The 111195-nt window shown below is 72.1% G+C and carries 110 protein-coding genes, 1 tRNA gene and 1 pseudogene (2 of these 112 cut by a window edge); 61 read left to right on the forward strand and 51 right to left on the reverse strand.

What is annotated here, in order from left to right:
- Window positions 1–1615 carry the 5' portion of a bifunctional [glutamine synthetase] adenylyltransferase/[glutamine synthetase]-adenylyl-L-tyrosine phosphorylase gene (locus BJY14_RS07685; RefSeq protein ID WP_179842973.1) on the reverse strand. Its footprint begins 1412 nt before the window's first position, so only the first 1615 of its 3027 coding nucleotides appear in the window; the start codon lies at window positions 1613–1615; the stop codon falls past the left edge of the window.
- A gap of 711 nt (window positions 1616–2326) precedes the next feature.
- On the opposite strand from BJY14_RS07685, the gene BJY14_RS07690 reads away from it, so the two are divergent.
- Both BJY14_RS07690 and BJY14_RS07695 read left to right on the forward strand, forming a co-directional pair.
- Window positions 2327–3787, forward strand: coding sequence for an AAA family ATPase (locus BJY14_RS07690; protein WP_179842974.1), 1461 nt, complete (start codon window positions 2327–2329; stop codon window positions 3785–3787).
- 125 nt (window positions 3788–3912) lie between these two features.
- Window positions 3913–4692, forward strand: a complete 780-nt coding sequence (locus BJY14_RS07695; RefSeq protein WP_218905196.1) for a DUF4435 domain-containing protein — start codon at window positions 3913–3915, stop codon at window positions 4690–4692.
- A gap of 10 nt (window positions 4693–4702) precedes the next feature.
- Here BJY14_RS07695 and BJY14_RS07700 read toward each other — a convergent pair whose 3' ends face one another.
- Together BJY14_RS07700 and BJY14_RS07705 are read right to left on the reverse strand one after the other, a co-directional pair.
- A complete protein-coding gene (locus tag BJY14_RS07700) occupies window positions 4703–5431 on the reverse strand; it encodes an HAD family hydrolase (protein ID WP_179842976.1) in 729 nt (242 codons plus the stop codon).
- Entirely contained in the window at window positions 5428–6276 is an 849-nt protein-coding gene (locus BJY14_RS07705; RefSeq protein ID WP_179842977.1) for a GntR family transcriptional regulator, read from the reverse strand. The genes BJY14_RS07700 and BJY14_RS07705 overlap by 4 nt, the downstream gene beginning before the upstream one ends.
- Before the next feature lie 443 nt (window positions 6277–6719).
- Between BJY14_RS07705 and BJY14_RS07710 the strand changes: the two genes are divergently transcribed.
- The 14 genes from BJY14_RS07710 to BJY14_RS07775 all read left to right on the forward strand — a co-directional run bounded on the left by BJY14_RS07710 (window position 6720) and on the right by BJY14_RS07775 (window position 14735).
- The gene (locus BJY14_RS07710) at window positions 6720–6971 is read left to right on the forward strand and encodes a hypothetical protein (RefSeq protein WP_179842978.1); all 252 of its coding nucleotides are present in this window, start codon (window positions 6720–6722) and stop codon (window positions 6969–6971) included.
- A 70-nt stretch (window positions 6972–7041) separates the two neighbouring features.
- Window positions 7042–7182: a DUF5357 domain-containing protein gene (locus BJY14_RS07715; protein WP_218905198.1), complete on the forward strand. Its 141-nt coding sequence runs from the start codon at window positions 7042–7044 to the stop codon at window positions 7180–7182.
- A complete protein-coding gene (locus BJY14_RS07720; protein WP_179842980.1) occupies window positions 7179–7523 on the forward strand; it encodes a WhiB family transcriptional regulator in 345 nt (114 codons plus the stop codon). Before BJY14_RS07715 ends, BJY14_RS07720 begins: the two co-directional genes overlap by 4 nt.
- Before the next feature lie 3 nt (window positions 7524–7526).
- Window positions 7527–8303 carry an NUDIX domain-containing protein gene (locus BJY14_RS07725; RefSeq protein WP_246395841.1) on the forward strand — a complete coding sequence of 259 codons (777 nt, stop codon included), beginning with the start codon at window positions 7527–7529 and terminating at the stop codon, window positions 8301–8303.
- Between the two features lie 5 nt (window positions 8304–8308).
- A complete protein-coding gene (locus BJY14_RS07730; protein WP_179842981.1) occupies window positions 8309–8464 on the forward strand; it encodes a hypothetical protein in 156 nt (51 codons plus the stop codon).
- A gap of 182 nt (window positions 8465–8646) precedes the next feature.
- Window positions 8647–8793, forward strand: coding sequence for a hypothetical protein (locus BJY14_RS07735; RefSeq protein WP_179842982.1), 147 nt, complete (start codon window positions 8647–8649; stop codon window positions 8791–8793).
- Window positions 8794–9037: 244 nt separating this feature from the next.
- On the forward strand, window positions 9038–9406 hold the full coding sequence (locus tag BJY14_RS07740; protein WP_246395843.1) for an RRQRL motif-containing zinc-binding protein: 369 nt from the start codon (window positions 9038–9040) through the stop codon (window positions 9404–9406).
- A gap of 16 nt (window positions 9407–9422) precedes the next feature.
- Window positions 9423–9665 (forward strand): hypothetical protein, encoded by a 243-nt coding sequence (locus tag BJY14_RS07745; protein ID WP_179842984.1) that lies wholly within the window; start codon window positions 9423–9425, stop codon window positions 9663–9665.
- The gene (locus tag BJY14_RS07750; RefSeq protein ID WP_179842985.1) at window positions 9662–9874 is read left to right on the forward strand and encodes a hypothetical protein; all 213 of its coding nucleotides are present in this window, start codon (window positions 9662–9664) and stop codon (window positions 9872–9874) included. Before BJY14_RS07745 ends, BJY14_RS07750 begins: the two co-directional genes overlap by 4 nt.
- Window positions 9871–10230, forward strand: a complete 360-nt coding sequence (locus BJY14_RS07755) for a hypothetical protein (RefSeq protein ID WP_179842986.1) — start codon at window positions 9871–9873, stop codon at window positions 10228–10230. Before BJY14_RS07750 ends, BJY14_RS07755 begins: the two co-directional genes overlap by 4 nt.
- Window positions 10227–11246 carry a conjugal transfer protein TraI gene (locus BJY14_RS07760; protein WP_179842987.1) on the forward strand — a complete coding sequence of 340 codons (1020 nt, stop codon included), beginning with the start codon at window positions 10227–10229 and terminating at the stop codon, window positions 11244–11246. Before BJY14_RS07755 ends, BJY14_RS07760 begins: the two co-directional genes overlap by 4 nt.
- A 79-nt stretch (window positions 11247–11325) precedes the next feature.
- Window positions 11326–11565 carry a hypothetical protein gene (locus BJY14_RS07765; protein ID WP_179842988.1) on the forward strand — a complete coding sequence of 80 codons (240 nt, stop codon included), beginning with the start codon at window positions 11326–11328 and terminating at the stop codon, window positions 11563–11565.
- Complete coding sequence (locus tag BJY14_RS07770) at window positions 11565–13793, forward strand: cell division protein FtsK (protein WP_179842989.1); 2229 nt, start codon at window positions 11565–11567, stop codon at window positions 13791–13793. Before BJY14_RS07765 ends, BJY14_RS07770 begins: the two co-directional genes overlap by 1 nt.
- Window positions 13794–14138: 345 nt before the next feature.
- The gene (locus tag BJY14_RS07775) at window positions 14139–14735 is read left to right on the forward strand and encodes a sce7726 family protein (RefSeq protein WP_179842990.1); all 597 of its coding nucleotides are present in this window, start codon (window positions 14139–14141) and stop codon (window positions 14733–14735) included.
- On the opposite strand, the gene BJY14_RS07780 is transcribed toward BJY14_RS07775, so the two are convergent.
- Window positions 14701–15744, reverse strand: coding sequence for a beta family protein (locus BJY14_RS07780; protein WP_179842991.1), 1044 nt, complete (start codon window positions 15742–15744; stop codon window positions 14701–14703). The genes BJY14_RS07775 and BJY14_RS07780 overlap by 35 nt on opposite strands.
- Before the next feature lie 322 nt (window positions 15745–16066).
- Between BJY14_RS07780 and BJY14_RS07785 the strand changes: the two genes are divergently transcribed.
- The 8 genes from BJY14_RS07785 to BJY14_RS07820 all read left to right on the forward strand — a co-directional run bounded on the left by BJY14_RS07785 (window position 16067) and on the right by BJY14_RS07820 (window position 23924).
- Window positions 16067–16927, forward strand: a complete 861-nt coding sequence (locus BJY14_RS07785; protein WP_179842992.1) for a bifunctional DNA primase/polymerase — start codon at window positions 16067–16069, stop codon at window positions 16925–16927.
- A 2-nt stretch (window positions 16928–16929) separates the two neighbouring features.
- Complete coding sequence (locus BJY14_RS07790) at window positions 16930–18405, forward strand: AICE element replication initiation protein (RefSeq protein ID WP_179842993.1); 1476 nt, start codon at window positions 16930–16932, stop codon at window positions 18403–18405.
- A gap of 386 nt (window positions 18406–18791) precedes the next feature.
- On the forward strand, window positions 18792–19022 hold the full coding sequence (locus tag BJY14_RS07795) for a helix-turn-helix domain-containing protein (protein WP_179842994.1): 231 nt from the start codon (window positions 18792–18794) through the stop codon (window positions 19020–19022).
- A gap of 150 nt (window positions 19023–19172) precedes the next feature.
- A complete protein-coding gene (locus BJY14_RS07800) occupies window positions 19173–20210 on the forward strand; it encodes an AICE element replication initiation protein (RefSeq protein WP_218905200.1) in 1038 nt (345 codons plus the stop codon).
- A 386-nt stretch (window positions 20211–20596) separates the two neighbouring features.
- Window positions 20597–20827 carry a helix-turn-helix domain-containing protein gene (locus BJY14_RS07805; RefSeq protein ID WP_179842994.1) on the forward strand — a complete coding sequence of 77 codons (231 nt, stop codon included), beginning with the start codon at window positions 20597–20599 and terminating at the stop codon, window positions 20825–20827.
- 150 nt (window positions 20828–20977) lie between these two features.
- Window positions 20978–22015: an AICE element replication initiation protein gene (locus BJY14_RS07810; protein ID WP_218905200.1), complete on the forward strand. Its 1038-nt coding sequence runs from the start codon at window positions 20978–20980 to the stop codon at window positions 22013–22015.
- Between the two features lie 386 nt (window positions 22016–22401).
- Window positions 22402–22632: a helix-turn-helix domain-containing protein gene (locus tag BJY14_RS07815; RefSeq protein ID WP_179842994.1), complete on the forward strand. Its 231-nt coding sequence runs from the start codon at window positions 22402–22404 to the stop codon at window positions 22630–22632.
- Window positions 22633–22658: 26 nt separating this feature from the next.
- Window positions 22659–23924 (forward strand): tyrosine-type recombinase/integrase, encoded by a 1266-nt coding sequence (locus tag BJY14_RS07820; protein WP_179842995.1) that lies wholly within the window; start codon window positions 22659–22661, stop codon window positions 23922–23924.
- A 76-nt stretch (window positions 23925–24000) separates the two neighbouring features.
- Here BJY14_RS07820 and glnA2 read toward each other — a convergent pair whose 3' ends face one another.
- The 4 genes from glnA2 to BJY14_RS07840 form a co-directional block, all read right to left on the reverse strand.
- On the reverse strand, window positions 24001–25362 hold the full coding sequence (glnA2, locus tag BJY14_RS07825) for a gamma-glutamylpolyamine synthetase GlnA2 (RefSeq protein ID WP_179842996.1): 1362 nt from the start codon (window positions 25360–25362) through the stop codon (window positions 24001–24003).
- Window positions 25363–25487: 125 nt separating this feature from the next.
- Window positions 25488–26315 carry an amino acid ABC transporter ATP-binding protein gene (locus BJY14_RS07830; RefSeq protein ID WP_179842997.1) on the reverse strand — a complete coding sequence of 276 codons (828 nt, stop codon included), beginning with the start codon at window positions 26313–26315 and terminating at the stop codon, window positions 25488–25490.
- Window positions 26312–27136: an amino acid ABC transporter permease gene (locus BJY14_RS07835; RefSeq protein WP_312879056.1), complete on the reverse strand. Its 825-nt coding sequence runs from the start codon at window positions 27134–27136 to the stop codon at window positions 26312–26314. The genes BJY14_RS07830 and BJY14_RS07835 overlap by 4 nt, the downstream gene beginning before the upstream one ends.
- Entirely contained in the window at window positions 27133–27957 is an 825-nt protein-coding gene (locus BJY14_RS07840) for a substrate-binding periplasmic protein (RefSeq protein WP_179842999.1), read from the reverse strand. Before BJY14_RS07840 ends, BJY14_RS07835 begins: the two co-directional genes overlap by 4 nt.
- A 160-nt stretch (window positions 27958–28117) precedes the next feature.
- Here BJY14_RS07840 and BJY14_RS07845 point away from each other — a divergent pair, with 160 nt between their 5' ends.
- On the forward strand, window positions 28118–29149 hold the full coding sequence (locus BJY14_RS07845) for a terpene synthase family protein (protein ID WP_312879058.1): 1032 nt from the start codon (window positions 28118–28120) through the stop codon (window positions 29147–29149).
- Here the strand turns inward: BJY14_RS07845 and BJY14_RS07850 are convergent.
- Window positions 29089–30114 carry an ArsR/SmtB family transcription factor gene (locus BJY14_RS07850; RefSeq protein WP_179843000.1) on the reverse strand — a complete coding sequence of 342 codons (1026 nt, stop codon included), beginning with the start codon at window positions 30112–30114 and terminating at the stop codon, window positions 29089–29091. The genes BJY14_RS07845 and BJY14_RS07850 overlap by 61 nt on opposite strands.
- A gap of 55 nt (window positions 30115–30169) precedes the next feature.
- Between BJY14_RS07850 and BJY14_RS07855 the strand changes: the two genes are divergently transcribed.
- Both BJY14_RS07855 and BJY14_RS07860 read left to right on the forward strand, forming a co-directional pair.
- Complete coding sequence (locus BJY14_RS07855) at window positions 30170–31429, forward strand: MDR family MFS transporter (protein ID WP_312879059.1); 1260 nt, start codon at window positions 30170–30172, stop codon at window positions 31427–31429.
- A 32-nt stretch (window positions 31430–31461) separates the two neighbouring features.
- Complete coding sequence (locus tag BJY14_RS07860; RefSeq protein WP_179843001.1) at window positions 31462–33255, forward strand: NAD+ synthase; 1794 nt, start codon at window positions 31462–31464, stop codon at window positions 33253–33255.
- Between the two features lie 564 nt (window positions 33256–33819).
- On the opposite strand, the gene BJY14_RS07865 is transcribed toward BJY14_RS07860, so the two are convergent.
- From BJY14_RS07865 to BJY14_RS07875, 3 genes are all read right to left on the reverse strand, one after another.
- Window positions 33820–35940, reverse strand: a complete 2121-nt coding sequence (locus BJY14_RS07865; protein ID WP_179843002.1) for a SpoIIE family protein phosphatase — start codon at window positions 35938–35940, stop codon at window positions 33820–33822.
- A 98-nt stretch (window positions 35941–36038) separates the two neighbouring features.
- Window positions 36039–36668, reverse strand: coding sequence for a TetR/AcrR family transcriptional regulator (locus BJY14_RS07870; protein ID WP_179843003.1), 630 nt, complete (start codon window positions 36666–36668; stop codon window positions 36039–36041).
- A 27-nt stretch (window positions 36669–36695) separates the two neighbouring features.
- Window positions 36696–38267: an MFS transporter gene (locus BJY14_RS07875; RefSeq protein WP_179843004.1), complete on the reverse strand. Its 1572-nt coding sequence runs from the start codon at window positions 38265–38267 to the stop codon at window positions 36696–36698.
- Window positions 38268–38420: 153 nt separating this feature from the next.
- Here BJY14_RS07875 and panB point away from each other — a divergent pair, with 153 nt between their 5' ends.
- On the forward strand, window positions 38421–39272 hold the full coding sequence (gene panB / locus BJY14_RS07880; RefSeq protein WP_179843005.1) for a 3-methyl-2-oxobutanoate hydroxymethyltransferase: 852 nt from the start codon (window positions 38421–38423) through the stop codon (window positions 39270–39272).
- Window positions 39273–39370: 98 nt separating this feature from the next.
- Here the strand turns inward: panB and BJY14_RS07885 are convergent, their stop codons facing one another.
- The 4 genes from BJY14_RS07885 to npdG all read right to left on the reverse strand — a co-directional run bounded on the left by BJY14_RS07885 (window position 39371) and on the right by npdG (window position 42343).
- A complete protein-coding gene (locus BJY14_RS07885) occupies window positions 39371–40120 on the reverse strand; it encodes a hypothetical protein (RefSeq protein WP_246395845.1) in 750 nt (249 codons plus the stop codon).
- Window positions 40121–40130: 10 nt separating this feature from the next.
- On the reverse strand, window positions 40131–40454 hold the full coding sequence (locus BJY14_RS07890) for a hypothetical protein (RefSeq protein ID WP_179843006.1): 324 nt from the start codon (window positions 40452–40454) through the stop codon (window positions 40131–40133).
- 77 nt (window positions 40455–40531) lie between these two features.
- Window positions 40532–41593: a potassium channel family protein gene (locus BJY14_RS07895; RefSeq protein ID WP_179843007.1), complete on the reverse strand. Its 1062-nt coding sequence runs from the start codon at window positions 41591–41593 to the stop codon at window positions 40532–40534.
- 54 nt (window positions 41594–41647) lie between these two features.
- Complete coding sequence (gene npdG, locus BJY14_RS07900; RefSeq protein ID WP_179843008.1) at window positions 41648–42343, reverse strand: NADPH-dependent F420 reductase; 696 nt, start codon at window positions 42341–42343, stop codon at window positions 41648–41650.
- A 120-nt stretch (window positions 42344–42463) separates the two neighbouring features.
- Here npdG and BJY14_RS07905 point away from each other — a divergent pair, with 120 nt between their 5' ends.
- Complete coding sequence (locus BJY14_RS07905; RefSeq protein ID WP_246396596.1) at window positions 42464–43030, forward strand: hypothetical protein; 567 nt, start codon at window positions 42464–42466, stop codon at window positions 43028–43030.
- On the opposite strand, the gene BJY14_RS07910 is transcribed toward BJY14_RS07905, so the two are convergent.
- Entirely contained in the window at window positions 43031–43207 is a 177-nt protein-coding gene (locus BJY14_RS07910; protein ID WP_179843009.1) for a hypothetical protein, read from the reverse strand.
- Window positions 43208–43275: 68 nt separating this feature from the next.
- Between BJY14_RS07910 and map the strand changes: the two genes are divergently transcribed.
- The 4 genes from map to BJY14_RS07930 all read left to right on the forward strand — a co-directional run bounded on the left by map (window position 43276) and on the right by BJY14_RS07930 (window position 46860).
- A complete protein-coding gene (gene map / locus BJY14_RS07915; RefSeq protein WP_179843010.1) occupies window positions 43276–44127 on the forward strand; it encodes a type I methionyl aminopeptidase in 852 nt (283 codons plus the stop codon).
- A 58-nt stretch (window positions 44128–44185) separates the two neighbouring features.
- Window positions 44186–44875, forward strand: coding sequence for a ComEA family DNA-binding protein (locus BJY14_RS07920; protein WP_179843011.1), 690 nt, complete (start codon window positions 44186–44188; stop codon window positions 44873–44875).
- 19 nt (window positions 44876–44894) lie between these two features.
- Entirely contained in the window at window positions 44895–45947 is a 1053-nt protein-coding gene (locus BJY14_RS47165) for a DNA polymerase ligase N-terminal domain-containing protein (protein ID WP_179843012.1), read from the forward strand.
- Window positions 45948–46143: 196 nt separating this feature from the next.
- Window positions 46144–46860 (forward strand): metal-dependent hydrolase, encoded by a 717-nt coding sequence (locus tag BJY14_RS07930; protein WP_179843013.1) that lies wholly within the window; start codon window positions 46144–46146, stop codon window positions 46858–46860.
- On the opposite strand, the gene BJY14_RS07935 is transcribed toward BJY14_RS07930, so the two are convergent.
- Genes BJY14_RS07935 through BJY14_RS07945 form a run of 3 tightly spaced genes read right to left on the reverse strand, consistent with a single transcriptional unit; the run spans window position 46861 to window position 49531 of the window.
- On the reverse strand, window positions 46861–47382 hold the full coding sequence (locus BJY14_RS07935) for a hypothetical protein (RefSeq protein WP_179843014.1): 522 nt from the start codon (window positions 47380–47382) through the stop codon (window positions 46861–46863).
- Window positions 47379–48860 carry an ATP-binding protein gene (locus BJY14_RS07940; protein ID WP_312879060.1) on the reverse strand — a complete coding sequence of 494 codons (1482 nt, stop codon included), beginning with the start codon at window positions 48858–48860 and terminating at the stop codon, window positions 47379–47381. The genes BJY14_RS07935 and BJY14_RS07940 overlap by 4 nt, the downstream gene beginning before the upstream one ends.
- On the reverse strand, window positions 48857–49531 hold the full coding sequence (locus BJY14_RS07945; RefSeq protein WP_179843015.1) for a response regulator: 675 nt from the start codon (window positions 49529–49531) through the stop codon (window positions 48857–48859). The genes BJY14_RS07940 and BJY14_RS07945 overlap by 4 nt, the downstream gene beginning before the upstream one ends.
- Window positions 49532–49632: 101 nt before the next feature.
- Here BJY14_RS07945 and BJY14_RS07950 point away from each other — a divergent pair, with 101 nt between their 5' ends.
- On the forward strand, window positions 49633–51366 hold the full coding sequence (locus tag BJY14_RS07950; RefSeq protein WP_179843016.1) for a hypothetical protein: 1734 nt from the start codon (window positions 49633–49635) through the stop codon (window positions 51364–51366).
- On the opposite strand, the gene BJY14_RS07955 is transcribed toward BJY14_RS07950, so the two are convergent.
- The 9 genes and pseudogenes from BJY14_RS07955 to BJY14_RS07995 form a co-directional block, all read right to left on the reverse strand.
- Window positions 51360–52457, reverse strand: a complete 1098-nt coding sequence (locus BJY14_RS07955) for a baeRF3 domain-containing protein (protein WP_179843017.1) — start codon at window positions 52455–52457, stop codon at window positions 51360–51362. The two genes, BJY14_RS07950 and BJY14_RS07955, sit on opposite strands and share 7 nt — an antisense overlap.
- A gap of 90 nt (window positions 52458–52547) precedes the next feature.
- Window positions 52548–53483, reverse strand: a complete 936-nt coding sequence (locus tag BJY14_RS07960) for a TIGR03621 family F420-dependent LLM class oxidoreductase (RefSeq protein ID WP_179843018.1) — start codon at window positions 53481–53483, stop codon at window positions 52548–52550.
- A 17-nt stretch (window positions 53484–53500) separates the two neighbouring features.
- Window positions 53501–54151, reverse strand: coding sequence for a response regulator transcription factor (locus BJY14_RS07965; RefSeq protein WP_179843019.1), 651 nt, complete (start codon window positions 54149–54151; stop codon window positions 53501–53503).
- Entirely contained in the window at window positions 54148–55380 is a 1233-nt protein-coding gene (locus tag BJY14_RS07970) for a sensor histidine kinase (protein ID WP_312879061.1), read from the reverse strand. Before BJY14_RS07970 ends, BJY14_RS07965 begins: the two co-directional genes overlap by 4 nt.
- A gap of 58 nt (window positions 55381–55438) precedes the next feature.
- The gene (locus BJY14_RS07975; protein ID WP_179843020.1) at window positions 55439–57472 is read right to left on the reverse strand and encodes a bifunctional copper resistance protein CopD/cytochrome c oxidase assembly protein; all 2034 of its coding nucleotides are present in this window, start codon (window positions 57470–57472) and stop codon (window positions 55439–55441) included.
- Window positions 57465–58109, reverse strand: a complete 645-nt coding sequence (locus BJY14_RS07980; RefSeq protein WP_179843021.1) for a copper resistance CopC family protein — start codon at window positions 58107–58109, stop codon at window positions 57465–57467. Before BJY14_RS07980 ends, BJY14_RS07975 begins: the two co-directional genes overlap by 8 nt.
- A gap of 110 nt (window positions 58110–58219) precedes the next feature.
- Window positions 58220–59350, reverse strand: coding sequence for a DUF5685 family protein (locus tag BJY14_RS07985; protein ID WP_179843022.1), 1131 nt, complete (start codon window positions 59348–59350; stop codon window positions 58220–58222).
- Window positions 59351–59433: 83 nt separating this feature from the next.
- Window positions 59434–60732 (reverse strand): helix-turn-helix domain-containing protein, encoded by a 1299-nt coding sequence (locus tag BJY14_RS07990; RefSeq protein WP_179843023.1) that lies wholly within the window; start codon window positions 60730–60732, stop codon window positions 59434–59436.
- 14 nt (window positions 60733–60746) lie between these two features.
- Window positions 60747–61079 (reverse strand): annotated as a pseudogene (locus BJY14_RS07995) (PucR family transcriptional regulator); the annotation flags it as partial.
- A gap of 169 nt (window positions 61080–61248) precedes the next feature.
- Here BJY14_RS07995 and BJY14_RS08000 point away from each other — a divergent pair.
- The 5 genes from BJY14_RS08000 to BJY14_RS08020 all read left to right on the forward strand — a co-directional run bounded on the left by BJY14_RS08000 (window position 61249) and on the right by BJY14_RS08020 (window position 66375).
- The gene (locus tag BJY14_RS08000) at window positions 61249–62694 is read left to right on the forward strand and encodes an NCS2 family permease (protein ID WP_179843024.1); all 1446 of its coding nucleotides are present in this window, start codon (window positions 61249–61251) and stop codon (window positions 62692–62694) included.
- A 189-nt stretch (window positions 62695–62883) separates the two neighbouring features.
- Window positions 62884–64047, forward strand: coding sequence for a glycerate kinase (locus tag BJY14_RS08005; protein WP_258938792.1), 1164 nt, complete (start codon window positions 62884–62886; stop codon window positions 64045–64047).
- Between the two features lie 165 nt (window positions 64048–64212).
- Window positions 64213–65328, forward strand: coding sequence for an alanine dehydrogenase (gene ald / locus BJY14_RS08010; RefSeq protein WP_179843025.1), 1116 nt, complete (start codon window positions 64213–64215; stop codon window positions 65326–65328).
- Window positions 65329–65399: 71 nt separating this feature from the next.
- Window positions 65400–65990, forward strand: a complete 591-nt coding sequence (locus tag BJY14_RS08015) for a histidine phosphatase family protein (protein ID WP_179843026.1) — start codon at window positions 65400–65402, stop codon at window positions 65988–65990.
- 85 nt (window positions 65991–66075) lie between these two features.
- Complete coding sequence (locus tag BJY14_RS08020) at window positions 66076–66375, forward strand: metal-sensitive transcriptional regulator (protein ID WP_089312530.1); 300 nt, start codon at window positions 66076–66078, stop codon at window positions 66373–66375.
- A gap of 23 nt (window positions 66376–66398) precedes the next feature.
- Here BJY14_RS08020 and BJY14_RS08025 read toward each other — a convergent pair whose 3' ends face one another.
- Window positions 66399–66920, reverse strand: coding sequence for a MarR family winged helix-turn-helix transcriptional regulator (locus BJY14_RS08025; RefSeq protein ID WP_179843027.1), 522 nt, complete (start codon window positions 66918–66920; stop codon window positions 66399–66401).
- Window positions 66921–67035: 115 nt separating this feature from the next.
- On the opposite strand from BJY14_RS08025, the gene BJY14_RS08030 reads away from it, so the two are divergent.
- Window positions 67036–68577: an MDR family MFS transporter gene (locus tag BJY14_RS08030; RefSeq protein WP_179843028.1), complete on the forward strand. Its 1542-nt coding sequence runs from the start codon at window positions 67036–67038 to the stop codon at window positions 68575–68577.
- Window positions 68578–68580: 3 nt separating this feature from the next.
- Here BJY14_RS08030 and BJY14_RS08035 read toward each other — a convergent pair whose 3' ends face one another.
- The 3 genes from BJY14_RS08035 to ggt form a co-directional block, all read right to left on the reverse strand.
- The gene (locus BJY14_RS08035; protein ID WP_312879062.1) at window positions 68581–69447 is read right to left on the reverse strand and encodes an oxygenase MpaB family protein; all 867 of its coding nucleotides are present in this window, start codon (window positions 69445–69447) and stop codon (window positions 68581–68583) included.
- An 86-nt stretch (window positions 69448–69533) separates the two neighbouring features.
- Window positions 69534–69896: a divalent-cation tolerance protein CutA gene (gene cutA, locus BJY14_RS08040; protein ID WP_179843029.1), complete on the reverse strand. Its 363-nt coding sequence runs from the start codon at window positions 69894–69896 to the stop codon at window positions 69534–69536.
- Window positions 69897–69948: 52 nt separating this feature from the next.
- Entirely contained in the window at window positions 69949–71859 is a 1911-nt protein-coding gene (ggt, locus tag BJY14_RS08045; RefSeq protein WP_312879063.1) for a gamma-glutamyltransferase, read from the reverse strand.
- Window positions 71860–72241: 382 nt separating this feature from the next.
- Here ggt and BJY14_RS08050 point away from each other — a divergent pair, with 382 nt between their 5' ends.
- The 7 genes from BJY14_RS08050 to BJY14_RS08085 all read left to right on the forward strand — a co-directional run bounded on the left by BJY14_RS08050 (window position 72242) and on the right by BJY14_RS08085 (window position 81268).
- On the forward strand, window positions 72242–74110 hold the full coding sequence (locus BJY14_RS08050) for an APC family permease (protein WP_281382073.1): 1869 nt from the start codon (window positions 72242–72244) through the stop codon (window positions 74108–74110).
- A gap of 219 nt (window positions 74111–74329) precedes the next feature.
- On the forward strand, window positions 74330–75163 hold the full coding sequence (locus tag BJY14_RS08060) for an NUDIX hydrolase (RefSeq protein ID WP_179843031.1): 834 nt from the start codon (window positions 74330–74332) through the stop codon (window positions 75161–75163).
- On the forward strand, window positions 75160–76188 hold the full coding sequence (locus BJY14_RS08065; protein WP_179843032.1) for a serine/threonine-protein kinase: 1029 nt from the start codon (window positions 75160–75162) through the stop codon (window positions 76186–76188). The genes BJY14_RS08060 and BJY14_RS08065 overlap by 4 nt, the downstream gene beginning before the upstream one ends.
- A 12-nt stretch (window positions 76189–76200) precedes the next feature.
- Entirely contained in the window at window positions 76201–77172 is a 972-nt protein-coding gene (locus BJY14_RS08070) for a hypothetical protein (protein ID WP_179843033.1), read from the forward strand.
- Window positions 77173–77175: 3 nt separating this feature from the next.
- Entirely contained in the window at window positions 77176–78528 is a 1353-nt protein-coding gene (locus BJY14_RS08075) for an adenylosuccinate synthetase (RefSeq protein ID WP_179843034.1), read from the forward strand.
- A 43-nt stretch (window positions 78529–78571) separates the two neighbouring features.
- Window positions 78572–80539 (forward strand): hypothetical protein, encoded by a 1968-nt coding sequence (locus BJY14_RS08080; RefSeq protein ID WP_179843035.1) that lies wholly within the window; start codon window positions 78572–78574, stop codon window positions 80537–80539.
- Between the two features lie 12 nt (window positions 80540–80551).
- Entirely contained in the window at window positions 80552–81268 is a 717-nt protein-coding gene (locus BJY14_RS08085) for a 3-keto-5-aminohexanoate cleavage protein (protein WP_218905206.1), read from the forward strand.
- Between the two features lie 7 nt (window positions 81269–81275).
- Here the strand turns inward: BJY14_RS08085 and BJY14_RS08090 are convergent, their stop codons facing one another.
- From BJY14_RS08090 to BJY14_RS08100, 3 genes are read right to left on the reverse strand one after another with little or no spacing between them, the layout of a single operon-like run.
- A complete protein-coding gene (locus BJY14_RS08090; protein ID WP_179843036.1) occupies window positions 81276–81887 on the reverse strand; it encodes an Rv1733c family protein in 612 nt (203 codons plus the stop codon).
- A gap of 43 nt (window positions 81888–81930) precedes the next feature.
- Entirely contained in the window at window positions 81931–83547 is a 1617-nt protein-coding gene (locus BJY14_RS08095; protein WP_179843037.1) for an MFS transporter, read from the reverse strand.
- Window positions 83544–84227 carry an LppX_LprAFG lipoprotein gene (locus BJY14_RS08100; protein ID WP_179843038.1) on the reverse strand — a complete coding sequence of 228 codons (684 nt, stop codon included), beginning with the start codon at window positions 84225–84227 and terminating at the stop codon, window positions 83544–83546. Before BJY14_RS08100 ends, BJY14_RS08095 begins: the two co-directional genes overlap by 4 nt.
- A gap of 190 nt (window positions 84228–84417) precedes the next feature.
- Between BJY14_RS08100 and BJY14_RS08105 the strand changes: the two genes are divergently transcribed.
- Window positions 84418–84491: transfer RNA gene (locus tag BJY14_RS08105), tRNA-Ile, on the forward strand.
- Between the two features lie 46 nt (window positions 84492–84537).
- Here BJY14_RS08105 and BJY14_RS08110 read toward each other — a convergent pair.
- Window positions 84538–85311, reverse strand: coding sequence for an enoyl-CoA hydratase-related protein (locus BJY14_RS08110; RefSeq protein WP_179843039.1), 774 nt, complete (start codon window positions 85309–85311; stop codon window positions 84538–84540).
- Window positions 85312–85373: 62 nt separating this feature from the next.
- Between BJY14_RS08110 and BJY14_RS08115 the strand changes: the two genes are divergently transcribed.
- Window positions 85374–85766: a DUF7715 family protein gene (locus tag BJY14_RS08115; RefSeq protein WP_179843040.1), complete on the forward strand. Its 393-nt coding sequence runs from the start codon at window positions 85374–85376 to the stop codon at window positions 85764–85766.
- Between the two features lie 15 nt (window positions 85767–85781).
- Window positions 85782–86072, forward strand: a complete 291-nt coding sequence (locus BJY14_RS08120; RefSeq protein WP_089312546.1) for an MTH1187 family thiamine-binding protein — start codon at window positions 85782–85784, stop codon at window positions 86070–86072.
- Here the strand turns inward: BJY14_RS08120 and BJY14_RS08125 are convergent.
- Complete coding sequence (locus tag BJY14_RS08125; protein ID WP_179843041.1) at window positions 86065–86802, reverse strand: neutral zinc metallopeptidase; 738 nt, start codon at window positions 86800–86802, stop codon at window positions 86065–86067. The genes BJY14_RS08120 and BJY14_RS08125 overlap by 8 nt on opposite strands.
- A 183-nt stretch (window positions 86803–86985) precedes the next feature.
- Here BJY14_RS08125 and BJY14_RS08130 point away from each other — a divergent pair, with 183 nt between their 5' ends.
- Genes BJY14_RS08130 through BJY14_RS08150 form a run of 5 tightly spaced genes read left to right on the forward strand, consistent with a single transcriptional unit; the run spans window position 86986 to window position 91858 of the window.
- A complete protein-coding gene (locus tag BJY14_RS08130; protein WP_179843042.1) occupies window positions 86986–87786 on the forward strand; it encodes an ABC transporter ATP-binding protein in 801 nt (266 codons plus the stop codon).
- On the forward strand, window positions 87783–88598 hold the full coding sequence (locus tag BJY14_RS08135; RefSeq protein ID WP_179843043.1) for an ABC transporter ATP-binding protein: 816 nt from the start codon (window positions 87783–87785) through the stop codon (window positions 88596–88598). The genes BJY14_RS08130 and BJY14_RS08135 overlap by 4 nt, the downstream gene beginning before the upstream one ends.
- Entirely contained in the window at window positions 88595–89485 is an 891-nt protein-coding gene (locus BJY14_RS08140; protein WP_179843044.1) for a branched-chain amino acid ABC transporter permease, read from the forward strand. Before BJY14_RS08135 ends, BJY14_RS08140 begins: the two co-directional genes overlap by 4 nt.
- A complete protein-coding gene (locus tag BJY14_RS08145) occupies window positions 89478–90578 on the forward strand; it encodes a branched-chain amino acid ABC transporter permease (protein WP_312879065.1) in 1101 nt (366 codons plus the stop codon). The genes BJY14_RS08140 and BJY14_RS08145 overlap by 8 nt, the downstream gene beginning before the upstream one ends.
- Window positions 90575–91858 (forward strand): ABC transporter substrate-binding protein, encoded by a 1284-nt coding sequence (locus BJY14_RS08150; RefSeq protein WP_179843045.1) that lies wholly within the window; start codon window positions 90575–90577, stop codon window positions 91856–91858. The genes BJY14_RS08145 and BJY14_RS08150 overlap by 4 nt, the downstream gene beginning before the upstream one ends.
- A 13-nt stretch (window positions 91859–91871) precedes the next feature.
- Here the strand turns inward: BJY14_RS08150 and BJY14_RS08155 are convergent, their stop codons facing one another.
- The 5 genes from BJY14_RS08155 to BJY14_RS08175 all read right to left on the reverse strand — a co-directional run bounded on the left by BJY14_RS08155 (window position 91872) and on the right by BJY14_RS08175 (window position 96809).
- The gene (locus BJY14_RS08155; protein WP_179843046.1) at window positions 91872–92312 is read right to left on the reverse strand and encodes a MarR family winged helix-turn-helix transcriptional regulator; all 441 of its coding nucleotides are present in this window, start codon (window positions 92310–92312) and stop codon (window positions 91872–91874) included.
- Complete coding sequence (locus tag BJY14_RS08160) at window positions 92309–93778, reverse strand: MFS transporter (RefSeq protein ID WP_179843047.1); 1470 nt, start codon at window positions 93776–93778, stop codon at window positions 92309–92311. The genes BJY14_RS08155 and BJY14_RS08160 overlap by 4 nt, the downstream gene beginning before the upstream one ends.
- Before the next feature lie 90 nt (window positions 93779–93868).
- Entirely contained in the window at window positions 93869–94678 is an 810-nt protein-coding gene (locus BJY14_RS08165; protein ID WP_179843048.1) for an ABC transporter ATP-binding protein, read from the reverse strand.
- Window positions 94678–95724, reverse strand: coding sequence for a FecCD family ABC transporter permease (locus tag BJY14_RS08170; RefSeq protein WP_179843049.1), 1047 nt, complete (start codon window positions 95722–95724; stop codon window positions 94678–94680). Before BJY14_RS08170 ends, BJY14_RS08165 begins: the two co-directional genes overlap by 1 nt.
- Window positions 95721–96809 (reverse strand): FecCD family ABC transporter permease, encoded by a 1089-nt coding sequence (locus BJY14_RS08175; RefSeq protein ID WP_312879782.1) that lies wholly within the window; start codon window positions 96807–96809, stop codon window positions 95721–95723. Before BJY14_RS08175 ends, BJY14_RS08170 begins: the two co-directional genes overlap by 4 nt.
- An 86-nt stretch (window positions 96810–96895) precedes the next feature.
- Between BJY14_RS08175 and BJY14_RS08180 the strand changes: the two genes are divergently transcribed.
- Window positions 96896–97921 carry an ABC transporter substrate-binding protein gene (locus BJY14_RS08180; RefSeq protein ID WP_179843050.1) on the forward strand — a complete coding sequence of 342 codons (1026 nt, stop codon included), beginning with the start codon at window positions 96896–96898 and terminating at the stop codon, window positions 97919–97921.
- 7 nt (window positions 97922–97928) lie between these two features.
- Window positions 97929–98762, forward strand: a complete 834-nt coding sequence (locus BJY14_RS08185) for a siderophore-interacting protein (RefSeq protein ID WP_179843051.1) — start codon at window positions 97929–97931, stop codon at window positions 98760–98762.
- Window positions 98763–98768: 6 nt separating this feature from the next.
- Here BJY14_RS08185 and mnhG read toward each other — a convergent pair whose 3' ends face one another.
- From mnhG to BJY14_RS08220, 7 genes are all read right to left on the reverse strand, one after another.
- Entirely contained in the window at window positions 98769–99119 is a 351-nt protein-coding gene (gene mnhG, locus BJY14_RS08190; protein WP_179843052.1) for a monovalent cation/H(+) antiporter subunit G, read from the reverse strand.
- Window positions 99116–99382 (reverse strand): MrpF/PhaF family protein, encoded by a 267-nt coding sequence (locus tag BJY14_RS08195; RefSeq protein ID WP_179843053.1) that lies wholly within the window; start codon window positions 99380–99382, stop codon window positions 99116–99118. Before BJY14_RS08195 ends, mnhG begins: the two co-directional genes overlap by 4 nt.
- Entirely contained in the window at window positions 99379–99915 is a 537-nt protein-coding gene (locus tag BJY14_RS08200) for a Na+/H+ antiporter subunit E (protein ID WP_179843054.1), read from the reverse strand. Before BJY14_RS08200 ends, BJY14_RS08195 begins: the two co-directional genes overlap by 4 nt.
- The gene (locus tag BJY14_RS08205; RefSeq protein WP_179843055.1) at window positions 99912–101435 is read right to left on the reverse strand and encodes a Na+/H+ antiporter subunit D; all 1524 of its coding nucleotides are present in this window, start codon (window positions 101433–101435) and stop codon (window positions 99912–99914) included. The genes BJY14_RS08200 and BJY14_RS08205 overlap by 4 nt, the downstream gene beginning before the upstream one ends.
- Window positions 101432–101848: a Na(+)/H(+) antiporter subunit C gene (locus BJY14_RS08210; RefSeq protein ID WP_179843056.1), complete on the reverse strand. Its 417-nt coding sequence runs from the start codon at window positions 101846–101848 to the stop codon at window positions 101432–101434. The genes BJY14_RS08205 and BJY14_RS08210 overlap by 4 nt, the downstream gene beginning before the upstream one ends.
- Complete coding sequence (locus BJY14_RS08215; RefSeq protein ID WP_179843057.1) at window positions 101845–104643, reverse strand: Na+/H+ antiporter subunit A; 2799 nt, start codon at window positions 104641–104643, stop codon at window positions 101845–101847. The genes BJY14_RS08210 and BJY14_RS08215 overlap by 4 nt, the downstream gene beginning before the upstream one ends.
- 119 nt (window positions 104644–104762) lie before the next feature.
- A complete protein-coding gene (locus tag BJY14_RS08220; RefSeq protein WP_179843058.1) occupies window positions 104763–105665 on the reverse strand; it encodes a LysR family transcriptional regulator in 903 nt (300 codons plus the stop codon).
- Between the two features lie 118 nt (window positions 105666–105783).
- On the opposite strand from BJY14_RS08220, the gene BJY14_RS08225 reads away from it, so the two are divergent.
- On the forward strand, window positions 105784–106833 hold the full coding sequence (locus tag BJY14_RS08225) for a YncE family protein (RefSeq protein ID WP_179843059.1): 1050 nt from the start codon (window positions 105784–105786) through the stop codon (window positions 106831–106833).
- A gap of 9 nt (window positions 106834–106842) precedes the next feature.
- Here the strand turns inward: BJY14_RS08225 and BJY14_RS08230 are convergent, their stop codons facing one another.
- The gene (locus BJY14_RS08230; protein WP_179843060.1) at window positions 106843–107370 is read right to left on the reverse strand and encodes a TetR/AcrR family transcriptional regulator; all 528 of its coding nucleotides are present in this window, start codon (window positions 107368–107370) and stop codon (window positions 106843–106845) included.
- A gap of 90 nt (window positions 107371–107460) precedes the next feature.
- On the opposite strand from BJY14_RS08230, the gene BJY14_RS08235 reads away from it, so the two are divergent.
- The 3 genes from BJY14_RS08235 to BJY14_RS08245 all read left to right on the forward strand — a co-directional run.
- Window positions 107461–108351 (forward strand): LLM class F420-dependent oxidoreductase, encoded by an 891-nt coding sequence (locus BJY14_RS08235; RefSeq protein ID WP_179843061.1) that lies wholly within the window; start codon window positions 107461–107463, stop codon window positions 108349–108351.
- Between the two features lie 610 nt (window positions 108352–108961).
- Window positions 108962–109687 (forward strand): hypothetical protein, encoded by a 726-nt coding sequence (locus BJY14_RS08240; protein ID WP_179843062.1) that lies wholly within the window; start codon window positions 108962–108964, stop codon window positions 109685–109687.
- Window positions 109688–110179: 492 nt separating this feature from the next.
- Window positions 110180–111195 carry the 5' portion of a ComEC/Rec2 family competence protein gene (locus BJY14_RS08245; protein ID WP_179843063.1) on the forward strand. The gene runs 151 nt beyond the window's last position, so 1016 of the gene's 1167 nt are visible here — the first part of the coding sequence; the start codon lies at window positions 110180–110182; the stop codon falls past the right edge of the window.

The raw sequence follows: 111195 nt of genomic DNA on the forward strand, positions 1-111195 counted from the left end.
TGAGCGCCTCGATGTGCCGCAGCGCGCCGGCCGGGTCGGCGTACCCGAGCGCCTCCAGCCGGATCCGGGCCGCCTGCGGGGTGAGCCGGGCCTCCTCGCCGGGCAGCCGCGCGACGGCCCGCAGCAGCGGCCGGTAGAACAGCTTCTCGTGGATGCGGCGGACCTCCCGGGCGTGCCGCCGCCACAGCGCGGTGAACTCCCCCACCGGGTCGGTGCGCAGGCCGAGGGCGCGGCCGAGGCGGCGCAGGCCGGCCTCGTCGTCCGGGACGAGGTGGGTGCGGCGCAGCCGGTGCAGCTGGACGAGGTGCTCCACGCGGCGCAGGAACCGGTAGGCCGACGCCAGCGCCGCCGCGTCGTCGCGCGCGACGTAGCCGCCCCTGGACAGGTCGGCCAGCGCGTCCAGCGTGGCCCGGCTGCGGAGCGTCTCGTCGGCGCGGCCGTGGACGAGCTGGAGCAGCTGCACCGCGAACTCGACGTCGCGCAGCCCGCCCGGCCCGAGCTTGAGCTGCCGCTCGGAGTCGGCGGTGCGCTGGTTCAGGTCGGCCTCGACGCGGCGCCGCATGTCCTGGACGTCCTCGACGAAGCTCTCGCCCTCGGCCGCCTTCCACACGATCGGGGTGATCGTGTCGAGGTAGCGGGCGCCGAGGTCGGCGTCGCCCGCGACGGGACGGGCCTTCAGCAGCGCCTGGAACTCCCACGTCTTGGCCCACCGCTCGTAGTAGGCGCGGTGGCTGGCGAGCGTCCGCACGAGCGGCCCGGACTTGCCCTCGGGGCGCAGCGCCGCGTCCACCTCCCAGAGCGCGCCCTCCTCGGTCGTGGCCGAGCAGGCCCGCATCATCGCCGACGCCAGCCGGGTCGCGGTGCGCAGCGCGGCGTCCTCGTCCGCGCCTTCGCCGTTCTCGCCGGCGCCCCGCGCCTCCGCCACGAAGATCACGTCGACGTCGCTGACGTAGTTGAGCTCGCGGCCCCCGCACTTGCCCATGCCGATCACGGCGAGCCGGCACGCCTCGTGCCCGGGGACCTCGGCGCGGGCGATCGCGAGGCCGGCCTCCAGCGCGGCGGCGGCGAGGTCGGCCAGCTCGGCGGCGACCTCGGCGACGTCCGCCACGCCGATCAGGTCGCGGCCCGCCAGCGCCAGGACGCGGCGGCGGTAGGCGACGCGGAGCGCGGCGAGCGCGTCCTCGCCGCGCGCCACCGGCTCGCTCGCCGCCGGGTCGGCGCCCACGGCGGCCAGCAGGTCGGCGCGGGGGCTTCCGAGCGGGCCCGCGACGCCGTCGCGCAGCACCCGCCAGTGGTCGGGATGCCGCGCCAGGTGGTCGCCGAGCGCCGCGCTCACCCCGAGGACCGCGGTCAGCCGCTCCCGCGTGCCCGGCTCTGCGGCCAGCACCTCGCGCAGCTCGCCGCCGGCGGCGGGGAGCAGGCGCAGCAGGCCGTCCAGCGAGAGGTCGGGGTCGGCGGTGGCGCCGAGGGCGTCGAGCAGGGCGTCACCGGGTGCGGCGCCCTCCCGCTCGGCCTCCGCGATCAGGCGCTCCGCCCGCGCCGCGTGGGTGAACCCGAGCCGCGCCAGGCGTCCGGCGAGCGAGGGACGGCGGTCGGAAGTCCAGGACTCGGTCACGAGACCAACCGTATTCCGGTGCGGGCCTCAGAGGACGGCCAGGAGGCGCTTCCGCTCGAATTCGGTCACCTGGCGGCGGTAGTCCTCCCACTCCTGGCGCTTGTTGCGCAGGAACTGATGCTCAAGGCCGACTGCCTCAGACGCTGTAACCCTTCGAAGTCCTGACCAGCGGGAGAGCGGTCGTCCGTGGTCGTTACTGGTCGCTCTGGGGCGCCCCCTGACGGCCCACAGACGGCCCGAACAGGTGTCCACGGTACGGACTCGGGCTCTGCTGGGCTGCGCCGGCCGGTGTGGATCTGCGCGGCAAGCCCATCACCGATGCGCAGTGGCGGTTCGATCCCGACCTGCACACCCGCCCGGGGCAGCGACGAGTCGCCGGACGAGCGCGGGCCCGCGAGCTGGTGGCCCGCGGGGCAGATGGCGACAACAGAGAGGCGATAACCGCCGCTTGAGCCCGGGCGCATTCAAGTCGGCATTCGGCTCACCTTGCAGCGCAACTGCAAGACTGTCGTCGTGGCGCCCAAGCACCGCCTATGCAACTTTCCCACTCCCTATAGGACGTAAGACTTCGATGCGATGCGAGGGCGACAATCCCGCGCATCTCGGCCAGTTTCGGACACCTAGGGGCAAGCAAAACGATGCGATGGTATAATCGCGCCCAGTTTCAACGACCCAACTCCACTTAACAACTCACCCGATCGAGAGCAGGCAATGGCTAAAGCGGAGATAGCAGGGAGTGCTCCAAAAATAAAGCGCGGGTACCTAATATCAGAGATCAGAATAAACAAGCTTTTTGGTAGGTATTCTTATAGAATAAGTCCAGTTCAGCACGAGGTGGCCCTAAAGGGAGGGCCAGCACTTATGCTCTTCTATGGCGACAACGGCAGCGGGAAGACCACGATCATGCGTCTCCTTTGGGACCTTTTTTCTCCTTCCGAGAAAAGTGGACATCGGACTCGCATAGCCAGAACTCCATTTAGGTCTATGGAGGTTCTCCTCGGAGCAGGACATCTTATCCGTATCACGAGAACTGATGAGGAAGAACTTACCGGCGACTACAGCATCGAGGTTTTCAATGCCAAAAACGAGCCCCTAGTTCGTCAGCCTTACACCTTGGACCCTGAAGGGAGGATAAACCCTATAGGCGGCGGGGATCCGGACCCTCACAACGAACGAATGAGAGAGCGACTAGAGACTCTTCCCGCGAGCGCTAGAAAGATAATCGAAGACAGATATTCAGACAAATTGCTTGATAGTTTCACTACCTCGTTTTTCAATGATAGAACTGATTATTTTGCGGCATATCTACACAAAATTGGCACGGTGCCATACTTGCTTGCCGACGATCGACAGATGTATGCAGACGAACCGGAAGGTACTGAACCGCGCATCAACCGCAAGCGCGAACAACCGACTCCGGCTGCTTCCTCTGTAGCGCTCGAGCTGTCAAGCGCCATAAAGCGAACCAACGACTGGCTGCGCCAGCAGCTATTTAGCGGCGCCCAAGCAGGGTCCCAAAGCGCGGAGCACATCTACCGCGAAGTGTTGACACATCTTGCATCGGCTGGTGCTGGCGATTCAAGCGAAACTTCTTTTGAAGGGGTTAGAGAAAGCATTATAGAGTTGCAGACACGTACCGTTCGCTTTGCGGAATTCGGCCTAGTTCCGCCCATCTCTGCCAGGCAGCTGACTTCTTTGATGGACGCGGTCCCTGCTACACGAAAGGACCTCGCCGCGAGCATCATTGCACCTTATGTAGAAGGGCAGAATGCTCGCCTGGACTCACTGCAAGAGACTGAACAACTCGTACGCGTCTTCGTAAGCAACATTAATACCTTTCTAGCCGATAAGAAAGTTACGTATAGTCCCGCGCGAGGGCTTCGCATCCAAACCATCGAAAGAAGACCAACTACTCTATCCCCAGGCCAACTCTCGTCGGGTGAGCGTCAACTAATGCTTCTATTTTGCAACGCTTTTCTCGCGCGAGAAACAACTGGTCTCTTCTTGATTGACGAGCCAGAACTGAGCCTGAACGTTAAGTGGCAAAGAAGGCTCGTAGAAGCCCTACTTGAACTAGTGCATGGTTCGAACGTCCAGTTCATCCTCGCAACTCACTCCATTGAGATTGTGACTCGCCATCGTCCTTATCTAGCCGAGGTGCGGGAAGATTGACAGCAATAGGTCGAACCCTGGAAGAACTCATAACTCTTCACGAGTTGGAGCCCGGCCTACATGAAGTAGTAACTGAAGGGCGGGTCGACGCCTCTCTAATCAGCTGGTTTCTGGATTCGCACGAGTTGGACATACCAGTTTTCGCGATTCGAGATCTCATCGACCTTGAAGACGCCAAAGAGCGGATTCCTGATTTAGACATTACAAATAATCGAAAGATTATAGTGGACGCCGCTAAGTATTTTACCAAAAGCGACCGGACTGTACATGGAATGTCTTTTGTGATTGACGCCGATTATGATCTGATTTTTGAACGCACTGTACCGAATCTGCAGCACCTGCTGATTACGGATTATGCCTCGATCGAACTGTATTGTTGCAACGAGAAGGTGATAGCAAAATATCTGCGCGTTGTGCTCCGGGCTCCTAAAGAAATTGATGCTGGCCCGATCTTGGCAGCTATCTCGGGCGGGCTTATCGATCTCTTCGTTCTGCGCTGGGTACTCCACAATGCTCCCGGCTCGCCGCCAATAGTTCTCAAACGCCGCATTGGCGTGGAAAATGACAAACTAACCGTCGATGCAGAGAGAATACTACGAGAATCTCTTCTCGCTCATTCAAGTAAGCCTTCACGCAAAGCAGATCCAGACGCCTTGGTGCAAAAATTCCAAGAACTGCGAGAAAGTGTCACTGAAGTGATGGCATACGCAGTGAACGGGCATGACTTTATTGAATACTTGTGCCTCTATCTCAAGAAATGTCACGCTCAACTTTTCCGGGAAGATAGGAAAGGTTTCAAAGATCCGGATACCGCCCGAAATTCTCTGCTCGGCTGCCTTGATGTCGGCGACCTGGCGAGAGAGAACTTGTTCGCTCAACTCTTGAAGCGAGTAAGGAAAAGCTAAGCAGCCCCTTTTATCTGTCGAAGACGGTCAAGGTGCTCAGCCAAAGCCGGATGGTCAGACGAGAGCATCCGCGACGGCCCTCCATCGAGTCGGTCACCACCACCGCCCCTGCTGCCGTCAATTTGGCTTCCTTGCCGGGCTTGTTGGCATAGCCGATGGTGGCCACTTTCGCGGCGTGGCCAGCTTGTACGTCTCGGACCGCGTCGCCTATAAGGATGCAGGACTCGGGTGCGGCGGACGCGCCGGCCAGGGCATCGAGGAGCAGGCGGGGACTGGGTTTCATGGATGTGGGGTCGCCCGGTACTCGCCCGAACACTCCAGCAATGACGTCGGCGAGCCCGTGAGCATCGAGATAGTCGCGGATCGCGGCACCCGAGTTGTTGCTGATGATCCAGACGGAGCGGCCCGACTCGACACAGGCACGAATGGCGGCTTCCCCACCGGCGTTCCGCTCAGCGCTCGCGACCGCCTCCACCTCCAACCGTGTCAGCGTCCTGTCCGCGGTCGCCGCCAAGTCCGGACGCGCATCGGCGACGTGCCGCAACAGGGCGAGCGGATCTGTCTCCGTCGCCCAATCAGCGGGGGCATCCACTGTGAGGGTGGAAAGGAGCGCACCGTACAGCCGACGCGCCACCTCGGGTGCGGGCAGACCGGCGAAGACTGAACAGACTGGACCGTCGAAGTCGAGCAGTACGTGCTTGACGGGGCGAAGCACATCGGCGAGATGGTTCGTGCTCATGGCTGCCGCTCGTAGGCGATGGTGTTCCACACGCTGTCGAACCAGAGTTGAGCCTGCTGAATGTAGAGCGAACCCAGCGAGGCGTCATCCGGTCCAGCGGAGTGGTGGAAGAGGGTCGTGTCTTTACCGGTGACGTCGAAGAATGTACGCGGCTCACCCTCAAGCGAGAGGGACCGCTCCCGCAACGGGTAAAACCCGAAGAAGGCTTCCTTCCGGTTCAGGATGTACAGCTTGAACAGACTGGAAGCCTTGTGTACGCGCACCTCTACGCTGACGGACTTGACCAGTCCGTACTCCGCGAGCACTCCCACGGAGTGCTCGATACCGCCGGCGTTCGTCAGCGCGATGTTCCGCGCCCGGTCACGCAGCGCGACTTCGTCCCGTAGTCCGTCGACAAGAACAGGGACCGCCATGGGTACGGTCGTGTCCGGCAGGAGCAGACGCACCGTGATCGATTCAGGGGTGAGTCGACCCGAACGGATCTTGTCCAGCGGTTCCTGCATGGCGTTGTAGAGCGTTTCGCTGGAGAACCCCGCGAAGTCTAGGGTGACCTGCGGTTCGGCAAACGCCGCTTCGATGTGGGGCCTGAGCCCTACGGGCCGCTCCGTACGCTCCCGCACGAATGACCCGCTGCCCTGGCGAGTGATGATCAGTCCCTCGCTCCGAAGCAGCTCCAAGGCCTTGTCCACAGTGCCGCGCGCCACGGTGTAGCGCCGGGCCAGCTCAGGGCCGGAAGGAAGTTTGTCACCAGGGGCGAACCCCTCCTTCTTCGTGAGAATCGCGGCTCGCAGAGAGCTGCTGACCTGCTGATACGGCGGTCGCGGGTCGTCCGGGTCAAGGCTCATCCCTCCATGTTAGGTCACATGTTCAACATGGTCGACTTACCCAACTCTCTTGACCTGCCTAAGCAGGTTGCCTATGTTGAGCATGTCGCCGCGAACGAAGCGAAGACAGCCGGAAGGGCCCTTCTTTGGGCTGTTTCGAGCTGCACGACAAGGGGCCCCGGGTAGATGGGGCCGAGGGACCCGGACCCCTGGTCAACCGGAGGGCCTGAGACGTGACCCACGTCTCCGCCTGAAACGGGAGCACGCTCCCGAAGACACCTTCTACGCATGAACGCCCTGGTCCGAAGGCTGGCAACGTCAACCGGTCGCCGTCCCCGCCGCACACAGCGCGGTGGGGACGGCGCGCTTCTCCCCGTTCGTTCCGCCCCTTCGATGTTTGGAGTAGCCGGATGCACCTCGCAGCCTCTTCTGGTCCCGCCGCTTGTGTTCCGGCTCCCGCTCAGGTGGGAGCGACGGGGTTCTACGTCACGGTGCGGACCAGCGCCCGAGCCCACGCCGCGCTCGCGCTGGGTCCCTTCGACAGTCACCGGGCCGCGCGCCTGGAGGTCGACCGCGTCCGCCAGTTCGTCACCGCCCAGAGCCGCCAGGCCGGGTGGTGGCTGTTTGAAACCACCCGCTTCACCGCGCAGCCCGACCGCGCGCTGCCGACCGGCACCCTCAACGCCCTGCTGGCCTCCGGCCAGATAGCCGCCTGACTTCAGGCGACACCCCCCCGGCCGCAGGCAGACCGCCTGCCAGTCGACCAAGCAAAGGAGACCCACTGTGATGCCGCAGAAAGGCAAGCTCGGGCCCTGGATCACCGGTCTGGTGATCGCGGTGTTCGCCTTCCAGAACCCAGAGAAGGCCGCCTCTCTGATCAACCAGTTCTTCGACGCGGTCGGCCGGTTCGCGGGGGCGCTGGGATGACCGCGACGCCCCTGGAAGAGCTGCCCGCGATGACCGCACTGGGTGCGATGGACCTGCGCGGCAGGCCCGTCACCGGCGCGCAGTGCCGGTTCGATCCCGAGTTGCACACCGGCCCGGACGGCGAGGAGTCGCCGGACGAGCGTGCGGCCCGCGAGCTGGTGGCCGCGCAGGTGTGCGAGTCCTGCCCGCTGCGGGCCCAGTGCTTGGAGCTGGCGATGCAGATCCGCCCCGAGTTCGGGGTGTGGGCCGGTTTCACCGCCGCCGAACTCGCCGTCGACCTGTCCGGCGTCGATCTGTCCGACCTCAACCTGTTCGCCCCGGACCTCAACGAGGTGGCCTGACCAATGAGCACCGCCGACACCGCCGCGGTCCATGCCGCGCTGACCCGGCACTACGACCGCATGAGGCGCACCAATCCCCGCACGTACACGCACCCGTCCGTCCTGCAGGGCATTCGCGACGGCGCGGCGTGGGCCGACCCGGAGATGGATCCGACCCGGATCGACTGGGAGGCGCGGCAGGCCGCCGCGGCGATCCCGTTCAAGGTCGTCGACGGGCGGCCGGTCAACCCGTGCGAGAAGACCTCGGTGAGCCGGGGTCGTAATGAGCTGGGGCACTGGGGCGAGGCGCTGGCCGCCGATGCGCTGGTGTCGCTGCACGACACGTCCGGCCGCCGGTGGATCCTCATGGTCGAGCGCGGCGACGGGCACGGCTGGGCGCTGCCCGGCGGGTTCGTCGACCCCGGCGAGACCCCGGCCGCCGCCGCCGCGCGGGAGCTGGCCGAGGAGACCGGGCTTGTCCTGTCCGCCTCGTACTTCACCGCGACCGCGCCGCGGTACGTGCCCGACCCCCGCGCCTCGGATGAGGCGTGGATGGTCACCGTGCTGAGCATCGCCGACCTGGCGCGCGTGGACATCCTGGACTTCCCGCGCGTGGCCGGCGTCGACGATGCCCGCCGCGCCGAATGGGTCCCGGCCCCCTCCTACAGGGTCCTGACCGGCGTCCTGGCCGAGGTCCACGACGGCCAGGTCTTCCCCGCCCATACCGCGATGCTCCGCACCGCCCTGGACGGCGCCCCCGCCCGGGGAACCGCCACCACCCACCTGCACGGAAGGAAGTAGCAACGATGGCAGGAAAGTGGATCCTCAGCGCCGATGTCCCCAACTCGGTGACCGGCGAACGCGGGGACTCGGCCCTGATCCACGACAAGGCCGACCTCGACCGGCGCCTGGCGGCGGCCCGCAAGGCCGGTGTGAAGGTCAAGGTCCGCAAGGCCCAGTAGGACGCGCGCCCTCTGGCGTTGCGTCCTGCCGCTCACCCCGCCCCCCAGAGGGGTGAGCGGCTCACGGAACGGCAGAACCGCCGCCCCCGCACCGGCCACGGTGCGGCACGTTGCGCCCCGGGACGCCCGCACGACCAAGCACTAGCGCCCCGGGGCCCCTCCATCAGGAAGGAAGTCCCATCATGACGTACCTGCGTTTGCTCCGCCACGTGTCGGACGTGGTGAGGGCCCAGGCCTGCCACTACTGCGGTGGCGCGAAGAAGCTCGGTTCCACCAACCGGACGTGCCCGGTGTGCTCGGGCACCGGCACGTGCCCCGGCGGGCGGTGACCGCGCGATGAGTTCGTGGAACGAGTGCCCCACGTGCGGCACCTGCTACGACACCCCGGCCGAGGCCGCGCGGTGCCGGGAGAGCCACTGACATGGCCGCGCGGATCTCGGCGTGCTGCAAAGCGCCGGTGAAGGCGACCATGACCAGCGCCCGATGCTCCAAGTGCGAGCGTCAGGTCACCCCGCTTGAAGTCATCGGCGCTTCGGGCCGGTAGCGATGCCTGCCGCCGCGAGCCTGGCCTTCATGGATCCGGCCGGTGACCGCTGGGGTGTCCCGACGTGGTCCTGGGGCCAGGCGCCCGCGCACCTGCTCACCCGGGCACAGCTCCGCGACCGCGGGCTGTGCCCGGGCGGGCAGCCGGTGGCGGGCCAGATCCTGTGGCGCTCCCGGCGAGCGGCCCGCGACGGGTGGACCCGCGCGGCGTACCTGTACGACGTGCGGCTGGCCAAGCCGCGCCGCCCCGCCACCCCCGCCCAACTGCGTGCGCTGGCCAAAGCCCTGGCTGCGCGGCGCACCTGCCCGCGCTGCGGACGCGATGCGGGCTACGTCCTGCCCCAACGCATCGGGGCGTGCCTGACCTGCGCGGACCCGTGGGAACTCGGCCGCGCCTGACCGAAAGGAGAGCCTCGTGGTGGAGATCAGCTCCAGCGACGCGCGTGTGATCGTGGTGGCGCTGCGCAGCCGGGCGCTGCGCATGACCCAGGCGGCCGCCCAGGCCGCGCACCCGGCCGGAGCCACGGTCGCGCTGGAGGCGGCCGAGCGGTGCCGCCGCCTCGCCGACACCGTGGGCCTGGCCGCGCAGGGGACTGCCGTGCAGGGGCCTGCCGCGCGGCCCGACTCGCCGCCGGCCCGTGAGGGGGCGGTGGTGTGAGTACGGCGCAGATGGTGCGGCGCACGGGTGTGCTTCCGCTGCTGGCCGCGCTGCTGCTGGTCCTTGCGGTGGCCGCGCTGCGGCTGGTGTCCCTCACAGCGGTGGTCGTGGCCGCCGCCGTCGATGGTGTCGCCGAGCTGGCCACCGACGCGCTGACCTCGGTGGCCGGGACGTCCGGGCCGGTGGCCCACCAAGGAGGAAGACGATGACCGCCCTCAACCCCGAGACCCGGGCCGTGATCGACGCCGTCCTGGAGGCCCTGGCGATCCCCTACGCGGCGACCGTCGGCCACGAGGAGACCCGCGCGAAGATCCTCGCCGAGCGGCTCAGCCTGACCGTGGTGGTGCTGGAGACCCTCACCAAGCGAGACGTCGGCCTGGCGTGGTCGCTGGAGTACCTGCGCGAGCGCCTCGCCGACTACCCGCCCACCGGCTACGTCACCTATGACCAGGCCGCCGAGCACCTCGCCGCAGGCGCGTCCTGGATGGAGGCCGTCCGGCTCGACGACAGCGGCGATGACAGCGGCGATGGCGACCCGACCGAACGTGAAGGAGGCAGACGATGACCGCTCAGGCTTCGACTCCCGACCCTGACGAGGTCGGGCAGGGCATCAACGCCCTGGAGGCATACCTTGCCGCCCAGCCGCCCACCCAGCCGCCCAGCGAGCCGCCCGCGCAGGGCCCGGCAACGGACGAGGGTGCTGATGGCCGGACCCGGCGTGTCCGCAAGCTTGCCGGTGAGGTCGCCGAGGCGCACCGCCTCGCCGAGCTGCAAGACGACGACACGCCCCTGCTGCTGGACTCGGGCCGGGTCCGCAAGCGGCGCCGCAAGGCGCACGAGGCGTCCCGGCTCCACAAGCTGGGGCAGGACCCGGCGATGCGGGCATGGCAGGCCGCGCGGATGCGCCGCCTGCTGGTGGCCGCGGGCATGGTGGCGCTGACGCTGGCGCTGGCCTGGTCAACCGCCGGAGTCCAGACGTTCGCCGCCGGTGAGGCCAAGGACTGGACGCCCGCGTGGGTGTTCGCGTGGCTGGTGGAGCCGTTCATGTCGCTGGCGCTGCTGACCGTGGTCGGCGCCAAGGCATACCTGGGCACCCGAGGGCAGCCGATCAACTCTCAGAAGCTGGACCGGATCGAGTACGGGTTCCTGGGCCTGACGCTGACGATGAACGCCTGGCCCTACCTGCCCGGCGTCGCCGACACCTTCCAGGTGTCCCGACTGGTGCTGCACATCCTGGGCCCGGTCGTCGCGGTGGCGGTGGTGACCGCGCTGCCGATCATCCTGGAGGCCTTCGCCCGCCTGGACCACCGCCCGGCCCATCCCGGCGTTACCGGGCCCCTTACTGCCCCCGCGTACAGCGCAAACGCCAACACCGACCGGCCCGCCGGTAACCCCCCGGGTAACGGTGTGGAGCGGGACCACGTGGCCGCGCTGACCATCCTGGCCCGGTCGTTGATCGCCTCGGGTGATCTGCCCGCCACGCCGTCTGCCAACGCCCTGCGGCAAGTCCTGCGGTGCGGGATGGACACCGCCCGGCAGGTCCGCGACGAGCTACGTGGAGGTGACGACCGAGATGAGTGAGCCGGGACACCGGGGCGAGCCGGACAGAGCCTCCCCGCTGCCTGGGCCGCCGCCGAGTTTCGGTGCCTCCTCCTCCCCCGTGCGGTGGGAGGAGGAGGCGGCCGATCCGCTGGTGGTGTGGGTGCGCTGGCACCTGGTGGAACTGGCCGGCGTCGGTGCACCGCTGGGCCTGGCGGTGACCGTGTCCTGGTGGTTCGCGGTCCTGGCAGCCGGGGCGGCCAGTGCATGGGCGGCGCAGGAAGCCCGCCAGGCCCACCGGCACCGCCGGTTGAACACGGCCGCAACGACGGCCATCGACGCAAGTGAGGAGAGCGAGTGATGGACGGCGCCAGCAACACCAGCAGGGCCAGCGAGCTTGCCACCGTGGTGCGGCTGCCCGTTGACCAGCACGACCAGCACGACCAGCCCGGCAAACCCGGGGACGCCGAGGGCGATGCGGTGTCGGGGCGGGTGCTGACCGCCGAGCAGTACGCCCGGATGCTCAGCCAGCGTGAACAGGCGTACGCGCGGTGGCACGGCTACCGCTCCGACGCGGCGTGGCTGGCCCGCGCGCTGGGCGCGGTGGCCGCCGACGACCGGACCAAGTTCGTGGCCCGCAACGCCTGGTATGTGCCGGTCGGGGCGGGTGTGGTGGCCCGGCGGGTGTGGGAGGCCAAGACCAACTCCCGCTATGAGCGGATGATGCGCGCGGCCGAGGCCGCCGGGGACTTCGAAGCCGTCGCCGACTGGGAGCAGCGCGCCGAACAGGCCCGCCAGCGCCGCCACCAGCGGGTCATGGACTGGATCACCAACCCGGTCCAGTTCGCCAAGACCGCCGCCGTCAGCGTCGGAACCAGCGTCGGCGCGCTGCTGGGCCTGGGGGTCGCGATGGCGGTCTCCGAACACGACCCGTCCCTGGTCAACGACCCGCTGATGGCCGCCGCCATGGTCGTGCACGGCACCGCCGTGGCGGTACAGGCCGCGTGGGAGCCCACCATGACCATCGCGCCCTGGGCGACGGCCGCGTGGCTGTGGAACGAGGGCCGCCGCCGCGGCGCCGGAGTGCCGGGCTGGCTGGCCGCACCCGCCGAGGAAGGAGCCGACACGCACATGGTGGTCACCGCGGACACCATCGTGCTGGCGTTGCAGCACCTGAAGATCCCCGAGCTGAAGAAGGCGTTCAAGGACGGGTGGGTGCCGACGTTCGACCCGCAGCCCGTGCGGGACGGGCAGGGCTACCACACGGTGTTCACCCTCCCGCTGGGGGTGACCGCCGAAATGGTCGCCGACCTGCGGCCGGTGCTGGCCCGCAACCTGCACCGCGCCGAGATCGAGGTGTGGCCGTCCGACGCCGACAAGGCCGGGACCGGCAAGGCCGGGTCGGTTGACCTGTGGGTCGCCGACGCCGGAGCCATCTCCCGCAACGCCCCGGAGTACCCGCTGCTGCACGAGGGCACCGCGGACGTGTTCACCGGCGTCCCGGGCGGGGTGTCGCCGCGCGGCGACGCCATCACCGTGCCGGTGGTGTCCAACAACGTGGTGGCCGGCGGGCAGATGGGGCAGGGCAAGTCCAACGCCTGCCGCGTCGTCATGCTCGGTGCCGCGCTGGACCCGCTGGCCGAGCTGGATGTGTTCGTGTTCGCCAACAACGGCGACTTCGACTCCTACGCCCCCCGCCTGGCCCGCTACCGCAAGGGCGTGGACGACGAGACCGCCGCCGCCGCGCTGGCTCGGCTGCACGAGCTGTACGCCGAGGTCGGACGCCGGGAGAACCGGCTCGCCGAGCTGGGAGCCAAGAAGGTCACCCGGAGCCTGGCCGAGCAGCACGCCGACCTGCACCCGATCGTGGCGCTGTTCTCCGAATGCCACGAGCTGTTCGGGCACCCCACCTACGGGGACCAGGCCGCCGAGCTGGCGACCAAGACCGCCAAACGCGCCCGCAAGACCGCGATCACGCTGATGTTCGACACCCAGTCGTCCCGAAAGGAGGCCATCCCGCCCAAGCTCGTCGAACTCGTGTCGGTGAACGCCTGCTTCTACGTCAAGACCTGGCGGTCCAACGACGGGTTCCTGGGTGATGGGTCGTTCGCCGCCGGTATCCGCGCGACCGAGCTGCGGCCCGGACGCGACCGGGGAACCTCCCTGATCACCGGGGTGTCCGACGCGCCGTTTGAGCTGCTGCGCTGGTACTTCATCGAGGTCGACGACGACACCGGCTACGACGCTGCCGCCGACGTCATCGCCCGCGCCATGACCCAGGTCCACCCGGCCACCCCGGTGCAGGCCAACACCAAGCCCACCACGGTTGAGCAGCGTGACCTGCTGGACGACCTCGACGAGGTGCTGGGCACCGAACGCGTCCGGCTCGCCGACGTGCCCGCGCTGCTGCGCGACCTGGCCCCCACCTGGGGCCCGTATCTCGCGCTGACCGGCGCGCAGCTCCGCGAGCGGCTCACCGAGCTGAGGGTCAAGACCACCAACAAGGGCAACGTGCCCCGCCTGGACCCCGCCGACCTGCGCCGCGCCATCGCCGACAAGGCCACCGCCGACCTCGACGACAACGAGTGAGTTAGACGGCCGCCACCCTCCCCAAAGCCATTCTCAGGGGCCTGTGAGGGGCGGTCGCCTAACCCACCTAACCGGGCTAACCCGCCTAACTTTCCGCAGCTCAGCGGCCAAGTGAGGGCCGGGCGGGCGGCAGGTGAGAAAACTAACCCGTCCACCCGCCACCTCACCCGAAACACCTCCATGAGGCGCGGCCACACCGTCGCCGCGAACCCCACGCCCCGGACCGGGACGCCCGCCCCTAGGGCGCGTCCGTTGGACGCCTCCCGGGCGCTTGCGTCAGGATCTGAGGTCACTTGATGACGTTCGCCCCGCACGTCGTGGGCTGGCCGGGAAAGGGGGAGCCTAATGGGCGACGCGCGGCTGGGAGAGCGTCAGTTACGCCAGTCCCTGCTCTCGCTGCTCCAGGACCGTCACCGAAACGACGCGGACACGGTGATCCGCCACGAGATGGGGCTGTGTGCGGGCGCGCGCCGAGTGGACCTGGCAGTGATCAACGGCGAGTTGGCCGGTTTCGAGATCAAGAGCGATCAGGACACGCTGGAACGACTGGCAGGGCAGGCCGCCGACTATGGGCGGGTCCTCGACCGCGTCACTCTAGTCACCACCGACCGGTACATGGCCCGTGCCGCCGCCCTGGTTCCTGACTGGTGGGGCCTCGTCCGGGCCACCTCCGCCGCCCAGGACGAGGTGGGCACGGTGGAGTTGGGTGAGGTCCGGCCGGCCGCGGTCAACACCGGGCAGGAACCGTTCGCGGTGGCGCAACTGCTGTGGAGGGATGAGGCGTTGGCAATCCTGCGTGCCCGTGGTCAGCACAAGGGGGTGCAGCGGGCACGCCGCTGGCTGGTGTGGGAACGCCTGGCCGAGGTGGTGCCGCTGCCGGAGCTGCAGCGGCTGGTGTGCACGCAGCTCAAGGCTCGCCAAGCCTGGCCAGGCGGTCAGTGACCACGGCCAGATGCCGAGATGTTCCGAACGCCCGCCAGTCGGTCGTGCTCCCGGGGCTAGAACACTCCTCAGCCCGCAGGGCGATCTGCGCGTCGCCCCAGCAGGCTTCCCCGGTCCAGTGTTCGGAGGCCAGCACGCTCTGGCAGATGAGGCAGAACCGATGATTGCCTAGATGCTCCGGGGTTCTCCGCCGCCAGACTTGCCACCGGGTGCCGGTGGTGTAGCGCAGGTTGGGGTACCCCCGAAACCCCTTGCCCAGTAGGGGGTGGGCGATCGCGTAGTCACCGAAGTCCACCGGCCGGCCGTCCGGGTGCTGGCGAACCTGCCGCCACAGGTCAGCGTCCCGGCGTAGGAGCGGCGTCACCGTGTCCAGAGGCACGCCAGTCAAGTCTTTGGGAAATGCGCTGCTGGCCACCGCTACTGACCGCCAGGGGTTGAGGTCGGTCCACGACAGCCACGCCAAGGCCGCTGTGCACGCACGCTGGGCGTCATCGTCGTCGCTGATCGCCCACAGATCGATCACCAGGTCCATGCACTGCGGAACCTGACCCAGGGCACTCAGTAGACCCTCAAGGGCCGTCGTGGCCTCATCGACGGAGAGGGGGCGAGTCACCGGTTCCAGGCGCAGGCAACCGCCGTCTTCGAAGGCGGAGATGACCGCGCGTGCCTGGGCCAAGCGCCCAGGGGAATCGGTGAGCCGTACCACCGGCCTCACCGCTCTGGGGATCAGTTGCTCGGTCAGCACCTCGATGATGGGCTGCCATACCTGCTCGGCATAGTCCGCGCCATCTACCAGCGCGGTGTCGATCGCGCACACCACCTCTGCGGGCACATCGTCACGCAGCGCCTTGGCGAACTTGGTCACCCGTGCGGTGAACTTGGCGGCCACATCGTCGGCAGTGTCTTTCTCTTTGGGTTCCTGCGGAGTCACCTCCAACAGCGGTCGCATCTGGACCGGCGGGATCGTCAGGTTCCGCAGCGCGTCGGTCTCGCCTTTCTTGGCTTTCAAGATCGGAACATAAGCCGTCATCGGACCCCTTAGCGCTTCTCCGGCACCCAGCCCCCCCGACTCACCTCCGTCAATTCACCATCTACGCCGAGAACGATCTCCCGTCAAACATTCCAGTCAAAGTCTTACCCGACAGAACATTTCACCCTTACCGGATCGGCTATCGACCGATAGCCGACGACCACACCCGCGGGCACCGCAACTGCGCGAACTGCCTTACCTGCGCCACCGGGTGGCGTGCCCGGCTCCTGACCGGCCTGGCCGTCCGCGGCCACCAAACCGACCTGTTTTCACTGCCGACGCTGCTGGAGGAGACCGCAGTATGACCACCGGAACCATCTCCGGCGCCCGTCACCTACGCACCGCGCTGGACCTGGCGGCGGCGGGCGTGCCGCCGCTGCCTCTGCGGGCGGCCAAGGTGCCGTTTGGGAACTGTCGCGCGTGCGCAGGAGGCGCGTGCGGCGGGCGTCCGAACATGAAGGTCCCGGGCCCCTGCCAGTGCCCCGCACCCTGCCACGCCTGGGCCGCGGCCACCCTCGACCCGAACGTCTTGACCTCGTCTGCGTGGGCTCCGGCGTGGCGGCAGGCCGGAGCGGTCGCCTACCATCCCGGCGGGGCTGGGCTGACCGTGGTCGACCTCGACAACCCGGCCGCCGTCGCTTGGGCCCGCGCGGCCCTGCCCGCCACTCGCACCGTGCCGACGACGCGCGGCGAGCACTGGATCTACCGGGGCGTCATCCAGTCGGCGAACGCGGTCCGGTTCGGCGTCGACATCAAGTCGCTCATGTCCTACGCCCGCTGGCGCGGCCCCGGGACCGGCGCCATGGCCGAGCTGCCCGCCGCCGTCCGCGCGCTGGCCGTCACCAAACCCCAGACGATCCCGGCCGCCCGGCCCGCAGCCACCGCGCCGGCACCCGGCCCCGGCGGGCCGTGCCCTCACCGCACGCCCGCCTACCTGGAGCGCGGCATCGCCATGGCCGAGCAGCGCATCACCGACGCCCAAAGCGCGGTCCACACCACCGTGTACCGCACGTTCCTGGCCGTGCTGTCGGCTCACGGCCGGTGCGGCTGCCTCACCGAAGCGCACATCACCAGGTTGTTCACCGCCGCACAAGCCATGGGCGAATCGCCGCGGCACTGCACCGACGCGTGGACCAACGCCCGAGCAAGGTTGGGACTGTAGCCATGGCCGACGACGACAAGACCCCGGGCCGCCAGGTCATCACCGACTACGCCCAAGCCCACTTCCGGTACTTCCGCACCGCAGACGGAACCGTGTTCGCCCAGCGCAACAACCACCCCGTCGCGCGGCCGATCCGCTCCCAGGGCACCTCGGGCAGCCACCGCCAAGAGCTCATGGTGGGCCTGTTCAACGACGGGTACGGCGTGTTCAGCGGAACCGCCCTCAAAGAAGCGCTGGACCTGATCGAAGCGCTCGCGGTGACCCAGGACGTCCAGCCTGTTCACATCCGCGTCGCACCGGGGTTCGACGGCGCCACGTGGCTGGACCTGGGGCGCACCGACGGGCAGTCGGTTCGTATCCACCCCACCGGGTGGGACGTCCGCACGCCCGACCCGCGTGAGGTGTGCTGGCGCCGCACCCAGCTCACAGGGGAACTTCCCTTGCCCGCCGCCGACACCAACGGCAAGGGAATCGATCTGCTGCTGCGGCTGTGCAACTTCGCCAACGCCCAGACCGAATGCCTGGCCGTCGCCTGGCTCATCGGCTGCCTGGGCCCCTCGGTGCCCGTCCCGGCTCCCTTCCTCACCGGCCCTCAAGGCGCCGGCAAGTCCACCGGCGGGCGCATGCTCGTGCGGATCATCGAGGGCATGAGCGGCGACCTGCGGCGCGCCCCCAAAGACGAAGAGAACCTGATCGCAGCCGTTGCGGCCGGATGGGTCACCGCGCTGGACAACCTGTCCCACCTGGCCCCCGACCTGTCGGACCTGATGTGCTGCATCGTCACCGGCGCCGAGACCATCAAACGCGCCCTGTACACCGACGGCGACGTGGTCCGCGCCCGCTACCGCCGGCCGCTGCTGCTGACCGGCATCGACGTGGGCGTCATCCGGCCCGACCTCGCCGAACGCCTCCTACCGCTCCGCCTAGAACGCCCCGCCGTCCGCCGCACTGAGGCCGAGCTGTGGCGCGACTTCGAAGAGGCCCTGCCCGCCATCCTCGGCTCCCTGCTCGACCTCACCGTCAAAGTCCGCGCGGCCGAAGCGGACATCCCCACCGACCTGCGCATGGCCGACTTCGCGCACCTGTGCGCCCAACTCGACGCAGCCACCGGTCTCGGAGCCCTCAACGCCTACCGGACCAGCCTGGACGACCTCAACGACGACGTCATCGAAGGAGACCTCCTCGCCCAAACCGTCCTCAAATACGCCGACGATCTCACTCCGGGCGACCCGACACGGATGACGTCCACGCAATGGCTCCACACCCTCACCGGCTTGTACACCAGCGACGACCACCGCCCCCTGCCCAAAGGTTGGCCTACCACCGGAAAAGTCCTTTCCGACCGCCTCAAACGCCTTCAGCCGACCCTTGCCGCGCGCGGCGTACTGATCGACTGGGGCCGCACCAGCGAGAGCCGTTACATCGAAATGACCCGGCCCCCGGGTCCGCCGCCACCCCAGCAAGAGTCGATCCTCTGACCGCCGCCCGTCGGACAAGCAAGAAGAGCACCCCGCTGCGGGAGAGACGCGCGGGGTGCTCTTCTTCGAACCGCCCGCCTACTACAACAAACCCCCTTCTCTTTTCCTAAGAGAAGAGACGCTGCGTCACCTGCGTCACTCAAGGACACGAACCCGCCCCTGACCTGCCGCTACAGCGGTGACGCAGAACGCCCCCACCTACGTCATCCCGCGTCACCCGCGTCACCCGCGTCACCAGGTGACGCAGGCCGTGTTACGAGGTGACGCACCCCGAAGTCCTTGCGACACACCAACCCGCAGGCCAGAGACACAAGTGACGCTGATGGCGCAAGTGACGCAGAAATCCGCGCCTAGGACAGCCCTCCCTCACCGAAGGGGATCCCAACATGGCCATAGCCGACCCGCCGTTCTCTACTCTCCGCAACGGGCTCCCAGACCGCTACCTCACACCCGAGGACATCGCTTCCCTGTTCTCTGTGCCTCTGGAAACCGTCTACCAGTGGCGCAAAAAGCGCACCGGCCCGCCCGGCTTCCGCGTCGGCAAACACCTCCGCTACGACCCCGCCGCCGTACGCCAATGGGCCACCGAACGCATGGCCGCTGACACCGCCGCTTAATCACCCCACGAAGGGACCTACGCCACGTGGCTGGACCTGGGGCGCACCGACGGGCAGTCGGTTCGTATCCACCCCACCGGGTGGGACGTCCGCACGCCCGACCCGCGTGAGGTGTGCTGGCGCCGCACCCAGCTCACAGGGGAACTTCCCTTGCCCGCCGCCGACACCAACGGCAAGGGAATCGATCTGCTGCTGCGGCTGTGCAACTTCGCCAACGCCCAGACCGAATGCCTGGCCGTCGCCTGGCTCATCGGCTGCCTGGGCCCCTCGGTGCCCGTCCCGGCTCCCTTCCTCACCGGCCCTCAAGGCGCCGGCAAGTCCACCGGCGGGCGCATGCTCGTGCGGATCATCGAGGGCATGAGCGGCGACCTGCGGCGCGCCCCCAAAGACGAAGAGAACCTGATCGCAGCCGTTGCGGCCGGATGGGTCACCGCGCTGGACAACCTGTCCCACCTGGCCCCCGACCTGTCGGACCTGATGTGCTGCATCGTCACCGGCGCCGAGACCATCAAACGCGCCCTGTACACCGACGGCGACGTGGTCCGCGCCCGCTACCGCCGGCCGCTGCTGCTGACCGGCATCGACGTGGGCGTCATCCGGCCCGACCTCGCCGAACGCCTCCTACCGCTCCGCCTAGAACGCCCCGCCGTCCGCCGCACTGAGGCCGAGCTGTGGCGCGACTTCGAAGAGGCCCTGCCCGCCATCCTCGGCTCCCTGCTCGACCTCACCGTCAAAGTCCGCGCGGCCGAAGCGGACATCCCCACCGACCTGCGCATGGCCGACTTCGCGCACCTGTGCGCCCAACTCGACGCAGCCACCGGTCTCGGAGCCCTCAACGCCTACCGGACCAGCCTGGACGACCTCAACGACGACGTCATCGAAGGAGACCTCCTCGCCCAAACCGTCCTCAAATACGCCGACGATCTCACTCCGGGCGACCCGACACGGATGACGTCCACGCAATGGCTCCACACCCTCACCGGCTTGTACACCAGCGACGACCACCGCCCCCTGCCCAAAGGTTGGCCTACCACCGGAAAAGTCCTTTCCGACCGCCTCAAACGCCTTCAGCCGACCCTTGCCGCGCGCGGCGTACTGATCGACTGGGGCCGCACCAGCGAGAGCCGTTACATCGAAATGACCCGGCCCCCGGGTCCGCCGCCACCCCAGCAAGAGTCGATCCTCTGACCGCCGCCCGTCGGACAAGCAAGAAGAGCACCCCGCTGCGGGAGAGACGCGCGGGGTGCTCTTCTTCGAACCGCCCGCCTACTACAACAAACCCCCTTCTCTTTTCCTAAGAGAAGAGACGCTGCGTCACCTGCGTCACTCAAGGACACGAACCCGCCCCTGACCTGCCGCTACAGCGGTGACGCAGAACGCCCCCACCTACGTCATCCCGCGTCACCCGCGTCACCCGCGTCACCAGGTGACGCAGGCCGTGTTACGAGGTGACGCACCCCGAAGTCCTTGCGACACACCAACCCGCAGGCCAGAGACACAAGTGACGCTGATGGCGCAAGTGACGCAGAAATCCGCGCCTAGGACAGCCCTCCCTCACCGAAGGGGATCCCAACATGGCCATAGCCGACCCGCCGTTCTCTACTCTCCGCAACGGGCTCCCAGACCGCTACCTCACACCCGAGGACATCGCTTCCCTGTTCTCTGTGCCTCTGGAAACCGTCTACCAGTGGCGCAAAAAGCGCACCGGCCCGCCCGGCTTCCGCGTCGGCAAACACCTCCGCTACGACCCCGCCGCCGTACGCCAATGGGCCACCGAACGCATGGCCGCTGACACCGCCGCTTAATCACCCCACGAAGGGACCTACGCCACGTGGCTGGACCTGGGGCGCACCGACGGGCAGTCGGTTCGTATCCACCCCACCGGGTGGGACGTCCGCACGCCCGACCCGCGTGAGGTGTGCTGGCGCCGCACCCAGCTCACAGGGGAACTTCCCTTGCCCGCCGCCGACACCAACGGCAAGGGAATCGATCTGCTGCTGCGGCTGTGCAACTTCGCCAACGCCCAGACCGAATGCCTGGCCGTCGCCTGGCTCATCGGCTGCCTGGGCCCCTCGGTGCCCGTCCCGGCTCCCTTCCTCACCGGCCCTCAAGGCGCCGGCAAGTCCACCGGCGGGCGCATGCTCGTGCGGATCATCGAGGGCATGAGCGGCGACCTGCGGCGCGCCCCCAAAGACGAAGAGAACCTGATCGCAGCCGTTGCGGCCGGATGGGTCACCGCGCTGGACAACCTGTCCCACCTGGCCCCCGACCTGTCGGACCTGATGTGCTGCATCGTCACCGGCGCCGAGACCATCAAACGCGCCCTGTACACCGACGGCGACGTGGTCCGCGCCCGCTACCGCCGGCCGCTGCTGCTGACCGGCATCGACGTGGGCGTCATCCGGCCCGACCTCGCCGAACGCCTCCTACCGCTCCGCCTAGAACGCCCCGCCGTCCGCCGCACTGAGGCCGAGCTGTGGCGCGACTTCGAAGAGGCCCTGCCCGCCATCCTCGGCTCCCTGCTCGACCTCACCGTCAAAGTCCGCGCGGCCGAAGCGGACATCCCCACCGACCTGCGCATGGCCGACTTCGCGCACCTGTGCGCCCAACTCGACGCAGCCACCGGTCTCGGAGCCCTCAACGCCTACCGGACCAGCCTGGACGACCTCAACGACGACGTCATCGAAGGAGACCTCCTCGCCCAAACCGTCCTCAAATACGCCGACGATCTCACTCCGGGCGACCCGACACGGATGACGTCCACGCAATGGCTCCACACCCTCACCGGCTTGTACACCAGCGACGACCACCGCCCCCTGCCCAAAGGTTGGCCTACCACCGGAAAAGTCCTTTCCGACCGCCTCAAACGCCTTCAGCCGACCCTTGCCGCGCGCGGCGTACTGATCGACTGGGGCCGCACCAGCGAGAGCCGTTACATCGAAATGACCCGGCCCCCGGGTCCGCCGCCACCCCAGCAAGAGTCGATCCTCTGACCGCCGCCCGTCGGACAAGCAAGAAGAGCACCCCGCTGCGGGAGAGACGCGCGGGGTGCTCTTCTTCGAACCGCCCGCCTACTACAACAAACCCCCTTCTCTTTTCCTAAGAGAAGAGACGCTGCGTCACCTGCGTCACTCAAGGACACGAACCCGCCCCTGACCTGCCGCTACAGCGGTGACGCAGAACGCCCCCACCTACGTCATCCCGCGTCACCCGCGTCACCCGCGTCACCAGGTGACGCAGGCCGTGTTACGAGGTGACGCACCCCGAAGTCCTTGCGACACACCAACCCGCAGGCCAGAGACACAAGTGACGCTGATGGCGCAAGTGACGCAGAAATCCGCGCCTAGGACAGCCCTCCCTCACCGAAGGGGATCCCAACATGGCCATAGCCGACCCGCCGTTCTCTACTCTCCGCAACGGGCTCCCAGACCGCTACCTCACACCCGAGGACATCGCTTCCCTGTTCTCTGTGCCTCTGGAAACCGTCTACCAGTGGCGCAAAAAGCGCACCGGCCCGCCCGGCTTCCGCGTCGGCAAACACCTCCGCTACGACCCCGCCGCCGTACGCCAATGGGCCACCGAACGCATGGCCGCTGACACCGCCGCTTAATCACCCCACGAAGGGACCTACGCCACGTGGCAGGCCACATCCAGGACCGCTGGTACAAGACCGAGACGAACGCCGACGGAACACAGAAGCGCCTCAAGACCGACCGCCACGGCACCGGGATGCGCTACCGCGCCCGCTACATCGCCCCAGACGGAACCGAGCGCAGCAAGTCGTTCCCGGACAAACAGAAGCGCCTCGCTGAGGCGTGGCTGAACCAGCTCGCGGCCGACATGACCCGCGGGCAGTACATCGACCCAGCGGCAGGGAAAGTGACCTTCAACCAGTACGCCACGAAATGGCTCGCGTCACAGACCACCGACATGGGAACACGAGCCTCTGTCAGAACACAGATCCAACGACACGCGATCCCGTACCTCGGATCACGCCCAATGGGCTCCTTCCAACCGGGTCACATCAGGGACTGGCTGAGCGCATTGGAAAGTGACGTCCCCGCTTCCTCGTACCGCCGAGTCATCTTCAGCAGCGTCTCTGCGGTGTTCGGCGCCGCGGTGGACGACGGACACCTTCCTAAGAACCCATGCCGTGCCAGATCCGTTCGTGCACCATCACGAGGTCAAGGCCGCATAGTCCCTTGGGCTTCCGAACGCGTCTTCGCCGTCCAGGCCGCGCTCCCCGAACGTTTCCAGGCGATGGTCGATCTCGGAGCTGGCTGCGGCCTCCGGCAAGGCGAGATCTTCGGGCTACCAGAGGACGCGATCGACTTCGCTTCCGGTTGGCTGCACGTCGGGTGCCAAGTGAAGGTCGTGAACGGTCACCTGGTCTTCGGGCTCCCGAAGCGCGACAAGGAGCGCGACGTGCCGCTCCCTGGTCACGTCGCCGCTTCGCTGAAGCGGCACATGGAGTCGTATCCGCCCATGGAGGTCACGCTCCCCTGGCAGCGCCCCGACGGCCAGCCCGTGACAAAGAAGCTCGTGTTCACCAGAGCAGACGGGGGCGCCATTCGCCGTACCGATTTCAACGTTCACACGTGGAAGCCCAGTCTCGTAGCGGCCGGAGTCATTCCCGCCCCCAAACCGGGAGAGCGTCACCAGTCCGCGCGGGAGCATGGCATGCACGCTCTCCGACACTTCTACGCATCCGTGCTCCTCGACGCAGGCGAGAACATCAAAGCGCTGAGTCTCTACCTGGGGCACAGCGACCCGGGCTTCACCCTCCGGGTGTATACGCACTTGGTGCCCAGCAGCGAGGGCCGCACCCGGAAGGCCGTGGACAGCCTCTACAAGACCACTAGTTCGGCACAGGACGGCCCACAGACGGCCCAGGGCGGGTGAGACACCCGGGGCCGACGGCTTTCGAGCCATCGGCCCCGGCGCTCTAGTGGACCTGCAAGGAGGGTCTGACCTGCGGTTACAGGACGGCCAGGAGCCGCTTCCGTTCGAATTCGGTCACCTGGCGGCGGTAGTCCTCCCACTCCTGGCGCTTGTTGCGCAGGAAGAAGTCGAAGACGTGCTCGCCGAGGACGTCGGCCATCAACTCGCTGCGCTCCATCGCGTGGATGGCCTCGTCCAGGTTCTGCGGCAGCGGCTCGATGCCGAGCGCGCGGCGCTCGGCCACGGTCAGGGCCCAGACGTCGTCCTCGGCGCCCGGCGGCAGCTCGTAGCCCTCCTCGATCCCCTTGAGCCCGGCGCCGAGGATCGCCGCGAACGCCAGGTAGGGGTTCGCGGCCGTGTCCAGCGACCGGAACTCGATGCGGGTCGAGTGGCCCTTGTGCGGCTTGTACATGGGGACGCGGATCAGCGCCGACCGGTTGTTGTGCCCCCAGCAGATGTAGGACGGGGCCTCTCCGCCCAGCCCCGCCGCGGAGCCGACGTTCCCCCACAGCCGCTTGTAGGAGTTGACCCACTGGTTGCACACGGCGGTGATCTCGGCGGAGTGCCGCAGCAGCCCGGCGATGAACGCCCGCCCCGCCTTGGACAGCTTGTACTCCGCGCCCGGCTCGTAGAAGGCGTTGCGGTCGCCCTCGAACAGCGACATGTGGGTGTGCATGCCCGAGCCGGGGTGCTCGGTGAACGGCTTCGGCATGAAGGACGCGTGCACGCCCTGCTCCAGCGCGACCTCCTTCATGACCAGCCGGAACGTCATGATGTTGTCGGCGGTGGTGAGCGCGTCGGCGTACCGCAGGTCGATCTCCTGCTGGCCGGGGGCGCCCTCGTGGTGGCTGTACTCCACCGAGATGCCCATCGCCTCCAGCATCGTGATGGCGTTGCGCCGGAAGTCGTGCGCGGCGCTGTGCGGGGTGTGGTCGAAGTAGCCGCCCGCATCCGCCGGCTCGGGCTCGCGGCCGTCCTCCGGCTTGTCGTTGAAGAGGAAGAACTCGATCTCGGGGTGGGTGTAGAAGGTGAACCCGAGGTCGGCGGCCCGCGCCAGGGCGCGCTTGAGGACGTAGCGGGGGTCGGCGAAGCTCGGCGTCCCGTCCGGCATGAGGATGTCGCAGAACATGCGGCCGACGCCGGGGGACTCCGACCGCCAGGGCAGCACCTGGAAGGTGGACGGGTCCGGTTTGGCGATCATGTCGGCCTCGTAGACCCGGGCGAAGCCCTCGATGGCCGAGCCGTCGAAGCCGATGCCCTCGCCGAAGGCGCCTTCCAGTTCGGCGGGGGCGACGGCCACCGACTTCAGGAAACCGAGCACGTCGGTGAACCACAGCCGGATGAAGCGGATGTCGCGCTCCTCCAGCGTGCGGAGCACGAACTCCTGCTGACGGTCCAATGCCCTCTCCCTCGGTACTGCCCTGTCGGCGAGACTGCGTTGTCGACGACGCGGGCCCGGCATGCCGGCCGTCTGGAGCCGGTCCGGCTGTATCTGCAGTATGCCCGGACGCTGTTACCGCGACGTTACGCGTCCGGGGCCGGTGATCGGAACATATCCGACCGCGAACCGTCCTCGATCCGCGCCGCCGCCGGGTCGAGGACGCGCGAAAGGAAGGCCCGGGTCCGCTCGTGCGCGGGCTCGCCGATCACCTGGGCGGGCGGGCCCTCCTCCACGACCACGCCGCCGTCCATGAACACCACCCGGTCGGCCACCTCCCGGGCGAAGCTCATCTCGTGGGTGACGACGAGCATCGTCATCCCGGCCTCGGCGAGGCCGCGCATGACGCCGAGGACGTCCCCGACCAGCTCGGGGTCCAGCGCGGACGTCGGCTCGTCGAACAGCATCACCTCCGGGCCCATGGCGAGCGCGCGGGCGATGGCCACGCGCTGCTGCTGGCCGCCCGACAGCTGCGCGGGGTAGGCCTCGACCTTGTCGGCCAGCCCGACCCGCTCCAGGTTCTCCCGGGCGACGCGCTCGGCCTCCGCCCGGCCCCGTCTCAGCACCTTCCGCTGGGCGATCATGACGTTGCCGAGCGCGGTGAGGTGCGGGAAGAGGTTGAACGCCTGGAAGACCATGCCGATCCTGCGGCGGACGGCGTCGATGTCGACCTCGGGGCCGGTGACGTCGGCGCCGGCGACCCGGACCGTCCCGGCGGACGGCTCCTCCAGCAGGTTGACGCAGCGCAGCAGCGTCGACTTGCCCGACCCGGACGGGCCGATCACGCAGACGACCTCGCCCGCCGCCACATGGAAGTCGACGCCGCGCAGCACCTCGTTCGCGCCGAACGACTTGTACAGGCCGCTGATCTCGATGGCCGCCCGGCCATCGGCGTCCTTGACGAGGCTCGTCATCGCCGCCCCCTGCGCTGCCGCGCCTCCAGCCGCCGGGCCAGCAGGCTCAGCGGGATCGTGATGAGCAGATAGCAGATCCCCGCCACGATGATCGGGGTGGTGTTGCCCTGCTCGCCCGCGAGGTCGCGGCCGAACTTGGTGAGCTCCCGCTGCTGGAGCGTGATGCCGAGGAACAGCACCAGCGAGGAGTCCTTGCACAGCAGCACCAGCTCGTTGGTCAGCGGCGGGATGATGATCCGGAACGCCTGCGGGATGACGATCGAGCGCATCGCGCGGGTGTGCGACATGCCGAGCGAACGCGCCGCCTCCAGCTGCCCCTTCGGGACGGCCTCGATCCCGGCCCGGATCGTCTCGGCCATGTAGGCCGTGGCGGCGAGGCCGAGGGCCAGTCCCGCCTGCCCGGCGGCGCCGCCGGGGATGTTGGTGCCCGGGAAGGCCAGCGGCACGCCGACGCCCACGAAGATGAAGATCAGCAGCAGCGGCAGGCCGCGGAAGATCTCGATGTAGGAGGTGGCGAACCACCGGTACGGGGGCACCGACGACAGCCGCATCAGCGCGACGAGCAGCCCGCCGCCGAGGCCGATCCCGAACCCGACCGCGGTGTAGACGGCGGTGTTGCGCAGCCCGACCGTGATGATCTCGGGGAAGAGGCTCTTGGCGACGTCCCAGTTGGCGAAGTTGAGCCGCAGGGTGCCCCAGTCGGCGAGCGCGAGGAACAGCACCACGACGACGACGAAGATGCCGTACTGGCCGCCGAGGGAGAGCTGCCGGCGGCGCCGGCGGGTCAGCCCGCCCGGCGCCGCCGCACCCTCGGCCGTCACGACCCGCCGCCGGCGGCGGCCGGCATTGGACCGATCCACTTCTCATAGATCCGCTTGTAGGAGCCGTCCGTCCTCGCCTGCGCGATCACCTGGTTCGTCATCTTCACCAGTTCGGGGTTGTGCCCCTTGCGCATCCAGAACCCGTACTGCTCGCCGGTGTTCAGGTTCGCGGCGATCTCGAAGCCGGCGTTCGCCGGGTCCTTCAGCCAGCCCTTGACGACCGGGTCGTCCTGCACGATCACGTCCACCTGGCCGGTGCGCAGCCCGTTCAGCTCGGCGTTGGAGTTGTCGAACGAGCGCGGGTCGAAGCCCTTGCCCTTGACGAAGTCCTCGCCGGTCGTGCTCGCCTGCGAACCGAGCTTGAGCTTCTTGCCCTTGACGTCGTCGAGCGAGGTGATCCCGCTGCCCTTCTTCGCCATCAGCGACTGCGTGGCGTCGAAGTAGGGGGCCGAGACGTCCATGAACTTCACCCGGTCGGGCTTGATCGTCATGCCGCCCATCTGGATGTCGCACTTGCCGGCGTTCAGCGCCGACCCCGTCTTCATCGTCTCGAACGGGGTGTCGACGATCTTCTGGGTGACGCCGAGCCGCTTGGCGACGAGGTCGATGAGCTCGACGTCGAAGCCCACGACCTTGCCCGACTTCTTGTCCTCCGACTGGAAGGGCGGGTAGGGCAGGTGCGTGCACGAGGTGAGCGCGCCCTTCTCGATGAGCTTCACGCCCTGCACCGTCGCGCCCTTGTCGCCACCGCACGCCGACGCCGTCAGCGCCAGGGCCGCGAGCCCCGCGCCGAAGGCCCGGAGCGTCGTCCGTCTCGACACGTTTCCTCCTGATCGTGCTGGCTTCCGATCACCGCACTATCGCACGTCCCCCGGGCGGGGGGCAGTGCCGGGCGGCTGACTCGCCCGTGACCGTCCCCGGATATCCGTTTCCCGGAAATTGACGTGGCGATCATGGTCGTCCGGCAAGGTGATCGTTAGCGTGGATCGCGTCGTGGACATCTCACTTCTTCTCTCGATGACCGACCGGGTGACCGCGCTGGCCACACCGTCGGCCATGCACCCGGAGTCGTGGCAGCTGTGCGCGCAGGTGGAGGCCTGGGCACGCGGCCGCGGGCTGGTGCTCGGGGATCCGGACACCTCCCCGCTCGGCCGGGCGCGCTGCGAGCGGCTCGCCGCCCGCGTCCTGCCGTCCGCCGACCTGGCCGCCGTCGACCTGTTCGCCCGCTGGCTCACCTGGACGCTCGCGCTGGACGACACGCTGGACCACGCCCCGCTCGCCGACAGCGGCAGCGCCGTGCACGCGCTGTACGACGACCTGCTGCGCGCGATGCGGCGCGGCCACGCCCGGCCCGGCGCCCGCCCGCTGGAGGCGGCGCTGGTGGAGCTGTGGCACGCCACGTCCAAGGACATGAGCCGCGACTGGCGCCGCCGGTTCATGCTGCATCTGGAGGCGCACCGCGACGGCTGCGCCGAGGAGGCCGTCAACCGGCGGATCAGCCACGTCCCGACCGAGCAGGAGTACCCGGCGCTGCGCCGCCGGGCGTCCGGGCCGTTCCTGTTCGACCTGATCGAGGCCGTGCTCGGCGTCGAACTGCCGGCGGGGCTGCTGCGCACGCCCCGCTGGAAGACCCTCGCCGACGGCGTCGCCGACGCGCTGGCCTGGGCCAACGACCTCGCCTCGCACGACCTGGAGGCCGCGCGCGGCGACGTGCACGACCTGCCCGCCGTCCTCGCCAGGGCGCACGGGCTGGACGAGGCGCGGGCGGCCCACCTGGTCGCCGACCGGATCGCCGACCGGCTGGAGGAGGCGTGGACGGCGGCGCGCAGGCTGCCGGAGATGCTCGACCGGCTGGACCTGACGGTCGCGCAGCGCGCCGCCGCCGCGCAGGTCGTCAAGGTCCTGCTGGACACGCCGCGCGCGCACATGGACTGGCTCGCCGAGTCCGGCCGCTACGGGCCGGGCGCCTCCCCCGCGCCGCCGCGCCTGGACGCGCTCGCTTCGCTGCGCTGAGCGCCGGCCAGGGCGTCCCCGGCCGGCGTGCGGACGTACAGGACGCGGCGCCCCATGCGGTGCCCGGTGACGAGGCCGCAGGCGCGCAGGACGCCCAGATGCTGGCTGACGGCCCCCGCGGTCACGCCCAGCCGCCGGGCCAGATCGGTGGTGGACGCGGGCGTGGCGAGCGCCGTCAGCAGCTCGGCGCGGCGGCGTCCCATCAGCGCGGCCAGAGCACCGGCGCGCGGCTCGTCCGGCCGCCCCGTCTCCCAGAGCGTCGCCGCGCCGCGCGGCGGGTAGCTGACCATCGGCTGGTAGGGCGGCACCATCACCGACACCTGCGGCCACACGAACGCGCTCGGGACGAGCAGGATCCCGCGCCCGGCGAGCTCGCCGCGGAAGTCCCAGTGGCGGTCGACGGAGAGCGTCCCGGCGCGCCATGAGACCGCCTCGTGCAGGTCGCCGAACACGCCCGCGGCGCCCTCGGCGGCGAGCGCGGCGCTGCGGCGCAGGACCTCCCCCTCCAGGAGGTCGCGGACGCGCGGCCAGAACGGCTCCACCGCCACCTCCCAGTACCGTTCGAGGAGGTCGGCGAGCGTCGCGAGGGTGCCTTCGGGGTCGGCGGCCATGGCGCGGCGGGCGGGCCGGGGCGGGTTGCCGGGCGCGGTCCAGGTGAGCTCGGCGGCCACGACCTCGGGCGGGGTGGCGCGGACGGTCGCGAGCTCCGCGCCGAGGTCGGGCAGGGGCGTGCGCGGCGGCGGGGTGAGGAAGTCCGGGATGTACCCGGCGGGCAGGACGACGTCCAGCAGCGTCTCGAAGCCGAGGCCGCGCAGCCGCGGGCGGACCGTGCGCACCCACGGCAGGTGGAGCGCGTGGCCGGACGGGTCGGCGAGCACCCGCAGGCTGCGCACCATCTCCCACAGCGGCGAGAACGCGAACCGGACCCGCGCCACGTCGTCCGGGGCGAGCACGAACTCGATCATTTAGCCCAGGCTAAATGAATGTCTCGGAGCACGCGCCGCCCCCACCATCGTGAAAGTGACGACACTGGAAGAGACTCCTGTCGGTCCCTCTCCCGGCAGGTTCGCGGCGTTCCTCCGGCCCCGGGTCGGCGGTTTCCCCCGGCCCTTCTGGGTGCTGTGGGCGGGCACCCTGCTCAACCGCCTCGGGACCATGGTCGAGCCGTTCCTCGGCCTCTACCTGACGTCCATGCGCGGCCTGTCGCTGGCCCAGGCCGGCGTGACGATGGCCGTGCTGGGCGCGGGCTCGCTGGCCGGGCAACTCGCGGGCGGCCTGCTCGCCGACCGCCTCGGCCGCCGCGCGACGCTGACGCTGGCGACCGTCGGCACCGGCGCGGCCATGCTCGCGCTCGGCTACGCCCAGGGGCTCCCCGCGATCCTCGCGGCCGCGCTGGTGCTCGGCCTGCTCCTGGACATGTACCGGCCCGCCGCGCAGGCGATGGTGGCAGACATCATCTCCCCGGCCGAGCGCCCGCGCGCGTTCGGGCTGCTGTTCTGGGCGATCAACCTCGGCTGGGCCGTCGCCATGGTGCTCGGCGGGACGCTCGCGCAGCAGGGCTTCCTGTGGCTGTTCTGGATCGACGCCCTCACCTGCGCGGCGTTCGGCCTGCTCGTGTGGCGGGCCATCCCGGAGACGCGCACCCGCGACGCCCGCGCCGAGCGGACGGGCGGGTTCGGCCGCGTGCTGCGCGACCGGGTCATGGTCGGCTACGTGCTGGTCACCCTCATCTACACGTTCGTGCTCATGCAGGGCATGACGACCATGCCGCTCGCCATGAAGCAGGACGGGCTCGGCCCGCGGTCCTACGGCCTGGCGATCGCCGCGAACGGCGCGCTGATCATCATCGTCCAGCCGCTGGTGAACGCGTGGCTGGCGCGGCGCGACCACAGCCTGGTGCTGGTGGCGGGCTTCGCGCTCGTCGGCGTCGGCTACGGGCTCACCTCGCTCGCCTCCTCGCTGGCCGCCTACACGGCGACGATCCTCGTGTGGACGCTCGGGGAGATCATCGCCGCGTCCGTCCTGCAGGCCGTCGTCGCCGACCTCGCGCCCGCCGGCCTGCGCGGCCGCTACGGCGGCCTCTACGGGATGGCGTGGTCGGGCGGCTTCCTGCTGGCGCCGCTCGGCGGCACCCAGTTGCTCGGCGCCGGAGGTGCGCCAGCACTGTGGCTGACCTGCGGAGGTCTCGCCCTGGCCGCCGCCGCGGCGCAGCTCGCGCTCGGCCCCGCGATCCGGCGCCGCCGCGCCGCCGCGCTCGCCGCCGACTTCTCGTCAAAGTGACGAAACCGGGTCCGGCGTTCTACCCTTGGACCGTGGCACAACTCAGGCTCGCGCTCGCGCAGGTGAACTCGACCGTCGGAGACCTCGACGGCAACGCCGACCAGATCGTGACGTGGACGCGCCGCGCCGCCGAGGCGGGCGCGCACCTCGTCGCATTCCCGGAGATGATGCTGACCGGCTACCCCGTGGAGGACCTCGCGCTGCGCGCGTCCTTCGTGGAAGCCTCCCGCGACGCCCTCCAGCGGCTCGCCCGCCGGCTCGCCGACGAGGGGCTCGGCGACCTGCCCGTGGTCACCGGCCACCTCGACCGCCCCCCGGCCGGCGGGGCCCGCTCCGGCCGGCCCGGCGGCCTGCCGCTGAACGCCGCCGCATGGCTGCACGGCGGCGAGGTGCTCGTCCGCTCCGCCAAGCACCACCTGCCCAACTACGGCGTGTTCGACGAGTACCGGATCTTCGCGCGCGGCGACCGGCTGCCGGTCGTCCGGCTGCACGGCGTGGACGTCGCCACCGCCATCTGTGAGGACCTCTGGCAGGACGGCGGCCCGGTCAGCGTCACGAGCGCCTCCGGCGCGGGCCTGCTGCTGGTGATCAACGCCTCCCCCTACGAGCGCAACAAGGACGACGCCCGGCTCGAACTGTGCGCGAGCCGTGCCCGCGAGGCCGGCTGCGCGCTCGCCTACGTCAACATGGTCGGCGGCCAGGACGAGCTCGTCTTCGACGGCGACTCGGTCATCGTCGGCCCGGACGGCTCGCCGCTGTCCCGCGCCCCCCAGTTCGTCGAGCACCTCCTCGTCACCGACCTGGACCTGCCGGCCGCCGGCCCGGCCGCCGCGGAGGGCCCCGTCCGCGTCGACGCCCAGGACGGCACCACGATCACCATTGACCGGCACGTCCTGTCCGCCTACCCGCTGCCCGCCTACCCCGCCGAGCCGCGGACGGTCGCGCCGCCCCTGGAGGACCTCGCCGAGGTGTACGCGGCGCTCGTCCTCGGCACCCGCGACTACGTCCGCAAGAACGGCTTCCGCTCCGTCGTGCTCGGCCTGTCCGGCGGCATCGACTCGGCGCTCGTCGCCACGATCGCCTCCGACGCCATCGGCCCGGAGAACGTGTACGCCGTCCTGCTCCCGAGCCGCTACTCCTCTGAAGGCTCCGTCGTGGACGCCGAGGATCTCGTCAAGCGGCAGGGCGTCAACGCGCGCACCGTCCCCATCGCCGGCATGGTCGAGGCGTTCGAGGAGCAACTCGACCTGCACGGCCTCGCCGCCGAGAACCTCCAGGCCCGCATCCGCGCCAACGTGTGGATGGCCCTGTCCAACGAGGACGGCCACCTCGTCCTCACCGGCGGCAACAAGAGCGAGCTCGCGACCGGCTACTCCACCCTCTACGGCGACTCCGCGGGCGGCTTCGGCCCCATCAAGGACGTCTTCAAGCTCACCGTCTGGGACCTCGCCCGCTGGCGCAACGCCCAGGCGGGCAAGGACTCGCCGCTCCTGCACCCCTTCGCGCAGGAGCCCATCCCCGAGGCCATCATCGTCAAGGAGCCGTCCGCCGAGCTGCGCCCCGGCCAGCGCGACCGCGACAGCCTCCCCGACTACGCCCTCCTGGACCCGATCCTCACCGACTACGTCGAGCGCGACATGGGCCGCGACGCCCTCGTCGAGGCCGGCCACGACCCCGCCCTGGTCGAACGCGCCATCCGCCTCGTCGACATCGCCGAGTACAAGCGCCGCCAGTACCCGCCCGGCCCCAAGATCACGCCCAAGAACTTCGGCCGCGACCGCCGCCTCCCCATCACCAACCGCTGGCGGGAGCTAGCCCAGGGGTAGCGACCCCCCTGGAACCCCCCGTTGCGACGCAGGCGATCCTCACGACACCGTTGCGGTTTGCTGTGCCTGTGACGGCTTGCGCGGCGTCGCTGCGGTCGCTGTGTCTTCCCTGGGGGGCGACCCCCTGGAACCCCCGTCACGAGCCGGGCGATCCTCACGCCACGGCTGAGGTCCTCGTGCCCGTGCGGGTTCGCGTCGTGTCGCTGCGGTCGCCCGGCTCGACGGGCCGGGCGACCTCCAGGCGCCCAGAGCGCCTTCCGGCCGCCCGACCCGCGCCCCGGCTAAGGCCCCCGATTCAGGCCCACTCCAAGAGCGGCACAGCCGTGGCACGTCCAAGAGCGTTGGACGTGAACGATTCGCACCCTCTTGGGCTTGGAGCTCAACCGGGGCCGCGGGCAGGCGCGTGGAGCGAGTGCAGCGAGCGCAACGCGCATGCCCGCCGACGCAGGCGACCGCAGCGACGCCACACAAGCCGTCACAGGCGCAACGAACCGCAACGGCGGCGTGAGGATCGCCTGCGTCGCAACGGGGGTTCCAGGGGGTCGCCCCCCTGGGAAGACACAGCTATTCGCGGTGGTGGAGTTCGCCGGGCCAGGCCTCTTCGGGCCAGGCGTTGACCTGCTCCGAGGCATCGGGGTCGACGCCGGGGACGATCTGCTCGCACCAGACGACCTTGCCCGCGGCGGTGCGGCGGCTGCCCCAGCGGTGTGCGAGCTGGCTGACGACCAGGAGGCCGCGGCCGTTCTCGTCGTCGTCCTCGGCGCGGCGCAGGCGCGGCAGGGCGGCGGAGCGGTCCAGGACCTCCAGGACGAGGGTGCGCTCCAGGAGGAGCCGCAGCTCGATCGGGCCGTGGGCGTAGCGGAGCGCGTTGGTGATGAGCTCGGACGCCAGCAGCTCGGTGGTGTAGTCGAGGTCCTCCAGACCCCATTCCGCCAGGCGTGTGCTGACGAGGCCGCGGGCGCGGCGGACGGCGGCCGGGTCGGCGGGCAGCGTCCAGGAGGAGTAGCGGTCCTGGGGGAGACGGCGCAGCCGGGCGATCAGGACGGCGATGTCGTCGCGGTGCTGGTCGGCGTAGACGCCCGCGAGGGTGGTCTTGGCGAGGTCCTCCATGGAGCGGTCGACCGAGTCGCGCCCGAAGATCTTCTGGAGGCGGGCGAGGCCGTCGTCGATGTCGCGGCCCCGGTTCTCGACCAGGCCGTCGGTGTAGATCACGAAGAGGCTGCCGTCCTCGACGGCGAACTCGCGGCTCTCGATGGCCGAGCCGCCCGAGACGCCGAGCGGCGGGGCGGGCGGGACCTGCAGGTACTCGTTGTCGCCGGCCGGGCTCGCCAGCAGCGGCGGCAGGTGCCCGGCGGAGGCGATCTCGATGGTGCCGCTGGTCGCGTCGTACACCGCGTAGACGCAGGTGGCGAAGTGCGGCTCCTGCTCGCCGAGCTCGATCATCAGCTCGTGCATGACGTGCAGGGCGTCGGCGGGCGGCAGCTCCAGGTTCGCGAGCGTGTGCAGGGCGGTGCGCAGCCGCCCCATGGTGACGGCGGCGCGGACCCCGTGCCCGGCGACGTCCCCGACGATCAGGGCGACGCGGGCGCCGGGCAGCGCGATCGACTCGTACCAGTCGCCGCCGACCTCGACGAGCTTGCTGCCCGGCAGGTAGCGGTGCCGGACCTCGACCGAGGACGGCGCGGACAGCCGCATCGGCAGCAGGCTGCGCTGCAGCGCGAGCGCGGTGGCCCGCTCGCGGCTGTAGAGCCGGGCGTTGTCGATGACGATGGCGGCGCGGGCGGCGAACTCCATGCCGATCTCGACGTCGTAGGCGTCGAACTTGCGGAACCCGGGGATGCGGGTGCAGGCGATGAAGCCGAGCAGCGTGTCACGGGCGATCATCGGCAGCAGCACCATCGACACGTTGGACAGCAGCTCGCCGGCCGGGCCGCGCCGCCACAGCCGGCCGATCTCGCTCGCGCGGTCCACCTCGATGTGCGGCAGGTGGACGGGCCGGGCGGTCTCCATCACCTGCCGGTACGGGGTGCCCTCCGGGAAGACGAGCACCTCGCCGACGGGGAACGTGGACGTCCAGGCCGGGTTGCCGTCGTCGGAGGTGACCGCGATGCGGCGCAGCACCGCCGAGCCGGACTCGGCGTGCACCTCGTCGGCGGCGACCAGGCTCTCCAGCACCAGCACCGAGGCGACGTTGCAGAAGTGCGGGACGACGACGTCGACGAGGCCGCGGGCGGACTGGTCGAGGTCGAGCGTCGCGCCGAACCGGGTGAGCGGGTCGTCCATCAGGGCGCGCCGCATGAGGGCCGGGTCCTGGTAGCGCTCGCTCGGCGGCAGCTCGACCCGGATGAACAGCAGCGCCGCGGGCGCCGCGCCCGCGCCGCCGCCGAGCATCGGCTGCACGGTGAGCAGGGCGTCGGCGGGGGCGCCGCCGTCGCCGCGCAGCACGCCCATCACGCCGTTGCGCTCCTGCCCCGCGCCGTTGACCTCCAGGAGCGTCTCCAGCTCGGCCTTCGCCTCGTCGCCGACCAGGTCGGTGGCGGGCCGGCCGATCAGCTCCTCGGGGGCACGGCCGAGGACGGCCTTGGCGTTGGGGCCGCACTGCACGATGTGCCGTGCACCGTCGATGCCCAGGACAAGGGTCCGGGACGCCGAATCGGTGGCTGGCGCTTCGCCTCGCGGCGCCATGACGGATCTCACCTGACGCGCTCCAGACAGCCGGTCGTCTCAGCACTACCCAGCGACAGTATGGGGCATGACCACGCGGTAAGGGGAGAAGATCGCGCTTACCGCGCCGAAAACCGCCCCTCGTCCGCTTCCGGACGGCTCTGCGGGGCGTTCTCGATGCCCCGCAGGAGGGTGTCGACGACCGCGTCGGCGTACCCCTCGGGGAACGTCTCCTGCGGCCGCTTGGCGGTCAGGGAGCCGAGCAGCAGCGACATCGCGACCTCCACGTCGAGGTCGGGGCGCAGCTCCCCGGAGTCGACCCCGCGCCGGATCACCTTGCGGATGACGTCGCGCCGCGGCTCGATGACCTCCTGCCGGTAGCGGGCGTACAGCTCGGGGTACTTCTCCGCGCCGCCGACGACGTTCCAGAAGCACCGCGAGTACCGGCGGTGCCGGTCGCCCTCGAACCGCCGCGCGATCGCGGTGAGGTCCTCGCGGGCGGAGGCGCCGGACGGCTCGGGCAGCGGCTCCTTCACCGCGCCGAGCGCGTGCACGATCAGCGCCTCCTTGCTGGGCCAGCGCCGGTAGATCGTCGTCTTGCCGACGCCGGCGCGGGCGGCGACCGCCTCGATGGAGACGCCCGCCACCCCGGACTCCTCGGCCAGCAGGTCCAGAGTGGCCTCGACGATGGCCTTGCCGGCGCGCTCGCTGCGAGGCCGCCCCGCGTGCCGCCGCTCGGTCCCGGTCATGATCCCCTCACCCTGCCACACCGGCCGTCACACGGCGGCCTTCTCCGGCTTCTCCGGCCGCCGTTCGGCGGCCGCCCGCTCGGGCGGCGCCGCGACGCGGCCCGGCATCCACTTCAGGACGACCAGGGCGCCGACGAAGGAGATCACGGCGGCGGCGACGGACGCGGCGTGCATGGCGTGCACGAAGGCGGCGTCGGCGGGGCCGACGAGGCCCTGCCCGGCGGGTCCCATCTGGGCGGCGACGGCGTGCGCGCCCTCGATCGACTCGGCGGCGGCCTGCCGCGCGCCCGCGGGCAGCGCGGCGAGCTCGTCGCGCAGGTCGCCGCGGTAGACGGAGGCGACGACGGAGCCGAGCACGGCCACGCCCATCGCGACCGCGACCTGGCGGGCGGTGTTGTTGATGGCCGATCCGGCGCCGGCCTTCTCGCGGGGCAGCGCCGACATGACCGACTCGGTGGCGGGCGGCATCACGTTGGCCATCCCCACGCCCTGCACGAAGAAGATCGCGCCGAGGATCCACAGGGAGGTGTGGACGCCGACGAACTGGTAGCTCGCCAGCGCGACGGTGACCAGCAGCAGCCCGACCGTGCAGACCGCCTTGGCTCCGAAGCGGCGCACCATGGCGGCGCTGCGCGGGGCGAAGGCGAGTTGCGCGACCGCGAACGGAAGCACCATGGCGCCGGACTGCAGCGGCGTCAGGCCGCGCACCGACTGCATGTAGAAGTTGGCGAAGAAGAACACGCCGGTGGCGGCGAAGAAGCACAGCGCGATCGACGCGACGGCGGCCGACATGCGGGCGTCCTTGAACAGCCGGACGTCGAAGGCCGGGGACGCGGTGCGGGCCTCGTGCCACACGAACAGGGCGAGGACGGCGGCGCCGGCGAGGATCGGGCCGAGCACGGGGAGCTCCAGCCACTCGCCCTTCTCGCCGCCCTGGATGATCCCGTACGACAGGACGACCAGCCCGATGACCGACAGGACCACGCCGACCGGGTCGAGCCGGCCGGGGGCGGGGTTGCGCGACTCGGGGACCAGGAACGCCATCAGGGTGACGCCGGCCGCGATGACCGGCACGTTGATGAGGAAGACCGAGCCCCACCAGAAGTGGGCGAGCAGCAGGCCGCCGGTGAGCGGGCCGATGGCGACGCCGAGGCCGACCGCGCCGGCCCAGATGCCGATGGCGCGGGCGCGCTCGTGCGGCTCGAAGACGTTGGTGATGATCGACAGTGTCTGCGGCATGACCGCGGCGCCGCCGAGGCCCATCAGGGCGCGGGCGTAGATGAGCTGCTCGGGCGACTGCGCGTACGCCGACGCGAGCGAGGCGAGGGCGAACACCGCCATGCCGCCGACGAGCACGCGCTTGCGGCCGATCCGGTCGCCGATCACGCCGAAGGTGAACAGCAGGCCGGCGAAGACCAGCGTGTAGGAGTTGATCGCCCATTCGAGCTGGCTCTGGGTGGCGCCGAGGCCCTTGTCCGGGTCGGCGATGGTCTTGAGCGCGACGTTGAGGATGGTGTTGTCGAGCACCACCACCAGCAGGCTCATGGTCAGGACGCCGAGGATGTACCACCGGCGCCGCTGGATCGTCTGGGGGTCCATGTCGATACGCAACGGTATCGTTTCGGAATCTGTTCCCGGCCCGGCGGAGAAAATTCTGGAATGGGGAGGGGTACCCGAATCGTTGGTCAGGTGGCACCATCGGTTTCGTCTGGGTACGCCACAGTGGCGCCTCAAGACCAGCGGAGGTTCTGCATGTCTTCTTCCGTCGCACCCCCGGCACAGCCGACCGCACTCTACGGCGGTACGAGCGGGCGCAGGGTGACCGTACGCGACATCGCCGCGGCCAAGCAGCGGCACGAGAAGTGGCCGATGCTCACGGCCTACGACGCGCTCACCGCGCGGATCTTCGACGAGGCCGGCATCCCCGTGCTGCTCGTCGGCGACTCCGCCGCGATGGTCGTCTACGGCTACGACTCGACCATCCCCGTCACCGTGGACGACCTGATCCCGCTCACCGCGGCCGTCGTCCGCGGCTCCAAGCGCGCCATGGTCGTCGCCGACCTGCCGTTCGGCTCCTACCAGACGGGCGTCACCGAGGCGCTGACGGCCGCCACCCGGTTCCTCAAGGAGACCGGCGCCCACGCGATCAAGCTGGAGGGCGGCCGCCGGATCATCCCGCAGGCCGAGGCGATGGTCGCCGCCGGCATCCCGGTGATGGGCCACCTCGGCCTCACCCCGCAGTCGGTGAACGTGTTCGGCGGCTACCGGGTGCAGGGCCGCGGCCAGGACGGCGACGAGCTGATGGCCGACGCCAAGGCGCTGGAGGCGGCGGGCGCGTTCTCCGTCGTCCTCGAATGCGTGCCCGAGGACCTCGCAGCGCGCGTCACCGCGTCCCTGTCCATCCCGACGATCGGCATCGGCGGCGGCAACCAGACCGACGCCCAGGTCCTCGTCTGGCAGGACATGGCCGGGCTCACCCCGCACACCGCGAAGTTCGTCAAGAAGTTCGCCGACATGAACACCCTGCTCGGCGAGGCCGCCCGCGCCTACGCCGACGAGGTCGTCAGCGGCGTCTACCCGGCACCGGAGCACACCTACCACTGACGGGCACGGGCCCCACTGACCGAACAGGCCCACCCCCGCACGGCCGCGCCGCCCGGCGCGGCCGTGTGTGCTTTCCGGCCGAGGGGCGGTGGCGTTCGCTACTGGTCGGGGTTGGAGCGGACCGGTTCGGGCCGTGCTCCGGCACCGGCCCGGCCGCCCTCGTGGTCCTGGCCGTCGCGCGGCGGCGGGAGGCGGCGCGGGGCCGCGCCGTCCGCCGTGATCTCGTCGCGGAGCGTCTCCACCGCGGAGCGCAGCACGTCGGGACCGGCGACGTTCATGAGCAGCAGCCCCAGGTTGAGGGCCATCTGGCCGTCGGTCATCTCGCTGCCGGCGAGCGCGTCCACGGCCGTGCGCAGGTCGGCCTGGTCCTCGGCGGACACGTTCTGCAGCAGGCCGAGGCAGTACGTCGGCAGCGCGAGCCGCGACTTGGCGAACGAGACGCCCCGCATGATCTCGCCCGCCTCGTGCGCGCGGGTCTTGGCCTGCATCCGGTCGACGCCCCGGTCGGCGGCGGCGAGCAGCGAGGTCAGCAGCGTGCTCGGCCCCACCGCGACGTCCTCGTCGCCGACCCGCACGGTGAACACCGCGCTGCGGAACACCATCATCGAGCCGAGGCTCGCCACGAGCACCTGCGTCGCGTCGGCGACGTGCGGCGACTGGACGCCGAACCGCCAGCCGAAGGTGTGCAGGAGCAGCAGCGAGCCCGCGCCCGCTCCCCCGTTGATCAGCACGTACGCCCAGGTGCTCGGCACCCGGACCAGCGTGGTGGGGCGGTCCCGGTACCGGCTGACCAGCTCGGCGATGCCGACCAGGCAGCTCAGCGAGACGGCGACGACGTATCCGATCATCGGGCCGCGGTCACTCCCCGGTCAGCCGGACGACCTCGTCGATCTCCCGCTCCACCGCGACGAGCCCGCGCTCGCGCAGCGCGTCCACGGCGCCCGCGACCTCCAGCAGCCCGAGGCGGGTGGCGTGGTGGATCTGCTCCAGGGACAGCGGGCCGTTGGCCGCCCGCAACTGCGCCAGCACGCGGCGGCACGCGTCCTCCGCGCCGGGCTCGGCGTACCCGGCGGCGTGGCCGGGCTCACCGGCGGGCGCCGCGCCCGGCGGCCGGACCCCGCCGCTCCGCCCGGAAGGGGCCAGGAACGCGCTCCACGGATCTGCCGACCGGTTCTCTCTCATGTCCATCCCGCCTGTCGCCACTGCGATGGTACGTCAGGACTAGGACGCGCCGCAGGCCGAAACCGCTCCCCGGCAGGTCAGTGATCGCGCTCCTCCGGGCCGTCCGGCGGGCCGGAGGAACGGGAGGAGGACCGCGCCACGATCAGCCGGTCGCCCGGTTCGAGGGCCGCGCAGCCGGCGTCGTCGAACGGCAGCAGCCGCCCGCCCCGCACCACCGCCAGCGCCGGGGCGCGCACGGCGCCGATCGGGCCGCCGACCTCGTCCGGGTGGACCTCGCGCTCCACCAGGTCGAGGCCGCTCCCCTGCTCCAGCAGGTCCTCGATGACCTCGCCGACGCTCGGCTGCGTGGTGGAGACCCCGAGCAGCCGCCCCGCCGCCTCCGAGGAGGTCACCACGTGGTCGGCGCCGGACTGGCGCAGCAGCGGGACGTTCTCCGACTCGCGCACCGCCGCCTGGATGCCGGCGCGCGGGTTGAGCTGCCGGGCGGTCAGCGTGATCAGCACCGCGGTGTCGTCGCGGGCGCTCGCCACCACGATCTCGCGGGCCCGCTGGACCGAGGCCTGCCGCAGCACCGAGCTGCGGGTCGCGTCCCCGACGACGCCCGCGAACCCGGCCTCGGCGGCCTCGGCCACCACCCGCGGGTCGGGGTCCACGACCACGATCGACTCGGGCGGCACCCCGGTGCTCAGCAGGGTCCTGATGGCGCTGCGGCCCTTCGTGCCGTAGCCGGCCACCACGATGTGGTCGCGCACGCGTGCCCTCCAGCGGGACCTGCGCCAGTCGTCGCGGGTGCGTTCCGCCAGCACCTCGAGGGTCGTGCCCACGAGGACGATGAGGAACAGCACCCGGACGGGCGTGATGAAGACGATGTTGACGAGCCTCGCGCCGTCCCCGACCGGGGTGATGTCGCCGTACCCGGTCGTGGACATGGTCACCGAGGCGTAGTAGAAGGCGTCCAGCAGCGACAGCCGCCCGTCGCCGGTGTCGCGGTACCCGTCGCGGTCGAGGTAGACCACGGCCACCACCATGAGCAGCAGGACGAACGCCAGCCCGACCCGCTTCGCCACCGCGCGCAGCGGCCCCGTCCGGGCCGACGGCAGCAGGACGAGCGGCCGTCGCGCGGCGTCCGGAGCGTTCATCCTGGCACCGTAGTCATCCTGGCACCGTACCGGGGCGGACCGCCCGAGGCGCGGTCAGACGTCCGTGATGCGCAGCCCGGCGTGGGCCTTGTAGCGGCGGTTCATCGAGATGAGGTTGGCGGTGAACGCCTCGATCTGGTGGGCGTTGTGCAGCCTCCCGCCGTAGACGCCGCGCATGCCGGGGATCCGCCCGGCGAGGGCCTGGACGAGGTCGGTGGCCTCCCGGTCGTTGCCGAGCACCAGGACGTCCAGCTCCATCTCGTCCACCTCCGGGTCGAGCAGCAGCCTGGCCGACACGTGGTGGAAGGCGGCCACGACCCGGCTGTCGGGCAGGACGGCGGCGGCCTGCTCCGCGGCGCTGCCCTCCTCGACCGGCAGCGCGAACGCGCCCTTGCCCTTCTCGAAGCCGAGCGGGTTCACGCAGTCCACGACGATCTTGCCGGCCAGCTCGGCGCGCAGCGACTCCAGCGTGGCCCTGTGCCCGTCCCACGGCACCGCCACGATCACGACGTCGGACCCTCCGGCCGCGGCCGGGTTCTCCGCGCCGGAGACGGGCAGGCCGGCGCCGAGCTCGTCGGCGGCGGCCTGGGCGCGCTCGGCCTTGCGGGACCCGATCGTGACCCGGTGCCCGGCCAGCGCGAACCGGCGCGCGAGGCCCTTGCCCTGGTCTCCCGTCCCGCCCAGGATGCCGATGGTCAGGCCGCTCGCGTCCGGAAGGTCGTACGGCGTCTTCTGCTGCTGCTCAGTCATGCGGCCGAGTCTGCCAGGCGGCCCCGCGAGGGCCCGGCGCCGGGCTCCCACATGGGAGAAAGGGCCTGCCCGGGAGGCGGGGTGAGGCACCATGGTGCCGTGGACGCCGAGCAGATATCGATGTTGCGCGAGGTCCTGTCGGCGACGGGCTGGCTGGAGCGGACCGAGGAGTTCGGCCGGGCCCTGCGCGTCACCTCCCGCACCCCCGGCGGGCTGCTGCTGGTCGGCACTCCGGCCGGCGACCCGTGGCATCTGGCGGCGCACCTCGACGACGAGAGCCGGCTCGGCGACGCGCCCGGCCTCGCGCCCACGCTGGTGCGCTGGCGGCCTCCGGCCGGCGCGCCCGCGCATCTGCGGATCGGGCTGGAGCGGCTGGAGGCGGCCAGGCGCGGCGAGACGCTGTTCGTCGTCGCCGAGGAGGGGGCGCCCGTCCCGCTGCTGGAGCGGGTGGACGACGCGCGCCGCACCGGGGCGACCGTCCTCGCGCTGGAGGGCGGCGACCGCGAGCTCCGCGGCCTCGCCCACGAGGCGCTGACCGTCCCGCCGGGCGAGGCCCTCATGTCGTTCGACGGGGCGCAGCACCTCGTCAGCGCGGCCGCGGGCCGGGAGCCGGCGCGGAGTCCGCGCGGACTCCGGCGCCGCCTCGCCCGCCTGCTCGACGCCGTCTCCGGCCCGGCCGTGGACTAGTCAGTCCTCGTTCTGCCTGCGCCACGCCTCGTTGCGCTCGCGGGCGATGGCCATGGCGTCCGCCGCCTCGCCCTCGGTCCGGTACGGGCCCATGCGGTCCTTGCCGGGGCAGCCCGCCCCGTGCTCGGGCTTCATGTGCTTCAGGCAGAACCACCAGTCACCGTCGTCACCGGCCATCGGCGCTCCTCTCGATCATGCGCTGGCACCGGAGTGTGCCCGCATCGCGCTGACTACACTCCATCACTATGACGACCCAGTTGCTCCGGCCCGGACGCGTCTCCCCCATGCGCAAGGTTCCCTCGAACATTCCGCGCCCGGAGTACGTGGGGAAGAAGCGGCCGCGGACGGGCGAGCCGGACGTCAAGTCGCCCGAGATCATCGAGCGGATGCGGGTCGCCGGGAGGATCGCCGCGCAGGCGCTGGAGGAGGTCGGCAAGCACGTCCGGCCCGGGATCACCACCGACGAGCTCGACGCCGTCGGGCACGAGTTCATGCTCGACCACGGCGCCTACCCCTCCACGCTCGGCTACCGGGGGTTCCCCAAGTCGCTGTGCACCTCGATCAACGAGGTGATCTGCCACGGCATCCCGGACGACACGGTCCTGCGCGACGGCGACATCGTCAACGTCGACATCACCGCCTTCGTCGACGGCGTGCACGGCGACACCGACGCGACGTTCCTGTGCGGGGACGTCGACGAGGAGTCGCGCCTGCTGGTGGAGCGCACCCACGAGGCGGCGATGCGCGGCATCCGCGCGGTCAAGCCCGGCCGGGCGCTGAACGTGATCGGGCGGGTCATCGAGTCCTACGCCAAGCGGTTCGGGTACGGCGTCGTGCGCGACTTCACCGGGCACGGGATCGGCACGACGTTCCACTCCGGCCTCGTCGTCCCCCACTACGACGACCCGGCCGCCACAACGATCATCGAGCCGGGCATGACGTTCACGGTCGAGCCGATGCTGACCCTCGGCACCGCCGAGTACGACATGTGGGCCGACGGCTGGACGGTCGTGACCAAGGACCGCAGGCGCACGGCGCAGTTCGAGCACACGCTGCTGGTCACCGAGGACGGCCACGAAATCCTCACCCTGCCGTGACCCTTCCCTCGGTCTAGAGTCCGAATCGCCCATATCCGGCCCGGGAGACCCTCGAGAGATGAACGCCCCAGCGCCGTACGAGCCGAGGGTTCCCTCCGACAGCATGCCGCCGGGGCAGGCCGCACTGAGCGTGACGTGGGCGGCGCTGCCGTTCCTGACGCTCGGCTTCGCCACGCCGTTCACGTTCGCCGCCGCGCTGCTGTGGCGCCGGAGCCTGCACCTGCTGGTGTCGACGGTCGCCTACGCCGGCGTGTTCGTGCTGATGCTGTCCATGCTCTCCGGCAACGGTGAGGACGAGGGCACCGTGCGGTTCGCCGGCATGCTGATGTCCGTCCTGGCGTTGGTGGGCTGCGGGCACGCCTTCCTGATCCGGCGGAAGGTGTTCGACCCGCACGGGCTGTCGGGCGTCGACAACGAGGCCGTGGTGGAGCGGGTCAAGCGGCAGCGGCTGCTGCGGGAGAAGGCGCGGGTGCTGGCGGCGTCCGACCCGGGGCTGGCCAAGGAGCTGCGCATCGGACGTCCCGACCTGCGGCGCCAGTACAACGACGGCGGGCTCGTCGACGTCAACCACGCGTCCGCGGAGGCTCTGACGCTGCTGCCCGGCATCACCGCGGAGCTGGCGGCCACGATCGAGCGGGTCCGGGCCGAGACGGGCGGGTTCATGTCGGCCGAGGAGCTGTCCGCGGTGGCGGGGCTGCCGCCCTCCCTCACCGGCGATCTGGCCGACTACGCCGTCTTCATCCGCTGAGCGCGGGTATGCAGCGGGCGTGACCCCGAAGAAGCCCAGGAAGCACGCCGCTCCCCCGGCCCGCGAGGGCGACCGGCTCGCCGACTACCGGGGCAGGCGCGACCCCGGGCGGACGCCGGAGCCCGTGCCCGCGGGCGAGGCGCTGCCGCGCGGCGACGACGACACGTTCGTCATCCAGGAGCACCACGCGACCAGCCTGCACTGGGACCTGCGGCTCGAACGCGACGGCGTGCTCGTCTCGTGGGCCGTGCCGAAGGGCCTGCCGTGGAGCCCGGAGACCAACCACCTCGCCGTGCACACCGAGGACCACCCGCTGGAGTACGCCGCCTTCGAGGGCGAGATCCCGCGCGGCGAGTACGGCGCCGGGACGATGACCATCTGGGACCGGGGGACCTACGAGACGGAGAAGTGGTCCGAGCGCGAGGTGAAGGTCGTCATCCACGGGTCGCGCGTGTCCGGCCGCTACGTGCTGTTCAGGACGCGCGGCCGGAACTGGATGATCCACCGGATGGACCCGCCCGCGGACCCAGACGCCGAGCCGCTGCCGGAGTCGCTGCGCCCGATGCGGCCGCAGGAGCGGGCCCGCCTGCCCCGCGACACCGGCGCGTGGGGGTTCGAGTTCGCGTGGGGCGGCAGGCGGCTGGCCGCCTACGTCGAGGGCGGCCGGACCCGGTTCACCGACGGGCGGGGCCACGCCGTGGACGGCCCCGGCGGGCTCGGCTCCCGGCTCGGGGCGCAGCTCGGCGTCCGGCCCGCGCTGCTGGACGGGGAGCTGGCCGTCCTGGACGGCCGCGAGACCTACATGATCTACGACGTGCCGCATCTGGACGGGCATCCGCTGCTGGACGTCCCCTACCGGGAGCGGCGGGAGCGGCTCGACGACCTCGGCCTGTCGGGCCCGCGCTGGCAGACCGCCCCCTGGTTCCCCGGAGACGGCGCGGCGGTCCTGGAGGCGGCGCGCGACCAGGGCCTGCCCGGCGTCGTCGCCAAACGCCTGGACTCCCGCTACGAGCCGGACGAGGAGTCCGGCGCCTGGCGGCTGGTCCCCGCCCGGCCCGCGAAGCGCCGCTGACCCGACGCCGGTCCACCCGGCCCGCCCCCGAGCGCGCGGAAAGCCCTGTGTCCAGGGCGGAACCGGCGGGAGCCTCCGGGCATCAAAAGGACGTGACGCCGCGTTCGGCGCGTCTTCGCCGAAAACGATCAGGAGCGGATTAGAGTCCCGCCCTGAGACGGGCGGCGGTACGCGCTGGAAGGCGGGGGAACGGCACATGATGGGCAAGACGCATGCCCTGAGCGGCGCGCTGGCATGGCTGGGCGCCGTCCCGATCCTCGGGCAGGAGCGGCTGCTCGGCGAGCACGCGGTGGCGCTGTCGCCGGAGCAGATCATGGCGGGCGCGGTGGTGTGCGCCGGGGCCGCGATCCTGCCCGACATCGACCACCACAACGGCCGGATCGCCAACACCTTCGGGCCGATCACGAACCACATGTGCAAGTGGATCGGGAAGCTGTCGGGCGGGCACCGGCAGGCGACCCACTCGATCCTGTTCGCGGTCGGCATCGGCTGGGCGATGGACACCCTCGCCACCCACGTCATCTGGGCCTGGTGGGCCTGCCTGTTCATGATCGTGGGGCTCGGGCTGCGCGGCGTCGGCCTGGACTTCGAGGGCGCCGAGCCGCAGTCGGCGCTGGCGGACTGCGCGCTGGCCCTGATCGCCGTCTGGCTCATGCACAACATCGACATGAGCTTCGTCGGGTTCGCGGTGACGCTCGGCTGCCTGGCCCACGTCGCCGGCGACTGCCTGACACCGCGGGGCTGCCCGGTGTTCTGGCCGCTGCCGTGGCGGATCGACGTGCCCGTCATCCCGCGGACGGACGGCAAGGTCGAGCGCTGGGTGGTGATGCCGGTCCTGATCCTCGGCATCGCGATCCTGACCGTCCGCTCCGTGCTCGGCGACATCACCGCCCAGTGGCTGACCCGGGGCTGATCATTCGAGCAGGACGGCGAACTGGCCGCAGGTCAGGGTCTCCCATGTCCTCTTCTCCCGGTAGGGACCGCGCCACAGGTTGACGCTCCTGGTGCCCGGGATCGCCATCGCGGTGCACGCGATCTGAGCCTTGGCCGTCCGCGACCAGGTCGGCCGCGCGTCCGGGTCGTACGGCCGGACGTCCATCACGGGGGCGCGACGGGTCGGACTGGAGCCGTCGACGGCGGCCTCCGCCGAGAGCCTGCCGTGGACCTCCGTGCGCAGCCCGGCCGCGCGCTCCCGCGCGGTGGGCGGCACGGACAGCTGCTGGACGGCCAGGTTCGGCTGCCCGGGCAGACCGGGTCTCGTCACCGGCACCAGGCTGCGCCCCCGCACGAGGTAGAGGGTGATCGTGGCGGCGTACCCCCGCGCGTTCGGCGCGCCTCCCGCGCTGATGATCCCGGTCGGGCGGATCCCGCAACCGGCCAGCGCGGCACAGGTCGCCATCGCCAGTAGCGCTCGCGCCCGTCTCGACCAGATCACAGGAGTTCCTCCGCTGCACCGTCGGGCAGCCACAGGGTGAAGACCGCGCCGCCCTCCGGCCCGTTGGCGGCCTCCAGCGTGCCGCCGTGCAGCAGGGCGTTCTCCCTGGCGATCGACAGGCCGAGGCCGCTTCCCTCGCTGCGCGTGCGCGCCGCCTCCGCCTTGACGAACCGGTCGAAGACCACGGGGGCCACGTCGGCCGGAAGCCCGGGCCCGCGGTCGGCGACCACGACCCGGACTCCGCCCGCGTCCTCCCCTTCCGGCCGGCCGAAGCGCAGCGAGACGGGCGGGAGCCCGTGCTTGAGGGCGTTCCCGGCGAGGTTGGCGACGATGACGTCGAACCGCCGCGGGTCCAGCCGGACGAACAGGCCGGCGGGGCCCTCCACCGCCACGTCCTCCCGCCAGCCGCGCGTCTCCAGCGTCGCCCCGACCGCGTCGGCGACGTTGACGTCGTCCAGGACGAGGGCGGCGGCGCCCGCGTCGAACCGGCTGATCTCGATCAGGTGCTCCACGAGCGTGCCGAGCCGCCGGGTCTCGTCCGCGACGAGCCGGGCGGCCGCGCCGCCGCCGTCCTCGGCGGCCTCCTCGGCCAGCACGTCGGTCATGGCGATCATCGAGGTCAGCGGCGTGCGCAGCTCGTGGGAGACGTCGGCGACGAACCGGCGGGACGCGGCCTCCATCGCGCGCAGCTCCGTCACCGTCCGCTCCAGCGCCTGCGCGGTGCGGTTGAACGTCTCGGCGAGATCGGCCAGCTCGTCGCGGCCCTGCACCCGGACGCGGGTGTCCAGCCGTCCCTCACCGAGCGCGCGGGCGGCGGCCCCGAGGCGGCGCACCGGGCGCAGCACGCCCCCGGTGGCCAGCAGCGCGAGGGCGAGCGCGGCCGCCAGCGCCGCGGCGTCCGCGATCAGCAGGGTGCGGGTGAACAGCGCCAGGTCGGCGGCCTCCCGGCGCAGGCTGGCGGAGACGAACACCATCGGCGGCGTCGTCCGCCACGGCTCGGCCGGTGCGGGCCAGGTGGAGACGCGGGCGCCCACGAGCAGGTAGGGCGTGCCGTTCCGGTCGACGCGCTGGAAGACCACGCCCCGCATGGCGCGACGGGCGAACTCCGAGGTCACGGGGACGTCCAGCAGGCCCGGCGGCGGGAGCCCGGGCCCGCCATGCCCCAGCACCGGCACCGCGGTCGCTTTTCGTCCCGGCTCCGAGCGGAGCGCGTCCTCCAGAGCGACCTCGACCAGAGGCTCCACGTCGGGCGGAAGGTCGGGCGGGACCTGCTGTGCGAGGGTGGCGCGGACGTCGTTGAGCACCGCGTCCTGGGCGCGCTGCAGCATCACCCGCCGCAGCAGCACGTAGGAGATGCCGGAGGCGAGCACGGACGCCAGCAGCGCCACCGCGGTGAACGCGGCCGCGAGACGCATCCGCAGCCCGGTGAACCGGAGGCGCCGCACCCACGGCGCGGCGAACCGGAGGGTGCGCCTCACGGGGCGGTGAACCGGTAGCCGAAGCCGCGGACCGTCTCGATCAGCCGCGGCTCGGCCGGCTCGTCCTCGATCTTGGCGCGGACGCGCTGGACGCAGGCGTCCACGAGCCGCGAGTCGCCCGGGTAGGTGTGCTCCCACACCTCGGCCAGCAGGTGCTGGCGGGTGAGGGCCTGGCCGGGGCGGCGCGTCAGCTCCAGCAGGAGGCGCAGCTCGGTCGGGGTGAGGCGCAGGTCGGCGCCGCCCTTGGTGACCTTCAGGGACGTCCGGTCGACGACGAGGTCGCCGTAGACGGACCGGTCGAGGCGGGTCTGGTCGGCGCGGCGCAGGACGGCGCGGATCCGGGCGTCCAGGACGCGGGGCTCGACGGGCTTGACCACGTAGTCGTCGGCGCCCGCCTCCAGCCCGAGGACGATGTCGAGGTCGTCGCCCCGCGCGGTCAGCAGGATCACCGGAAGCGGGTCCTCCCGGCGGATGCGGCGGCACACCTCGATGCCGTCGATGCCGGGCAGCATCACGTCCAGGACGGCGATCTCGGGGCGGCGCGCCCGCAGCGCCTCCAGCCCGTCCTCGCCGGTGGCCCGGGACGTCACCCCGTGTCCCTGGCGGGTCAGCGCCAGCTCCAGAGCCGCCCGGGCGGACGGATCATCCTCGATGAACAGAATGCTCGCCACCCGGTCATTATCGGCCGTCCGCGATCAACGAACGGGATGTGTCACAAGATCCGGACATCTTCGGCACGAGACCATGACGGTCCGCCGGAACCGTGGAGCGCATGTCGCTCGCGTTGCTCCCGCCCCGCCGTCAGGCGCCGCCCACCCCGCCGGGCCCCTCCCGGAGGTTCCCGCGCGCCCTGCCGTGGCTGCTCGCGGCCGGCGTGCTCGCGCAGGCGGCGGTCCGGCTCTGGTTCTCCTGGGCGCGGACGGCCCCGGCCGCCAACCCGGACGAGACCGGCTACCTGCTCGCCGCCCGGCTGCTGGCCGGCGGGCCGGGCGGCGACCTGTCCGGCAACACCTTCTACCAGGGCGGCTATCCGCTCCTGCTCACCCCGGCGTTCTGGTTCTCCCACGATCCCGCGACGGTCTACACGACGGTCATGGCGATCAACGCGGTGCTGGGGGCGGCGCTGTTCCCGCTCGGGTACGCGGCGGCGCGCCGCTTCGGACTGGCCCGCCGCCGCGCCCTGCCGCTGGCGTTCGCGGCGGCGCTGCTGCCCGCGACGACGTTCTTCGGCGCCTTCGCGCTCGCCGACGCCGTCCTTCCGACGCTCGTCCTGGCCTGGCTGCTGGCGCTGGACCGGTTCGTCCGGAACGGCCGGGCCGGGGACGCCGCCCTCGCGAGCCTGGCCGCGTCCTGCGCGGCGGCCGTGCACACCCGGGGAACGGTCCTGCTCGCCGTGCACGCCGCCGCCCTGCTGGTCATGGCCCTGACCGGGCGCCGGAGGATCCGCGCCGCGCTCGCCGGGGCCGCCGTCGCGCTCGCCGGGTACGCGGCGGGCGCGGCGCTGAACGCGCACGTCCGCGCCGAGCTGTATCCGCGCGGCACGCGGGACCTCGGCGAGATCCTGGCGTCCCGGCTGACCACGGTCCCCGGACAGGAGTGGGCGCTGTCGGGCGCGGCGGGGCAGCTCTGGTACCTGATCGTCTCCACCTGGGGTCTGGCGGGGGCCGGGCTGGTGGCCGTCGCGGCGGTCCTCGCGCGGCGGCGGACGCCCGCCGCGGACAGGATCATGGCGGGGGTGCTGCTCGCCGCGACCTGCGGCATCGCCTACGCCTCCTCGGCCGCGCTGCCGGACGAGCACCGGGTGGGCAACTTCGCCTACGGCCGCTACCTGGCGTGCGTGGCGCTGGTCTACGCCCTCGCCGGGGCCGCGGCGCTCGCGCGCCTGGCCGCGGGCCCGGCGATCCGGCTGGCGGCGGCGGGCGCCCTGCTGCTGGAGGGCGCCGCGCTGTGGGTCACCGCCTACGCGGGCGAGCGGCTCCGCACCCACATCTTCATCGGTTTCGACTTCCCGGAGGTCACGTTCCTCACCGCCGACCGGAGCGGGCTGCACCTGCACGAGGCGACCTTCGCCGCGCTCGCCCTGCTCGGCGGCCTGCTCGCGCTGTCCAGACTGGACAGGACGGCCCTGGCGTCCGTCGCGCTCGCCGGGGTGAACCTCGCGGCGCTGACGTTCGCGATGGGGCCGCACGCGCGGCGCGTCCCGGCCGAGCCTCCGCTGCCCGGCCCGGCCACAGGCAGGGTCGTCACCGACTCGTCGCTCAACTGGGCCGTCAGGGTCGCGCTGCTGTACCCCGTGTGGTGGACGCGCGTCGGCGCCTTCGACGTCCGCGCCGGGCGGCCCCCCGCACCGGACGTGTGCACGGTCGTCGTGCCCCTCCCGGACGGGACGCCGCCGGAGGCGTCCTGGCCGGCGCATCCGGCTGGCTGGCGGCCGCACGCGGGACGGTTCTGGTCGATCGGCTGGGTGGGCTGGCACGACCCCTCGTGCTCGGCGGCGGGTCAGTAGCGCGTCACCAGCGCGATCCGGTCGTGGTCGATGAGGAAGCCGTCCGAGACGAAGGTGACCTCGCCTCCGTACTCCAGCACCGTCTCGATCACGTGGTCGACGGCGTCGTCGACGACGTCGGCGCCCTTGAGCACGCCGGGCCTGCCCTCGACCGGGATCAGCTCGCCCTTGGTCCGCACCGCGGGCGCGTAGTAGCCGCGCTCGACCACCAGGTGCTCGCCGCGGCCCTCGTCCACCAGTTCCGTCACCTCGCACAGCCCGCCCGCGTACCGCTGGATGCTGCGCGCCGCCTCCAGTTCCGAGAGCACGCCGACCTCGCGCAGGTCCTCGTAGGCGGCGAGCGCGGGCTGCGCCGCCTCGGCGAGCGTGCTCGGCGAGGCGCCCTCGAAACTGCCGTCGACGCGCCCCGCCACGGTCACGTGCGGCCCGGCCACCTCGTCGAAGACCGCCTGGTGCCGGGTGACGCCCGCGACGATCAGCGGGCGCCGGTCCCGCGCGAGGACGCGTTCGAGGGCGGCCACCACGTCCCGCATGCTCTGCAGGCGGCGCTCGCTCTCGCCGCCCTGCGCGGCCCGCCGCGCCAGCCGTCCGGCGCTCGCCTCGTCGATCGGCTCGGGCTCGACGGGGAAGCCGCCGCGGGCGTGCTCGGTCAGCTCCGCGCCGAGGCCGCTCCACAGCCGCGTCCGGTGGTCCGACAGGGACAGCAGCCAGTAGCGCGGCGTGCGGGTGTAGGCGGCGACGAGGTCGCGGGTGGCGAACCCGGTGTCGACGACCACCCGCTCGTCCACGGCCTGCCCGATCGTGAACGCGTGGTGCTCGCCGTGCGGCGCGGCGAACAGCACCAGCGCGTCGGAGCCGTGCCGCGGGTCGACCTCGCTCGCGGCGCGCTCCAGCCCCCGGACGACGTCGTCGGCGGCGTCGGGCTCCACCCGGGGATCGTCGTGCAGGCGGCGCCGTACCTCGCCCAGCAGGTTCCGCAGCCTGATGCGGTCCTCCCGGACGTCCCGGGCGGAGCGGTGCGTCGGCATCAGCACCGACACCGCGGGGTAGGGCCTCGGCTTGCGCAGCCCGGCCAGGGTGACGGCGTCCATGATCCCCCGATCGTCGCTCTTTATCCTTTCTGTCTCTTTTGTAGCGACCTGTAGGTAAATGAGGTGTAAGCCCCGGCCGAATTGCGGGCCTCAGACCCGCTCGATCACCGGGCCGAGGACGTCCATGAACGGCGAGTGCACCGTGACGTAGGAGAACCCGTACCGCTCGCGGCGCTCCCGGATCTGCTCGGCGAGCTGCTCCTCCGTCCCGAGCAGGACGAACGGGGTGTCCAAGATCTCCTCGACCGTCATGTACGGGAGGCGCTCGGCGCGCATCCGCCCGGCCTCGGCGCGCCGGTCGGAGGTCACCTGCACGTGCTGGACGAGCACGTTCCACTCGATCCGCTCCGCCCGGTCGCCGGCGTGCTCGCGGGCGAACCGCACCCGCTCGGCGGCCTCCTCCGCGGTGCCCAGCCGGAAGGTGCCCGGCGGCTCGCCCTTCATCTGGTACGCCCCCGCGATCCCGACGATGTCGGCGTGGCGCGCCGCCGCCCGCAGGACCGCGTCGCCGGTGCCGCCGACGAGCAGCGGCGGTCCCGATCCGCCGAACCCGGCGCGCTGCACGGGCGCCGTCTCGGCCAGCCCGAAGAACTCGGCCACCGGCCGGTGCCGCTCGTAGCCGTCCCCACCGAACAGCGCGCCCAGCTCCTCGATCAGCCCGGTCATCCGCTCCACGCGGGCGCCGAACGGCTCCCACGGGATCCCGGCCGCGTCGAACTCCCACTTCATGTGCCCGGCGCCGAGCCCGAGCTCGACCCGCCCGCCGGTGAGCCGGTCGGCGGTGGCGGCCTCGCGGGCGAGCAGGTGGGCGTTCCAGAAGCCGGCGTTCAGCACCAGCGCGCCGACGCGCAGCCGCTCGGTCGCGTCCGCGGCGGCGACCATGGTCGGGAAGGGGGCCGGGGAGCCGAGGTGGTCGGGCACGAGCGCGACGTCGTACCCGTACCGCTCGCCGCGCCGGCACCGCTCGGCGAAGTCGTCCCGGGAGACGATGTCGAAGACGTTGAACCCGAAGCGCAAGTCCCTCATGCGGTCACACTGCCACCTCACCCGGGCGTGATGAAGGCCGTCTCGTAGGCGAAGATCACCGCCTGGGTCCGGTCGCGGGCCTGCACCTTGGCGAGGATGTTCCCGACGTGCGTCTTCACCGTCTGCGGGCTCACGAAGAGCTCACCGGCGATCTCCGCGTTCGAGTGCCCCTTGGCCATCAGCCGCAGCACGTCCCCCTCCCGCTCGGTGAGCCGGCCGTGCCAGGCCGCCCCTCCGCCGCCGGACGGCCCGTGCCGCCCGGCCAGCTCCCGGATCGCCGCCGGGAACAGCAGGCTGTCGCCGTGCGCGACCATCCGGACCGCCTGCAGGATCTCCTCCGGCCGCGTCCGCTTGAGCAGGAAGCCGTTGGCGCCCGCCTTCAGCGCGTCGTAGACGTACTCGTCGTTCTCGAACGTGGTGACGACGATGATCCGGGGCGGTTCCGGCACGGTCGCGAGGATGTGGCGGGTCGCCTGGATGCCGTCGAGCCGCGGCATCCGCACGTCCATCAGCACCACGTCGGGGCGCAGCCGCCGCACCTCGCCCGGCACCTCCGTGCCGTCGGACGCCTCGCCCACGACGGCCAGGTCGTCCTCGGCGTCGATGATGGCGGCGAGCCCGGCGCGGATCAGCCGCTCGTCGTCGACCAGCAGAACCTTGATCGTCATGATCCGGACCTTAGCGGCAGCGAGACGCGGAACCGCCAGCGGTCGCCGTCGGCCCCGGCGCTCATCTCGCCGCGCAGCACGGTGACGCGCTCGCGGACCCCGCCGAGGCCGCGGCCGCCGCCGTGGCCGGCGCCCTCGCCGCGGACCGCGCCGAGCGGATTGGTCATCTCGACCTCCAGCCGTTCCCCGTCGGTGCCGAGCCGCAGCCGCACCGGTACCTTCCCCGCGTGCCGGAGCGCGTTCGTCAGCCCCTCCTGGACGATCCGGTACGCCTCCCGCGACACCGCCGCCGGGACGTGCTCCACCTCCGGATCGACCTCGGCGTCCAGCGCGACCCCGGCGATCCGCGTCTGCTCCAGCAGCCGTCCGAGGTCCTTCAGCGTGGCCTGCGGGGCCGGGCGGGACCGGTCGTCGCGCAGCAGCCCGAGCACGTGGTCGAGGTCCTCCAGCGCGGACCGGGCCGAGTCCTCGATCGCGGCGAGCGCCTCGCGGGCGAACTCCGGGTCGCTGTCCAGCACCCGCCCGGCCGCCCCCGCCTGGAGCGTCACCACGCTGAGCGCGTGCCCCACCGAGTCGTGCAGCTCCCTCGCCAGCCGGTTGCGCTCGGCGAGCCTGACGGCCTCGGCCCGCATCCCGGCCAGCCGCTCGGCGGCGGACGGCCCGAGGAACACCGGCGCCAGCCGGGCCAGCAGCGCGCCCGCCCCCACGATCAGCGCGAGCAGAAGGGCCAATGACGCCAGCCCGACCAGCGGCGCGGGCCACTGGTGCCAGGCGTCCTGCCACCCCCAGGACTGCAGGAACCGGGTGTCCCAGCTCACCGCCGGCGCGATGAGCATCACGACGGCGGCCGGGGGGAGCACCAGGCTCAGCCCGCTGACCACGACGCCCGTGCCGAGGTGCAGGGTGAACCACGCCGCGGTGCGGCCGCGGCTCTCCCAGGAACCCGCCGAACCGGGCGCGAGCCCGGCCGCGGGCCCCCCGAGCAGTTCCTTGGCCAGGGAGCTCTCCAGCAGCCGCACCGTCGGCACGAGCCCCGTGACGAACGTCGCGGCGGCCGGCATGACGACCAGCATCAGCACGCCCTTGAACAGGCTGTTGCCCACCGGCACCAGCGGGGTCATGCTGATCGCCAGGAACCAGTACGGCATCAGCAGCGCGCCGCCCACGACGAGGTGGGACCAGCGCCGCCAGGTCGTCCGCTCGATCAGCGGGCGGAGCACACGGAGCACGTCCTGATCCTGACAGAACCGGCGGCGCGGCCACTCCCCCGCGCGGGGGAGGCCGCACTCATGCGTTGTCCTTCTCTCCGGCGGCGCGGTCGCGCTCGGCGAGCTTGGCCAGCCGGGCGTTGTAGGCGGCGAGCTCGTCGTCCTCGGGGCGCCCCCCGGCCTTCGCCGCCCGGTCGGCCTTGCGGTCCATGCGCCGCGCCTGCCGCTGGTCGTGGACGTACCACTGGAACGCCAGCACGATCAGGACGATGAACGTCGGCACCTCGCCGAAGCCCCACGCGATGGCGCCGCCGGTGTGCTGGTCGTGCAGGATCGTGGTGCCCCACGGCGGGTCGACGGAGGTGTACCAGCCGCGGGCGAGCGCCTGGCTCATGTTCATCAGGGCGATTCCGAAGAACGCGTGGAACGGCATCGTGACGAACAGCAGCAGCAGCCGGGCCGGGTAGGGCAGCTTCCGCGGCGCCGGGTCGACGCCGAGCAGCACCCAGAAGAACAGGGAGCCGCTGGCCAGGAAGTGGACCATCATCGCGATGTGGCCGAGATGGTTGCGCATCGCCGCCTCGAACAGCGGCGTGAAGTACAGCGCGAACGTGCTCACCACGAAGATGAGGGTGGCGACCGCCGGATGGGCGACGACCGCGAGGAACCGGCTGTGCAGCACGGCGGTGAGCCACTCGCGCGGGCCGCGGTCGCCGCGCACGCGGGCGGGCTTGAGCGCCCGCAGCGCCAGCGTCGCCGGCGCGCCGACGACCAGGAAGATCGGCGTCAGCATGTTCAGCACCATGTGCTGCGCCATGTGCACGCTGAACAGGATCGGCGCGTACCTGGCGATGCCGGTCTGGGTGACGGCCACGATCGTCACGAGCCCGATGAGCCAGGACGCGGTGCGGACCCAGGACCAGGAGTCGCCGCGCCGCCGCAGCCGGACGACGGCGGCGAGGTAGAGCCCGCCGAGGACGACGACGAGGGCGGCGAAGAACAGGTCGAACTGCCCCAGGGCCAGCAGCCGCACCGGGGTGACCTGCGGGGGCATGTCGTAGCCGAGCAGCGACTTGACCGCGGACTCCGGCTCGGCGGGCGCGGGCGGCGCGGTCCGGGCCAGCGCGACGGCCAGGCCCATGGTGGCGCCCATCACGGCGGCCTCGACGGACGCGAGCCGGGCGAACGCCCCCGGCCTGCCGTCCGCCACCGCGGGCAGCGTCCGCGTCCGGTGCCACCAGCCGAACCAGCCGAGCAGGCAGAAGGCGATGATCTTGCCGAGGGCGAGCCGCCCGTAGTCGGTCTCGACCAGCTCCCGCGGGTCCGGCAGCCGGGCGATCACGTTCACCAGGCCGCTGGCGCCGACGGTGACGTAGCACCACAGGGCCATCCGGCTGAACCGCTCCGCGACCACCGGGAGCCGGTCGCGGCGCAGCAGCGCGTGGGCGGCGGCGACGGCGAGCCCGCCGACCCACGGGGCGACCGCGGCGACGTGCAGCGCGACGCCGGTCGTCGCGGTGGAGTGGTTGGCGGCCGAGGCCGAGTGCCCGGTGAGCGGCGCGGGCAGCAGCGCGATCCCGGCGAGGGCGAGCAGCCCGAACGCGGCGGCGGGCGTGGTGGTGGTGCGGGCCAGCAGCGCCACCACCACGGCGAGCAGCACCACGACCATGAGGGCGGTGCCCTGCGGCAGGGACCCGACGTAGCTGCTCAGCTCGCTGCCGGTGAGGACGTCGCCGACGGGCTGGCCGAGCACGTCCGCGACGGTGAACACCAGCGTGGCCGCCGCGGCGGCGGCCCAGGCCGCCGCGATCCAGGAGGCCGCGTTCAGGTAGCCGACGGCGTCCCTGGACAGCCGCGGCGCGGCGCGCCCGCCCTCGACGGGCAGGAACGCGGCCGCGGTCAGCAGCGCGCCGACGGTCAGCGCGGACAGCAGGTCCATCGCCGCCCGCGAGACCGGCAGCCCCCACCGGGTGAGGGCGCCCGCGTCGCCAAGGCCGGGGATGACCTTCTCGGTGACCGAGCCGCCGAGGACGAGCCCGGCCACCAGGAGGGCGGCGCACGCGGCCAGGGCGGCCGCCCCCGCCCGCCAGACGGCCAGGCTCCCCCTACTCACCGCCGGTTGCCGCCTGGTGCTTGCGCTTGGCGCGCAACACGATGACCACCCCGATGCCGACGCCGACGAGCAGGCCCGCGATGATCAGCACCCAGAGGAGCATCCCGGAGCCGGAGTCCTCCTCGGCCGCGGTCTTCTCCTGGTCGGCCTTGAGCGGCTGCTCGTCGGAGTTGGCGGCCGGGCCCGTCTGCTCCTCGGCGCCGACCCCGCCCGCGGAGGGCGCGGCCGAGGCGGCCGGATCGCCGCCGCCGCCGTCCCCGGCCACGCTGAACGTCAGGTCGTTCCCCTCGATCGGGTGCCCGTCCTCGCCGACGACCCGGTAGGCGACCGTGTAGGAGCCGGCGGGCAGCGGGCCGGACAGCTTCTGCGTGACCTTCGTCCCGGCGCGCTCGGCGGCGCCCGCCTGGAACTCCTTCTTCTTCCCGTCGCTGACGACGACCTTCGCCAGACTGATCTTGTCGCTGAAGACCAGGGTGACCTCGGTGACCGCGTCCGCGGCCTTGCCCTTCTCGGGCGTGCTGCCGACCAGCTTCGTGTGCGCCATCGCAGGCGGCGCGGTGAAGGCGCCGAAGGCGAGCGCGGCGGCGGCGACCAGACCGAGACGGCGCAGGGGCCGGCGGGACTTGAACATGTTCATGGAGGGCCGGGTTCTCTAGTGAGTCGAAGGGCTCCGTCTACCCTACTGAGCCCGCCGCCATGGCACGTCCCGGGTCGCGCGATGGCACGAACCGGCAGGAACGGGACCGGTCAGTTGCACCCGCAGTCGCAGTCGCAGCAGTCGCACGAGTCGCAGCAGTTACATGAGTCGCAGCAGTTGCAGCAGTCGCAGCAACCGGAGCAGTCCCAGCCGTCGCCGCCCCCGTCGCAGTGCCGGCTGCACCAGCAGCGGTCGTCGCACGAGTCGCCGTGGTGGTCGCTCCACTCGGGCTGGAAGATCCCGCACGTGACGCAGACCAGCGTCCCGGTGAAGCACGGGATCGGCCAGCCGGGGCGCGGAGGCCGCGGCCCCCGCCTGGCCAGGCTCGCGGGCTCGGCGAAGGCGCGCTCGACCGAGCGGCCCGCCTCGCGGTCCAGCAGGGCCCGCACGAGGCGCGGCCGCTCCAGCTCCAGCTCGGCGAGCGCGAGCCGCAGCCCGTGCAGCGCGCCGTCGGCGTGCCGGCGGGCCTCGTCGAGGGTGGTGCCGGTGGCGAGGAGCGGGTTGTACGCGCCCGCCGCCTCGTCCTCGGCGAGGTCCTCGACGGCGTCGATGAGGTGGGCGAGGCGCCCGAAGAAGCGGCCCGCCTCGGCGAGCGTCTCGGCGTTGCCCTCCCTGCCCGCCAGGACGGCCGTGTGCGCGAACACCGCGGCGACCGCCGTCTCGGTGGGCTCGGTCAGGTCGAGGAGCCCGAGGCCGGGGGCCGCCTCCAGGAGCGGCTGCCGGGCGACGGCGTCGCGCAGCACCGCCGGGTCGAACCCGACGGCGGCGCCCGTGCGGCCGCCCGCCGCGTCCCACCGGTCGGCCATCCGCCCGGCCGCGGCGGCGACGAGCCGCCGCGCGTAGGGCCCGTCGCCGTCGGCCACGTGGTCGCGGGTCTTGCCCGCGGCCAGCAGGAGGGACGCGGCCGCGGCGAGCTGCGCGCCCTGCGCCCGCGCGGTGACGACCTCGGCGGTCTTCATCCCGCGCAGGGCGCACGGCCCGGCCTTCCGGCGCGGCGACAGCTCCGGCGCCTGCGCCTCCACCAGCACCGACACGAGCAGCCCGTCGTAGTTGGTGACGAGCCGCGAGGCCTGGCCGTGCTCGGCCCGCAGCGTCAGGCACAGCCCGCACAGGTGGGCCATCCAGTCCTTGAACAGGGACCCGCACAGAACATGACGGCAGGGCCGAACAACACCGAACACGAAGAACTCCCCCATCTCACACCGACCGCAGCATTATTCATGGACGCGGCGGCGGGCGAAACGGTTCGGCCGGAACGGTCCGGTCAGACCCCGACGCAGGTCAGGGCGCGGCGGTAGGCGGCCATGCGAGGCCCGTCGGAGGTTCCCGTCCCGGCCAGCACCTCGGCGAGGTCGAACCAGGCCTGGGCGGCCTCCCGGGAGGACTCCATCTCCTCCAGGCAGGTCGCGGCCCGGGTCAGCACCTCGACCGCGCGGTCGTGCCGGCCGAGCCGCACCGACGCCTCGCCGAGCACGGTCAGCGCTCCGGCGGTGGCGCGGCGCGGGGCGTCCCCCAGCAGGTCGAGGGCCTCCTCGGCGAGCGCCACCGCCTCGGTGGGACGGCCGAGCGCGGTCTCGGCGCGGGCCAGCTCGGTCAGGCACCAGGCCACGTCGATCTCGCCGGAGGAGCTGGCGCTGATCTCGCCGCGCACGCGGGCGAGCAACTCCCGGGCGCGGGCGGCCTGGTCGGGCTTGGCCCGCAGCAGCAGGCCCGCGTAGATGACGCGGAGCCGGTTGAGGTTGCGGGGGTCCTCGCCGTCGCCGGCCAGCATCAGGGCCCGCTCGGCGAGCGCGACGCCCTCGTCGTACTCGCCGCGGATCTCCGCGACGTAGGCTGCCTCCCAGTAGGCGACCATGCGGGCGCGGGGGCTGCCGATCCGCTCGGCCCGCTCGACCAGCTGGGCGGCGAGCTGGCGGGCCCGGACGAGGTCGCCGCGCTCGATGAACGCCGACAGCAGCGCGGCGCCGAGGTCCACGGCGGCGTCGGTGGAGTCGGCGCCGGTGGCGACGAGGTGCCGCAGCGCGGTCTCGGCCGCCTCCACGCCCGCGCTGAGGTCGCCGCGCTCGCGCAGGCAGCGGCTCAGCGCGACGTGCACCTTGGCCCAGTGGTCGAGGTCGGCCTCGGCGGACGCCTGCTCGGTCAGCGCGGTCAGCTCGGAGATCGCCTCCTCCAGCTCGCCCGCGGCCTCCAGCGCGAGCGCGTGGCCCCAGCGGGCCTGGTGCAGCATCTCGGGCAGCGCGACCGCGTCGGCGCTCGCGAGCACCTCGGCGAACCGGGCCCGCGCCTCGGCCGCCGCGCCGTTGCTGAGCGCGATCTCGGCATAGTCGAGGGTGACGCGCAGCTCGTCCACGACGTCCTCGCTGACGCCGCTGACGAGGTAGGTCGCCGAGCAGTTCAGCTTCGCCGCCAGAAGGTCGACGACGCTCGGCGCCGGTACCCGCTTGTCGCTCTCGATCAGCGAGATGTAGCTGTCGGACAGCTCGGGGAAGGCGAGCTGCGCCTGACTCACGCCCTGCCGGATCCGCAGGGCGCGAATGCGCTGCCCCAGTGTCTCGCGATCCATCGTGTGACCACCGCCTACAAGGTGCTCGCCGCGCGCAGGGCGAGGAAGAAGTCGACTCGGTCTTCAAGTCTGCCGAGATCCCGGCCGGTGAGGTCCTCGATCCGCCGGATTCGGTACCGAAGCGTGTTCACATGGACGTGCAGCCGCGTCGCGGTGCGGCTCCAGGAGCCCGAGCAGGACAGGAAGACCTCCAGCGTGTGCACGAGATCGGCCTGCCTGGTGCTGTCGTACTCCTCCAGGGGGCCGAGCATCCGCGCGCGGAAGGACGACCGCGTCCGCTCCGGGACGGACGCCAGCAGCCACGCGTAGGAGTCCAGGGCGGTCGCCCCGGCGGAGTCTCGCATTCGCACCAGGGCAGGCTATAGGCGGCGCATCACCCCCGTCACGCTGCGAAGGCCGCGAATCACGTCCCGCCCACCTTTCTTCCCGCGGCCCCCTGGCCTCACCCGGGGCCCGGACGGCTACCCTGTGCACGCCGTTTCCGAACACCATGCTGCTGAAAGCGGAGCGCCCGTCATGTCCAAGACCCAGGCCGGACCGGCCGACGATTCCCCGCCGGCGAGCGGGGGCGGGCCGCTGGAGCGGCTGTTCGAACTCACCGCGCGCGGCACCACCGTCCCGCGCGAGCTGCGCGGCGGCGTGACCACGTTCTTCGCGATGGCCTACATCATCCTGCTGAACCCGCTCATCCTCGGCGGGGCGAAGGACGTCAACGACGCGACCCTGTCGATCCCGCAGCTGACCACGATGACGGCGCTGTCCGCGGCGGTCACCACCGTGATCATGGGGCTGGTCGGGAACGCGCCGCTGGCGCTCGCCGCGGGCCTCGGCATCAACGCGGTCGTGGCCTTCCAGGCGGCGCCGGTGATGACCTGGCCGGAGGCGATGGGCCTCGTGGTGATCGAGGGCGTGGTCATCGTGCTGCTGGCGGTCACCGGCGTGCGCGAGCGGATCATGAACTCGATCCCGCTGGCGCTCAAGCACGCGATCGCGGTCGGGATCGGCGCGTTCATCGCGCTGGTCGGCCTCTACGACGCCGGGTTCGTCACCTCCAGCGCCACGAGCCCGCCGCTGTCGCTCGGCACCGGCGGCCGGCTGGAGACGTGGCCGGCGCTGGTGTTCGCGGCGACCCTGGTGCTGATGATCGTCCTGTACGTGCGGCGGGTGCCCGGCGCGATCCTGATCAGCATCGTCGCCGGGACGGTCGGGGCCGTGGTCATCCAGGAGAACGCCTCCGTCAAGCAGGGCGGCTGGGGCGTGGTCACCCCGAACATGCCGGAGAAGCTGTTCGCCGCCCCCGACTTCGGGCTGTTCGGGGAGATCTCGCTGTTCGGCGGGTTCGCCCGCGCCGGGGTCATCACCGCGCTGGTCGTGCTGTTCACGCTGGTGCTGTCGGGGTTCTTCGACGCGATGGGGACGATCCTCGGCATCAGCGACGAGGCGGGACTGGTGAGCGAGAAGGGCGAGGTGCCCCGGCTCGGCCGGATCCTGTCGGTGGACGGGCTGTCCGCCGCGTTCGGCGGCCTCACCAGCTCGTCGGCGAACACGGTGTTCGTCGAGTCGGCGGCGGGCGTCGGCGAGGGCGCCCGGACGGGCCTGGCCAACATCGCCACGGGCGCGCTGTTCGCGGTGACGCTGTTCCTCACCCCGCTGGCGGCGACCGTCCCCGCGCAGGCCGCGGCGCCCGCGCTGGTCGTGGTCGGCGCGCTGATGATGACGCAGGTCGCCAAGGTCGACTGGAACGATCTGGAGATCACGATCCCGGCGTTCCTCACCATCGTGCTGATGCCCTTCACCTTCTCGATCACCACCGGCCTGGGCATGGGCATCGTCGGCTACGTGGTCATCAAGGCCACCCGCGGGAAGGTGCGCGAGATCTCCCCCGCCCTCTGGATCGTGGCCGCCCTGTTCGTGGTCTTCTTCGCCATCCACCCCATCGAGGAGTGGCTCGGCGTCGTGTGACCCCGCGCGAACGCCCGCGCACCCGCCCGCGCACGCGCGACCCCGGGGAAACACGGACGCACCGTGACCGCTCCGCGACGGAACTCGCCCGTTTGTAGGTCTCGGAGGCGGTTGCGGGTGTCAAATAGTGCCGGCATGGCGTAAGCAGAAGGTAGGGCCTTACCCCCCGGCGTGAAAGGCGTGGCTGTGGTGTCCGCGGACTCTCCCTCCCACCCGTCCCCGCCAGGCCACGTCCTGCTGGCGCCTGACAGGTTCCCGGGAGCGCTGACCGCGGCGCGGGCGGCGCGGCACCTCGCCGCCGGGCTGCGCCGCGCGCGCCCCGGGGTCGCGCTGGTGGAGCTGCCCGTGGCCGACGGCGGCGACGGCACCGTCGAGGCCGCGGTGGCGGCCGGTTGGCGGCGCGTCGAGATCGAGGTGTGCGGGCCGACCGGCCGCCCGGTGACGGCGCGGCTGGCGCTGAACGGCGACAGCGCCGTGGTCGAGCTGGCGGAGGCGTCCGGGCTGCGGCGGCTGCCCGGCGGCAGGCCGCGCCCGCTCACCGCCTCCAGCGTCGGGACGGGGCAGCTGCTCGCGCACGCCGTCCGGCTCGGCGCGCGGCGGATCGTCCTCGGGCTGGGCGGCGGCGCGTGCACCGACGGCGGCGCGGGCCTCGTCCAGGGGCTCGGCGGGCGGCTGCTGGACGCGCTCGGCAAGGACCTGCCGCCGGGCGGCGCGGCGCTGCGCTCGCTGCACGCCCTCGACCTGCGCGGCCTGCCCGACATGTCGGGCATCGAGGTGGTGGTGGCGGGCGACCCCGCCGGGCCGCTGCTCGGCCGCACCGGCGCCGCCGCGGTGGACGGCCCGCGCCGCGGCGCGAACCGCGACGAGGTGCGGCTGCTGGACGCGGGCCTGCGCCGCTGGGCCGACCTGGCGGAGGCGGCGGCCCGCAAGGCCGCCCGCGACCTGCCCGGCGCGGGGACGGCGGGCGGCGTCGGGTTCGCCGCGCTCACCTTCCTCGGCGCGACGATCGAGCCCGGCCCGGCCCTGATGCTCGATCTGCTGGGCTTCGCCGCGAAGGCCCGCGGCGCGCGGCTGGTCGTCACCGGGGAGGGCGTCCTGGACACCCGCTCGCTGCGCGGCACCGCGCCGGTGCACGTCGCCCGCGCCGCCGCCCGCGCGGGCGCGCCGGTCGTCGCGGTGGCCGGCCGCCGGAGCCTCACCGGCGAGCAGCTGCGCAAGGCGCGGATCCAGGCGGCGTACGCGCTGGCCGACATCGAGCCGGACGACGAGCGCCGCGTCCGCCGCGCGGGCCCGCTGCTGGAGCAGCTGACCGTCGCGATCGCCGACGAGTGGCTCCCCCGGGGCGCCCCGTAGGCCGGACCGCTCCAACGGCCGCGCTCCCCCGGCGCCCTTGGGCCGCCCTTTACACAGTGTCGTCGAAAGGGCCGATGCCTTGACACACTGCGTATGGCCGGGCCTCGTCCCCGGCCCGCACGCTGGAGGCGTACATCCTGGTCAGCGTTGACGGAGGAGCTCCCGGTGAAGATCGGTGTCCCACGAGAGGTCAAGAACCACGAGTACCGGGTGGCGATCACCCCGGCGGGGGCGCACGAGCTCACCCGGCACGGCCACGAGGTGTTCGTGGAGCGGGGCGCCGGGACCGGCTCGGCGATCCCCGACGACGACTTCGCCGCCGCGGGCGCCAAGATCCTCGACGGGCCGGACGAGGTCTGGGCCGAGGGCGAGCTGATCCTCAAGGTGAAGGAGCCGGTCGCGCCCGAGTACCACCGGATGCGCGCGGGCCAGATCCTGTTCACCTACCTGCACCTGGCCGCGTCCCGCGAGTGCACCGACGCGCTCCTGGCGGCCGGCGTCACGGCGATCGCCTACGAGACCGTCCAGCTCCCGGACCGCTCCCTGCCGCTGCTCGCCCCCATGTCCGAGGTCGCCGGACGGCTCGCCCCGCAGGTCGGCGCCTACAACCTGATGTCGTTCACCGGGGGCCGCGGCGTCCTGCCGGGCGGCGTGCCCGGCGTCGCGCCCGCCAAGGTGGTCGTCATCGGCGGCGGCGTGTCCGGCCTCAACGCCGCGCAGATCGCCGTCGGCATGGGCGCGGACGTCACCGTCCTGGACGTCGACGTGGACCGGCTGCGCGAGATCGACGCCGTCTACCAGGGCCGCCTGCGGACCCTGGTGTCCAGCGCCTACACGATCGAGCAGCAGGCCCGCGCCGCCGACCTCGTCATCGGCGCCGTGCTCATCCCCGGCGCGCGGGCGCCCAAGCTGATCTCCAACGAGCTGGTGGCGCGGATGAAGACCGGCTCGGTGCTGGTGGACATCGCGATCGACCAGGGCGGCTGCTTCGAGGACTCCCGCCCCACCACGCACGCCGACCCCACCTACCGGGTGCACGGCTCGACGTTCTACTGCGTCGCGAACATGCCCGGATCGGTCCCCAACACCTCCACCTACGCCCTGACGGGCGTGACGCTCCCCTACGCCGTCCAGATCGCCGACAGGGGGTGGCGGCAGGCCCTGCACGCCAACGCCGCCCTGGCCCGCGGCCTCAACGTCCACGACGGCATGCTCGTCTACGACCATGTCGCCGAGGCCCACGGCCTGCCCCACACGCCCCTCACCTCGATCCTCGACTGAGGCGGCCTCCCCCGCCGTCTCACCCGTTCCGGGGGTTCTTCGGGGACGGCCGGCCGGGTAGACAGGCGGGCATGGGTGAACTGATCTTGGTGCGGCACGGGGAGACCGAGTGGAGCCGGGCGCGGCGGCACACCGGGCGGACGGACCTGCCGCTGACCGCGCGGGGCGAGGAGCAGGCCCGCGCGCTGCGCGGCGCGCTGGCCGGGCGGACCATCGCGACGACGCTGGTCAGCCCGGCGGAGCGGGCGCGGCGGACGGCCGAGCTGGCCGGGCTGCGGACCGACGCGATCGACCCCGACCTGTGGGAGTGGGACTACGGCGGCTACGAGGGCGTCAGCACCCGGACCATCCGCGAGAAGCGGCCGGGCTGGTTCCTGTGGGACGACGGGGTGGTCCCGGGCGACGCCGCCCATCCGGGCGAGACGGTCGAGCGGGTCGGCGAGCGGGCGGACGCGGTGCTCGCGCGGGCGCGTCCGCTGCTCGCCGGCGGCGACGTCGCGCTGGTCGCGCACGGGCACGTCCTGCGGGTGCTGACGGCGCGCTGGCTGGGCCTGGAGCCCGCGCTGGGGCGGCTGTTCGCGCTCGACACCGGGACCGTGTCGGCGCTCGGCTCCGAGCACGACCGTCCGGTCGTCAGCGCGTGGAACGTGCCCGCGCCGTAAGGCTCCCCAACGCATAAGGTACCTGTTGGGGGATGTCCCCCAGGGGTACCCGGGCGTGCGCCCCCGACGGATTGCGAGGACGGAGATGGCGACCAGCGAGACCCCCACCCGCGGTTACACCGCCACGAAGGACCAGCTGCAGACGCGGCTCGCCCGGATCGAGGGCCAGGTGCGCGGCATCGACCGGATGGTCGAGGAGGACCGCTACTGCATCGACATCCTCACGCAGATCAGCGCGGTCCAGGCCGCGCTGGACAAGGTGGCGCTCGGCCTGCTGGACGGGCACGTCCGGCACTGCGTGGCCGAGGGCGCCGAGGAGGGCAAGGGCGAGGCGATGTCGACCGAGCTGATGGCGGCCGTCGGGCGGCTCATGCGCCGCGGCTGAGCCACCGCCCGGGGGCGGCCGCCCTAGGGGCCGCCTCCGGGGCCGCACTCCCGTGAGGCCTCCGGATCCGCACGCTCCATGGCCTCGACGAGGACGCGCCAGCCGTGCAGGAAGAGGGACCGCTCGTCCGGGGCGAGCGTCTCCAGCGTGACCCGCAGCGGCCGCAGCCGCCGCCAGGCGAACCGCTCGATCATCTCGCGGTGCCGCCCGCTCAGGCTGATGATCATCCGCCGCCGGTCCCGCTCGTCCGGGCGGCGCTCGACGAAGCCGCCCCGTTCCAGCTCACCGACCAGCTGGCTGACCGTGGCCGGGCTCAGCGCCATGTGCCCGGCGAGCACGCCGACCGGGACCGGGCCGTGCAGGACGAGCTGCATCAGCGCCGGGACGTGCCGGGGGCCGAGCCCCGCGGCCCGCACCTCGCCGATGAGCTCCTCGGCGTCCTCGCGGCCGCCCTTCAGACCGCGGACCAGCCGGCCCAGGAGCTGGATCATCGTCTCCAGGTCGGCGTCGACCGACGCGCCGGCACCGATCCCTTCCTCTGACATACCTTGAAGTTCAACACATTCCGTGATGCACTGCAAAATATTGAACTTCAAGGCGTTTCACGCCTTAACCGACGGGGGCACGGGGCAACCGGGACTCGACGCGAGGGGGCCGACCATGACCGAAAGCCCGGCCGCGAAGGTGGCGCCGCCCGGCGGCGCCGGGAACGGCGAACGGCTCGACCGGCAGACGATCGTCCTCGGCCTCGTCATCGTGTCGGGCACCCTCATGGCGATCCTCGACACCACGATCGTCAACGTCGCGCTGGAGACGCTCGGACGCGACTTCGACACCGGCCTGTCGACGATCCAGTGGGTCATCACCGGCTACATGCTGGCGATGGGCACCGTCATCCCGATCACCGGCTGGGCCGTCGACCGCTTCGGCGGCCGCCGCGTGTGGATGACCTCCATCGTGCTGTTCGTCCTCGGGTCGATCCTGTCGGGCGCGGCCTGGAACATCGAGTCGCTGATCGTCTTCCGGGTCGTGCAGGGGCTCGGCGGCGGCATGCTGATGCCGACCGGCATGGCCATCCTGACGCTCGCGGCCGGGCCGCGCCGGATGGGCCGCATCATGAGCATCGTCGGCGTCCCGATGCTGCTCGGGCCGGTGCTCGGCCCCGTCATCGGCGGGTGGCTGGTCCAGGACGTCGACTGGCGCTGGATCTTCTTCGTCAACCTGCCCGTCGGCGCGCTCGCCTTCACGCTCGCGTGGTGGAAGGTGCCGCACGGCCGCGGGGAGCACGCGACGCCCGGGATCGACCTGCGCGGGCTGCTCCTGCTGCCGCCCGGGTTCGTCCTGCTCATCTACGGCCTGTCGACGGCGAGCGGCAACGGCGGCTTCGGCAGCCCGGCCACGATCGCCTGGCTGGCCGGCGGCGTGGTCCTGGTCGCACTGTTCGCGCTGCACAGCCTGCGGCGCCGCGCACGCGCGCTGATCGACGTGCGGCTGTTCGCCGACCGGACGTTCGCGACCGCGGCCGTCGCGGTGTTCTTCGTCGGCATCGCGCTGATGGGCTCGATGCTGCTGATCCCGCTGTACTACCAGATCGCCCGCGGCGAGGGGGCGCTCGCGGCGGGCCTGCTGCTCGCCCCGCAGGGCCTCGGCGCCGCGACCGCGATGCCGCTCGCCGGGGTGGTCACCGACAAGCTCGGCGCCGGGCGGATCGTCCCGGTCGGCATCGTCGTCCTGGTGCTCGGCACCCTCCCGTTCGCGATGGTGGGCTCGGACACCTCCTACTGGCTGCTCGGCGGCGCCCTCTACGTGCGGGGCCTCGGGCTCGGCTGCACGATGATGCCCACCATGTCGGCGGCGCTGACGACGCTGGGCCGGGCGGTGGTGCCGCGCGCCAGCAGCACGTTGAACATCATCGTCCAGCTCGGCGGATCGGTCGGCACGGCGCTGCTCGCCGTCGTCCTGTCCCGCCAGATCAGCGACCGCATCCCGCAGGCCCCCGGGGGCGGCGGGGGCCCCGCCGGGACGGGGCAGATCCCCGAGCGGGCCCGCGAGCAGGTCGCGCCCCAGCTGGCCGACGCCTTCGGACACACGTTCTGGATCGCGCTCGTCCTCACCGCCGTGCTGATCGTGCCCGCGCTGCTGCTTCCGCGGCGCGGCGCCCACGAGCACGACTCCGTGCCGGACGCTCCCCCGATGGGATGAGCCTCAGGAGGCGATCGACCAGGGGGCCGGGCCCGTCTCGTGCTCGCGCGTGAGGCGCCTGGCCCGCCGGGCGTCCGGCGAGTACCGGAACCGCTCCGGGACGACCTGCGTGGTGCGGTAGAGGCCCTTCAGCGTCACCGTCGCGGCCAGGTCCGAGGTCGGCAGGCCCGGCAGCCCGTACATGCGGCGGGCCCAGCGCGGCAGCGTCGACACGACCAGCACCCCGAGGCCGGGCGCGGCGAGCTTGAGCGGCAGCAGCGGCCGCGGCACGGCCGGGCTGAACATGCGGCGCAGCCCCTCGCGCGCCTCCCGGCACGCGAAGATCTGCCGCCGCATCCCGGCGTAGTAGTCCCGCATGTCGGCGACGGTGGCGGGCACGTCCGCCGGGTCGAGGCCGACGACCTCGGCGGCGCGGCGCTGCTCGTCCACGAACGCGTCGGCGTCGCGGGCGGTCAGCGGCACCCCGGCGCGGCGCGCCACGTCCAGGTAGGAGTCGACCTCGCCCATGTGGACCCACAGCAGGTTCTCGGGGTCGTCCACCGGGAACGTCTCGCCGGTGCGCATGTCGAGGCCGGTCAGCTTGGAGTGCAGCCGGCGGACGCGGCGGCCGACCCGCTCGACCTCCTCGTGCGTGCCGTAGGTGCGGACGCGGACGAACTCGACCGTCCGGACGAGCCGCGCCCACGCCGCGGAGGGGTCCATGAGCTCGGAGTTCTGCGCGGTGCCCCACATCGTGCGCGGGTGCAGCGCCTGGAGCAGCAGCGCCCGGATCCCGCCGACGATCAGCACCGGCTCGCCCATGACGTGCCAGGTCACCGAGCCCGGCCCGAACAGCCCCAGGTCCGTCCTCTCCTCGCTCGCCTCGTGCACCTCGACCGCCTTCCGCCGCCGCGGCCGGGCGCGCCGCCCGGACCACGTAATCGAAGGCTTACCCTGCCATGACGTCCGTCACACGATCAATCCCCGTCGTCCTCCGCGATCGCCTCGTCCTGCTCGCCGGGCTCGGTCTGCTCGGTGATCCAGGCGAGGTAGTCCATGCTGCCCGCCACCACCGGCGTCGCGATGATCTCCGGGGTGTCGTAGGAGTGCCCCTCGGTGATCAGGGAGGCCAGCTCGTCGAACCGGTCGGCGGAGGTCTTGAACAGCACCATCCACTCCTCCGCCGACTCGATCTCGCCCTCCCACCAGTAGGTGCTGGCGATCGGGCCCACCAGCTGCGCGCAGGCCGCGAGCCGCTCGGCGACCGCCGAGCGGGCCAGCTCGGCGGCCTCGGCGCGGGAGTCGGTCGTGGTCGTCACCTGCACGTATGAGTGCGCCATGGCACGACTCCTTCCCGCTCGCCGTCCGGGCACGCCCCCGGGTAGGCAAGTGTCAACGGGCCGGACGGACGACGAGCGCGCTGCCGCCGCCGCGCCGGGTCGGCTCGGCGACCGCCTGGACGAGCCCGGGCCGCAGGAACTCCAGCCCGGTCGCGGCGCCGATCACGCCCTGCGGCGGGCCGGGGAAGAGCTCCAGCCGGTGCCCGCGGGCGGCGAGGTCGCGGCCGTACCGGTCGATGAACGCCTGCTCGGCGAAGACCTGCGGGGTGTTGCGCTGGGTGGCGCGCGGCGCGGCGAGCGCGGCGGGCAGGTCCATGCCGAGGTCGAGGCGGTTCACCAGGATCTGCAGCACCGTCGTGATGATCGTCGAGCCGCCGGGCGTGCCGACCGCGAGCCGCGGGCGCCCCTCCTCGAGCACCAGCGTCGGGGCCATGCTGCTGCGCGGCCGCTTGTGCGGGCCGGGCAGGTTCGGGTCGGGCGCCTGGCCGGGCGCCGGCGGCTGGAAGGAGAAGTCGGTCAGCTCGTTGTTCAGCAGGAACCCGCGCCCCGGCACGGTGATGCCGCTGCCGCCGAACTGCTCGATCGACAGCGTGTAGGACACGACGTCCCCCCACTTGTCGGCGACGACGAGGTGGGTGGTCTGCGGGCCCTCGAACGCCAGCGCCCTGGTCTGGGTGCCCGGCGGGACGCACGGCTCGTAGCGGCCGTCGGGCGAGCCGGGGGCGACCGGCGCGGGGGCCGCCCGGTCCGGCTTGATCTGGCAGGCGCGCTCGCGGGCGAACCCGGAGGACAGCAGCTCCTCCAGCGGCACGTCCACCTTGTCGGCGTCGCCGACGTAGCGGCCGCGGTCGGCGTAGGCGAGCTTGGACGCCTCCAGGTAGTAGTGCAGGGCCGTGACGGGGTCGCGCGGGTCGAGCCGGAAGTTGCCGAGGATGTTGAGCGCCTCCCCGACGGTGGAGCCGCCGGACGACGACGGCGGCATGCCGTACACGTCCGTCCCCCGGTAGGAGACGTGGGTGGGCTTGCGCGGCACCGCCCGGTAGGCGCCCAGGTCGCCGCGCTCCATCAGGCCGGGGCGGACGGCGCGGGTCGCCTTCGGGTCGACCGGCGGCCGGGCGACCGTCTCGACGATCTCCTTGCCGAGCCCGCCCTCGTAGAACCAGTCGGTGCCGTGCCTCGCCAGCTCCCGGTACGTGTCGGCGAGGTCGGGGTTGCGGAACACCGAGCCGACCTCGGGCACCTTGCCGCCGGGCAGGAACAGCTCGCGGGTCGGGACGATGTCGCGGAAGCGCGCCTCGTTCACCGCGGTCTGGTCGTGGAACTCCTGGTCGACGACGAAGCCCCGGTCCGCGACCCCGATCGCCGGGCGCAGCAGGCTGCCGAGGTCGCGGGTGCCGAAGCGGCGCAGCGCGAGGTCCCACTGGGCGAGCGTGCCGGGCACGCCGACGCTCAGCCCGCTGGTGACGGCCTGGTCGAACGGCAGCGGCCTGCCCGTCGCCGGGTCGACGAAGGAGTCCTGGCGCATGCGCTTCGGCGCGAACTCGCGGCCGTCGAGCGCGTACACGCGGCGCGTCCGGGCGTTGTAGTACGTGATGAAGCCGCCGCCGCCGATGGCCGACACGTACGGCTCGGTGACCCCGAGCGTCGCGGCGGACGCGACCGCCGCGTCCATCGCGTTGCCGCCGCGCTTGAGGACCTCCAGGGCCGTCCTGCTGGCGTCCGGGTCGACGGTGGAGACCGCGCCGCCGAATCCGGTGGCGACGGCCTGCTTGGCCGGCGGGGCCGGGTGCCCCGGCGCGGCGGGCCTCGGGACGGGGGCGGCGCCCGCGGAGGCGGGGACGGTGAGGGACGCGGCGACCGCCAGCGCGGCGACGGCGGCCGTCCGGCGCCGGTTCCGCGATCGTCCCGGCGGCGCGGGCGGACGGGGCGGGGACGCATGCGAGGGCGACGGGAAGCGCAACACCGGACCTCCAGACGAACGCGGCGCCCCTACGGTGCCATTGATCTTCAGTCCGCGCCAGCGTCCGCACCGGCCGACCCCGGCCGACCCTCGCCCGGCGGGCCGGGCGACACAAAGATCATTAAGCGCTTTCCTCATTGGAAATGAGGCGTATTCGCTCGGAACGCTCCATCAGAAAGGGAGTCGGCCTCCCTGTGCCGAGCGTGAGGGATCCGCTGCGACACGTCGCCGACCTGCGATGGTTGTCAGGATCCGACAACGGCCTGACCACACTAATCACCCACAAAACGTTGCTATTTTGCCCATAGTTGGTGAATTCTTAGGGACTTCAGCCAGCCGTCACCTCGCGAACAGCGGCGCGGGTTCAGGCCTTGGGGGACCACCTATGACCTTGGACATGCGCATGCGCAACAACATGTTCCGCCGGCTGCCGGTCGAGCAGGCGACCGGCAGGCTCTACGGCGGCCGGCACCGGCTCCGCGTGGTCTACCGGACCCGCGATCTCGTCGTGCTCGGCCTCGGCGTCATGATCGGATCCGGCATCTTCAAGATCGCCGGGGAGCAGGCGTCCTCCACGGCGGGGCCCGGGGTGCTCGTGTCGTTCCTCATCGCGGGTGGCGTGTGCGTGCTGGCCGCGCTCGCCTTCGCCGAGCTCTCCTCGATCATCCCGGTCGCGGGCAGCGCCTACTCCTTCAGCTACGTCGCGTTCGGCGAGGTCTGGGCGTGGGTCGTCGGCTGGGCTCTGATCATGGAGCTGCTGCTGGCCGCGTCGGTGCTCGCCCGGGTCTGGTCCCTCTACGCGACGCAGGCGCTGCACGACTTCGGGGTGCCGATCCCGAGCGGGCTCGGCGACCTGATCGGCCAGCAGAAGGGGCCGGACGTGTTCGCGCTCGGCATCCTGCTGCTGGTCGTCCTGATGCTCGCCGGCGGCAGCCGGATGAGCCTGAAGTCGCTGTGGTTCATGGTGCTGGCCAAGGTCATCGTGATCGGGCTCGTCATCGCGACCGCGCTGAAGTTCTTCCACCCCGGCAACCTCACCCCCTTCCTGCCGCCCTCCCAGCCCGCGCCCGCGAGCGACAAGACGGTGCTGGACGCCGTGCTCGGCGCGGTCGGCGGCGGCACCCCGCACGTGTTCGGGACCTGGGGCATGCTCGCGGCCGCGCCCGCCATCGCCTTCGCCTACATCGGGTTCGACCTCATCGCGACGGCCTCGGAGGAGACCGACGACGCGCCCCGCAAGGTCCCGCGCGGGATCCTCACCGCCCTGGTCACCGCGATCGTGCTGTACGTGGCCGTGGCGTTCGCGCTGGTCGGCATGATGGGGATGGACGGCATCGCCAAGCTGAACCCCGACAAGCTGCTGCTCGCCGCGGCCTTCGACTCGGTCGGCGCGGGCGCCATGGGCAAGATCGTCGACGTGGGCGCGATGCTCGCGCTGACCACTGTGATCCTGGTGCTGATGATCAGCCTGACCCGGGTGGTGTTCTCCATCTCGCGGGACGGCCTGCTGCCGCGCCCCCTGGCCGCGATGAGCCGCTACAAGGTGCCGTCCCGCGCCACGCTCGTCGCCGGCGGCGCGGCGGTGGTCATGTCGCAGACGGTCGACGTGCTCACGCTGGAGCAGCTCGTCGTGATCGGCTCCCTGTTCGCGTTCCTGTTCGTCGCGGCGGCGGTGCTGGCGCTGCGCCGCTCCCGGCCCGACCTGCACCGGCCCTTCCGGATGCCCGCGGCGCCGCTGGTCGTCCTCGTGACGATCGTCGCGGTGGGCTGGCTGATGCTGAACCTGAACGTCCAGACCTGGGGGTACTTCGCCGTCTGGATGGGCGTCGGGCTCGTCCTCTACATGGTCTACGGGCGCCGCAAGAGCCAGATGAAGCTCCTCCTGGACGCGCCGCCCGAACGCCCGGCCGCCGCGCGGCTCGCCCCCGCCCCGCCGCCCGGCATGGCCCCGCCGCCCGGCATGGCACCCCAGCACGGCATGGTCCCCCAGCCCGGCATGGCACCGCCGCCCGGGGCGGCCACGCCGCCCGGCCCGTGGGACCTCTACTCCTCCCCCGGGCCGTACGGGACGGGCCCCTGGTCGGCCGAACGGCGCCCCGGCACGCCCGAGAGCCCCTACCCGACCGGCCGGTACTCGACGGGACGGCAGCCGGGCGGCCAGTTCGCCCGCGATCCCCGTCCCGGCGAGCGTCACCCCTCCGGTCAGGGCGACGAGCCCCAGGAGCCGCCGCACGGCGGCCGGCACCGCCGCTGAGAGAACTTCGGTTTTGTAAGGATCCGCCGAACACCGGGCCCGCCGCACGACCGGGCCCGGCGCAGGACCCAGGGCGCCGCCCCCTTCCCGGGGCGGCGCCCTCGCCCGTCTCCGGGAGAACGGACTGGACAGCGGCTCCCGTCCGGGTTATGTTCTTCTCATACCGAGATGAACTCATCTTGAGACTTACTCAGGCCGAGATCGACGGGAGGCGGGCGGATGACCCCGGAACCGAGGCGCGACGAGAGCGAGTTCCTCGCGAACTACGACCCGCGCGACTACGACCCGGTCGCCGTGACGGTGGACGTGGTCGCGCTCACCATCCGCGACGGCGCCCTCCACGTCCTGCTGGTGCGGAGGGGGAACGCCCCCCACGAGGGGATGTGGGCGCTGCCCGGCGGCTTCGTCCAGGCGGGCGGCCCGCTCCAGGGCACCGACGCCGAGGACCTGCCCGACGCGGCCGTCCGGGAGCTGGCCGAGGAGACCGGGCTCAGCGCCAAGGGGGGCGCGCTCAGCCGGGTCCACCTGGAGCAGCTGGGCACCTACGGCTCCCCCGGCCGCGACCCGCGGATGCGCGTCATCTCCGTCGCCTACCTGGCGTTCGCGCCCGAGCTGCCGGACCCGGAGGCGGGCGGCGACGCGGCCGACGCCGCCTGGGTGCCGGTGGACGCGCTGGGCCTGGCGGAGTCCGGGGACCAGCGCCCCGGCACCACCCGCCGGCTGGCGTTCGACCACGCGCGGATCCTGTCGGACGGGCTGGAGCGGGCGCGCGGGAAGCTGGAGTACACCCCGCTCGCCACGGCGTTCTGCGGCGGCGAGTTCACCATCCCCGAGCTGCGCTCGGTGTACGAGGCGGTGTGGGGCGAGGAGCTGCACGCCGGCAACTTCCACCGCAAGGTCCTGTCCGTCCCGGGGTTCGTGGAGAGCACCGGCGCGACGTCCGACCGCGGAGGCCGGCGCGGCGGCCCGCGCCCCCGCCTCTACCGCGCGGGCGACGCCCGGCTCCTGCACCCGGCTCTCTTGCGGCCGAGTCGGGAGGAGGAGATCAGATGAGCGGGAGCGATCTGGACGACGCGCTGGCGCGGCTCGGTCGGGCCCGTGTTCCCGCCGACCTGTTCGGCGACGACGAGGCGGAGGCGGTGCGGCGCTACCGGCGGCTGGCCCGGCTCCTGCACCCGGACGCGGGCGGCCGCCGGACCGAGGAGGCGTTCGTCAGGCTGACCTCGCTCTGGCGCGCCCACAACCGCGGCGACGAGACGCTGATCACCACGCGCCGCCACGCGTACCGGCTGGAGGGCGACCCGATCGGCGGCGACCTCGCGGTGCTGTACGCGGCGCGCCCGGAGCCGGGACGCGAGGTGCTGGTGAAGATGCCGCGCGACCCGGCCGACGGCGACCTGCTCGAACGCGAGGCCGTGGCGCTCCGCCAGCTTCCCAAGGACGGCGACGCCCGGTTCCTGCCCTACGTGCCGCGGCTCGTCGAGTCGTTCCGGCACCGGGACGCCGCCACCGGGACGCAGCGGCAGGTCAACGTGATCGCCGCCCTGGACGGCTTCCACAGCCTCGCCGAGGTCAAGCGCGCCCACCCCGGCGGCGTCGACCCGCGCGACGCGGCCTGGATGTGGCGGCGCCTGCTGGCGGGCCTCGGCTTCGCGCACCGCGCGGGCGTCCTGCACGGCGCGGTGCTGCCCGACCACGTGATGATCCACCCTGAGGAGCACGGCCTGGTCCTGGTCGACTGGTGCTACTCCGTCCCCGGCTGCTACGCGCACGCCGACCCCTCGGGTCGCGTCCCGGCGATGGTCGGGCGGTACGCCGGCTGGTACCCGCCCGAGGTGCCGGAACGGCGGCCGGCGAGCGCGGCGACCGACATCTTCATGGCCACCAGGTGCATGACCGACCTGATGGGCGACAAGGCCCCGAAGGCGATGCGCTCGTTCGCGCGCGGCTGCACGTCGCCGGCGCAGAACCGGCGCCCCTCCGACGCCTGGCGGCTGCTGGCCGAGTTCGACGAGCTGCTGGAGCGGCTCTACGGCCCGCGCCGCTTCCGGCCCTTCCACATGCCCGCCACCCGCTGAAGGAGAGAGATCATGGGAAGCGGAAACTGGTCCACCGACGTCTACGCCGCGCGCGCGAGCTACCGCGCGTCCACCGGCGCCAGCGCGTTCGCCTACTCCGACGGCGGCGCGACCGCCGTCCACCCCGACCTGGACCCGCGCGGCGTGACCGTCCGGGAGAGCCGGGACTCCGACGACCACCCCGAGTCGCTCGCGATCGGCGTGCTGTTCGACGTGACCGGCTCGATGGGGACCGTGCCGCGGACGCTGCAGGCCAAGCTCCCCGACCTGCTCGGGCTGCTGCTGCGCAAGGGGTACGTCGAGCACCCGCACATCCTGTTCGGCGCGGTCGGCGACGCGACCTGCGACCGGGCGCCGCTCCAGGTCGGGCAGTTCGAGGCCGACAACCGGATGGACGACGACCTCGGCAAGATCCTCCTTGAGGGCGGGGGCGGCGGCCAGATGCGCGAGTCCTACGAGCTGGCCATGTACTTCATGGCGCGGCACACCGCGATCGACTGCCTCGACCGGCGGGGCAAGCGCGGCTACCTGTTCATGATCGGGGACGAGCTGGCCTACCCGAAGGCGAAGCGGCGCGAGATCGCCGCGGTGATCGGCGGCGAGCCGGACAGGGACGTCCCCATCGAGAAGCTCGTCCGCGAGCTGCAGAGGAAGTACGACGTGTACTTCATCATCCCGGAGGGCGCCTACCACTCCGGCAGGCGCGAGGTGAAGGACTTCTGGCAGAAGCTGCTCGGCCAGAACGTGCTCTACCTGGACGACCTGGACGCGGTCTGCGAGACCATCGCGCTGACGATCGGGCTCGCCGAGGACGCCATCGACCTCGGCGAGGGGCTGGACCACCTGGCGGAGGCCGGCTCGGACGCCGGCGCCTCGGTGTCGCGGGCGCTGGCCCGGCTGGACGCGGCCCGCGCACCGGTCGCGGTCTCCTCCACGCCGCCCGGCCTCGACGCCTCCGGCCCGTCCGCGACGACCCGCCTCTGACCCATGGGCCACGTGATCGTCGTCGACCTCGGCTTCGGGGACGCGGGCAAGGGCACGGTCGTCGACCACCTCTGCCGCACCGGGCTGCCCTCAGGTTCGCTCCGCGCTGCCCTGCCCTCTGTGGGGGGACGACCCCCCACACCCCCCGGTTCTCCCCGCTCTTTTGGAGGGGTCACGGCGGTCGTGCGGTTCAACGGCGGCGCGCAGGCCGCGCACAACGTCGTCGCGCCGGACGGGCGGCACCACACGTTCGCCCAGTTCGGCTCGGGAACGTTCACGCCGGGGGTCCGGACGCACCTGTCGCGGTTCATGCTCGTCGATCCGCTGGCGCTCGCGGCCGAGGCCGACCACCTGCGCGCGCTGGGCGTCCCCGACGCGCTCGACCGGCTCACCGTCGACGGGGAGGCGCTGCTCACGACGCCCTACCACCGGGCCGCCAACCGCGCGCGGGAGTCGGCGCGCGGCGCGGCCCGGCACGGGTCGTGCGGGATGGGCATCGGCGAGACCGCGTCCTACGCCCTGGCGCACGACGACGCGCCGCGGGCGGGCGACTGCCTGTCGCCCGCCCGGCTGCGGCGGCGCCTCGCCGCCGTCCGCGACTGGTACCGCGCCGCGTTCCCCGGCGGCGAGGACGTCCCGTCCGCCGACGCGTGCGCCGGGGCCTTCACCGCGTTCGCCGGGCGGGTGCGGATCGTCGGCCCCGGCCATCTGCCCGCCCTGCTCCGCGCCGGGAACGTGGTGTTCGAGGGCGCCCAGGGCGTCCTGCTGGACGAGTGGCACGGCTTCCACCCGTACACGACGTGGTCGACGACGACGTTCACCAACGCCGAAGCCCTGCTGGCCGAGGCGGGCGCGACCGCGACGCGGCTCGGGGTGCTGCGCGCGTACGCGACGCGCCACGGGCCCGGGCCCTTCGTCACCGAGGACCCGGCGCTGACCGCGGACCTCCCCGACCGGCACAACGGCACGGGGCGCTGGCAGGGCGCGTTCCGCGTCGGCCACCTCGACGCCGTGGCGCTCCGGTACGCGCTGGAGGTGACGGGCGGCGTGGACGGCCTGGCGGTCACGCACCTGGACGTAGCGGGGGCACGTCCAGACCTGCGTGTCTGCCACTCCTACGAGATCGACGGCGAACGGGTCGGGCGCCTGGAGTCCGGGCCGCCCGACCTGGACCGCCAGGCCGCCCTCACCCGCCGCCTCCTGGCGGCGCGCCCCGTGTACGCCCCGCTCGGCGACCCCGTGGAGACGATCGAGGACGCGCTGGGCGCGCCCGTCGTCCTGCGCTCCCACGGCCCCGCCTCGACCGACAAGCGCTCTGACCACTTCCGGACACCCATTGACCTGAGCCTGCGCTGAGACCAAGATCCCGCTAACGCCGCGGCTCTTCCGGAGGTGGACGTTGCGTCTCCCCCAGCGCACCCTGTCGGCATGCGCGGCGCTCGCCGCGTCCCTCGCGCTGCTGGCCGGCCCCGCCGCCGTGCCGCCGGCCGCGGCGCAGGCCGGCGACGGCTGCGACCCGATCGACCCGGCCGCGTGCCTGCTGCCGTTCCCCAACGACTGGAACACGGTCGCGGACGCGGGCACTCCCACCGGCCGCCGCGTCCACCTGCGCACGACGCTGAAGAACGCGCTCGGCGTGCCCGTGTCGCCCGGCGAGTGGAACCGCGCCGACGGCTTCTCCCCCGGATCGATGCTGCTCAGCCGCGTCCCCGGCCTCGACCTGGCCCGCACCGGCGCCGCGCCCGTCACCGACATCGGCGCCTCGCTGCGCGACGACGCCCCGATCGTCATCGTCGACACCGCGACCGGCGAGCGCTGGCCGTACTGGGCGGAACTGGACGCGAACGCCCCCGCCGACCGCCGGGCGCTGATCGTCCGCCCCGCCCGCAACTTCCGCGAGGGCCACCGCTACGCCGTCGCGCTGCGCGACCTGCGCGACGCGTCCGGGAACCCGATCGGGCCGAACGCCGCGTTCGCCAAGATCCTCGGGCCGGAGCTGCCGTCGGCCGACCCGCTCGCGGCGCGGCAGCGGGACAGCGCACGGGTCCTCGCCGCGCTCCAGGCCCGCGGGGTGGGCCGCGACGGCCTCTACCTCGCCTGGGACTTCACCGTCGCGAGCCGGCAGAGCCTCACCGGGCCGGTGCTCCGCATGCGCGACGACGCCCTGCGCGGGCTCGGGGACCGCTCCCCCTCGTTCCTCGTCACGCAGGTGGCCGACGACGTGGACGACAAGATCGCCCGCGAGGTGAAGGGGGTCGTCTGGGCGCCGAGCTACCTCGACCAGTACGGCGGGCTGCCCGGATCGGCGCTGCACCGCGGCGCGGACGGCATGCCCTCGCAACTGCCGGGCAACTCCCAGGCCGTCCCGTTCCAGTGCGAGATCCCGCGCTCGGCGCTCACCCGCCCCGCACGTCCCGCCCTCTACGGGCACGGCCTGCTCGGCAGCGAAGGCGAGGTCGACGCGGGCAACGTCAAGGCGATGGCCGCCGAGCACGGCTTCGTGTTCTGCGCGACCAAGTGGATCGGCATGGCGGACGAGGACGTCCCGAACGTCGTCTCAGCGCTCGCCGACCTCACCCGCTTCCGGACGGTCGCCGACCGCCTCCAGCAGAGCCTCGTGAACTTCACCTTCCTCGGACGCGCGATGACCCGCGGGTTCGCGGGCGACAAGGCGTTCCAGAACGCCGCGGGCGCCCCGCTGATCGACGCCGGGGCCGAGCTGACCTACGACGGCAACAGCCAGGGCGGCATCATGGGCGGCGCGCTCACCGCGGTCTCCCCCGACGTCCGCCGCGCCGTCCTCGGCGTCCCGGCGATGAACTACAGCACGCTGCTCAACCGCAGCGCCGACTTCCCGCAGTACGCGAAGGTCCTCGACCTGTTCTACCCGGACAGGCTCGACCAGCAGATCGGCCTCGCGCTGATCCAGATGCTGTGGGACCGCGGCGAGGCCAACGGCTACGCCTGGCACATGACCGACGACCCGCTGCCGAACACGCCGAAGCACCGCGTGCTGATGCACGTGGCGTTCGGAGACCACCAGGTCGCCCCGGTCGCCGCCGAGGTCGAGGCGCGCACCATCGGCGCCCGGATCCACACGCCGGCCCTCACCCCGGGCCGCAGCCCGGACAAGACGCCCTACTGGGGCATACCGACGTTCGGCTCGTCCCACGACGGCTCCGCCATGGTCGTGTGGGACAGCGGCTCCCCCGTCCCGCCGCTCACCAACACGCCCCCCACCGAGGGACGCGACCCGCACTCCGACCCCCGCGGCAGCGCGGACGCGCGCCGGCAGAAGGCGGCCTTCCTCACCACCGGCGAGGTCGTGGACGTGTGCGGCGGGGGACCCTGCGTCATCACGCCCTGATCGGGACCTGAGATGATCGGGGTCATGCTCCAGGTCTGCCCCAACGGAAGCCGGACCGAGGGCGTTCCGACGTCCCCGGAGGAGATCGCCGCGGCGGTCCGCGCCGCGGCCGACGTGGGCGCGCAGGACGTCCACCTGCACGCCAAGGACGACGCGGGCGCCGACACCCTGGAGGCGCCCCGCGTCGCCGAGACCCTCGCCGCCGTCCGCGCCGCCACCCCGTCGATCGCCGTCGGGGTGACCACCGGCGCCTGGGCCGCGCCCGACCCGGTCGAGCGCGCCGCCCTCGTGCGCTCCTGGACCGTCCTGCCCGACCACGCCTCGGTGAACTTCCACGAGGAGGGCGCCGAGCTGGTCGCCGAGGCGCTGTTCGAGCGCGGCGTCGCGATCGAGGCGGGGATCTTCTCCGGCACCGACGCGGCGGCGCGGTTCCTGAGCTGGCCGCACGCCCACCACGTGCTGCGGATCCTCGCGGAGGTCACCGACACCGACCCGGAGACGGCGACCGACACCGCCAAGGCGCTGCTGCACGACCTCGGCACCCGCCTGTCGCGGCCGATCCTGCTGCACGGCGAGGACGGCGGCGCGTGGCCGGTGCTGCGGCTCGCCGTCAGGCTGAACCTCGACGTCCGCATCGGGCTGGAGGACACCCTGGAACTCCCCGACGGCTCCCCCGCCGCCGACAACGCGGTCCTCGTCCAGACGGCCCGCGCCCTCCTCACGCCCTAGGCGGGCGTCAGGAGCGGGGGTTGTGGCCGGCGGCGTCCAGGCGCGCCCAGGCCGCCTCCCACAGCTCGTCGCGGTGCCGGTCGCAGCGGCGCCGGACGAGGGCGTAGGCGATCAGGACGGGGAGCGAGCAGCCGAGCACGGTGGCGCCGGCCGCGTACGCGGCGTCGGTGACGGTGCGGCTGTGCGGGCGGGGCCGGACGCTCGGTTCGCTCTGCCCGTCCACCCAGATCGTGCGGTGCGCGCCGACCTTGGCGTTCTTCCAGGCCGGCAGCGACCCGGCGTGGGGCCGGCCGTCCGTGCCGGGCCATCTGGCCTGGACGGTCTCGTGGATGTAGCGGTCGCCGGAGGAGCCCAGGCCGCCGGTCGAGGTGACCGTGGCGACGACCTGGCGGCGGTCGGCCCGCTCCGCGTTCTCCGCGCGCGTCCCCGCCGAGTAGGACCAGGACGCGCTCCAGGCGGCGAGCGGCGAGGCGGTGCCGAGCAGCAGCAGGAGGAGGCCGAGGGCGATCCGCCGCTGGACGCGGTCCACCTGGCGGCGCAGCTCGCTGCGCTGCAGGCCGAGGCGCCGGCGCAGCCTGGTGAGCGGCGTGCCTCCTCGGCCGATGCCGGACCTGCGCATCTGCGTTCACCTCCCCGGGGTGTGCCCTCCCGGCAAGAGGCCTTTAGCCATCTTTTCCCAGGATATTCCCGAGCTCGTTGATCGGCACGTCGCCGGTGGCCGAATCATCTCCGGTTTCCGGGCCGATATTCCGGGCCGATGACCGAATCCGGCCGTCGGACGGGCCCTGCGAGCCTCCGCGTGCCCCGGCGGCCAGGGCGAGCAGCGCCCCCAGCAGGCACATCCCGGCGGTGATCCAGAAGATCTCCCGGTATTCGGTCCGCAGCGCGTCCTGAAGGGCCGCGTCGTAGATCTTCATCTGCTCCGCGAACTCGGCCTTCGACATCAGGAACGGCAGCGGCGGCTTCAGATCGGCCGTGAGGGCGTGGAACCGGTGGAACCCCCACGCGGTGAGCGCGGAGATGCCGAGCAGCATCCCCATCATCCGCGCGACGACCACGGCCGCGGACGCGACGCCGTGCCGCGCGGCCGGGACGAACGCCAGCACCGCCGACGACACCGGCGCGATCACCAGGCCGAGCCCGAGCCCCGTGACGACGAGGTCGACGTCCATCCTCGGCAGCGGCCCGTACGACGCGTTCGCCAGGTCGGCCGGCCAGCCGGCGATCAGCAGGTAGCCGCCGGCGGAGACCGCCATCCCCGCGGCCATCGGCCACCGCTCCCCCACCCGCCGCGCCACCAGGCCGCCGGCCACCGCCGCGACGGGCAGCGCCACGAGGAACCGCGTCAGCAGCAGCGCGCCGTCCGTCGCGTCCTTGTGCAGGACGGTCTGCGCGACCAGGACGACGTCCACGAGCGTCACCATCAGCGCCGCGCCCGACAGCAGGCTCACGCCGAGCGTCGCCAGCAGCGGCCCCCGCCGCACGCCCGACAGGTCGAGCAGCCGCGTCCTGGACCTGACCTCCCACAGCACGAACACCACGAGGACGACGGCGCCCGCGCCCAGCGCCGGCAGACCCCACGGCGGCAGGGCCGTCTCCTGCGGCTCGGGGTTGTAGACGGCGGCGACCAGCAGGCCGAGCCCGAGGGCCAGCAGCAGACCGCCCACGACGTCCACGCCCGGCCGCGCTTCGCTCGTTTCCGGCCCGGCCCCGCGCCCGCCCGGCACCGCGACCTGCACGGCCGCCATCGCCACCGCGACCAGCGGCAGGTTGATCCAGAAGATCGCCCGCCAGTCGAGCGCCGCCGCGATCCCCGCCCCGTACAGCGGGCCCAGCACGCTCCCGAGTTCCTGCGCCGCCCCCACCGCGCCGAGCACGACGGGCCGCTGCCGCTCCTCCCAGAGGTCGCCGGCCAGCGCCATCGTCACCGGCAGCAGCGCGCCGCCCGCGACGCCCTGCACGACCCGGCCCGCCGTCAGCACCGGGACGCCGTGCGCCAGCGCCGTGACCACCGACCCGATCGCGAAGAACAGCAGGCACACCTGGAGCACGGGCCGCCGGCCGAACCGGTCCGACAGCTGCCCGAGCAGCGGCATCGCCGCCACGTACCCCAGCAGGAACCCCGTCAGGACCGGGGTCACCCGCTCCAGCCGGTTCACCGGGATCCCGAGGTCCTTGACCACCGGCAGCAGGATCGTCGTGACGACGTAGGCGTCCAGCGCGGCCAGCAGCACCACCGCGCCGCCGGCGCCGATCGCGACCCGGCGACGCCCGCTCACCGCGGCGCGCTGATCTTGTACGGGGCGTCGAACTCGGTGAACTCGATCGTCACCGCGCCCGCGTCCTTCGGGAACGCCCCCCGCACCTTCAGCAGCCGGTGGTCGGCCTTGCTCACCCAGACCTGGCCGTCCATGTCCTCGCCGATGCCGGGGATCAGACCCGCGACCTGGTCCTTGGGCAGCTTCGCGGCCACCCGGTAGGCCTCCTTGCCGTCCACCTTCTCCACCGCCTCAGGCGACGGCTCCCGCGCCGACGTCAGCAGTTTCGCGATCCCCCGCTGCGGGTCCAGCACCGCCGACGGGTCGTACACGCTCGCCGCGAGACCCTTGGGCAGCTTGCGCCAGCCGCCCGTCCCGGCGTCCAGGTAGATGCTGTCCCCGACCGCGACGACCTTCATCTCGACCTTCTGACCCTGCTGCTCCACCGCCAGCGTCCCCTCGGCGTCCCCGCTGCGGAGCAGCTTCATGTCGCCGCCCTTCACCATGACCGGGATCTTGCCCTCCGACTCCAGGGTGAACGCGACGCTCTTCAGGCCCCCCATGGCCTGCGCGGCCTGCCGGAGCGTCTGGGCGGCGTCGAAGTCGGCCTTCTTCGCGGGCCCGCCGGACCCGCCGTCGCAGGCCCCGGCGAACACCAGCGCGAGCAGGACGGGCACGAGAGCGAGGATGCGTCTGGACATACGCGGGACCCTACCGACGGGTACCGCAGCCCGTCACTCGGTACCAGGTATGACATCCCACCCCCTGAGGTAGGACTTCGCGGTTCCGGGCATCGCGATCGCGGGACATCGGGGTTCTCGATGGCCCTGGCGAAACGCCCGCCGCTAGGATTGCTCCCGGCGACGCCCCGGCCGGGCCGGGGATGCGCCTGGGGCGGTAGCTCAGCTGGTCAGAGCAGGAGACTCATAATCTCCCGGTCGCGGGTTCGAGTCCCGCCCGCCCTACACGCGGCGCCGCGCCGTTCTCGGAGCGGCGCGGGCCCTTCGCCGCCTAGGCGGGCCAGTTCGGGCGGCGTTTCTCCAGGAACGCGGCCATTCCCTCCTGTGCCTCCGGCGTCTGGCTGGATGCGGCCATCACCTCGATCGCGTAGGCGTAGGCGTCCTGCTCGGGGCGGTCGAACTGGGCGTACATCGCCTGCTTGCCGAGGGCCTTGCTGCTGGGGCTGCCCTGGGTCGCGCGCTCCAGGAGGTCGCGGACGGCCTTGTCCAGCTCGTCGGCGGGGACCGCGTAGTTGATCAGTCCCCACTCGGCGGCCGTGGGAGCGTCGACGACCTCGCCGGTGAGGGCCATCTCGGCGGCGCGCTTGCGGCCGACGTTGCGGGAGATCGCCACCAGGGGCGTGTGGCAGAACCAGCCGCCCTTGCCGCCGGGCGCGGCGAACCCCGCGCCCTCCGCGGCGACGGCCAGGTCGCAGCTCGCCACGAGCTGGCAGCCGGCGGCGGTCGCGAGGCCGTTGACGCGGGCCACCACCACCTGCGGGACCGACTGGATCGTCCGCATCAACTCGGTGCAGACCCGCAGCAGCTCGCGGACGTCGGCGTGCGACGCCCCGGACATGTCGGCGAAGTCGTGACCCGCGGAGAAGACCGGGCCGTTCGCGGCGAGGACCACGCCGAGGGCGTCGGTCCGCCCGGCCTCGCGGAACGCCTCGGTGAGCCGGAGGAGGAAGTCGCGGGAGAGCGCGTTGCGGCGGCGCGGCCGGTTCATCGTGATCGTGGTGAAGGGGCCGTCGCGGTGCAGCAGGACGTCGTCGTCTTCGCTCATGTTCCCGACGTTACGTCAGACCCTCGTCGTACGGTGGTCGGGCGTCCACGAGCCGAGGGGGCATGGCCTTGAAACTTCTCACCGCCACCAACTCCAGCCAGGGATTCCGCGGCAACGACTTCGACTGGTGCGTCGAAGGCGAGCTGGTCCACATCGGGACGGTGTGCGCCCGCGACCGCGACGACCCCGACGGCGGCTGCGGATGCGGGCGCTCCTTCGCCGGGCTCAACTCCCACCGCGCCACGACCACGGCGATGGTCCGCGACGTCGCGGGCTTCACCGACGCCGACTACGTCCTGGCCATCCGCTCCAGCCTCGAACAGCAGGGCTGCGACCCCTCCTTCGCCGAGCACGAGGCGGCGCTGCTGCGCTGCCTCGTGCGCGACTGGCCGGTGGGGGTGGTCGTCGAGCGGCGGCTGGATGAGATCGTGGTACGGCAGGTCGTCCAACCCTAGGTTCGGAGGTGCGCGATGCTCGTCGCGTTCTCGGTCACCCCGCTCGGCGCGGGCGAGGAGGTCGGCGAACTCGTCGCCGAGGCGGTGCGGGTGGTGCGGGCGAGCGGCCTGCCCAACCGGACCGACGCCATGTTCACCACGATCGAGGGCGAGTGGGACGAGGTGATGGCGGTGGTGAAGGCCGCCACCGACGCGGTCGCGGCGCGGGCGCCGCGGGTGAGCCTCGTCGTGAAGGCCGACATCCGTCCCGGCGTGACCGGCGCCCTCGACGCCAAGGTGGAGTCGGTGGAGCGCCACCTCAGGTGAAGCAGGCCCGCACGCCCTTCTCGCCGCCGCGCGAGAAGGCGCGCAGCCGCTGGACGGCGGAGCCGTGGTCGCCGGGCCTGGTCCAGGGCGCCCGGTCGCCGATGACCTTGAAGGCGTCCACCAGCTCCTGCTCGTCGCCGTCCTCGAACCGCAGCGTGCCGTCGTCGGACGAGCCGTACAGGGCGGCGCCCGCCAGGCAGTCGGCCTGCAGTTCGGCGGCGGGCGACACCAGGCCGCGCCGGAGCCGGTTCTGCACCGCGTGGCCCCACTCGTGCGAGATCACCAGGTAGACCCACGCGTCGCCGCGCGCGTACCCCGACCGCATCAGGTGGGCGTCCCAGGCGACGAAGTCCCCGGTCGGGCAGTACGCCGCGTTGTCGGGTTCGAACCGCTCGCCGCCGCACACCGGCGCTGAGGAGGGGTCGCGGCCGTCGTAGAGGCCGACGACGCGCGGTGAGCTGTACTCCCCCGTGAACAGGCGGTCCCAGTGGCGCCGCCAGAAGTCGTCGGTGAGCGTCTCGGCGGTCCGGACGTCCTCCCGGAACTCGCGCTCGTCGAACGCGGCCTGCCGGGGAGCGGGCGCGCGGGACGCGACCGGGGTGCCCTGCGCCGCGGGACGGGCGCCGGGGCCCGTCGCGGCCGGGCCGTACTCGCAGGCACCCGTGAGCGCGGCCGCCAGGGCGAGCGCGGCGGCGAGCCGCCGCGAACGGTTCCATGCCGTCTGCCTCATGACGGGTCATACGCACCCGGACCCCCAGAAGGACGAACGCCCGCCCGAATCGGGCCGCACTGTGCTCCCCGCACAACCCGAACGACGTTCGATTGGACCCCCGCCCCGTCTTGCCCGCGGCCCGTGGACGCAGGTCGGGGCCCCGTGCTGGGGTGCCGGTCACACGAACTTCTGGAGGGGCGCATGGCGAACGGGACCCTCGCGGTCCGTGGGCTGTCGGTGAGCTACGGGCGGGCGGTGCGGGCCCTGCGCGAGGTCACGCTGGACGTCCCGGCGGGATCGGTCACGGCCGTCCTCGGCGCGAACGGGGCCGGCAAGACGACCCTGCTCCGCGCGATCTCGGGCACGCTGCCGTTCCACCGCGGCGCGGTCGACGCGGGCACGGTGCGGCTCGGCGGGCGGTCCCTGGTCGGCCTGCACCCGGCCACCGTCGTGGCGGCCGGGGTGGTGCAGGTCCCGGAGGGCCGCCGGGTGTTCGGCCGGCTCAGCGTCGAGGAGAACCTGCGGGCGGGCGCGCTCGGCGCGCCGAGCAGGTCCGACGCGGCGAAGGCCCGCGCGCGGGTGCTCACGCTGTTCCCGCTGCTGGCGGAGCGGGCGCGCCAGCGCGCCGGGCTGCTGTCGGGAGGCGAGCAGCAGATGCTCGCGATCGGGCGGGCGCTCATGGCGTGCCCGGCCGTCCTGCTGCTGGACGAGCCGACGCTCGGGCTGGCGCCGCTGATGGCCGAGCGCATCGCCGAGACCGTCCGGGAGATCAACCTGCAGGGCACGGCGATCCTGCTGATCGAGCAGAACGCGGCGCTGGCGCTGGAGCTGTCGTCGTCCGCGCACGTGCTGGAGGTCGGCGCGGTGACGCTGCACGGCCCGTCGGCGGAGCTGGCCGCGAGCGACGAGGTCAGGCGCCGCTACCTCGGCGTCGGCGGCGAGGACGCCGAGGCCCCCGGGACCGGGGACGGGCCCTCGCTGGAGCGGTGGTCCGCCGGATGAGCGGGACGGGGGAGGGCGAGCTGCGCGTCACCGGGCTCACGGTGCGGTTCGCGGGGCTGACGGCGCTGGACGGGGTGGACTTCACCGTCGCGCCCGGCAGCGTCCACGCGGTCATCGGGCCGAACGGCGCGGGCAAGTCGACGTGCTTCAACGTGCTGTCCGGCGTCTACCGGGCGAGCGAGGGCAGCGTGCGGTTCGGCGGGGCGGAGCTCACCGCGCTGCCGCCGCACCGGATCGCGGCCCTCGGCGTCGCCCGGACGTTCCAGAACATCGCGCTGTCGCGGCACCTGTCCGTCGAGGACAACCTCATGCTCGGGCGGCACCGCCTCACCCGGGCCGGGTTCGCCTCGGCGGGGCTGCGGATGCCGTGGGCGCGCGGGGAGGACGCGCGGCACCGGGCCCGGGTCCGCGACATCGCCGCGTTCGTCGGCGTCGGCGAGCATCTGGCCGCGCCCGTCGGGCCGCTGTCCTACGGCGTGCGCAAGCGGGTCGAACTGGCACGGGCGCTCGCGATGGAGCCCCGGCTGCTGCTCCTGGACGAGCCGGTGGCCGGGATGAACGGCGCGGAGCGGCGGCGGATGGCCGAGGTCATCGCCCGCGCCCGCGCCGACCTCGGCCTCTCGGTCCTGCTGGTCGAGCACGACATGGCAATGGTGATGCGGCTGGCCGACGAGGTCACCGTCCTGGACTTCGGCAGGCGCATCGCGGGCGGCGCGCCCGCGGCGGTGCAGCGCGACCCGGCCGTGGTCCGCGCCTACCTCGGCGCCGCGCACGCGCCCGCGGACGCCCCCGATTCGGAGGGAAATCCTTGAGCACGTTCATCGAGCTGGTGGTCAACGGGGTCTCGGCGGGGTCGGTGTACGCGCTGATCGCCCTCGGCTTCGTGGTCATCTTCAAGGCCACCGAGGTGGTCAACTTCGCGCACGCCTCGCTGCTGCTGGCGGGCGGCTACGTGACGGCCGTGCTGCACGACGACATCGGGTTCCTGCCGGCGCTCGGCGCGGGCGTCGCCGCCGCGGCCGCCGCGGGCGCGCTGGTGGAGCTGCTGGTGCTGCGGCGCGCCCGGGTGGAGGACCACTCCGTGCTGGCGATCGTCACGATCGGCGTCGACATCGTGCTGACCACGGCGCTGACCCGGGAGATCGGCACGCGGGTCCTGCCGCTCGGCGACCCGTGGGGAGACCGGATCGTCGAGGTGGCGGGCGTCGGCGTCGCGCAGACGCGCATCGCCGCGTTCGTGACCGCGGCCGTCCTCATCACCGCGTTCCTGCTGGCGTTCCGCCTCACCCCGTGGGGCGTGGCGATGCGGGCGGCGGCCGAGGACGGCGAGACGGCCGCGCTCATGGGCGTCCGGCTGAGCCGGGTGTCGCTCGCCGCGTGGGCGATCGCGGGGGCGCTCGCGGCGGTGGCGGCGCTGTTCCTGACCGTGTTCCCCACCCCCGGCCTGGACCGCGCCACCTCGTTCGCCGCGATGAAGGCGTTCCCGGCCGCGATCCTCGGCGGCCTGGACTCCACGACGGGCGCGCTCGTCGGCGGCCTCGCCGTCGGGCTCACCGAGTCGCTGGTGACCGGGTACCAGGGCCAGCTGGCGTTCCTCGGGCGCGGCATCGGCGACGTGGCGCCGTTCCTGGTGATGCTCGCGGTGCTGCTCGTCCGTCCCGCCGGGCTGTTCGGGACGAGGGAGCTGTCGCGTGTCTGACCCCCGGATCCGGCTCGCGTCCGCCGCCGCGGGCATCCTCGTCCTGCTGGCCATGCCCTTCTACCTCGACGCGTTCTGGCTGCAGACGGGCCTGTTCGCGATGGCGGCGGCGATCGGCGCCATCGGCCTGAACCTGCTGACCGGCGCCACCGGGCAGCTGTCGATGGGGCACGCCTTCTTCCTCGCGGTCGGCGCGTACGGGTACGTCTACCTGGCGTCCGGCTCCGGGCCGCGGCTCGCGGGGCTCGGGCTGCCGACCCCGCTGGCGTTCCTCGGCGCGATCCTGCTCGCGGGCGTCGCGGGCGGGCTGTTCAGCCCCATCGCCGGGCGGCTGCGCGGCACCTACCTCGGCATCGCGTCCCTCGCGCTGATCTTCATCGGGCAGCACCTGCTGTTCAACGCCGGGAGCGTCACCGGCGGCTTCAACGGGCGGGACGTCCCGCCGCTGGAGATCGCCGGGTTCCGCTTCGACGACGCCCCCGAGCTGGTGGTGTTCGCGGTCCCGCTCGGCGCGCTGGAGCGGCTGTGGTTCCTCGCCGTCGCGCTGCTCGTCCCGGCCGTGTGGATCGCGCGCGGCATCCTGCGGGGGCGGCCCGGGCGGGCCCTCAACACCATCCGCGACCACGAGGTCGCGGCGGCGGTGATGGGCGTCCCGGTGGCGCGCTACCGGGCCGGGGTGTTCGTGCTGTCGTCGATGTACGCGGGCGCGGCCGGGGCGCTGCTCGCGCTGGCGTTCCGGCGGACCGTCCCGGACTACTTCGGCATGTTCCTGTCCCTGGACTACCTCGCCATGATCGTCATCGGCGGGCTCGGCACCGCGGCCGGCGCCGTCGCGGGCGCGGTGTTCGTCTCCGTCCTGCCCCAGCTCCTCACCCGCTTCGGCGACGACCTCCCGCTCGTCGCCGCGCCCGGCTCGGGCGGCGTCTCCCCCACCGAGGCCGCCCGGATCCTCTACGGCGCCGCCGTCGTCGCCGTCGTGCTGTTCCTTCCCGGCGGCCTGACCGGGACGTGGACGCGGCTGCGCACCGCCGCGTCCCGGCGCCGGGCCTCCCGTCCCCTCACCCGATTCGAGCAAGAGGAGCAACCCGTATGAAGCGCATTCGCAGGCCGGGCGCGGCACGTCTCACCGCGGTCGCCGCGCTGGCCGCGGCGCTGCCGCTCGGCATGGCGTCGGGCTGCAGCGGCAAGGCGTCCGGCGGGTCCGGCGGCACCGGGCCGGACGGCGTCAGGACCGGGCCCGGCGTCAGCGACGGCACGATCCGCGTCGGCGTCGAGACCGACCTGACCGGGGTGTACGCGCCGCTCGGCAAGAGCCTCACCCAGGCGCAGCAGTTGTACTTCGAGCAGCTGAACGCCCAGGGCGGCGTGTGCGGGCGCAAGGTCGAGCTGGTCGTCCGCGACCACGGCTATGACGTGCAGAAGGCCGTCGCCGCGTACAGCGAGATGCAGTCGAGCGTCATCGGCATCGCCCAGTTCGTCGGCTCGCCGATGGTGACGGCGCTCAAGGGGCGCATCACGTCCGACAAGATGTTCGTCATCCCGAACGCCTGGTCGACGACGCTGCTGGGCAGCCGGTACATCCAGGTCACCGGCACCACCTACGACATCGACATGATCAACGCCCTGGACTTCCTGACCCGGGAGAAGGGCCTCGCCAAGGGCGACAAGGTCGGGCACGTGTACTTCGAGGGCGACTACGGCGAGAGCGCGCTCGCCGGTGCGAAGTACGCCGCGGGCGAGCTCGGCCTCACGCTCGTCGAGCAGAAGATCAAGGCGACCGACAACGACATGTCCGCGCAGGCCGCGGCGCTGAAGAGCGCGGGCGTCAAGGCGATCCTGATGAGCGCCGGGCCGCGGCAGTCGGCGTCGCTGGCGGGCCTCGCCCGCGCCAAGGGCATGACGGCGCCGATCGTGGCGAGCAACTCCGGGTTCTCGCCGCAGCTGCTGCAGACCGCGGCGGCGCCCGCGCTGCTCAAGGACTTCTATCTCGCCAGCGCCGGGGCGCCCGTCTCGTCCGGCCTGGCGCCGATCGAGAAGCTGGCGGACGACTACGGGAAGAAGTACCCGGGGCAGCCGCGCGACAGCGCCGTCGTCAACGGCTACACGGGCGCGGTCATCTTCGCGGACGCGCTGAAGAAGGCGTGCGCGGCCAAGGACCTCACCCGCGAGGGCCTGATCACCGCGCACCGCTCCACCACCGCCCACGACGGCGGCTACGGCACGCCGATGGACTTCTCGAAGGTGGACGAGCCCGGCACGCGCAGGACCTACATCCTGCGGACGGACGCCAAGGCGCTCGGCGGCCTGGTCGTCGAGCGGGAGCCCGCGGAGTCGGAGGCGGCCAGGACCTACAAGGTCCCCGCCGGAGCCTGACCCGGGGCCGCGGTCAGCCTTCGGAGACCAGGCGCGCCGCGACCCGGTCGAGGACCGCCAGATCCTCGGCCGGGAGGTCGTAGAGCGAGGGCGGCGGGGTGTCGAGGATCCGCTCGGCCTCCGCCGCCGCGGCCCGCCCCGCCGCCGTCGCCGTCACGATCTTGGAGCGGCGGTCGGCGGGGTTCTCGGTCCGCTCGACCAGGCCCCGCCCGACCAGGTCGTCCACCACGAGGGTGACGTAGGGGCGGTCGGTGAGCAGCCGCTCGGCGAGGTCGCGCAAGGACAGCGGGGCGGTCGCCGCGGCGATGTGGCGCAGCGCCTTGACCCGGAAGAAGCTCATGCCGAGCGCGTCGGTGACCTCGCGGCGCCGGTCGCCGCGCTCGTGCAGCAGGACCCGCAGGTTGTGCCACGCGCGCGCGGCGGTGTCGGCGTGCTGGACGGCGGGCTCGGTCATCGCGCACTCGCTCCCGTCACATCGCGTGCGTCCGGCGCCGGCTCGTCGCCGCCGAACAGGCCGGCCGTGCGCGCCGCGCTGCGGGCGGCCCGCCGGCCCGTGGTGGCCGTGCCCAGCACCAGGACGGCGGCGGCGCATCCGGCGAGGATCCAGTATGCCGGTCGGGCGGCCGACACGAAGGCGGACGCGGCGGGGTGCTCCGCGGCCGTCCCGGCGGCCAGCACGGCGCCGATCACCGCGACGCCGAGCGCCTGCCCGATCTGGCGGCTGGTGGAGGCGACCGCCGCGGCGACGCCCGCCTGGGCGCGCGGCATCCCCGCCACGGCGGTGTTGGTGATCGGCGAGTTCACCATGCCGAACCCGATGCCGAACAGCACGTACGCGGCGAACAGCGTGAGGTCGTTCGTCTCGGCGTCGAACGCGGCGAACAGCAGCCCGCTGGCGAGCATCGCCGCCCCCGCGATCTGGAGCGGGAGCCGGGGGCCCCGGCCGCCGACGAGCCGTCCCGACAGCGGGGCGGTCACGGCGGTCATCGCCGCCATCGGCAGCAGGAACAGCCCCGCGTGCAGCGCCGACAGCCCGCGCACGTTCTGCAGGTAGAGGGTGTTGAGGAAGAGGAAGCCGCCGAGCGCGGCGAACGCGCTGACGGCGACGACGGTCGCGCCGGAGAACGGGACGCTGCGGAAGAAGCGCAGGTCGATCAGTGGTTCGGGGGCGCGCAGGGCGTGCCCGACGAACCCGGCGAGTGACGCGGCCGCGACGAGCGCGGCGCCGTAGACGGCCGGGTCGGCCAGGCCGCGGCCGGGCGCCTCGATGATCGCGAAGGTCAGCGTCCCGAGCAGCAGGATCATGAACGCCTGGCCGAGCGGGTCGGGGCGGCGGGGGCGCGGGGCGCGCGACTCGGGGACGAACAGCGCGGTCAGCGCGAGCGCGGCCAGCCCGATCGGCACGTTCAGCCAGAAGATCGACCGCCAGCCGACCGAGTCGACCAGCAGCCCGCCGACCAGCGGCCCCATCGCCATGCTGAGCCCGACGACGGCGCCCCAGACGCCGATGGCGCGGGCCCGCTCGCGCGGCTCGGTGAACACGTTCGTGATGATCGACATCGCGACGGGGTTGAGCATGGACCCGCCGACCGCCTGCACGACGCGGGCGGCGACGAGCAGGCCGAGGGACGGCGCGAGGCTGCACAGCACCGACCCGACGGAGAACAGGGCGAGCCCCGTCTGGAACACGCGGCGCCGCCCGATCCGGTCGGCGGTGGAGCCGGACAGGAGCAGCAGGGACGCCAGGACGATCAGGTACGCGTCGATCGTCCACTGCAGGCCCGACAGCGAGCTGTGGAAGTCGCGCTGCAGCGAGGGGAGCGCGACGTTGAGGATCGTGTTGTCCAGGCTGACGATGAGCAGGCTCAGGCAGCAGATGGCCAGCACCGCCAGCCGTCGCCGGGGACTGAGTTCGGGCACGCCGCCTCCAATCGTTATAGCCCTACAACCATTAGGAGGCTACAACGATTCCGGCCGTGCCCCGTCCGGCCCCGCCCGCCGCGGGGCGCCTCAGCGCGGCGCGGGGATGCGGGCGCGGGCCGCCGGGACGACCAGCGGGGTGCCGGTCTCCGGGCAGTCGATCACCCTGCACGGCAGCCGGAAGACGCGTTCCACCAGGTCGGCGGTGACGACGGCGGACGGGTCGCCCTCGGCCGCGATCCGGCCGTCCCGCATCGCGATCATGTGCGTGGCGTAGCGGGCGGCGTGATTGAGATCATGCAGGACGGCGACGACCGTCCGGCCCTCCTCGTGCAGCCGCGCGCACAGGTCGAGCACCTCGATCTGGTGCGCGATGTCGAGGTAGGTCGTCGGCTCGTCCAGCAGCAGCAGCGGCGTCTGCTGGGCGAGCACCATCGCGATCCAGACCCGCTGCCGCTGCCCGCCCGACAGCTCGTCCACGTGCCGGTCGGCGAGGTCCCCGACACCGGTCGCGGCCATCGAATCGGCGACGACCCGCTCGTCCTCCCTGGACCACTGCCGCAGCAGGCTCTGGTGCGGGTACCGGCCGCGCGAGACGAGGTCGGCGACCGTGATGCCCTCCGGCGCGATGGACGACTGCGGCAGCAGCCCGAGCGTCCGCGCCAGTTTCTTGGCGGGCCAGTCGGCGATGGGACGGCCGTCCAGCACGACCGTCCCGGCGGTGGGCTTGAGGATCCGCGCCAGCGCGCGCAGCAGCGTCGACTTGCCGCACGCGTTCGGGCCCACGATCACCGTGAACGATCCCTCGGGGACCGCCACGTCGAGGTCCTCGGCGATGGTGCGCTTGTCGTAGGCCAGGGTGAGCCCCGTGCCGGCGAGCCGCGCGGTCGCGTCCTTCATCACATCCGTCCCGTCTTGCGTTCGGTCACGAGGAGCCAGACCAGGTATCCGCCGCCGAGCAGCCCGGTCACCACGCCGACCGGGAGCTGGTGGCCGGGGAAGCCGCGCTGCGCCGCCCAGTCGGCGGCCACCAGCAGCGCGGCGCCCATGCAGGCCGCCGGCAGCAGGTTGGGTCCGGCGGTACGGGTGAGGCGGCGGGCGATCTGCGGCGCGGTCAGCGCGACGAACGAGACCGGCCCGGCCGCCGCCGAGGCGAGCGCGGTGAGCAGCACGGCCGCGGCCAGCAGCAGCACCCGGACCCGCTCGATGGGCACGCCGAGCCCGTGCGCCGCGTCGTCACCCATCTCCAGCATCCGCAGCGCCCGGCCGCAGCCGGCGAGGACGAGCGGTCCGAGCACGGCGAGCGCCGCGATGACGGGCGCGGCGTCCGCCCAGTCGCGGCCGTCCAGGCTGCCGGTCAGCCACAGCACGGCGCGGGCCGCGTCGGTGATCTGCGCCTGGGTGATCAGGTAGCCGTTGACGCCGGTGAGGATCGCGGCGACGCCGATGCCGGTGAGGATGAGCCGCTGCCCGTGCGCGCCGTGCCGTCCGGCCACCAGGTACACGACCAGGCCGGTGAGCAGGCCGCCGCCGGCGGCGCCGGCCGCGACCGCGACGCTGCCCGCGCCGGTCAGCACGATCACGGCGAGGACGCCGGTCGCGGCGCCCTGGCTGAATCCGAGGATGTCGGGGCTGCCGAGCGGGTTGCGGACCAGCGACTGGAAGATCGCGCCCGCCAACCCGAGGGCGGCGCCGACCGCGAGCGCGGCCGCCACGCGCGGCAGCCGGATCTCGTTCACGATGAGCGAGTCGGCGGGCGAGCCCCGGCCGGCCAGCGTCCGCACGACGTCGGCGGGGCTCATCGGGAAGTCGCCGCTGCCGATGAGGAGCACGCCCGTGCCGAGCGCGGCGGCGAGGCAGAGCGCCGCGACGACGAGGGCGCGCGGCCGGAACCGGAACGACACGGCGGGCGTCCGGACGACGGCGAAATGCGGCCCCCTGCTCATGCGCGTGATCCTCCGTGCCGGCGGACGAAGTAGAGGAACACCGGCCCGCCCGCGACGACCATCACGACGCCGACCTGGAGCTCCGACGGGCGCACGATGACGCGTCCGAAGACGTCCGCCGCGAGCATCAGGGCGGGCGAGAGGACCGCGCAGTACGGGATCAGCCGGCGCAGGTCGGGGCCGGTCAGCGCGCGGACGAGGTGCGGCACCATCAGCCCGACGAAGATGATCGGCCCGCACGCCGCCGTCGCCGCGCCGCACAGCAGCGTGACGGTGACGATCGCGGCGATCCGGACCCGCCCGGGGTCGGCGCCGAGCGAGCGGGCCGCGTCCTCCCCCATCGCCATCGCGTTCAGCGGCCGCGCCAGCAGCAGCGCCGCCACCAGCCCGGCCAGGACGAACGGCGCGACGCGGACGACGGTGTAGCCCTGCGCGGAGGCGAGCGACCCGACCGTCCAGAAGCGCATCCGGTCGAGGGACGCGGTGTCGAGCAGCTGCACGGCGTTCACGTAGGAGAAGAGCGCGGCGTTCAGCGCGGACCCGGCGAGGGCGAGGCGGGCCGGAGTGGCGGCGCGCCCGCCGCCGACCGCGTAGAGCAGCACCGCGACGGCGCCCGCGCCGGCGAACGCGAACCACACGAACCCGGTGAACGAGGTGACACCGAGGAAGGAGATGGCCGACACGACCGCGGCGGCGGCGCCCGCGTTGATGCCGAGGAGGCCGGGGTCGGCGAGCGGGTTGCGGGTGAGCGACTGCATGACCGCTCCGCCGAGGCCGAGCGCCGTCCCGGCGAGCAGGCCGAGCAGGGTGCGGGGCAGGCGCATCTCGCGGACGAGCGTGTACGCCGCCGAATCGGAGTGGAGGAGCCCGTCCCAGACCTGCCCGGGCGACAGCGGCTTCGCTCCGATCCCGAGGCTCAGCACGACGGTGGCGAGGAGGAGGAGCAGCGCGCCGGCGAGCCCGGCGGCCGACCTGCCGACCGGCGGACGCCGGTCGGCCGCGGGCGGCGTGACCGGCGGCGACTTCGTCGTCAACACGTGGCGGGCTCCGGGGGGACGGCCGGGGACCACCGTGACGGTCCCCACTCTGGACAAGATCTTAGGTTAGGTTAACCTAAGCTCCCATCGGCCGACCATCCGGTCAGGCAACTTGATTTGGGAGAAAGTAGGACATGTTGAACAACGGGGCACAGCACCTCACCCGCCGCGGCCTGCTCGGCGCGGGCGGCGCCCTCGCCCTCGGGGCGCTCATCAGCGCGTGCGGAAGCGGCGGCGACGCGAGCGGCACGGCCTCGCCCGGCGGCGCCTGGACGTTCACCGACGACCGCGGCACCGAGGTCCGGCTCAAGGCGCGCCCGCAGCGGGTCGTCGGCTACGTCGGCACCGCCGCCGCCCTCTACGACTTCGGCGTGGACCGCCAGATCGTCGGCGTGTTCGGCCCGACCAAGCTCAAGGACGGCAAGCCCGACCCGCAGGCCGGGAACCTGCCCGTCGACCGCCTGGAGATCATCGGCAACGCCTACGGCGAGTTCAACATCGAGAAGTACGCCGCGCTTCGCCCCGACCTGCTCGTCGACAACATGTTCCTGCCGGGCGAGCTGTTCTACGTGCCGGCCGAGAGCAAGGACAAGATCTTCGCGCTGGCGGGCTCGGTCGCCATCTCCGCCGGCGCCGTCGCGCTGCCGAAGCCGATCGAGCGGACCGCCGCCCTCGCCGCCGCCCTCGGCGCCGACCTGAAGTCGGCGAAGGTCACCGCCGCCAAGGCGCGCTTCGACAAGGCCGTCGGGGCGCTGCGCGCGGCGGTCAGGGCCAAGCCGGGCCTGAAGGTGCTGGCGGCGTCCGCGAGCCCCGACCTCTTCTACGCCTCCAGCCCGGCCAAGAACACCGACCTCATCTACTTCAAGGAGCTCGGCCTCGACCTGATCGAGCCGGACAACCTGAGCAAGGAGGGCTACTTCGAGAATCTGAGCTGGGAGAACGCCGACAAGTACAAGGCCGACGTCATCATGCTCGACTCCCGCACGCAGGCGCTCCAGCCGAAGGACCTCGGCTCCAAGCCGTCCTGGAAGGACCTGCCCGCGGTGAAGGCGGGCCAGGTCATCGCGTGGCAGCCCGAGCCCCGCTTCTCCTACGAGGGCTGCGCGCCGATCATCGAGGCGCTCGCCGCGTCCCTCCGGTCGGCGAAGAAGACGGGCTGAGGCCGCCATGGCGAAGACCCCGGCGCATCCGTACGCCTTCTTCGACCTGCACGTCCTGCGGTCCGAGCGGCTCGGCCCGTCCATGGTCCGCATCACCTTCGGCGGCGAGTCCGTGGACGGCTTCGTCACCGGCGGCCGCGACCAGCGGTTCAAGATCTTCCTGCCGCACCCGCACCAGGACGCCCCCGTCATGCCGCAGGGCAGCGGCGGCGACACGTGGTTCGCCGACTGGCGGGCGCTGGACCCGGCCGTGCGCGGCGTCATGCGGTCCTACACCGTCCGCGCCAAGCGCCCCGGCGAGCTGGACGTCGACTTCGCGCTGCACATGGACGGCGCGTCCGGCCCGGCCGCCCGCTGGGCCGCGGCGGCGAGCGCGGGCGACCGCGTCGCCGTCCTCGGCCCGACCGGCCCCGACAACGGCGGCTTCGACTTCCGGCCGCCGCCCGGCGCGCCGGTCGTGATCGCGGGCGACCTGACCGCGCTGCCCGCCATCGCCGGCAACCTCGCCTGGCTGCCCGCCGGGACGTCCGCGCAGGTCTGGATCGACGTCCCCGAGCCCGGCGACCGCCAGGACCTGCCGACCGCGGCAGAGGCGCGGATCGACTGGGTCTCCCCCGGCGGTCTGCTGGACGCCGTGCGCGCGGCATCGATCCCGGACGGCGCGTACGCGTGGATCGCGGGCGAGTCCGCCGTGGTGAAGGCGCTGCGCCGGCACCTGGTGAACGAGCGCGGGCTGGACCGCCGCGCCGTCACCTTCACCGGCTACTGGCGGCGCGGCGCCACCGAGGAGGACCTGCTCGCCGAGGTCGTCGCCGGCGGCAGCCCCGCCACCGAGGAGTGAGCCGGGTCAGGGGCCGCGGCCGGTGTCGTCGATGTCGGTGTCGGTGTCGTCGAGGGTGAGGGCGGACCGGTCGAGGGCGCCGGCGCGGTAGGCGGCGGCGCCGATGGTCTGCGCGGCGACGGGCGCGGTGAGCAGCTGGACGATCGCGACCAGCAGCAGCGGGGCGGCGGCCGCGACGGAGCGCGCCTGGGGCGCGGCGCCCGCGAGGACGAGCAGGAGCCCGATCGTCTGCGGCTTCGTCGCGGCGTGCAGCCGGGTGAGCAGGTCGGGGAACCGCAGCACGCCGAGCGCGCCCACCGCGCAGAACGCGGCGCCCGCGGGGAGCAGGACGGCGGTGACGACGTCGCCGGCGGTCACGAGCCGTCCTCCCGTCGCGCCGCGAGGCGGGCGGCGGTGACCGACCCGACGAACCCCAGCAGCACGACGGCCACCAGGATCGTCGACAGCGCGGGCTCGCCCCGGACGGCCGAGTGCACCGCGATTCCGCTGACCAGCAGGACCGCGAGGACGTCCACGGCCATGATCCGGTCGAAGGACGTCGGGCCGCGGACGAGCCGCGCGGCGGTCATCAGGATCGCCGCGCCGAGCAGGACCATGGTGACGGTGTAGACGGCGGTCATCCCTGTCCTTCCTCCGCTGTGTCCTCGGGTGTCACGAGGGCCCGCATCAGCCTGCGCTCCGTGCGCAGCACGCCGTCCCGCATGGCGTCGGCCTCCCGGCGGTCGCGGACCGGCATGCCGTGGATGCGCAGGATCGACCGCTCCCAGTCGAGGTCGACGAGCAGGGTGCCGGGGCGCAGGGAGATGCTCGTCGTGACCACGAGCAGGACGAGCTCCGAGCGCGTCCGGGCGCGCACCTCGATGACGGCGCCCCGGACCCGGCGCGGGGCGCGCAGCGCGTGCCAGCCGATGACCACGCTCGACGCCAGCAGGTCCCACGCGAGCTCCGCGGCGGCCTCGGCGAGGCGCAGCGGCCGGATCCTGGTGACGAGCGGGACCGCGGGCAGCCTGCTCACCGCGTAGGCGACGACCACGGCGACGACGCCGCCCGCGACGATGAGGGCGTCGACCCGGCCCCACAGCACCACCCAGACCGCGAGGAGCCACGCCGCCATGCCCAGCCGGGCGCCGATCCTGCGGACCGCGGTCGTCACGGCGTCCTCCCGTCGAGCACGGCCCGCCGGTAGGCCGACGGCTCCACCAGGTCGGCCGCGGCGCGCGCGCTCCAGGACGACAGCGGCCCGGCGAACACGGCGATGAGGAGCCCGCCCGCGACCATCACGGCGGTCACGGCCTGCATCACCCGCACCCCGCCCCGCGTGTAGGGCTCGGAGGGGGGCGGCTCCCCCGCCTCGGCCGGGCGGGGCCGCCAGAACCCGAGCGCCCAGATCCGCGCCATCGCCATGAGCGTGAGGAGGCTCGCGAGCACCGCGACGCCCGTGACGGCGTACGCCAGCGGCCGTCCCGACCCGAGGCCCGCCTGGAACAGGGCGAGCTTCGCGACGAACCCGGACGTCGGCGGCACGCCGCTCACGCTCATCGCGGGGATGAAGAACAGCACGGCGATGAGGGCCGACAGGCGCGCGAGGCCGCCGAGCCGGTGCAGCGACGTCTCCCCCGTGCGGGCCTGGATCAGGTCGCTGACCAGGAACAGCGTCGCCTGCACGACGATGTGGTGGACGAGGTAGAGGATCGCCCCGGTGAGCCCGGCGACGCTGAACAGCGCGAGCCCGAAGAGCATGTAGCCGATGTGGCCGACGAGGGTGAAGGAGAACACCCGGTGGATGTCGTCGTTCGCCAGCGCGCCGAGGGTGCCGACGACCATCGTCCCGGCGGCGAGGACGAGCATCACCCACGACCCGTGCTCGCGGGGGAACACCAGCGTCTCGACGCGGATGAGCGCGTAGACCGCGGCCTTCGTCAGCAGCGCGGCGAACACGGCGGTGACCTTGGTGAGGGCGGCGGGGTAGGCGTCGGGCAGCCACAGGTGCATCGGCACGATCGCGCCCTTGATCCCGAACACCACGAGGAACAGCAGCCCGAGCGCCGTCCGGGTGCCCGCCGGCAGCGCCGGGACGCGCTCGGACAGGTCGGCGAGGTTCACCGTCCCGGCCGCCGCGTAGGTCAGGCCGAGCGCGGTGAGGAACATGATCGAGGACGTGAGGCTGACGACCGTGTAGGTCATGCTCGCCCGGAGGCGTTCGGCCGTCGGCTGGAGGGTCATGAGCACGTAGCTCGACGCGAGCATCACCTCGAACGCGACGAACAGGTTGAACAGGTCACCGGCGAGGAACACCAGGCCGACCCCGGCCGTCAGCGCCAGGTACGCGGGATGGAAGACGCCCGGCTCGCTGCGCCGCTCCAGCGCGCCCGCGCCCTCCGCCACCGCGTGCAGCATGATCGCCAGCAGCACGGTGCTGGACACCACGAGCAGCAGCGCCGACAGCCGATCGGCGACGAGCGTGATCCCGAACGGGGCCGCCCACCCACCGACCTGCACTGCGACGACCCCCTCCCGCGCCACGGCGACCAGCACCGCCACGCAGGCCGCCACGGCCCCGGCCCCGACGAGCGGCGCGAGGACCCGCAGCCAGAACCGGCGGCGACGGCTGATCATCGCGAGCGCCGCGCCGAGCAGCGGCAGCGCGAACGGCAGCGGAAGCAGGACGTTCACTCGTCCTCCTCCAGCGGGTCGTGCCGCTCCGGCGGGGCGTCCCAGGACCCGCGGCGGCGCTCGGCGCAGATCCGGCGGTCCTCGACGTCGTCCTGCACCTCGTCCTCGCCGAGCAGCCGCCGGCTGCGGTAGGCCAGCGCCAGCAGGAACGCCGTGACCCCGAACGTGATCACGATGGCGGTGAGCGCCATGGCCTGCGGCAGCGGGTCGGCCATCGTCAGCCGCGACTCCCCGCCGAGCAGCGGCGGCCCCCCCGCTGCCCCGCCCGCCAGCAGCAGGACGAGGTTGGCGCCGTGCCCGAGCAGCATGAAGCCCACCACGACGCGGATCAGCGACCGCTGCATCAGCAGGTCGAACCCTGCCGCGAACAGCACCGCGACGGTCAGCACGAGGACGAGCGCGGGCCCGGTCACACCGCCTCCTCCTCGTCCGGCTCGTCCTCCAGGCTCGCCCCGAGCGTGGTGAGGATCGTCAGCACCAGCCCGAGGACCACCAGATACACCCCGATGTCGAAGAACAGGCTGGTCGGCACGTGGACCTCGCCCAGGACGGGCGGCGACGCGTGCCAGACCTCCCCCTGGAGGAACTCCCCGTGCGGGAACCCGCCGGCCGTCCAGCCGGCCGCGCCCGTGGCGACCGCGAGCCCGAGGCCGCCGCCGATCAGGACGCTCGGCCGCACCGGCAGCGCGGTCGCCAGCTCCCGCCGCCCGCCCGGCAGGTAGCGCAGCACGAACGCCATGCCCGCCACGAGCCCGCCCACGAACCCGCCCCCCGGGTGGCCGTGCCCCGCGACGAGCAGGTAGAGGGAGAACACCAGGATCGTCGGGCCGAGGAACCGCGCCGCGGCCTCCAGCACCACCGACGATCCGCCCAGGGGCGGGCGCCCCGGCGCCGCCAGCCAGCGGCTCCCCGCCTCCCCGGGCCCGCGCTCGCCGCCGGTCGGGCTCGGCAGCCGCCGCCCGCTGGTCACCAGCCCGACCACGCCCATCGCCGCGACGCCCAGCACCGTGATCTCGCCGAGCGTGTCGAGCGCCCGCATCTCGACGAGGATCGCGTTCACGACGTTCTCAGCCCCCTCCTCGGCGGCGAGCCGCGCGTACCCGGCACCGACCGGACGGGAGTCGCGGCTCAGCGCCGCCACCACCAGGAACAGCGCGACGAACCCGCCCAGGCACACGCTGACCGTCCCGGCGACCGCCCTCGCCGGCCCCGTGCGGCGCCTCTCCGGGTACCGGACCGGCAGCCGCCGCAGCACCAGCACCAGCATGATCAGCGACAGCGTCTCCACGACGAAGAGCGTCAGCGCGAGATCGGGACCGCCCTGCACCACGAACAGCCCGCCGACCCCGTAGCCCGTCCCGGCGAGCAGCAGCGCGGCCGTCAGCCTGCGGCGGGCCCGCAGCGCCGCGAGCGCGCAGCCGATCACGACCACGGCGAGGACGACCTGCGCGGGGTCGTCCCACGCCCGTAGCCGGGCCACCGGGATCTCCGGGCCCGTCCCCCGGACCAGGGCCGCCACCAGCGCCGACCCGGGCACCACCAGCGCCATCGCCCCGATCACACCGAGGTAGACGGGCAGCGAACCGATCTGCACGCGCGTGGTGACCGCGTGCGCCCCGGCGAGGATCCCCTCGACCGTCCCGTCGTAGTCGCGCTGCGCGTCGAGGAACCGCCACCGCGCCCGCCTGACCGGGAACGTCCGACCGAACAGGACGAACACCACGGCGCCCACCACGAGCGCGACCACGGAGAGCCACAGCGCCGGCCCGAGGCCGTGCCAGAGGGCGAGCTTGTACTCACCGTCACTCGCCAGCGTGTCCGCATAGGGCCCGGCGAGCTTCTGCATCACCCCGGGAGCAACACCCAAGGCGAATCCGGCCACGGCGAGGACGACAACGGGTCCCACCAGACCCCAGTGACCCCCGGGCGTGACCTCGGCCCGGCCGCCGAACGCACCGACCAGGAACCGCACGCCATAGGCCACGGTCAGCGCGGACCCCGCCACGACACCGGCGAGGACGGCCACATCCCAACCGCCATGGGCGAACGCCTCCATGGCCGCCTCTTTCGCCACGAACCCCAGGAACGGCGGCAGACCGATCATCGACGCCGTCGCCGCCGTCGCCGTGACAGCCAGGACCGGCAGCCGCCGCCAGGCTCCCGAGAGCCGGTCGGCGCGGCGCGTCCCCGTCTCGTGCTCCACCGTCCCGACCGTCAGGAACAGCGGCGCCTTGAACAGCCCGTGGGCCAGCAGCAACGCGGTGCCCGCCAGCGCCGCGGTCCGCGTCCCGTCGCCCAGCAGGACCATCAGTAGGCCGAGCTGGCTCACCGTCCCGTACGCGAGCAGCCGTTTCAGGTCATGCTGCCGCAGAGCGAGCACCCCGCCCGTCAACAGGCTCAGCAACCCGACCCCCACCACCAGCGGGCGCCACACCCCGGCGTCGCCGAACGCCGGCGCCAGCCGCGCCACCAGGTAGACACCGGCCTTCACCATGGCCGCGGCGTGCAGATAGGCACTGACCGGCGTGGGCGCCACCATCGCGGCGGGAAGCCACGCGTGCAGCGGCACCTGCGCCGACTTGGCGAACGCCCCGAGCAGCACCAGCACCACCCCGGCCGTCGCCGGCGGACCGCTGGGCGGATCGGCCACCATCGCCGAGATCCGGTACGTCCCGGCGGTCTGCCCGAGCAGCACGAACCCGGCGAGCATGACCAGCCCGAACGCGGTCGTCGTCAGCAGCGCCTGCGCGGCCGCCCGCCTGTCCTCCGCCCGCTCCGGCCGCGTCGCGCCGATGAGCACGAACGAGCTGACCGTGGTCAGCTCCCAGAACACGTACAGGACGAGGAGGTTGTCGGCCAGCACCAGCCCCGTCATCGCCCCCGCGAACGCGACGAGCGTCCCGATCATCAGCCGTTCGGGACGCTCGAAGTACCAGCCCGCGTAGCACAGGACGACGGCGCCCACCCCGCCGATCAGCAGCAGCATCACGATGGACAGCGCGTCCAGCCGGAAGTCGAAGACCAGCCCGAGCTCCGGCGCCCAGTCCAGCCGCGCCGTGACCGCGCCCCGCCCGACCTGCGCGGCGGCCCACCCGGCCGTCACCGCCGGAAGGACCGCGGCGACGCACGCCATCACGCGCCGACGGCGCCCGAGCACCCAGGGCACCGCCACCGCGACGACGGCATAAGCGAGAACCAGCGCGAGCATGCCGCCGCAGCCCCCCTCCGCAAGGCACGTCGCCTCCCACTTACCCGATCATCACCCCCGAAACGACCACCCGCCCGCATGGAACCACCAAGATCCACCCGGCGCGGCGCGCCCCGGCTTCACCTACGTGCGGGCGAGTTCTGGCGGACGGTGGTGCGGACCTGGTCACGGAACCACTGGTGGCCCCGATCGGAGGAGTGGCGCGGGTGCCAGGCCATGCCGATCTCGATGGGCGGGGTCGCGACGGGGATCGGGAAGGTGCGCAGTCCAAGGGCGGTGAGGGCCTCGGGGAGCCATCCGTCGAGGGTGAGGCAGACCAGGTCGCCGGTGCGGGCCATCAGCAGGGCGGCGGTATGGCTCGGGACGACGGCCGCGACCCGGCGGCGCAGCCCCTGCCGGGCGAGCGCGGCGTCGATGGGCCCATGGCGCTTGCCCTGCCGGGAGATGCCGATGTGGTCGGCGGCGGCGAACCGGCGGGCGTCGACGGGGCCGTCGAACAGGGGGTGGTCGGCTCGGGCGACGGCGACGAGGGGGACCGACGTCAGGGCCTCGGTGCGGGTCTCGGGGTCCAGATGGTCGAGGACGCCGAGTTCGAGGTCGACCGTGCCCTGGCGCAGGGCGGGCGTCCCCTCGATCGACTCCGGGAGGAAGACCAGTACGGCCCGGGGCGCCTGGGCGCGGACGCGTTCGGTCAGCGGCGCGGCCAGATTGGCCAGCAGGAGGTCGCTGACCTGGGCGGTGAACGTCCGGTCCAGGTCGGGAAGGCCGGGCCCGGGCGCCGGGGCGAGGACGGCGTCGGCGTGTTCGAGGAGCGAGCGGACCTCCTCCCGCAGGCGCACCGCGCGGGGGGTGGGGACCATCTGCTGCCCGGCGCGGACCAGGAGCGGGTCGCCGGTGGTGCGGCGCAGCCGTCCGAGGGCGCGGCTGACGGCGGCCGGAGAGGTGCCGAGGCGCTCGGCCGCACGGGTGACGCTGTTCTCCTGGAGGAGGGCGTCCAGGGTCGTCAGCAGGTTGAGGTCCATGACACCCCTCATCGAATTGCGTTCGGCGAAACTATCCGTTGCCCATCTTTGCATTGTGCGACATGTCGGTGGTGGCCAAGACTCCAAGCGTCCGCACGTTACGAACCCTGGAGTGACCATGACGCAGTCCGTCCGCGCAGGCAGGGAAGGCGACCTGCTGGCGGTGGTGAGCCAGAGCGGCGCCACCGTCTCGTTCTTCGACGCCGCCGACGACACCCGCGTCGGCGACGTCGACGTCCTCGCCGAACCTCACGAGCTGTGCTTCGACGCCCGCCGGCGGCTCCTGTGGTGCGCCAGCACCTACCGCTCGGGCTATTACCACGCGAACTCCGGCAGGCGCAGCGAGCTCACCGCCATCGACCCCGACACGCGGCGGATCGTCGAGGTCGTCGACCTGTCGCCGGAGCACGCGCCGCACGGCCTCGCCCTGGACGCCGAGCGCGGGCTCCTCTACGCGAGCGTCGAGGGATCCGACGAGAGGCCCGGCGGCGTGGTGGTCGTCGACACCGCCACACGGCGCCCGATCGGGCGGATCGACACCGAGGCCCCGGGCCCGCACTGGTTCGTCATCAGCCCGGACGGGACGACGGGCTACGCCACCAACAAGGAGGCGCCGTTCGTCTCGGTCGTCGACCTGGAGAAGGGGACGCTCACCGCCAAGGTCGAAGTCCCCGGCAGCGAGGGACTGGCCGTGTCACCGGACGGGACGCGGGTGTTCGTCGCCGCGCCCTACGGATCGTTCGCCTCGGGCGCCGAGCCGCCCTCCCCCGGCATCCGGGTCATCGACGCCAAGACCGCCGCGGTGACCGAGGTCCTTTCCGTCGAGAACATCGTGTTCCCCGTCCACGTCACGTCGACCGGCAAGGTCCTGGCCGGGGAGCTGCGGATGGCCGCCGAACCCGGGAGCCCTCTGGGCGGCCACGCCCCCGGCCGGCTGACGGTGTTCTCCGCCGTCTCCGGCGACCGGCTCGGCCATTCGGAGGTCGGCCTGTTCCCGCTCACGATCACGTCCTCACCGGACGGCGCGCTCGGATACGTCGCCTGCGTCACGTCCTCGACGGTCGACGTCATCGACCTGGAGTCGATGAAGCGGCTCAACCGGCTCGACATCGCCAAGCGCGGCGAGCCCGGGGCGCACGGCCTGGCCTACATCCCCCGCGCTCGCTGACCTGCGGTCTCAGGCCTTCGCCCTGAGACCGTCCAGCATCACGCGAGTGACGGCGTCGTCCTCCTGGGCGCCGGGACGGCAGACGGCGGTACTGAGGATCTCGACGGCCTCCACCGGGCTGATGTCATCGCGCATCGCGCCCTCCTCCTGCACCTCCCGCATGAGGTCCCGGAGGAGGCCGTCGACCTCGTCCTGCAAGGCGATCCTCTCCTGCTGCATCGAATCGCCATCCGCGGCGGCCTTGATGAGGGCGAACGGCTGACCAGCACAGAAAGCGACGACCCGGGTCAGCACCTCCCAGCGCGGAAGCTCCTGCGCGCGAAGCCGCCGTATCTCCACTCCAAGGCACCGGAGCGAACCGGTCGCGATCTCCTCGACGAGAGCCCGCCGGTCCGGGAAGTGCCGGTAGAGGGTGCCCACGCCGAGATCCGCCGCCCGCGCGATCTCCTCCATGCTGACGCCGGGCCCCCGCTCGACGAACAGCCCGAGAGCGCAGGAAACGATCCGCTCGCGGTTGCGCTTCGCGTCGGCCCGCATCGTCCACTCCCCACGGTTAACCGGAACAACAGATTCAGGTTATCCTGCACAACCAGAACCGGAAGATCCGATTCACCTTGGGAGCGACTCATGCGCATCGGACTGTTCACCATCGCCGGAACGGCCCCCTTGGACGACCTCGTGACGCAGGTCCGCCAAGCCCGCGACGCCGGCCTCGACAGCGTCTTCTTCGGCCACGCGGGCTCCTGGGACGCCCTCATGACCGCCGCGGTCGCCGGCCGCGAGGTCCCCGGCATCGAGGTGGGCACGGCGATCGTCCCGACCTACCCGCGCCACCCCCTCGCCCTGGCGAGCCAGGCTCTCACCGCGCAGGCCATGACGGGCGGCCGCTTCGCCCTCGGCATCGGCCCGAGCCACCCCCAGGTCATCGAGGGATCGCACGGCATCGCCTACGACCGCCCGGCGCGACACGTCCGCGAGTACCTGTCGGCCCTGCGCCCTCTGCTGCGCGGCGAGGAAGTCGACTACCACGGCGAGACTTCGACCGCGGTGGGCAAGCTGGACGCCCCGGGCGCGACCCCGCCGCCGGTGCTGGTGTCAGCGCTGGGCCCGGCCATGCTGCGGATCGCGGGCGAACTGGCCGACGGCACCGTGACGACCTGGGTGGGCGCCGACGCGATCGCCGACCACATCGTCCCGTCCATCACCAAGGCCGCCGAGGCCGCAGACCGCCCCGCACCGCGAGTGCTGGCAGGCGTCATAGCAGCTCTCACCAACGACCCTGACGCCGTCCGCCGCGACCTGGCGGACCAGCTGGGCGCCGCGGCAGACTTCCCCGCCTACCGCGCGATCCTCGACCGCCAGGGCCTCTCCGGCGTCCACGAGACCGTCATAGCCGGAGACGAGAGGACGATCACCCGCGAACTGCGCCGCTTCGCCGACGCAGGCGCAACAGACCTACTGATCAGCCCCCGCAGCGACCCGGCGGAACTCCTCACCCTGGCCGCCTCCCTACGCTGAAAACGCCCCACCGAATCCGAGGTGGAATGGCGACGTGGGCTGGGTATCTCCGAGAAGGAAGGGAAAACTATCGGCACACCTGAACGTGCTTGAAATGCCGCAACCAGCGGCAGCGTGAACAGGATCGAAAGCCCGCAACCGGGAGCCGGGGAGCGAAGCTCCCCACCGGGGGGTTCCGGGGGGTCGCCCCCCGGGCTGGCACGACGGGCCCCGGCGAAGGCGAGCAAAGCTCGACGAGCAGGGGACCCCGCCTCGCTCCCGCGATTGGACTCGAACCGGCCACACCAGGCATGTCCCACTTCGCGACTGTCGTCGACTCCGGCAACGAGCCCACACCCGTCCACACGAGTTCAGGCGCGTCCACCTGGCTTGATACCCACGTTGGTACTCACATCGACAGCAGTCTGAGGCGTCGATGGCCGACAGAGGCCTCCCAAGGCCAAGGCCTCGTGGTGTACCGGTCATCAACCAGTGGACAACGATCTCCCCAAGAAGACCTGTAGCTCCGGGGACTCCCGCCCTCCCCACGGAGGCCATCGCCGACTAACATGCTCAGCAGGAACTTGCGGGTCGTACGGTTCCTCCCAGGCCGGAGGGGAAGGGATCGCGTGTGGATGCACCAGATCTCGCCAGCGACAGCATGGCAATCGTCATAAACGGGACTTTTGACCCAATACGAATTACTCCTCACTGGCTACGCCAGATGGACTTGATCGCCTTAGAGGATTACGAATCTCAGGAAATTGAAGTCATCAGCCGCGGCGTTGCCATTGTTAAATATGGGTCAATTCAATTGAGAGTGGCCTCGGACAAGCTGCAAGTTGCGACAGATGAAATAGTCGACATCGAAGCAGCTAGAGACTTGGCAACTGGGATACTCCTATCGAAAGGGGCTGCCGCGATTGCATCAATGGGAATCAATCGAGCAGTCCACTTTGAGGCCGCAATAGAAAAATGCCATGCCATTGGGGACTTGCTCGCACCAAAGAAATACTGGAGCGACTTGGTGGACTTGCCTGGCATGGCGGACCTTACGATCAAGGCTGTGCGAAAGGATGGATACGGTGGCAATATTAATGTCCAAGTTCAACCCTCGGTTATAGTCCGTCCCGGCGTGTATGTATCCATAAATGACCACTACAATCTGACGCTATCCGAAGCACCTACCGACCGAAACGTGGTGGCGGATCCCGAAGAAGCCGACCCTCAGATTTCCTCGGAAAAAATCTCTGTAGCAGTAAAAATTCTCACCGAGAAATTCGCCGCCTCCCGCAACCTGTCACAATCCCTTATAAATCGGGTGGCCTCGCTTGGCGACTCAACAGAGGGGCAATGATGGCAATTTCAACGGGCATTACCTCCTCCGAACAAGAGATACTAAACCGTCTTCCCACGGGCGCCTCTACGGACATCACGACCGCTGTTCCTTCTACTGCGCCCAAAATCAAAGACGAAGCACCATTCGCTCAACTCTCATCAACGCCCGCTTCCGCCGCGCAGAGCAAAACAAAGTCTCCTACCTTGACTGTTCGGCCTCCCCAAAGTCGAGGTCCTCGGGGACGCCGTGTCACCGGGCTGGATAAATGGGAAGGAAAAATCCTAGAAGTTCACGAAGATACTTTCACCGCAGAATTGCACCTGATCGACCACAGCGGGATGCCAATCACCGCAGACTTTGAGCTTAGCCTTCTGGGCTCGGACGCCGAACACGCCACCCCAGGAGATATTTTCTATCTAGCAGTACGCACGGTGAAAGCACCTGGCCAGCGGCCTACGCGGACAGAGAGCCTTAGACTTAGACGGCTGGGGCGATTCTCCCCCGAAGAAGTTGAAGCTATACAAGCAAGAGCAGACGCCCTTTTGGATCGCCTTGAGCAGCTTTTCGACTGATCCCCCCTCGCCCGATACCTTTGAAGTGTCGGTGTTCGGACCAGGCAAAGGGGAATCCATCGTGGTGCATTTAGGTGCCCGCCGATGGATCGTAGTTGACTCTTGTCGAGACCAGCGAAGCGGCACGGTTTCGCCTCTCGATTACCTAAAAGGTATAGGCGTCGATCTTTCGACGGAAGTTCACGCCATTGTGGCAACACATGCCCACGATGATCACTTTGCAGGTATTGCGGACACTGTTGAAGCATGTGCTTCTGCTGTCGTCGTCACATCTCAAGCTCTTGTGAGCCGCGAATTTCTCGCCTTGGTTGAGGCGGACAACGAGATCGCTGGAGTGACTGACACAGCATCTTATCGAGAGTATCGACGAATTTTCGCCATCGCAGAACGACGGAAGCAGTCCTTCACTGGCCAACGTCCGCTACGTCGAGCGCAGGAAAACAAGATCGTACTTACGTTGCCCAGACGCGACGTTGCACCACCCGCAACCGTTACAGCCCTGTCTCCCTCGGAACATGCTGTGACCCGCGCACTGGAAACACTGGCCAAAAATCAACTTCACGCGATGGGCGAGCGTACACGCCGCTCAATGCTTGATCCAAATGAAGCCTCAATTGGATTGTGGATTAGCGCCGGAGAAGTAAACGTACTTCTAGGCGCCGACCTACTCTCTGGTCCCAAGGGGTGCGGTTGGGGCGCTATCCTCCATTCGTTCAGCCCTCCCGAACTGGCAACCCTCTACAAAGCCGCGCATCACGGATCCAGCACTTCACATCACGACGGACTGTGGGACAAGCTGCTGACCACTGCGCCTGTCGTTCTTATGACCCCATTTCGTCACGGCAGTGTGAATCTGCCCAAGGATAGCGATATCGCCTATTTTCTTGGTTACACCAACCATGCATGGATCACTTCACCGCGTCCGCCAACCCCTAGTAGCTCCTTTCAGAAACA

Origin of the sequence: Actinomadura luteofluorescens, assembly GCF_013409365.1 — a bacterium.
Lineage (GTDB): Bacteria > Actinomycetota > Actinomycetes > Streptosporangiales > Streptosporangiaceae > Spirillospora > Spirillospora luteofluorescens.

What these genes read in the sequence shown, in the direction of transcription:
- BJY14_RS07690 (WP_179842974.1), top strand. Translation starts at nt 2,327, where the DNA reads ATGGCTAAAGCGGAGATAGCAGGGAGTGCTCCAAAAATAAAGCGCGGG.
- BJY14_RS07700 (WP_179842976.1), bottom strand. Translation starts at nt 5,431, where the DNA reads ATGAGCACGAACCATCTCGCCGATGTGCTTCGCCCCGTCAAGCACGTA.
- BJY14_RS07705 (WP_179842977.1), bottom strand. Translation starts at nt 6,276, where the DNA reads ATGAGCCTTGACCCGGACGACCCGCGACCGCCGTATCAGCAGGTCAGC.
- BJY14_RS07715 (WP_218905198.1), top strand. Translation starts at nt 7,042, where the DNA reads ATGCCGCAGAAAGGCAAGCTCGGGCCCTGGATCACCGGTCTGGTGATC.
- BJY14_RS07720 (WP_179842980.1), top strand. Translation starts at nt 7,179, where the DNA reads ATGACCGCGACGCCCCTGGAAGAGCTGCCCGCGATGACCGCACTGGGT.
- BJY14_RS07725 (WP_246395841.1), top strand. Translation starts at nt 7,527, where the DNA reads ATGAGCACCGCCGACACCGCCGCGGTCCATGCCGCGCTGACCCGGCAC.
- BJY14_RS07730 (WP_179842981.1), top strand. Translation starts at nt 8,309, where the DNA reads ATGGCAGGAAAGTGGATCCTCAGCGCCGATGTCCCCAACTCGGTGACC.
- BJY14_RS07735 (WP_179842982.1), top strand. Translation starts at nt 8,647, where the DNA reads ATGACGTACCTGCGTTTGCTCCGCCACGTGTCGGACGTGGTGAGGGCC.
- BJY14_RS07740 (WP_246395843.1), top strand. Translation starts at nt 9,038, where the DNA reads ATGGATCCGGCCGGTGACCGCTGGGGTGTCCCGACGTGGTCCTGGGGC.
- BJY14_RS07755 (WP_179842986.1), top strand. Translation starts at nt 9,871, where the DNA reads ATGACCGCCCTCAACCCCGAGACCCGGGCCGTGATCGACGCCGTCCTG.
- BJY14_RS07760 (WP_179842987.1), top strand. Translation starts at nt 10,227, where the DNA reads ATGACCGCTCAGGCTTCGACTCCCGACCCTGACGAGGTCGGGCAGGGC.
- BJY14_RS07770 (WP_179842989.1), top strand. Translation starts at nt 11,565, where the DNA reads ATGGACGGCGCCAGCAACACCAGCAGGGCCAGCGAGCTTGCCACCGTG.
- BJY14_RS07775 (WP_179842990.1), top strand. Translation starts at nt 14,139, where the DNA reads ATGGGCGACGCGCGGCTGGGAGAGCGTCAGTTACGCCAGTCCCTGCTC.
- BJY14_RS07785 (WP_179842992.1), top strand. Translation starts at nt 16,067, where the DNA reads ATGACCACCGGAACCATCTCCGGCGCCCGTCACCTACGCACCGCGCTG.
- BJY14_RS07790 (WP_179842993.1), top strand. Translation starts at nt 16,930, where the DNA reads ATGGCCGACGACGACAAGACCCCGGGCCGCCAGGTCATCACCGACTAC.
- BJY14_RS07795 (WP_179842994.1), top strand. Translation starts at nt 18,792, where the DNA reads ATGGCCATAGCCGACCCGCCGTTCTCTACTCTCCGCAACGGGCTCCCA.
- BJY14_RS07805 (WP_179842994.1), top strand. Translation starts at nt 20,597, where the DNA reads ATGGCCATAGCCGACCCGCCGTTCTCTACTCTCCGCAACGGGCTCCCA.
- BJY14_RS07815 (WP_179842994.1), top strand. Translation starts at nt 22,402, where the DNA reads ATGGCCATAGCCGACCCGCCGTTCTCTACTCTCCGCAACGGGCTCCCA.
- BJY14_RS07830 (WP_179842997.1), bottom strand. Translation starts at nt 26,315, where the DNA reads ATGACGAGCCTCGTCAAGGACGCCGATGGCCGGGCGGCCATCGAGATC.
- BJY14_RS07850 (WP_179843000.1), bottom strand. Translation starts at nt 30,114, where the DNA reads ATGATCGAGTTCGTGCTCGCCCCGGACGACGTGGCGCGGGTCCGGTTC.
- BJY14_RS07865 (WP_179843002.1), bottom strand. Translation starts at nt 35,940, where the DNA reads ATGGCGCCGCGAGGCGAAGCGCCAGCCACCGATTCGGCGTCCCGGACC.
- BJY14_RS07870 (WP_179843003.1), bottom strand. Translation starts at nt 36,668, where the DNA reads ATGACCGGGACCGAGCGGCGGCACGCGGGGCGGCCTCGCAGCGAGCGC.
- BJY14_RS07875 (WP_179843004.1), bottom strand. Translation starts at nt 38,267, where the DNA reads ATGGACCCCCAGACGATCCAGCGGCGCCGGTGGTACATCCTCGGCGTC.
- panB (WP_179843005.1), top strand. Translation starts at nt 38,421, where the DNA reads ATGTCTTCTTCCGTCGCACCCCCGGCACAGCCGACCGCACTCTACGGC.
- BJY14_RS07885 (WP_246395845.1), bottom strand. Translation starts at nt 40,120, where the DNA reads ATGATCGGATACGTCGTCGCCGTCTCGCTGAGCTGCCTGGTCGGCATC.
- BJY14_RS07890 (WP_179843006.1), bottom strand. Translation starts at nt 40,454, where the DNA reads ATGAGAGAGAACCGGTCGGCAGATCCGTGGAGCGCGTTCCTGGCCCCT.
- BJY14_RS07895 (WP_179843007.1), bottom strand. Translation starts at nt 41,593, where the DNA reads ATGAACGCTCCGGACGCCGCGCGACGGCCGCTCGTCCTGCTGCCGTCG.
- npdG (WP_179843008.1), bottom strand. Translation starts at nt 42,343, where the DNA reads ATGACTGAGCAGCAGCAGAAGACGCCGTACGACCTTCCGGACGCGAGC.
- BJY14_RS07905 (WP_246396596.1), top strand. Translation starts at nt 42,464, where the DNA reads ATGTTGCGCGAGGTCCTGTCGGCGACGGGCTGGCTGGAGCGGACCGAG.
- BJY14_RS07910 (WP_179843009.1), bottom strand. Translation starts at nt 43,207, where the DNA reads ATGGCCGGTGACGACGGTGACTGGTGGTTCTGCCTGAAGCACATGAAG.
- map (WP_179843010.1), top strand. Translation starts at nt 43,276, where the DNA reads ATGACGACCCAGTTGCTCCGGCCCGGACGCGTCTCCCCCATGCGCAAG.
- BJY14_RS07920 (WP_179843011.1), top strand. Translation starts at nt 44,186, where the DNA reads ATGAACGCCCCAGCGCCGTACGAGCCGAGGGTTCCCTCCGACAGCATG.
- BJY14_RS07930 (WP_179843013.1), top strand. Translation starts at nt 46,144, where the DNA reads ATGATGGGCAAGACGCATGCCCTGAGCGGCGCGCTGGCATGGCTGGGC.
- BJY14_RS07950 (WP_179843016.1), top strand. Translation starts at nt 49,633, where the DNA reads ATGTCGCTCGCGTTGCTCCCGCCCCGCCGTCAGGCGCCGCCCACCCCG.
- BJY14_RS07955 (WP_179843017.1), bottom strand. Translation starts at nt 52,457, where the DNA reads ATGGACGCCGTCACCCTGGCCGGGCTGCGCAAGCCGAGGCCCTACCCC.
- BJY14_RS07960 (WP_179843018.1), bottom strand. Translation starts at nt 53,483, where the DNA reads ATGAGGGACTTGCGCTTCGGGTTCAACGTCTTCGACATCGTCTCCCGG.
- BJY14_RS07965 (WP_179843019.1), bottom strand. Translation starts at nt 54,151, where the DNA reads ATGACGATCAAGGTTCTGCTGGTCGACGACGAGCGGCTGATCCGCGCC.
- BJY14_RS07980 (WP_179843021.1), bottom strand. Translation starts at nt 58,109, where the DNA reads ATGAACATGTTCAAGTCCCGCCGGCCCCTGCGCCGTCTCGGTCTGGTC.
- BJY14_RS07990 (WP_179843023.1), bottom strand. Translation starts at nt 60,732, where the DNA reads ATGGATCGCGAGACACTGGGGCAGCGCATTCGCGCCCTGCGGATCCGG.
- BJY14_RS08000 (WP_179843024.1), top strand. Translation starts at nt 61,249, where the DNA reads ATGTCCAAGACCCAGGCCGGACCGGCCGACGATTCCCCGCCGGCGAGC.
- BJY14_RS08015 (WP_179843026.1), top strand. Translation starts at nt 65,400, where the DNA reads ATGGGTGAACTGATCTTGGTGCGGCACGGGGAGACCGAGTGGAGCCGG.
- BJY14_RS08020 (WP_089312530.1), top strand. Translation starts at nt 66,076, where the DNA reads ATGGCGACCAGCGAGACCCCCACCCGCGGTTACACCGCCACGAAGGAC.
- BJY14_RS08025 (WP_179843027.1), bottom strand. Translation starts at nt 66,920, where the DNA reads ATGTCAGAGGAAGGGATCGGTGCCGGCGCGTCGGTCGACGCCGACCTG.
- BJY14_RS08030 (WP_179843028.1), top strand. Translation starts at nt 67,036, where the DNA reads ATGACCGAAAGCCCGGCCGCGAAGGTGGCGCCGCCCGGCGGCGCCGGG.
- cutA (WP_179843029.1), bottom strand. Translation starts at nt 69,896, where the DNA reads ATGGCGCACTCATACGTGCAGGTGACGACCACGACCGACTCCCGCGCC.
- BJY14_RS08050 (WP_281382073.1), top strand. Translation starts at nt 72,242, where the DNA reads ATGACCTTGGACATGCGCATGCGCAACAACATGTTCCGCCGGCTGCCG.
- BJY14_RS08060 (WP_179843031.1), top strand. Translation starts at nt 74,330, where the DNA reads ATGACCCCGGAACCGAGGCGCGACGAGAGCGAGTTCCTCGCGAACTAC.
- BJY14_RS08065 (WP_179843032.1), top strand. Translation starts at nt 75,160, where the DNA reads ATGAGCGGGAGCGATCTGGACGACGCGCTGGCGCGGCTCGGTCGGGCC.
- BJY14_RS08070 (WP_179843033.1), top strand. Translation starts at nt 76,201, where the DNA reads ATGGGAAGCGGAAACTGGTCCACCGACGTCTACGCCGCGCGCGCGAGC.
- BJY14_RS08075 (WP_179843034.1), top strand. Translation starts at nt 77,176, where the DNA reads ATGGGCCACGTGATCGTCGTCGACCTCGGCTTCGGGGACGCGGGCAAG.
- BJY14_RS08085 (WP_218905206.1), top strand. Translation starts at nt 80,552, where the DNA reads ATGATCGGGGTCATGCTCCAGGTCTGCCCCAACGGAAGCCGGACCGAG.
- BJY14_RS08090 (WP_179843036.1), bottom strand. Translation starts at nt 81,887, where the DNA reads ATGCGCAGGTCCGGCATCGGCCGAGGAGGCACGCCGCTCACCAGGCTG.
- BJY14_RS08100 (WP_179843038.1), bottom strand. Translation starts at nt 84,227, where the DNA reads ATGTCCAGACGCATCCTCGCTCTCGTGCCCGTCCTGCTCGCGCTGGTG.
- BJY14_RS08110 (WP_179843039.1), bottom strand. Translation starts at nt 85,311, where the DNA reads ATGAGCGAAGACGACGACGTCCTGCTGCACCGCGACGGCCCCTTCACC.
- BJY14_RS08115 (WP_179843040.1), top strand. Translation starts at nt 85,374, where the DNA reads ATGGCCTTGAAACTTCTCACCGCCACCAACTCCAGCCAGGGATTCCGC.
- BJY14_RS08120 (WP_089312546.1), top strand. Translation starts at nt 85,782, where the DNA reads ATGCTCGTCGCGTTCTCGGTCACCCCGCTCGGCGCGGGCGAGGAGGTC.
- BJY14_RS08125 (WP_179843041.1), bottom strand. Translation starts at nt 86,802, where the DNA reads ATGAGGCAGACGGCATGGAACCGTTCGCGGCGGCTCGCCGCCGCGCTC.
- BJY14_RS08130 (WP_179843042.1), top strand. Translation starts at nt 86,986, where the DNA reads ATGGCGAACGGGACCCTCGCGGTCCGTGGGCTGTCGGTGAGCTACGGG.
- BJY14_RS08135 (WP_179843043.1), top strand. Translation starts at nt 87,783, where the DNA reads ATGAGCGGGACGGGGGAGGGCGAGCTGCGCGTCACCGGGCTCACGGTG.
- BJY14_RS08150 (WP_179843045.1), top strand. Translation starts at nt 90,575, where the DNA reads ATGAAGCGCATTCGCAGGCCGGGCGCGGCACGTCTCACCGCGGTCGCC.
- BJY14_RS08155 (WP_179843046.1), bottom strand. Translation starts at nt 92,312, where the DNA reads ATGACCGAGCCCGCCGTCCAGCACGCCGACACCGCCGCGCGCGCGTGG.
- BJY14_RS08165 (WP_179843048.1), bottom strand. Translation starts at nt 94,678, where the DNA reads ATGAAGGACGCGACCGCGCGGCTCGCCGGCACGGGGCTCACCCTGGCC.
- BJY14_RS08170 (WP_179843049.1), bottom strand. Translation starts at nt 95,724, where the DNA reads ATGAGCAGGGGGCCGCATTTCGCCGTCGTCCGGACGCCCGCCGTGTCG.
- BJY14_RS08180 (WP_179843050.1), top strand. Translation starts at nt 96,896, where the DNA reads ATGTTGAACAACGGGGCACAGCACCTCACCCGCCGCGGCCTGCTCGGC.
- BJY14_RS08185 (WP_179843051.1), top strand. Translation starts at nt 97,929, where the DNA reads ATGGCGAAGACCCCGGCGCATCCGTACGCCTTCTTCGACCTGCACGTC.
- BJY14_RS08195 (WP_179843053.1), bottom strand. Translation starts at nt 99,382, where the DNA reads ATGACCGCCGTCTACACCGTCACCATGGTCCTGCTCGGCGCGGCGATC.
- BJY14_RS08215 (WP_179843057.1), bottom strand. Translation starts at nt 104,643, where the DNA reads ATGCTCGCGCTGGTTCTCGCTTATGCCGTCGTCGCGGTGGCGGTGCCC.
- BJY14_RS08220 (WP_179843058.1), bottom strand. Translation starts at nt 105,665, where the DNA reads ATGGACCTCAACCTGCTGACGACCCTGGACGCCCTCCTCCAGGAGAAC.
- BJY14_RS08225 (WP_179843059.1), top strand. Translation starts at nt 105,784, where the DNA reads ATGACGCAGTCCGTCCGCGCAGGCAGGGAAGGCGACCTGCTGGCGGTG.
- BJY14_RS08230 (WP_179843060.1), bottom strand. Translation starts at nt 107,370, where the DNA reads ATGCGGGCCGACGCGAAGCGCAACCGCGAGCGGATCGTTTCCTGCGCT.
- BJY14_RS08235 (WP_179843061.1), top strand. Translation starts at nt 107,461, where the DNA reads ATGCGCATCGGACTGTTCACCATCGCCGGAACGGCCCCCTTGGACGAC.